Genomic DNA, 115,343 nt, shown 5'->3' on the forward strand with positions numbered 1-115,343 from the left:
CTATTATTAAATAATGGCCTAATTGGTATGATATTGGTCATTATTGCGCTATCGCTATTTCTGGATATGCGCTTGGCATTTTGGGTATGTATGGGGGTGCCTATTGCCATCATTGGCTCACTCGCTTTTATGCCAATACTCAATATCCCGCTCAATATGGTCACGCTATTTGCGTTTATTATCACCCTCGGGATCTTAGTCGATGACGCGGTAATTGTTGCAGAAAACATCTATCAAAAGGTTCAGCAAGGCTGTGAAATGGAGATGGCGCTTAAACAAGGCGTCAAAGAAATGAGCCTGCCCGTTTGTTTTTCTGTGGCTACCAATATCATCGCTTTTGTACCGCTGCTGTTTGTGCCCGGCGAACTTGGCGTGATGTACAAACCCATGACATTACTCATTTTTGCTATCTTCATCGTCTCCTTAATCGAGGCATTATTGATATTACCCCATCACTTAAAACAGCTTAACAAGCCACAAAAACTGAACTTCATCAGTAAAATACAGCAGAAGAGTTTTAACGCATTTGAAAGGCTCAGAGATGTTCATTTCAATAAAGTACTGCGTTACGGCCTACGTCAGCCTTTAACCATTTTGGCTATTTTTATCTCTATCACTTTAGTGACGTTTAGCTGGGTTAATTCTGGGCGTGTTGACGTTGGGTTTGTGCCCAAGGTCGAATCACAACGTATTGATGCCGAGGTTGAGTTCCCAGCAGGTTCTGCATTGGCTGACAAAAAGAAGACCATGGCGCTCGTACAAGCCGCAGGTGTACGCGCCTTCGAGCGCTTAAATGCACCCGACAGCTATAAGCACATTATGGTATCTATTCGGGCTAACTCCGCAGCAACGACCTTTCAGATTGTTGAAGACACAAAACGAGACTATAGCGCACGTGAACTGGTTGATACTTGGCGCAACGAAATAGGGCCACTGGCGGGTATAAAATCACTGTTCTTCGATTTTGAAGTGGGCCCCGGCGGCGGTAAGGAGCTATCGATAGAGTTAGGTGCCAGCGACAGCGAGGTGTTAAAGCAAGCGACTTTCGAGTTAATGTCGCAACTGAGGCATATAGAGGGTGTGACCGATATTGATAGCGGTCTTATCGATGCTCAGCGTGAATACACCTTAAACATTAATGCTCGCGGTAGCATGCTGGGGTTTGACAGTAATAGTTTAGGAGCTTTGCTGCGCAATAGTTTTTATGGCGATGAAGTTAAACGACAGATCCTAAATAGCGAAGAGCTCAAGATTAGGGTAATGCGCCATCGCAATGAACAGTTCAAAGCAAATCAGTTAGGAGAGTTACTCATTACATCCCCAACGGGTGAACAAGTCTTGCTAAAGCAAGTCGCGACAATTATTCCTATTTTGTCAGCGACACAGATCGACAGGGTTGATGGTGTTGAACAGGTTGAAGTTAGCGCGAGCTTTATTCGCAGCATTGCTAATGTTGCGCTAATAACATCGCAGATCTCTGATTCAATTATTCCTGAGTTAAGGCAAAAATATCCAAATATTGAGATAGAGTTAGGCGGCAGTGCTCGTACTGAAAGAAAGGTGAATAGCCAACTAATGACAGGGATATTGTTGGCGCTGTTTATCGTTTTTTCATTCTTGGCTATCTATTTCAAGAATATCATTGACGCTATCTTAATCATGAGCGTGATCCCTCTGTGCTTAGCCGCCGCGATGCTTGGACATATTATTCTAGCGCAAAGCTTTAGCGTGATGAGCCTGTTTGGCATGATAGCGCTATCAGGATTGGTGCTTAATGGTTCATTTGTGCTCTTATTAGAGATAAAACAACACTTACGTCAAGGTGGTGATATTGAAACGGCAATTATTAATAGCAGCTTAGGACGCTTTAGGCCGGTGGTTATCACTGCTATGACCACGACTTTGGGTTTAGCGCCTATGTTATTTGAAACATCTACTCAAGCGCTATACCTGATCCCAATGGTGATCAGCTTAAGTTTTGGTACCTTCTTCTCAATGGCCACTATTTTGATTTTTGCGCCCGCGGTATTTTTGCTGAGTGAGCGTTGGCATCAACGGCATAAAACTCAAGAGCAGCAGGACTCTCAGAATTCTCTCGAGTTGAATTTGCCCATTTAGCACTTTTTTACTTAAACGTGAGCGTTGATTAAAGTGTAACCCAGGGAGGAGCCGAAGTATCTTCAACAATTGATTGAAGCTACTTTGGCTCAGTTATGGTTTATAAATTTAGCAACCGGTGCAACGATTATGGTGCACTTAAAAGATCAGTTTTGGCTGACTTTGCGCCCGCAAATCTTACACCATAGTAGACATACCATGCCCTAAACGCAGACATGCCATCTTTTACACACACCTCTTTGAGGATCTCATCCGCCCGTTTTCTATCAGACTGCGGCAAAACCTCTTCCCGCATTAGCTGGTACAATGCGTCATGGATTAATGACCCCTGCATAAAGTTTTTACTGTCTATTGCAGGACTACTTGGCCCATCCCACGCGTAACCTGGCTTGATAGTTAAACGGCCACTCGCGTTAATCTCGAGAAAGTTATTAGCAACAGGCTGCTTAACAGATATGCCTGTCTCAAAGGTTAATTCAGAATGTAGATTGTATTTAAATTTTCTACGCTGCTTATATTTAATCAAAGCCCACTCCTAAGTATCCAATATGCTACAAAATTCACTATGAATTAAGATGTTACCATTAGCAATGGCATTTACGACGTGTGACTCATGGTGTTAGTAAAATACTCAAATAGCGATAAAAAGAAATAGTAGTTAGGACAACGTAATAAGAGCATTAAAGTGGCTTTCTTACCCGTAGAAAACTGGCAAACCTAGGCGTCCCCTTTTGGGTTTCACCATAATACTTAAACGTTATGATGCTACCAATCTTTGGTGGGTTCCGGCGCTCTTCATCGGTAAAGCCTGTACCAATACTAAACTGTTTACCCTGCTGACTTTCAACCAACAATGCCCCCATCATGTTGGTGTATTTACCCTTGCCGGGTTGGTGTGCTAAAACAACAGCTTCTGCATCGTAAAACGGCTTTAATTTGACAATGTCACTGCTGCGGCCTACTTGATAGTGTGCTGCTTTGTGGTGCAGCATCAAGCCTTCACCATTTTCCGCAACGATTGATTGTAGACGTTCATCTAATTGGGCCTGCTCATCCAAGGAAAATTGCTCAATAACCTGGATGTAAGGGTTAATATTTGCTAAGTCGGCCAGCGCCTTTTTATATCTTTCAATAAAGGGGGTGCTTTCAGCTGGTAAGTCAAAAACCATAAAGCGCACTTGCTGCCACTCCGCTTTACTAGCCCTTTTTTTTCGGACGATAGCCGATACTTGTTCGAATTTATTTCGAGCAATCCATAGTTCACCGTCAATAGGATAACTTGGTAAGCCTTCAATAAACCACGTTGGCACGTTAATGATTCTGCCGGAACGAGACAGCATATTAGTGCCATCCCAGTAGCCCCTTACCCCATCAAGTTTTTCACTTATCAAGTAATCAGATAGTTTAGCGACTTGCTGTGGTTGATATTGTTTTGCTAGCTGAATAGGAGGCTTGGCCATTTCAGTAGCTGTTAACTCCGCAGCTATTACAAAGAATAACGTTAGTGCAAACCCCAAAATACCTAGAAAATAATTTAGGCCTGAACTTATATTTGAACTTCGACTACCGATTTTTGTCATACACAACTCATATCAAGGAAGCAGCACAGTGCTTATTCTCGCTTAAAAGTCTAGAGGCCAAACGGAATTAGTCCATCAACAAAATGGCTGATTTATCGATGGACCCTTTTGCATTAACACAACATTTTAACGTGTTATACTGAGCCGCAATTTTTGGGGTAAATTCAAATTAAAAATAATCGCACACAGATGAGAACATATGAAACCTGCAAATAATCATGGTATTAAACGCGTAATTAGAGCAACTGGATTTTCGATGCAAGGCCTTAAACTTGCGTGGAAACACGAAGCAGCATTCAGACAAGAGTTAGTCCTCGCTGTTATTATGTTGCCAATAGCGTTATTGGTCGATGTCACAACCGTAGAGCGTATTTTACTCATCTTAGGCCTGTTTATCGTGTTAATCGTTGAGCTATTGAACTCAGCAATTGAAGCGGTTGTTGACAGAATTAGTGATGAGATCCATCCATTGAGTGGGCAAGCTAAAGATATTGCATCGGCAGCTGTATTTATGAGTTTAGCTTTTTGTGGCCTAAGCTGGGCACTGATCTTATTCCCTAAATTTATATAACACTCTTTTCGGCTAAAGAGATGCTCTTTCTGTTAACAACATAACGTTAATAAAAGAGCATTTTTTGCTATATCGCTATCGGTCGCCGTCCCCATAACACACCAGTAGTCGCTAAAGTCACCTTTAGCGCTATATCCCATTTAGTACGATTTCTGTCATATCCTCCACAAAACACGCCAAAACTAGTTAAAAATGTAGTTCCCCTGTAATAGATCAAACAAATAACACATATTTAGAAACATATCGTTCACATTTCGACATATGCTGTTATGCTGTTTTGAGGTATCTAGGCTGTCGACTCGATTCAACAGTTGCAAAATAAAAATTATAAAAGATTGCGGAGTTACTTTTAATGTCTAAAAGCTTCACATTTATCACAGCCACGTTATTGGCCTTGGTGACTAGCTATAGCGTCAAAGCGGAGAATAATACTATTATTCGCGTGGGCGGTTTTTATGCCAATACTGACTCAAGTATTGATGTAAACGATCCTCTTCTGGGTAATAATTTCTCACTCGACTTTGAGCAAGACTTAAAGCTAGAGGATTCTCAGTTCCTGCCTTTCTTTGAGTTCACCTATCGATTTAATGATAGACATAATTTATACGCCGACTGGAAACAACTTCATCGCAACGCACTCGTCCAGTCAGTAGAGAAACCGTTTCAATTTACTTGGGACGACACTATCTACAATGTAAAGTCTGGCATTTCATTAGATACCACCCTTAATATCGATATTGCACGTATCGGCTACGGATATGATATTTGGCAAGGCGATAATTACGATGTTGGCGTCTCAGTTGGTATACACGCGATGTTCATTAAAACCGCGTTTAAAGGGGATATTGGGATCTGTGATGTCGACACCGAAACTCGCTGTCCCGACACGGTAACTATCCCTAAAGTTGTTGATGAGAAACTCACAGCCCCGTTACCCGATATCGGTGTATATGGCAGCTACGAGGTATACCCAGGCTTTAAGTTCAGCGGACATGCGCAATATTTCTATATTAAGCTGGATGACTTAAAAGGCGGTTTAGTCGATATTAGACTTGGCGTCGAAGCTGCAATAACCGATAACTGGCATATGACTGCGGCGTTTAACTATTATGAAGTGGACGTCGAATACACCTCTAATTTGAAAAATGCCGATATGAAGATTGCCGATTACAATATTTACTATAGCTTTACAGGACCCATGCTTTCGGTGAGCTATCAGTTCTAATCATCACTGAATTGATCACTGCTCTCGCTGTTATGCTAATAAAAAAGACACCCTACGGTGTCTTTTTTATTACTCGCTATTTCCCGTCTTGGGCACGTCTGCTTTTAAAGTCTGACTCTTCTAACCATTTAGGCCAATCATCATTATTAGCAAGTGTTGCAAGAATATCAGAGATTAAACTGATATCTTGGCGTACACCACCCAGAGTCCAATTTGGATCATAATCGTCCGCTTCTTTATGGTATTTATGAGCAATGTAATCGGGGTCGGTATCTCCAAGACTCATAAACAGTAATCCAGGTACCCCTTGTTGTGCTAATGCAAAGTGATCAGAGCGGAACATCAGTCCATTTTGTGGCAATGGGTCACCCTTTACAAAGCGGTCTTGATGCTTGGCTGCGTCATTGAGGTAATGTTCCATCTCTGATACCCCTTGCCCATAGCGCAATATGTAATCGACGCTGTTATTGACATTCATGCCATCAATATTCAAAAAGGAGACTATCTTTTTTGTCGGTATTGGCGGCTGTTTAGCAAAATGCTGTGCCCCAATTAAGCCTGTTTCTTCGGCCGTGAATGACGTAAACAGTATTGAGCGTTTGAAAGGTTTCTCCTTGGCACGTAAGCTAAACATTCTGGCCAGTTCAAGCACTCCCGCGACGCCACTAGCGTTATCGACAGCACCATTGTAGATATGCTTTTCACCTTTTTTATCGATTCTAGTGCCGAGATGATCCCAATGGGCGTGCATTACCACCATTTCATCGGCACGTTCACTACCCGGTAGTAAAGCCATAATATTGTATGACTGGGCTCGTTCAATGTGGTTATTTAACGTTAAGCTAGCCGTTGTTTTTAAAGCAACCGCCTTAAATTTAGGCTTAGCAGCTTTTTGCTTTTGCTGCTCATAATCTAAACCTGCTTTAGCAAAAATCTGTTTTGCATTTTGATGTTGGATCCAACCCATCACGCCAACCTGACCTTGGTTATTATTATCATCAACTAAGGTAAATTTACTGCCGGTATTTGAGTTTTGCACCACACCCCAACCATAAGCCGCCGGCGCAGTTTCGTGCACTATAAATACCGCCTTTGCCCCCTGCCTTGCCGCTTCTTCATACTTATAGGTCCAGCGGCCATAATAGGTCATGGCATTACCTTTAAATAAGTCAGCATTTTGGGTCGCAAAGCCTGGGTCATTAACGAGTACTATGACAGTTTTATCTTTTACATCAACGCCTTGATAATCATTCCAGTTATATTCTGGAGCATTTATGCCATAACCCACAAAAACCACTTCGCTATTTTCGAGTGTAACGCGGTCGCTTATTTGCTGGGTACGGGCGGTAAATTCAGTGCCATTGGTCAAGTTTAACGAGCCAATTTTAAGCGTCATATTCTGATCAGCAGTGACTTTTGCCAGTGGCACAGGCTGCAAAAACTCGTTACCAAACCCAGGTTGTAATCCCATCTTCTTAAATTCAGTTTCAATATAATTTAAGGTTAGCGTCTCCCCCGCAGACAAAGGCGCTCGTCCGCCGTATTCATCGCTAGCAAGAGTCTTTACATGGGTTCGATATTTATCAAGATCTAGGCTAATTGGGTTTTTATCTGAATGGGCAAATGATGGCAAGGCTAACGCAGACAACACGCTTGCTAAAATTAGTTTTTTCACTGTTTGTCCTTCTATTCTATATTATTGTTGTTTTTTTTAATTATTCTGTAACTTTGTGGTTTATTTTCATTAAAGAGATGTATTCACAAAGGTAAATCATAATAGAATGGCTTTAGAAAATGCACAATGATGCCGTCTCTCATTTGCATAATAATTACAAAGTGAGTTAATTGATCAAGTTAAGGCAAGCTAATGTCGAATGAATTACTAAGGGAGGCCGCTGCAAAGTTAAAGAAAGCCATTCCTTTAATGCTCAAGCACCAAATTCCCACCACGCCAACAAATTATGCCTTATGGTACGCCTATGTTGGCCAAAGTAGTCCAGAGCTCAATCGACAGTTAGATGAAGTGCTGAGCCAATACAGTACATGCCCCCCTAGTCAAAGTGAGCGCCTGTATCAAACCTATCTATCAGATCCGGTAGAGTTAGACGTCATCGAAATGCGACAGAATCTCGATGCTATGGTGACGGATCTATCGCAATCGTTAAAAGATACCAATCTCAATGCGAACCAGTTTCAAACTAAGATTGACAGCAACTTTGATAGGCTCAATAAAATTGAAAATGAAGGTTTCTCTATAGAGGAGGTACTATCACTGGTAAAAAGCCTCGTTAGTGACGCCTATGACATTAAAAACAGTACTCAGCATTTTACCGATCAATTAGCTCATGCACAGTCAGAGATTAATCAACTCAAAATTCAACTGAAAAAATCTGAACATGACATGCATTTTGATGCATTAACCAGCGCGCTCAACCGCAGAGCATTCAATAAAGATATCAAAGGACTCATAGAGCAAACTCCTGAAGGATTATGCCTTGTCATTGCCGATATTGACCATTTTAAGGCTTTTAATGACACTTATGGCCACCAGCTGGGCGATCAAGTATTAAAGGCCGTGGCCCGAAGACTGAGTGAAAGTTGTCATGAAGGAAGCAAACTCTATCGTTATGGTGGCGAAGAGTTTGCCCTATTAGTGCCAAAAAGCCAGCTCGGCAGAGTAAGACAACTTGCCGAGTCGATGCGCCGTAGCCTCGAAAAACTTGTCTTAAAGGATAAGCGTAAAGATCAACGGGTTGATAATGTCAGAGCATCGTTTGGCGTTGCTCAATATCAGGATAAAGATACTGATTCTTCACTCATTGAGCGTGCCGACAAACACCTCTATGAAGCAAAACGTCTAGGCCGTAATCGAGTGATGCCCATTATCAATTAGGCTCGGGGATCAAAGTATAGGCTTACTATTTCACCCGTGATTTTGCATCGCATAACGACTAAATGGCTTCCACTTTATCCATTGGCACCGCTGTCACCACATAGCGCAGCGGGCCGCCAGCCAACGCACTGTCAAACGGATAACAGGTCACTAACGTTAGCTTAGCCTCCCCTACATTTGCCATTACAGACACGTCACTTTCATGCACGACTCGAGTTTCCACCACTTGGTACAAAACCTCTCCGCCCCCTCCATCTTGCAGCGTCATGAGTTGCCCTACTTTGGTGCCACTTAACAGTGAAAAATGAGTATCTCGATGTCCAGCAATAACAGTATTGCCACCACTGTTAACCTTCGCTGATGACAATACTTGCGCAGGGCCAAACGCTAAGTTACGACCCGATGCCCCCGATAAAACATATAGACTCGGGTTTTTATTTATATCAACGCTGTCAGCTAGCTTCAATGCTTGCTCTTGAGTTCGAGCACGGCTTGAACTGATAAACTCAAGTTTCGCAACCGGATATGTATCAGCCCATGACCAAGGTTTATGTTGCTGCTGATCATCGAGGGTCTTCTGCCACGCTTGCTGTATTAAAAACTGTGCAAAATAAGCTTTTGCTTGCATATAGCCTCCCTGACCTACAAAAGTAAGCCCTAAAATAAACAGTGAGCTAGTAAAAACCATATGCAGCCGTCGATAGGTTCCAATTCGACGCAGCCCTTTTTTGTTGTCAGTCATATTTAAACTGCGTAAATTCATTTATCAGCCCTTTGTTGCAAGATGACCAACACTTCTGCTAGCACCAGCAAAAGACAGTCCATAAAGCAGTGACAACCCCAAAAACATACAACCAAAAATTATCAGGGCGTAGCTACTGGTCGCAGTTTGCGGTAAACGCTGCCAACCCTTTGGCATATGAGGCACTACTTGGCCGTTAACAAGCTTAACGCCGTCAGGTCGAGCAGGTGTTTTATCTATGGCCACCAAACTGGTATAGGCACTCATCACATGATAATTGAGCGAGATGGCAGTAATTTGTTTCTCAATACGGTCACGATTAGCAACTTCTTTTGACAACTCTAAAGCCGCTATCTGTTTTCGAGCCCAGATTAAATCTAAGCCCTTGGCGCTAGTGTTAGAGTTTGCATCTGGATTGGCATTAATAGTGGATAGCGCACTATTTTTGATTGAAACTTGCTGCTGCCAATACTGACCCGCGAGTAATCCGCTAACGATAAACTCTTTATCGCTAAAACTTGATAACTTCATTGCTACCATAATGGGCTCATGAGCATAAAGATCAGGGATGGTCGCTGGCCAGTAGTCAGGAATGCTGCCATCGGCAAAGCGCACCTCTACATCGGTCACCGTTGGCTTCTCGAGTTTATCGAGCATAGCCACCATTTTGCTTTTCACTTCAGATTGCTTGCCAATATAGGTATAAGTCCCACGTCCGAGCTCTGCCGCCCTTTGCATAAAGTGACCATTAGGTGCGGCGCCAATACCGACAGTAAACAGCCTGCTAGATTGCAGTTGATTGCGAATTTGATTGAATAGCTGCGGTTCATTGCCGACAGCACCATCGGTAATAAACAGTACCTGCCGTATGGAATGCGTTAAACTTGGCTGCTGATTGAGTGCTTTATCTAACGCCAGTGACATCTCAGTACCACCATTAGCTTGCAGACTATGTACATAAGCTTGCGCAATCCCGATGTTTTTGGCATTAGCCTTAAGTGGCTGCTCAGAAAGTGCATAAACCCTTGAATTAAACTGCAATATATTGAAGCTATCTTGAGTCGTAAGTCCTGCTAAGGCATAAACAATGGCTGACTTAGCTTGCTCAATAGCTTGTCCAGACATCGAGCCAGATGTATCTATCACCAATATAAGCTCTCTAGGTCCAACGACATCTGAGATGCTCTCTTGCTGCGGCGGAAGCAGCATTAGTAATGCATATTCTGATGATGGTGCCTTTGACCTTGTTGCGTGTTCAACGTCTTCGTTAGTTGCTGCATTTTTGTCTAGTGGCTCGCTGGCCTCTGGGTTTTTATAGGTTTTACCGATTTGGCTAAATATTGCAGCGGTAGGTGCATTACCCAATTGGGGTTGCCAATTGAGTACAAAGTCACTATTAGCTCTGGCCGCCGTCAAACGAATATGCGCTTGAGCATCATCTTTATGAGTCACTTCAACCTGATGATATGGACTGTCAATCTTATCTATTGGCATACCCGCATTAAGGTCTACCTCGATATCAACCTTATTAATCCGATTTTGAGTGCTTTTATTGTTATGCCTTAAGTTATTCCAAGCGGCCATTGCAGAGTCGGCATAAGCTGATAATGGGGATTTTTCGTCTGTAGACGCTCCTTGAGGCTGATATCTTGGCGAAACCACCATAGGAAAACGCAAGCTAAACATCCCTTGGTCATAAGCAACCACCTCTTGATAACTTAACTCCACAATTAAGGTTTCACCTGGCGCCAAGTTAGCCACTTGAGCACTAAAAATATTAGCCCGTTTTTGCTGCAGTAAACTGGCTTTTTTTCCCGTTTTCTTAGCCTCGTTGAATAGTGCTTTAGCCTTTACTTTCTCCTTAATTTCTCCCTCTATCACTCTATCGCCAATCCACATTTTAAGACCGTCTACCGCGGCTTCATTGGGCAAAGGGAAAACGTATTCGCCATTAACCCAAAAGAGTTGCTCATTATGAAATTCATGACGTAAAGATACCCGATTAGTCCAGCCAGAAACCTGCATACTCACTTGGGTTTTCATCGGTAATGAGACACTCCTGTTGCCACTAGCATCGAACGTGATCAAGCTTCCCTGCTGGATCTCCCCCATTCCTTGACTGCCACGAACTGATCGCTCAACATCCATTGATTCTATCGCCATAGCCGAGCTGATAGCTGCGACGTAACATGTTGTCACTAATAACAAAGCACTCTGCCATGACAAGCGCCTTATGCGACTGTGAGCTAATGTAATTTGCCTAACCATCTTTATCTCCTTATAAACGCTAAGCTGTCTGAATCTATGTTTCAGGCAGCCAGATCAGCTAGATGGATTAACGCGCAGGGTTTGCGGCAAGTGAGCTGTCATGGGTCTGCAGCTTTAGAGTGACACGGCGGTCAAAGAAATCATTTTCAAAATTCTGCTCTGCAGTCAAAGGGGACGTTGCGCCATAAGCTTGATAATGCAGACGATCATTAGCCACGCCTTGGTTAACTAGGTAACTTGTCACCTCAGCAACACGTTGCTCAGATAGGGCTTGGTTGTAATCACTATCACCGCGTCTATCGGCGTAGCCAGTTAAATCCAAGGTCAGTTCAGGCGACAATGACATTGCGTAAGCGACATCATCAAGTTGCTGCGCAAAATGAGGTTCAATAGCTGATGAGCCCGTCTTGAATTGCACATTAAGCCCTAATGCTAACTCTGTTAACTTTCGCTCTTGTGCCATCTTAAGCGTGGTAAGTTGCTGTTGAGCATCTTCATATTGAGTAGATAATGCGATTAAAGATTCGTTTTCCTCATTTAGAGAAGCGAGTTCTTCTTGCTTATTTTCCAGCATGACTTGCTGGCTTTTAATCTCATCATCATCGCCGACCGACTTACCTAATAAGCTACCGGCAAAGGCACCGATTATGGCGCCCACTGGGCCACCAACAACCGCACCAACAACGATGCCTGAACTTAAACCGATGAGCTCTTCGTTATGGCTACGTTCGGTGTTTTCCAATGTTTCTTCGGCGCTGGCGTAAGATGAAAGTGTAATAGAGGCGATAACCAGTGATGCGATAATGTGCTTTTTCATAATATTTCCCTTTTCAGTACTAACTTAGATTGAGTCTCAGATTGAGCCTCATATTTAGTTGCCGAGATGCGGCGTCATTTCAATAACGCTATTAAACCTCAGCCAAATGTCCTTAAAGGGGAGCAAACGTGGCAATTTAAATATCAAATGTGGCAACAAAATGGCAATCGCTGTTGCTGCCTTTAAACGCAGATAAAATCCTGTATAGTCACAATCAATTACAGAGACAACGCTATAAGTAATAGGCCATGAAACGAATCGCGATAGTAGAAGATGAAGCAGCCCTAAGGGAAAATTACAAAGACGTATTACAGCAGCAAGGTTACAGCGTGCAAGCTTATGCCAATCGACCTGAGGCGATGCGCGCGTTCAATACTCGGCTGCCCGATCTGGCTATTATTGATATCGGTTTAGAGCATGAGATCGATGGCGGTTTTACCCTATGTCAGTCACTTCGAGCGATGTCGAGCACAGTGCCTATTATCTTTTTGACAGCAAGAGATAGCGACTTTGACACTGTATGTGGCTTGCGATTAGGCGCTGATGACTACCTCAGCAAAGACGTTAGCTTTCCGCACCTGATAGCTCGACTCGCAGCACTGTTTAGACGCTCAGAGCTTAAAGATGCCAGCAATGACAATAACCCTGTCATCGAACATGGGTTACTGTCGATTGATATCAACCGCATGCAGGTTTATTGGGCTGGTACTCACATTGAGCTAACCGTGACTGAATTTTGGATGGTACACGCACTTGCTAGGCGACCTGGCCATGTTCGGCAGCGACAAGAGCTGATGCAGGAGGCAAAAATATTTGTAGATGATTCCACGATTACCTCCCATGTAAAACGGATCCGTAAAAAGTTCCTCGCCCAAGACACCTTGTTCGACTGCATTGATACGGTTTATGGGATGGGATATCGCTGGGACGCACAAAGCTAACCGTCATTTTATATCGAGAAATATATGTTTAATCTTCCTATTGGCCTACGAGCCAAAGTCGGCATCTTATCGCTATTCCTACTATGCTTACCATGGTTAGGTTACGAATACGTGTGGGAGATGGAAAAATACCTACGACTTGGCCAAGAGAAAACCCTCGAGGGCACCACCCAAGCGCTTGCGACCGCATTGCACGAGCGGCCGAAACTGTTTGATAGCCAAGCTAGCTTCTTGACTCAAGTCGAAAAGGGCCGCGATCTATACGCCTATCCATTAGCAGGCCCGATTCAACTCGATGGTAAACTCAGTGACTGGCAACCCTATCGTCACCGCTCCCTGCACTATGCTGAAGACAATCAAATCTATAAACGCGATCCAGCCAAGCCATTAGACATCGAATTTACCCATATGGTCGGTAAATACGCCGGCTATCTATACGGTTTTTTTGAGGTCACCGATCCACAGGTGATCTATCGCGGCAAAAACAGTTTAAGCATTGACCGAAATGACCATATCGCCATTGCAACGCTAGCGCCCGACGGCCAATTTCGCCGTTATGTTGTGGCAACAACAAAAGATGGCTGGATCAGTGCATTTGAGCTACCTGAAGACCCTGCGCTGACAACACCTGTAACACCTGAAGTTAAAATTCAGGGTAAATGGCTTAAATCGGCTAATGGCTACAATGTTGAGCTGCGGATCCCGCTGAATATGGTGGGCAGTAAATTGGGCTTTGCCATCTATGATGTCAACGGCAGTAACACTCGACAGTTGGATGCCATTGTCGGTACCTCAGCGATTGATGATGTTAATAAGCTTGGCACGGTATTAGTGCCCTCTCCAGAAATTGAAAACATTATCAAGGGTATGGCCCATAATAGCTCGCGGATTTGGGTGCTCGATAAACATGGCCGTGTGCTAGCAAAGTCAGGCGATATCCGTTCAGATAACAGCGTTTGGGCCCGCTCAACAGTAGAAAAAGAGGGTAAAACCACTTGGGACCGATTTAAGCAGCAATATTTGTATCCGCTTTATTATAAAATTCTAACCATCCCCTCGAAGGACTTTGTCGACTCATTACAGGACTCCACCGTACTGCAAGGGAGCCATATCAACAAAGCGTTACAGGGGAAACAAGGCTCCACATGGCGACTCACACCCGACAACAAGGCGGTGGTTTTAGCCGCCGCCAGCCCGATTTGGATCGATGATAAAGTGATGGGGGTTGTTATTGCCGAAGAAACTACCCATGGGATCCGCACGCTGCGCAATAAAGCCTTAGAGAAGCTGTTTAATGTGATCCTAACCATTATGAGTATGGGCACCTTGGCACTGTTCTTTTTTGCATCCAACATCTCTAGCAGAATACGTAAGCTGCGCGATGAAGCCGAACAAGCTATTGATAACCAAGGGCGCATTAGAAAAGCCATTCAAGGCTCAAAAGTGCGAGATGAAATTGGCGATCTATCTCGTAGTTTTGCCAGTATAGTTAGTCGATTAGGTCAATATACTCACTACCTAGAAAACATGTCATCGCGCTTATCCCACGAGCTACGTACGCCTGTTGCTGTGGTGCGCTCATCACTAGAACACCTAAGCCTGCAAACGCTCAACCCTGATAGCCGAAAATATGTTGACCGGGCACAGGAAGGGGTTAACCGCCTTAATATGATCCTCAATAATATGAGCGAAGCGACACGACTGGAAGAGAGTTTAACCCATGCTGAAAAATCACTATTCCCCCTAGAAAAAGTGATTAGCGGCTGCATGCAGGGGTATCAAATGGCCTACCCTAAGCAGTTTTTCAACATTGATGTCGACTCACAAGCGATGTATGTCGAGGGCGTACCAGAATACATTGCGCAACTAATGGATAAGCTCATTGCTAACGCGCTGGAATTTAGCACCCCTGATAGCGCTATCGAAGTGAGCCTTAAAGTGAATAATAAGCTCGCTCTGCTATCTGTTGCAAACTACGGCACACCTCTGCCTGAGAATATGTCGCAGCAGATCTTTGAGTCCATGGTTTCTGTGAGAGCGCAAAAAGCGCAGGATAAACCTCATTTAGGCCTTGGTCTGTATATTGCTCGGTTGATCAGCCTGTTCCATAAAGGAAAAATCAGTGCACAGAATAGAATCAATGAACAAGGTGAGATTTTTGGAGTTGAGATATTGATCCAGCTGCCACTTAGTAAAGAGAAGCCAACATAGCTAAATCGCAGAACAGGATGAATAGATTGACACTTCACTTTAGCCGTTTAGATGTTAAGATGGCTAAAACTAAAAATACCCTATAGTGGAAATAGAGCTCTATGAAAAAAGAAACGCAGATAATTAGTCTTGGCCGCGACAAGAAGTGGACTCAAGGAGTGATAAACCCACCGGTTTTTCGCGCATCAACCATGGTGTTTGATACGATGGATGACCTGCGTTTTGCTGCTAAAAACAAAGCCAATGGCGAGATGTTTTATGGTCGCCGCGGCGGGCCAACTCATTTTGCATTTCAAGCGGCTATTGCCGAACTTGAAGGCGGCGTTGGCACAGCGCTCTACCCCTCAGGTAGCGCGGCTATCAGCAATAGCTTACTGTCATTTTTAAAAGCGGGCGATCATCTACTGATGGTCGATAGCGCTTACGAGCCTACTCGCGACTTATGTAATAAGTTATTAGCCGGCTATGGTATAGAAACCACCTACTATGATCCTATGGTTGGCGAAGGCATTCGTGATCTTATTCAGCCAAACACCAAGGTATTATTTTTAGAGTCTCCAGGTTCCATTACCATGGAAATTCAAGATGTGCCCACATTGAGCCGAATTGCCCACGAACAAGGTATTGTCGTCATGCTCGATAATACCTGGGCATCGCCAATCAATTCACGTCCGTTCGAGATGGGCGTCGATATTTCGATCCAAGCGGCAACTAAATATATCGTTGGCCATTCTGATGTGATGATGGGCACAGCAACTGCCAATGAAAAGCATTGGCAGCAGTTACGCGAAAACAGTTATCTGTTAGGCCAGTGCACCTCGCCTGATGACGTCTATCTAGCCAGTCGCGGTCTGCGTACCTTGGGGATCCGTTTAGCTCAACACGAGCAGAATGCATTAAAAGTCGCCAACTGGCTTAATAGCCGACCAGAGGTAGACCATCTGCGCCACCCCGCTTTTGATACATGCCCAGGACATGAATTTTTCAAACGCGACTTTACTGCAGCTAACGGTCTATTTTCATTCGTATTAAATCAGGGAGATTTACAATCAGTCACCGCTTTTGTTGAAAACATGGATCACTTTAAGATGGGTTTTTCATGGGGCGGCTTTGAAAGCCTGATTTTGGGTGTATTTGGTATCGATAAAATACGCACCGCTACGAAGTGGGACAGCAGTAAGCCACTCATTAGGCTTCACATTGGTCTTGAGAACGTCGATGATCTCATTGCTGATCTCGACGCCGCATTTGATCGCTTTAATGCTGTGCTAAATAAGTAGACTTATACGTGTTATAAAACAACTAAACCGCCATTTTGGCGGTTTTTTATTTCCGTCTATTAACAAATCGATTACTATTATGCCAATCAAATTAAGTATCTGTTCATTCAGTGGGCTTCAAAACACCGAATAGCCGCACTATATTGGAAGTCAAAATTGCATGCTAGCTAACAGTAAAGTCAAAGGATTCACGTTAATTGAATTGGTCGTCGTCATTATTGTACTTGGTATTTTAGCCGTAATTGCCGCAGCAAAATTTATCGACTTCAGGCGTGATGCCGAAGTCAGCCGCGTCCAAGCAACAGCAGCAGCTTACCAACAAGCCATTACCTTTGCCCATACGCGTTGGCAAGTGCTGGGAAGTAATAGCTCGCTAAATGACCTACCGGATTACGCCGGTGGCGAGTTAGATATTAATGCACTCGGTTTTCCGCTGGGCATTGATAAAGGTAACCCGATGGGACAGCCAACCAATATTGGCCAAGGCGAGCAAGGTTGTGTTGATTTGTGGAATACCTTACTTGAAGATCCTGCTACGGTATCGCTATCCAGCGTCGAAAATGGCAGCGACTTTCAGGCGTATCGTCACCAAGCAGATACCAATCCAACAGGACAGACGCAGTGCACCTATGTATTGCGTACGCTTAATGACACTGCGGGCCGTGAAACAGCTGAAATTAAGATTATCTATGACTCTGTTGCAGGTACTGCCGTCAGCGTGATTAGCGAAAGTTAACTTATACCTATCCTACTTGAAGATCTATATTCAGGTAGGATGGGTATACATCTCAAATAGATGCTTTTTTCTGCTGCAGTGTCAATGCTTACAACACTCACATGAGGTTACTAATGAGTTGCCTGTGCAGGCTCAATCCAAGCTTCAGTGCCATATAATGGTACCGTAGACAGTGCATGCTTATGGCTGCCATTAGTCTCTTTTGTCGAGTAAGACAGATAAAGCAGTGTTTGATTGTCGCTATCATAAATACGGCGTACTTTTAGCGTCTTAAACAGAATGCTAAGTGATGCTTTAAATACCACTTCACCATTTTTACTTTTATCGATACTGGCAATATCGGCTGCCGTAATAACGCCGGTCTGACGACATGAAATACTCATATCAGAAGGGTCAGCCAAACTAAGGTTGGCCTCAATACGACTAATGTGGCAGGTAACACCTGCTAGTTTAGGATCTTGGCGCGCATCGATGATAACATCTTTGGTGGTAAACAAGCCTAAGCTGACTTTGCCGACATCATCGCCGCAGCCGATTAAGGATACTGCTGCAATACCCGTAGCAACAACGCCAATGATACCCACTTTTACTCGTGTCAATTTGCTCATTATTTTTCTCTCTAATCAATAGTTAAATAGAACAACGCTAACACAAGGTTAAGCAAATACTCTTTGTGCCCAACGCGTTAATCCAGCAGTAACACTACCAAAATGATCACCAACAACGATTGGTATATCTGGGAATAGACCTGAAATACGTTTATAGATAGCAGGACTACGGGCAGTACCACCAGTAACGTATATTCTATCGGGCTTAACGCCTGAGCTGTTTAATGCCTCACGCATTAATGACTCTACTTTACTTAAAGGGATGGTTATCGCGCTTTCAAAATCGGCTTCAGTTACTTTGGCATGTAAGCCAGCATCAACATACTCTAGTTGAGTATCAATGCTGTCCTCGTTAGATAATGCGATTTTACTTTGCTCAGCACTGCGAACCAATTTATAGCCTAACTGATGTTGTTGCACTTTAAGTAAGCGATTTATCAGCTCAGGTTGCTGTGCTTCTTTCGCCAAATCTTCGATAAGCCTTTTTGAATTGAGAGTCGCGAAATCTCGCTGGGCACTGATATCATTCACAGCCACTGCATTCCAGAACGGTTTACTTGGCACAGGCAGCTTATTCACCATTAAGCTTCCCAATCCAAGGTGAGGCATAAATGCCGCCATGGACAGAGCTATATCAAGATCGTTACCACCCACGCGTTGGCCACTATGACCTAAGAAGTCGACACTACGATCCCGGTTATCAATATGGCTCGGTCCCATCTTTACCATCGAGCAGTCAGTCGTACCGCCACCAACATCGACCACCAGCACGGTCATATCTTCCTCTAAAGAAGCTTCATAATCCATTCCTGCTGCCAGAGGTTCAAACAGAAAATCGACATCGATAAACCCAGCGCGCTTTGCAGCGAGTGATAAAATAGCTTCCGCTTGCTGGTTACTTTGTTCACCACCAATACCTTGAAAGTTTACCGGCCGGCCAATCACCGCATGAGTTATTTGGCAGCCCGTTACAGACATGTTTTTTTCTGCAGCGCCTTTAATGTGCATCATCATTAAGGTGACGATATCTTCAAAAAGGGCTATTTGGTTTTCCCTTAAGCCAGTCGCACCCAAAAATGATTTTGGAGAGCGGACATAAAAGCCTTCATCAGGCATTTCGAGGTATGCATCAACCGCCGCCTCACCGACAAATACCGCCTGTTCGTGGGGTAATAGATCGAGTTCACGACGTGCAAATGCAGCTCGGCTTAATTGTGCTGAACGCAGAAGAGTATAATGTGCTTTTTGCTCGGCAGGAAGTTGCTTTAATACCTCCTCAGCAATTAACTCCCTGTCCATCGCATACAGCGTTGAAGTCAGGTATTTGGCACCGCCACTCAGCGGGACTATGCGCACCTCTTCATCCTGCATAATACCTATTGCACAATTGGCACTACCATAGTCAAAACCTACAAACATGAGCCGATCCCGTTAACCATAAAAAAGCCGTGAAAAATAGCACAGTTAATAAGATGCAAAAAGCGTTATTTAAAAAATAATCTGAGTAACGCCAGTTTCGAGTCATCGATAACAATATCTTGAGAAGCGTAACAAAAAAGCCTTCACAGTACTCTCTCATTCTGGCTTGAAAAAATTTACAAAGTTGCAATAGAGACAAGCCAATCGCTTGAGCGAAAATAGACTAGACTTAAGTCTATATAGCGAAACGACTTCAAGATGTAGGATTCAGTAGAGAGCAGAAACCCCTTAGCTGAAGCTGAAAATAGACTAAACGAATGACAAAGGTTTTATTATGTATGGCTGGAGATTAGCCCTATTCGTAGCCTTAATCTCTTTACTATGTATGGGGCTGGAAAGTGCGGACGAAAAAAAACTTGTCACTGAAGTTCCTGTTGTTAGCATCAAAGGTCCAATAGGACCTGCGGTGAGCAAGCAGCTAACGGCTGAAATTAACACTGCTAATCAGCAAAACAACTCACCCATCATTATTATCACCCTTGATACGCCAGGCGGATTAGTCTCTAGCCTTCGTGATATCAATCAAACTATTTTGGCCTCCGATATTCCCGTTGCATGTTTGGTTTACCCTAAAGGAGCTAGAGCCGCTAGCGCCGGCACTTATATTTTATATGCATGCCATGTTGCAGCGATGGCGAAAGCGACAACCCTTGGCGCGGCGACACCGGTGCAAATGGGCCCCTCACCCGACAAAATCAATCCGACGAAAAAAGCTGAAGATGCGCAACCAGATAATCTCGCTCCCTCTGCAATGGAGAAGAAAGTCCTTAACGATGCTATCGCCTACATACGCTCACTTGCACAACTTCGAGGAAGAAACGAAGAGTGGGCTGAACTTGCGGTAACAGAGGCTGCAACATTAACGGCGAAAGAAGCTTTAGCACTTAATGTAATAGACTTAATCGCAGCATCCCCGCAGCAACTCATGACTCGCCTAGACGGCAAGGTTATAAAGTTAGGCGGCGAAAAAATCATCTTGGATCTAAAAGGCGTCGTATTAGTGAATAAGCAACCAAGTTGGCAAAATCAGTTTATAGCCACCATCACTAATCCCAACATTGCTTACATTTTAATGATCATTGGCATCTACGGCCTACTGCTGGAATTTTATAGTCCTGGTATTGGGATAGCTGGCATTACAGGAGCAATTTCGCTCATTATTGCCCTGTATGCATTCCAGATGTTGCCATTGAGCTATGCTGGGCTAGCACTGCTGATGTTAGGGATCGTGTTACTCATAACGGAATCAATGCTACCCAGCTTCGGTATATTTGGCTTAGGTGGAGTTGCTGCATTTGTGGTCGGGTCAATATTTCTCTTCGACACCCCACAACCTCAGTTTCAAGTATCGCCGGTACTCATCGCCAGTATTGCTTTCGTCAGCATATTATTTTTCGTGTTCGCACTAGGCTATATTTTGCGTATGAGAAACAACGCTGTTGTCAGCGGCCAAGAAGCTATTCTCGGCGCCAATGCGACTGTCATTGACGACTTTGAAGGTCAAGGTTTTGTCTTTTTAAATGGCGAACGTTGGAATGCAATTAGTCCGCAAAAACTCACCCAAGGTCAAATCGTTACTATTATCAAGATTGACGGTCTGTCATTGATAGTATCGAAAGAAGAATCTAAGGAGGCCTCTAATGGAACCCATAGTCAATAACGGCACTATATTCAGTGCGGTCATGCTATTTATCATTATCTCGTTACTTATCAGTGTTTTTAGGATCTTGAGAGAATACGAGAGAGGAGTCATTTTCCTATTAGGACGCTTTCAGCAGGTAAAAGGACCCGGTCTCGTCATTGTCATTCCATTCATTCAACAGATGGTAAGAGTCGATTTAAGAACCGTTGTCATGGATGTGCCAAGCCAAGATGTGATCAGTAGAGATAATGTCTCAGTCAGGGTCAACGCTGTATTGTATTTTCGAGTAATTGACTCCCAAAAAGCGATTATCAATGTGGAAGACTTCTTACAAGCAACATCCCAACTTGCACAGACGACATTACGTTCAGTATTGGGCCAACATGAACTCGATGAGATGCTAGCCAATCGTGAAATGTTAAATGCAGATATCCAAGTAATCCTTGATGGACGAACTGATGATTGGGGGATAAAAGTCTCTAATGTCGAGATAAAGCATGTCGATCTTAACGAGACCATGATAAGAGCGATTGCTCGCCAAGCAGAAGCGGAAAGAACGCGTCGTGCTAAAGTTATTCATGCTTCGGGTGAAATGGAAGCATCGAGTAAACTTGTCGAAGCCGCGACCACTCTTGCCACCGAGCCCAATGCCATTTTGTTGAGATATTTGCAAACCTTAACAGAAATAGCCAGTGAGAAAAATTCGACGATTTTATTCCCATTGCCGATGGAATTGCTCAATGGTGTAATCAATTCTGATGCAAAGTCTGCTGCACTAGCAAAAAGAAAAACTGAACCATCGAATAACAGTGAGTAACAAAAAAGCAGCCTTTTTTGTTACTCGAGTGCTAGTTAAAGTTTTTTTCATTTTGAACTTTTTTAAGCTGCTCTTTCTTAATGCGACGCGACTTAATAACATCACTCACATCACTACCTATGTGGGCTTCGCCACGCTGTTTTGACAGCTGTACCTGACGCTCACGCTCTAAAAAGCGCTCCCGTTGTTTATCGGTGACATTGTCAATGCAATGGGGACAGCTAACGCCTTGTTCAAACTGCGGTGATGCCTGCTCTGCCGCTGTGATAGGCATACGGCAAGCGTTACATTGATCGTATTGACCTTTTTCAAGATCATGGTTAACTGCGACGCGATTATCAAACACAAAACACTCACCTTGCCACAAGCTTTCTTCCTGCTTCACCTCTTCAAGGTATTTCAAAATACCACCTTCTAGATGGTAAACATCATCAAAGCCCTGCTCTTTTAAATATGCAGTCGACTTTTCGCAACGAATTCCGCCAGTGCAAAACATGGCAACTTTCTTATGCTTAGCAGGGTCAAGGTTTTGCTTAACGTATTCAGGGAACTCTCTAAAAGTGCTGGTCTGTGGGTCGAGCGCATTTTTAAAGGTACCAATTTGCACTTCGTAGTCATTACGCGTATCAACTAAAAGCACTTCAGGATCAGCAATTAGTGCGTTCCAATCTTTTGGCTTAACATAAGTACCAACCACTTTATTAGGATCAATACCTTCAATCCCCATTGTCACGATCTCTTTTTTAAGCTTTACCTTGGTGCGGTAAAAAGGCATGTCGTCGTCAAAAGACAATTTATGGACGATGTTATCAAGCCCTGGCTGAGTGGCTAACCATATGAGCAATGCATTAATTGCAGCTTGAGAGCCCGCAACCGTGCCATTGATCCCTTCACTTGCTAGCAATAATGTGCCTTTAATGCCTGACTCTTCCATCACAGTGAGTAATGGCTTTTGAATATTTTCAAACTCAGGCAGAGACACAAACTTATACAGGGCACAAACTACAACCTTTGACATACAAACCTCTTAATACTGCTCGCTGAAGCTTCATCTTCAGTGCATTTAGAACTGCAGCGGCAAAGTGTGAGCCGCCGCACAAAATAGAGCGCGAAGTCTACCTGAATCACACCGTAACAAACAGGTACAAAAAGTAAGGTTAATAGTGTTAGTTTAATTCGTTGCCCTAACCCAGCATTATCAAAAAAACGAATAATGATTGTTATTTAGCTTGAGCCAGTTAAAAATAGCAGCATAGTTTTTATTCACAATAATAATATTATGACCCTACCAACACTGTATTCATTTAGGCGTTGCCCCTACGCGATGCGCGCTAGGCTTGGCCTAGTTCTCGCAAACAAAACAGTTAGCTTGCGAGAAATCGTGCTGAGACATAAGCCGGAGGCGATGCTTTTAGCCTCACCCAAAGGCACTGTGCCAGTGTTGATTTTACCCAATGGTGAAGTGATTGAAGAAAGCATTGAAATCATGAGCTGGGCACTGGCGCAAAACGATCCCAACGACCTGCTATTAACAGCGGCTAGCAACAAACATGAGTCAGCAAAAGCACTGATTGATTATAATGATCAGATCTTTAAAGGCTGGCTAGATAAATATAAATATGCCGACCGCCATCCCGAATACAGTCAGCAATATTACCGTGAACAAGGCGAAGTGTTTATAGCCCAACTTGAAAACCTATTAAGCAAACACCCTCAACTTTTGGGAACAACGCCCTCTATAGCCGATTACGCCATCTATCCTTTCATCAGGCAGTTTGCCCATGTCGACAAAGTCTGGTTCGAGCAATCGGCTTATAAAAATGTGCAACTATGGCTAGCGGATCATCTTCAAAGTGATGAGTTTATAACGATAATGAAAAAATATCCGACCTGGCTTGAAAGTGAGCAATCGTTTGTTTTCGGTAAGTAAATATTATCGGTCAAATAGTCTTTTTGCTCGGTAAATGCTTTTACAGATATAGTGCAGTCTTCAAAAAAGGCGCTACAGCTCCTTTTTTGAAACAATCTCGGCCAACTTATTGCTTGTAAACTTTGCCTGCTTTCATCACAAAATCAACATCTAATAGCTGTTCAATATCTTGTAACGGACTGGCATCAGTGGCAATGATATCAGCGTATTTACCCACTTCAATTGTCCCGAGCTTATCGCTCATGCCAATTAAGTCTGCGCCGTTAACAGTGGCAGATTTTAAAATATCTGCGGGCGTCATCCCCGCCTGATACATCAGTACCGCTTCTTGGGCATTAGTACCGTGTTTTGATACCCCACTGTCGGTACCAAAGGCGATGTTAACCCCCGCTTTATAGGAGCGAGTAAAATTATCAAGCATGTCTCCGCCTACCTTTATCGCTTTAGCCTTAACCGCTTCAGGCATAAAATTAGATGTATGTGCCATATCAACCACAGTGGCACCTGCAAGCAGTGTCGGGACCAAATACGCACCGGTTTTCTTAAACAGCTTAATCGATTCTTCATCCGCATAACTTCCATGCTCAACACTATCAACCCCCGCTCTTAGCGCGGCATTAATACCCGCCGCAGCATGTGCGTGACTCGCCACTTTTCTACCCAGTGCATGCGCTGTCTCAACGATCTCTTTTAGCTCATTATCTGTCATCTGCTGACCCGTGCCAGTGCTGGTGTTGGATAACACACCGCCAGTCGAGGCCACTTTAATCGCATCAGCGCCATACTTAATGGCTTTGCGAGTCATCTTGCGGCATTCAAAAGGACCATCACATAGCATTTTAGATGATTTCATCGCCAATAGATCTGGTGCCATGCCATCGGCATCTAAGTGGCCGCCAGTAATCGAGATCCCAGCGGCAGCAATAATCCGTGGCCCTTCTATCCAGCCTTTTTCTACACCATCACGTAGCGCATACATCTGCTCAGGTTCGCTTAAAAGGTCTCGCACAGTCGTAAAACCAGACATTAAAGTCGTCTTTGCGTAATGCACACTTTTCATAGCGACATCAGCATCAGACAACTTCACGGTGTCAGCGGTATTATCAGGTCCGAGTTCCATCTGTAAATGCACATGCATATCCATTAAACCGGGCATCACAAAATAGCTGGAAAGATCTATAAGTGTTGCATCGCTCGCAAAGGAAGATGCAGGTAGTAAGCCTTTTTTAACCGTGGTAATCACACCATCTTCAACCACAACAGTATAGTTTTTTAATGGCGCTTGCCCCGGTATAGATAGTAACTCTCCAGCATGAATAACCTGAGTGTTCGCCATTACGGATTGACTTAGCAAAGCTGATACAGCCATAGAAACAACGGCGAGTTTACTCAATAGCTTTAGGATTTTATGGTCAATTATATTCATCATGCCATCGTCTTTAGTTATATTAATTACCTATGTATACCCAATCTATCTAAAGATTGCATCAAAACATAAATACAAAACTCATATTACTACCATGGGAATTGTCACCATCAATAGCCCGCCCATACTCCAATTAAAATAGCGACGTCGTTTAGCCGAATTCAATGTGTTTTTTATCGCGGCGCCCAAAATGACCCAGGTAAACGATGCGGGAAAGCCAACAATATTGAATACCAGTAAACCCAAGATGGCACTCGCCCAGTAAGCATCTCCACTCACCGTAAACGCAGTACAAAGGGTGATTGTTGCCATCCAGCTTTTAGGGTTAATCCATTGAAAAAGAGCGGCCTCTTTCATCGACATCGGCTTTCTATCAGCCGCTTTATAATCTGTCTCCACTGGCATATTCACCACTCGATAGGCCAAATAGACAAGGTATAACACTGACGCAGCCTTTAGAGCACTATGCAATACAGGCCAAGTTTGAAATAGCCCTCCTAAGCCTAATAAAATAGCGATATGCAACAAGGTTTGTCCGACACGGATCCCCATGATATGTGGTAGCGTTCGTTTGATGCCGAAGTTAGCGCCTGACGTGGCCAGCAATATATTATTGGGCCCCGGCGTCATTGTCATCGTCGCGCAAAAAATTGCAGCTGACACCATTAAAGCCAACATAGAATCCATTTAATCTCTCCCACCCCTTTAAAATTGTACGCGTACAATTATTGACACACTAACCTTACACAGCGCATAGTAATCAATACAAAATAGAGATCAATGGTTTTATTGTCATGGGTACAATTTGGGTTCCAACACTTGAAAACTACAAAGGACCTTTGTATGTTCGTCTTGCCGAAGCTGCGGAAGATGCAATTAATAGCGAGCTATTGCTGGCCAACAGTAAACTTCCCCCTCAACGACAACTCGCAGATATCGTTGGCGTAACCATTGGCACAGTAACGCGCGCCTATGCTTTACTAGAGCAACGTGGCTATGTGTTTGCCAAAGTGGGCGCCGGTACATTTGTAAAAGGCCGAGAGGTTCAATCCAAATCTCAAGCTGCCAATTTTGCCACCTGTGAACAACCTTTAACGAATCAGACCAGCATCATTAGTGATGCTCTCAGCCAATTGGCGAAAGAGCCGCATAACATCAGTCAGCTTATGCAATACCATGCAGACCCGCTACCGCAGCATCAACTCAAATTCAGCCAATGGTTGCATGGACGTCAAATACCGCAAACCTGTGATCAAATCGTTTTCTCCCATGGAGCACAGCAAGGCATATTTGCCGTACTGAATGGATTGATGAATGCCGGTGAAACCCTGCTATGTGAAGACAACTGTTATCCAGGCATTAAAGTGGCAGCGCAGCAACTCAGCCTCAATATAGAGAAGGTATCACTGACTCAAGATGGTTTAGCCCTTGCAGAGTTGAAGCAGAAAATGATCCGCTATCAACCTAAAGTGCTTTACCTTACGCCTAATAATCAAAACCCAACCTGTATCCAATACAGCTTGCAGCAACGGCAAGCCATTATCGAACTTGCACGTCAATATGACGTCATCATCATCGAAGACGATGTAAACTACAGCCTGCCTGTTGAGTGGCACACGCCAATGTGGTGCTTAGATCAAGCATCTGCTCAAGATGAGATGCAACAAAAAGTGGTTTATCTATCCAGCCTATCAAAGCTGTTTTGTGGCGGGTTACGTCAAGGCTTTCTGCTCTGCCCTTTGCCCTTGCTGGCTAAAATAAAACAGGCGCTTTATAGCCAGTGTTGGATGGTGTCACCACTCAATACCGAGCTTGCCTGCAAGATCATAGGCAATAAGGCGTTCATGGGAGATCGAGAGCAGCAAATAGCTAACAGACAACGTCTGTGCATCGCTATGGGCGAGCGTTTGAACCTAAGTCAAACCTGGCGTGGGCTCAACGGTTGGCTACAACTTTCTTTACCGCTTAAATCTCACCATGTAGTTGCCGCATTGGCTGCTGAAGGGATACTCATTCGTGATGGGGATGATTTTGATAATCGCCATAATCATATTCGATTAAGCATTGGTGGCACATGCGATGAAACAGAGTTTAAAAAGCAGTTAGCGCTAATTGAATCCACGATATTGAAACTGAGTCAAAGCAGCTACTCATTTGTGTAATCCAGCCTCTAGATACAGGGCCTGCATGCTGTGCTCGTTCAGTCGTGCAGCCGAAGAGCTGCTATATCTAAAGGAGGCCGAATTCTTTGCTATTGAGTTTGTTTAGTATTGCTAAAGAAACCTGCATTCTAACTGCGCAGCACTCAAAGTAGGGAGGCAAAGAGTAAGAGTGGGCTATCTTTTCTACGTAGGGATTTAGGTTTAGTGCTAAGAATAAAAACGCCGCGATTAATCGCGGCGTTTTTGGCTACTGGCTTGGCCCTAATCTAGGGCTTGAACAAACCTAGGGCGCTGACTTGGCTTGTATGCTGACCTCCACTCTACGATTTTGTGCATTGGCGGCTTCATCAACTCCTGTGACTTTAAGCCTGGTCTCACCATAGGCACGTATGACTTTAACCTTTAGCCCGTGTGTTTTTGATAGGTGTTCAGCAATAAAGTTTGCACGACGCTCAGAAAGCGTCTGATTATAGGCTTGTGCACCGCGCCGAGACGTGTGGCCAGTGATGATGAACTCCACCCTCTTATTAGTCCACTGGCTGATAAAATCATCTAATTGCACTAGTTCTTCATCTTGCGGGACACTGCTATCACGAGCAAACTTGACCAGCATCATTTGCTGCTGAGCGATTGCAGGTAGCAGATTTGGTGCAGCTTTTACTACCGCAGCTTTTACCACTGTAGGCTCAATGACTGCAGGATCCGTAATGGCTGTAGAGTTCGCAGTTGTGGCGGCGGTATAACTGCTGGTTGTAGACTTAGCATCACCAAAGTAATACCTGATCCCTAAGCTAAACATATTTGTTGTATCTTGCAGATTAAATCGTTGCCACTCTAGATTAGCTTCCCATTTAGGCGCTAGACGCCAACTGACACCAAGACCGTAATAGAGATCGGTTCCTTTTTCAGTATCACTGCCAACGAGTCCATCAATGGGTTCGTGTGTATTATATTGATCCTCCCAGCGTAAAGCGCCTAGACGTCCCTGTAGGTCGATATCTTGCATTATCGGGTAGTGCAATAACATGGATAAACCAGGGCCTCTAGCTGAAACAGGGTGAAGTTTCTCTATCTGCTCATAAAACGCTAACGGGTCGGCAACTTCACCGGCAAAACTCGCATCCACCTCACCCAGTTCAATGAACTCCAAAGCCAACGAAAAGTAGTCGTTGAAGCGGTAACCAGCGCCAAGTTTCCACCCAAAACGCTGTTCATTAATATCGGTAAGGTGAGCATCGAAATCCACAAGACCTGCATTGATACGATCTTCACTTCCTGAAGATGTCACCATGCCTAAGTCACCGGAAACAAACCAGCCTTGGGCTGTTGGAACAGTTTGTGCCTCTTCAGTAGCTTGAGCCGCTATAGGTTGCATTGCTGAGGCCAGAGCGACCCCAGTAAGTGCCAATGCTTTACGGTTTTTTACCGCTTTACGTCGGCTAGCAACCACGCTCGCCGTCAGTAACAGATATAACCAATTTAGACTGCCGCCAGAGTTACTGGCATCTTTATCTGAATTCACAGGTGCAACGCTGTGAGAGATAGCGACGCCACCAGGATCGACAATGCTCGCATTCACTATGCCATCGGCATCATTAGGCCCACCATCTTCAATATTTACCTGTACACACCAATCACCCTCGTTTAGGCCTGCACGATAGCTGCTCTCACCAGGAGGAGGACAATATCCAGGCTCACCTAGGGCTGAGCTCAAGGAGTTGTTTGCATCTTCGGTGAAATGAATCCATTGACCGTCGATAAACTTACGGTAAACCCCATTTGCGGGGATCTGTACGCGCTGTGGCATAACGACCTGTACAGATTGACCGGCAATAGGTAGGTTGTGGATCTCAAAGTTGAAAATCCCCCCCACATTGCTATAGCTATCGGCGATAAGATCATCACCTTCAACGGCAATATCATCTGCAGTTATCTGCACGCCGCCATGCTCACCGAGTAATGCGTAGTCTCCTAATCGGCAACTGACGCCAGGGTCACACTCAACCAGATAACCTTGCTGATTCGCTGCTCTTTCAGGGAGCACGTTAGACTCTGCAATGACATCTAGGTAATCGGGAATACCGTCGGAGTCTATATCTCTATAGCCCTCCTCTCGGTCAGAGATCCCATCGTTATCACTGTCACCTAAACCTAAAGTCGGCAGACTAGACTTTAATAACAGCCGGTGTTCAGCCTGTGTCTTCAATGCTGGCTCGCCATCATCACTTACAGAAATAGCGATGGTGAAGACACCCGGAGTTAGCCCGGCAGGATCGAAGCTAAACACCTCAGGATCGGAGGACAGGTTAATAATACTGTCATCACTGAACTGCCACTCTAACTGATGGCTATCTGTGATATTTAGGTCACTCACTAGAGCATCTATTGTGACTAAACCGTCGTCACTTGCTAATTGTGTCCGCTGAATACCATTTTGGTTAACAGTTAATTCAACCTTAGGTGCAAGGTTACCCTCAACAATTGTGATCAGATGGCTTTGCTTGTTACCCATGTTAAAATCGCCATCGAAGGTCAATTCGATAGTTTCACTGCCCTCGCCATCTACTTCATCATCAAAGATATTGATAGTGATACTCGCTTCAATCCCCTCTTCAATAACCAGTACCCCAGACTCAAGGTCGTGATCCTTGTCAGTAGCGGTACCTGATACTAAGTAGCCAATCTCCAGCGGGTACACAGGTGATGGACCGTTAAGATGAACTTGAACTTGTATCTGGTTATCCTCTGTAACGGTTTGATCTTTTGCGAATGTAATTAATGGATGCACATTAACCGTTTGCTCTGCCTGACTGGTGTTACCGGCTGCATCGGTTGCTTCCCAAATCACCTTTGTAATACCAGGTTCGAAAAATGGTAGGCCATCAATCAGTGATGTTGGCTGTGGCTCGCAGCAGCTGACTTTAACACCTTCGAGATAATCGAAAGCCTCAGCACTACCCAATTCAACCTTAGTAAATAGCGCGTTTGCATCCACACTGACATCCGCTGGTAGCAGCAATTCAGGCGCAACATCATCAAGAAACGGATCACCACCATTGAGACACTCTTCACCGTTGGTTATGCCATCACCATCGCTATCAGCATTTGCATCTGCCGGATCAAATGGGTCCAGTTGACACAAGAGTTCATTACCATCAGGTAGACCATCACCATCGCTATCTTTAGCGATCACCTGAATGTTAAAGGCATCTAGCGCAGCTGTTTCAATACCGTCAGTGACTGATATGTTAATCGGTCCATGTGAGCCCACATCGCTAAACTCAGCAATCCCCGTTAGCAGCCCCGTTTTTGCATCGAGACTCAGCCAGTTTGGAGCCCCTTCTACAGAGAATACCAACTCATCATCAATATCTAAATCACTAGCCACTGGCGCAAATTGATAAGCTTCGCCTTCCATAACTTCTATGATTGGCGTTCCCTCAATCTCAGGAGCATCATTTTTAGGCTTCACTGTAACGGTCACTATTTCCGAAACTTCAGCACCTTGGCCATCAGTGACGGTATAGGTGATCGTATCTACACCATGGAAATTTTCATTCGGTGTAAAGACCAGTTTGCCATCGACAATCGACACTGTGCCGTTTTCGGCCGCTGCGTGAATAAGCGTAATGGTGCCACCGTCGATATCCTTAATATTATGGATGACATCGATAGTCACACTGTCATCTTCCATCACTTCAGCAGTGCTAGGCTTTGTATCAGGTGCATCGTTAACACTATTGACAGTAACCGTGACAGTAGCGTTGGCTTGCCCTCCTCTACCATCCTCGATGCTATAGATAATGGTATCTATTCCATAATAATCAGCGTCAGGTTTATAGAGCAGTTTATCTGCCGTAATACTCGCCTCACCATTATTTGCACTTGCAGAGACTAAGGTAAGCTGGTCATCGTCTTTATCTGTATCGTTACTTAACACAGCGATAGTAACGCTGCTATCTTCATCTACAATAGCAATGTCATTGGCAGCTTCTGGCGCATCATTAACATTGACAACTTCAATGTTAAACGCTGCTAAGCTGGCACTGAGACCACCGCTTTGGCGGTCGCGTACCGTAATCACAATGGCAGCGGAGTTACCGATATCATCGTTGCTTGGGGTGCCGCTGATCTGACCCGTTTGCGCATTGAAACTTGCCCACTGCGGCAGTCCAGTCACGCTGAAATACAGGTTGTCGCCATCGATATCAGCAGCTGTTGGGCTGAAACTATAGCTTTGGTCTTGATTGACTGTAGTAGTTGGGCTTCCAGTAATTGTTGGCGCATCGTTAACATTGACAACTTCAATGTTGAACGGCGCTAAGCTGGCACTGAGGCCACCGCTTTGGCGGTCGCGTACCGTAATCACAATAGCAGCGGAGTTACCGATATCATCGTTGCTTGGGGTGCCGCTGATCTGACCTGTTTGCGCATTGAAACTTGCCCACTGCGGCAGTCCTGTCACGCTGAAATACAGGTTGTCGCCATCGATATCAGCAGCTGTTGGGCTGAAACTATAGCCTTGATCTTGATTGACACTGGTAGTTGGGTTACCTGTGATGGTCGGTGCATCGTTAACATTAACAACTTCAATATTGAACGGCACTAAGCTGGCACTGAGACCACCGCTTTGGCGGTCGCGTACCGTAATCACAATGGCAGCTGAGTTACCGATATCATCGTTGCTTGGGGTACCGCTGATCTGACCCGTTTGCGCATTGAAACTTGCCCACTGCGGCAGTCCAGTCACGCTGAAATACAGGTTGTCGCCATCGACATCAGCAGCTGTTGGGCTGAAACTATAGCCTTGGTCTTGATTGACACTGGTACTTGGGCTTCCAGTAATTGTTGGCGCATCGTTAACATTGACAACTTCAATATTGAACGGCACTAAGCTGCCACTGAGACCACCGCTTTGGCGATCACTTACCGTAATCACAATAGCAGCGGAGTTACCGATATCATCGTTGCTTGGGGTGCCGCTGATCTGACCTGTTTGCGCATTGAAACTTGCCCACTGCGGCAGTCCTGTGACGCTGAAATACAGGTTGTCGCCATCGATATCAGCAGCTGCTGGGCTGAAACTATAGCCTTGGTCTTGATTGACACTGGTACTTGGGTTACCTGTGATAGTCGGTGCATCATTAACATTGACAACTTCAATATTGAACGGCACTAAGCTGGCACTGAGGCCACCGCTTTGGCGATCACTTACCGTAATCACAATAGCAGCGGAGTTACCGATATCATCATTGCTTGGGGTGCCGCTGATCTGACCCGTTTGCGCATTGAAACTTGCCCACAGCGGCAGTCCTGTGACGCTGAAATACAGGTTGTCGCCATCGATATCAGCAGCTGCTGGGCTGAAACTATAGCCTTGGTCTTGATTGACACTGGTACTTGGGTTACCTGTGATGGTCGGTGCATCGTTAACATTAACAACTTCAATATTGAACGGCGCTAAGCTGGCACTGAGACCACCACTTTGGCGATCGCGTACCCTAATCACAATGGCAGCTGAGTTGCCGATATCACCGTTGCTTGGGGTACCAGTGATCTGACCCGTTTGCACATTGAAGCTTGCCCACTGCGGCACTCCAGTCACGCTGAAATACAGGTTGTCACCATCGATATCAGCAGCTGCAGGGCTGAAACTATACAACTGGCCTTGATTGATCTGGGTACTTGGGCTGCCGGTAATCGTTGGTGCATCATTAATTTGATTGATCGTGACTGTGACTATCGCTGTATCTGTTTCATTCTCGGAGTCACTCACTGTGTAACTGATGGTATCTACACCACTAAATTGGCTATTTGGCTGATACAAAAGTTTGTCATTGACTATGTTCACACTGCCATTTGTGGCGCTAGCACTGGTGATAGTCGGCTTGCCATCTTCTGCATCAGAGTCATTTGACAATACATCAATAGTCACACTGCTATCTTCATCAACCGTTGCAGCGTCATCATTGGCAATAGGAGCTGAGTTACTCTGTTGTGGCCCCTCATTAATAACATGTTCAAAGCTTGTTTCATCAATATCCTGTTGAATCGGCACGCCGTTATCAATGTAAAATATGCTCGCTTTGATGGTATAGGTGCCACTGGCCAATGACAGATTATAATTTGAGGTGACATCCAATCGTTTCTGTTCACCTGCACTAGCAGAAAAATCATGACTATCAATGCTTGTTGCTGATTGATCCGGCGCTATCAGGCTTACTTCTAGCCTGAAATTGCCATCGCTTTTTATCGATACACTCGATGTGGTGTCAATACTTACTGTTGAATTAGCAATACTGTAGTCTACAATATTTACTTGAGTTGTTTCGGCATGCTCCCGTGAGCCGCCATCGATCAATAATTGACCCCAGTCAACAGTAACCAGCCATCCACTGCTTGGTTCAACGATGACACTGTTGTTATTTTGTTGTACGTATTCAAGAGGCAGATCAAAAACCGTGGTGCTCCACTTATTGTTCTCTCCACTCAGATAACCTAGGCTATATCCATTGAAGAATACTTCATCTAACTCCCCATATTCCTCATCTACGTCATGGCCATAGATAGTTAATTTAGCATCGCCAATAGGCAATTCACCACTAAGATTAATGTCAAAGCTAATGGTTTCTCCATAACCTCGTCTATCATCTAGTGTCGGGCCGGTATCGGTAATATAGGTAGCACCGCTTTGTGCATATGCAATGCTAAAGGGAGAGCCGATACACGAAAGTAAAATCGCACTCGAAATTAATGCCCGCCTATCAGTAAGACGGAATTTTGTTATATTCATTTAAGTCTCATTTATAGTTATCTAATCTCTGCCAACCTAGAGTGATTTTCAGAAATATTAATGACCAAATTTGTTATTCGCATACTTTTGTGTATTTCATGAAAAAGTAATCTAATTAGCAGTTACAGAAAATTAACTTCTACTAGAAAAATTGGGATTTAAATATTGATATGTCCCAAGTAAAGTCAGAAACCCCTTCAGATGTGTAGCTTGATATTTAAGCGCTTAGGCAAAACATACATAACGATAACCAAATACACACACCTCGAAACCAGAAACACCAAAAAAACAGCTGCGATCACAATTCAACAGCATGTTTTACATGAAATAAACAATACTCGCAACATCTCAGTGTCAAAAAATTGACCCTTTGACGGTGGGGTTCTTCACAGTATTGCTGTGCAAACATTAGACATTATGGATTTAATTAAGAGTTCTATACTGGCGGGGTGCGCTTATATAGATTAAACGACTAAAAATTGGTGCTGAATATTTATAAAGTAATAGAGAAAGTCATATGTAGAGATACAAAAGTTTAAAATGAAAAATTTTAAACTTATATTAAAAGTTTAATGCAGATTTGAATAACACGGTGTTTTTAAGCTACCTGGCACTTTTTGATTAAATTTTAAACTGCGGTTGTGTTTCAGGAGCTTTGTCTTGATTCAATATTATTTTTTGCTTCCCAGTCCAAGGTAAGCCAGCATTTTTAGGTAAACCGTTTTCAAGGTTTTCTGCCTGCTTTTGCTCAAGAGTCTTTTTAACCTTAGGTTGCTTTTTAGCTGGATGTTTTATGAACTCCAATGTGGAAAACAAAGCCCTGATAATTTCAGGACTATTGTAAGGAGATTCTTCAGGTAGAGCTTCACCTGTTAGTGGATTTATACCATTAGCTAAAGCTTCAATGATCTTTAAGTTTGTTTCCATACTATTTTAAAACGCCATTATTTGAAAAGCATATAACGTCTTAGTATTTGTGAGTTCCACTGTCTGCGAGGCACAAATCGCTCGTTGGGTTTGGCCGCTGTCGCATCTACACTGGGTTATAAAAGCGCAAATACTTAGCATTTCAGTTTTAAGCTTTTAAACAGGAAATTGTAGTTTTTCAGTAAACGTCACGACTTAAACACATTTAAAGAAACTCGCAGAGCCTAATCTCCCCCGCTGGAAATTTTGCTTTTTAAATTTCGCTGGGGCGCTGAGGCACTTCTTTTGTAATGTTAAGAAAAATGGGCAAGCGCTTGCCCATTTTGGGTCTGGTGGGCTAAGCGCCGCGACGTTTCTTTATTCAAAGTTAAAGCATTGCTTGACTCATCAGCGACAAAACCAACGATAGTGCTTTTTAAAAAATGTCACTAAAGACCGAAGTGACGTAAGTTGCTCACATCTGCTGATCGACTCTAACGTAACCTTTGAGGTAAACCACTCTAACGTCATCATTGATGTTAAAAATCATCCCTTGATCTAAATCTTGGATCACCATGACCTGTTCACCTGTGTCTAAGGTAATCATCATCTCTACTAACTTAAGCTCTTGATAGTATGAGTTGTCACCATAACGGTTACCAATGCCAGCCCCTAAAAGTGCGCCCAAGACAGTTGCGACATCTTGCCCCGAACCGCCACCGAATTGATGACCAATAACACCACCAATTAATGCACCACCGAATGTCTTCCAACCGGTATTTTGGTCTTCAACCAACTGTTTCTCCGTAATGTTTCTCACAGAAACCACTTGGCCGAATTCGACTTTTTCAACAGGTACTGCCTGATTACGATCATAAGGGGCCGCACTGAGCTGAGGAATGCTCAAAAACAGACTGATAACCGTAAAAACAATAAGATGAGGTTTCAACATATGCATTTTTCCGCTAACTTAAAGGTATGTACATTGCCTAATTTTACTCAATTGTGAACTCACTGTCTTATTTAAATCAAGATCAACACGATTTCCCACCACCAGAGCAGGCGTTAAGCGATCCTAATGGTCTACTAGCGGTTGGTGGAGATCTGCAGCCTCAAAGGCTGTTAAACGCTTACTACAATGGTATTTTCCCTTGGTTTAACCAAGATGATCCTATTTTGTGGTGGTCTCCCGATCCACGCGCTGTTTTTGTGCCCGGTAATTTAAAAATACCCCGCAGCTTAGTTAAATACCTTAAAAAACAACCATGGACTTTTAGCATTAACAAACAGTTTGCAGCTGTTATCAGCGGCTGCGCAGCCCCACGAGCAAAACAAGATGAAACCTGGATTTCAGATGATATCCAGCAGGCTTATCTTAGCTTGCACCATCAAGGCCATGCTCACTCGGTTGAGGTGTGGGAAGATGACACTCTTATTGGAGGGCTTTATGGCTTAGCTATAGGGCAAGTTTTTTGCGGCGAATCGATGTTCCATCTTCGCACTAATGCTTCTAAAGCTGCTATGATCTTATTACAGCAACACCTGATACGGTGTGGTTTTAAACTCATTGATGCACAAGTCGTTAATCCGCACTTGGACAGCTTGGGCGCAAAATCAATAAAGCGAAAAGACTTTCTCGTACTGCTTAAGCACCTAAGAGATGGCAAGGTTGCTCCTGACAGCTGGTTAACTGCAGAGGTACTGATTGAACTCTAACTCTAGATCTATCACGGTTGGCAGAACCAAAACCTTTCCTTGTAGCTACCTTGAGGAGCAACAAGAGCAACTCATGGTATTACAAGAGGATATCATTGATGTCGGCTTGTTTGAGCAGCTACTGGCGTTAGGTTTTCGTCGCAGTAGTAGTATGATCTATAAACCACAATGTCCTCACTGCAGCGCGTGTTTACCGATTAGACTTGAAATTGATCAATTTAAACTGTCAAAAAGGCAGAAACGCACCCTAAAAAACAATCAAGATTTAAGCTGGAAAATAGTTGACCATAAAACAGACGAGCAATATGCCTTATATGAACGTTATGTTAATACACGTCACCTAGACGGCCCAATGTACCCTGCCACTCCAGAGCAGTACGATAGCTTTGCCACAGCAAGCTGGACACAGCCTGTATTTATTGAGCTCTCTATCGCAGACAAACTTATTGGGGTTGCAGTCACAGATGTACTACCGAACAGTCTATCTGCGATTTATAGCTATTTTGATCCCGATGAGCATAAGCGCTCGTTAGGAAGTCTGCTAATATTACTGCAAACCAAGATAGCTAAGATGATGCAGAAACAGTTTTTGTACTTAGGCTATCAGATTGATGAGTCACGAAAGATGAATTACAAACGAGACTATCGTCCCCACCAAATTCTCACGCATTCAGGCTGGGTTACAGAGATTAAGATCAAAAACATAAGCAATTAACTTATAACGACGCTACAGCCGTGATTCACTCAACCTTTTCTTTACAGCGACGTGAATTTGCGGCATGATACGCCCGTTTTTAATATTTGAAGGCTAAACAGGATAACTGATTAATGGCGAAAGAAGACAACATTGAAATGCAAGGCACAATCCTTGAAACCTTGCCAAATACAATGTTTCGTGTAGAACTTGAAAATGGTCATGTCGTAACGGCACACATTTCAGGAAAAATGCGTAAAAACTATATCCGTATTCTTACGGGTGACAAGGTAACGGTTCAACTGACCCCTTACGATTTGAGCAAAGGACGCATCGTCTTCCGTTCACGCTAAGTTATTATTAGCCTATAACGTATTTAAAAAAGCCGGCTATCGCCGGCTTTTTATTCTCTGTAATTCAATGAACTGTTGACTAGGATCTTCACTCTCCAGAGAGCGGAGCCAAGTGATGACTCCACTCAACGGTGTTTAGTGCACGGCTTGTTCCTGTGATTCAACCTTAATCACTATCTCATCGCCTTTTGCATCAACAGTGGCAACACCACCTTTTTCAAGATCACCAAAAAGAATCGCATCAGCAAGTGGGCGTTTAATTAAATCCGTCACGACTCGTGCCATAGGTCTTGCTCCCATAGACTTATCGTAACCCTTCTCGGCTAATAAGGTTCTTGCCTCATCAGTGACATTGAGCATCACTGACTTATCGTCCAGCTGAGCTTGCAACTCAACTAAGAACTTATCTACGACCTTTGCAATCACGGTCATATCAAGGTGATTAAACCAGATAATCGAATCTAAACGGTTACGGAATTCAGGTGAGAACACCTTGTTAATTTCCGATAACGCATCTTGAGTATGATCTTGCTGCTTAAAGCCTATCGATTTACGAACGGTTTCCTGTACTCCCGCATTGGTAGTCATCACGACAGTGACATGTCTAAAGTCAGCTTTGCGGCCGTTATTATCTGTCAAGGTACCGTGATCCATCACTTGCAGCAGCAAGTTATAGACGTCTGGATGGGCTTTTTCAATCTCATCAAGTAGCACTACGCAGTGCGGATTCTTAATCACGGCATCGGTTAATAGACCACCTTGATCGTAACCAACATACCCAGGAGGTGCACCAATAAGACGAGACACAGTGTGACTCTCCATGTACTCAGACATATCGAATCGAACTAGGTTAAGCCCAAGGCATTTTGCCAACTGGCTAGTGACCTCGGTTTTACCAACACCGGTGGGACCGGCAAACAAGAAACTACCAACAGGTTTATTCTCACCGCCTAAACCGCTACGAGATAAGCGAATAGCCGAGCTAAGCCCCTCAATAGCGATATCTTGACCAAACACCACCATCTTAAGGTTGCGCTCAAGGTTCTTAAGCATATCCTTATCAGAGCTCGATACCGACTTCTCAGGTATCCGAGCCATTTTTGCGATAATGGTTTCAATTTCACTTTGACCGATGGTCTTTTTACGCTTATTTGCAGGTAGCATCGCCATACGAGCGCCTGCTTCATCGATGACATCGATGGCTTTGTCAGGTAGATGTCTATCGTTAATGTGCTTATCAGACAGTTTGGCAGCAATGCTCAATGCTGCCATCGTGTAGCGCACATTATGATATTTTTCATAGGTTGACTTTAGCCCTTGAAGGATTTTAGTCGTCTCAGCAACAGAAGGCTCGTTGATATCAACTTTCTGGAAACGACGCGCCAATGCGCGGTCCTTCTCAAAAATGCTTTGATATTCTTGGAACGTTGTTGAGCCCATGCACCTTAAATTACCACTTGAAAGCAGTGGTTTAAGTAAGTTTGATGCGTCCATTACGCCGCCAGAGGCTGAGCCTGCGCCGATAATAGTATGGATTTCATCGATAAATAAAATGGCATGCTCATCATTAGCCAGTTCTTTGAGCAAACCTTTAAAGCGTTTCTCAAAATCTCCCCGATACTTGGTACCCGCAAGCAATGCGCCTAAGTCAAGCGAGTAAACAGTCGCTTCGCTCATTATTTCAGGCACTTCTTCTTTTACGATTCGATATGCTAACCCTTCTGCTATCGCTGTTTTACCGACGCCAGCTTCACCAACTAATAATGGGTTATTCTTACGACGGCGACACAAGGTTTGAATAGAACGCTCAATCTCTTCACCTCGACCAATCAATGGGTCGATTTCACCTTTTCTAGCTAATTCATTCAAGTTAGAGGTAAATTGCGACAAAATGCTGCGCTCTTCTTCAGTCTCCGTTTGATCCTCAATACGATTGGGTTCTGCATCGGTTTCAACATCATTCTTTGAAAAACCGTGTGAAATGAAATTAACCACATCAAGACGGTTAACATCACCAGAGCGCAATAAATAAACAGCTTGAGATTCTTGTTCGCTAAAAATGGCCACTAAAACATTGGCGCCAGTGACTTCGTTTCGCCCGGATGACTGGACATGGAAAACTGCTCGTTGCAAAACGCGCTGAAAACCGAGCGTGGGCTGAGTCTCTTTCTCTTCTTCAGGATCGGAAATGATAGGCGTGGTTTGTTGAATAAAACTCGAAACTTCATCTCTAAGTTTATCAAGGTTTGCTCCGCAAGCAACTAGCGCCTCTTGTGCGGCCGGGTTATCGATTAACGCCAACAATAGATGCTCAACCGTCATATATTCATGACGTGCATCTCTGGCTTGCTGAAAAGCCAGGTTTAAGGTGACTTCAAGATCTTTATTTAGCATAAGCACCCCCAAAAATTAACAACAGATTCAACCAAATTAGGCCTCCTCTAATGAACACAGTAACGGATGTTGGTTTTGTCTTGCAAACTGATTTACCTGAGCAACCTTAGTTTCTGCAATACCGAAAGGGAAAACACCACAAATCCCCTTTCCTTGATGATGAATCGCCAGCATGATTTCAGTGGCTTGTGCTTCATCCTTTCTAAAAAATAGCTGTAAAATCTCAATAACGAAGTCCATTGGAGTGTAATCATCGTTATTTAAAATAACTTTATACATAGAAGGTTGTTTTAGTTCTGATTCAACACTCTCTTCTACGTGTTCAACGTTTTCTGTTCTGCTCATGTTTCAATACTAGCCTCTAGTCTTGGCTTGTTCCAATTGATTATCGAACTCAATCTATTTAATACCACAAATCATACCAAATAGTATGTGCAACTTTGTACGGATTATGTTGCCTATTTGTTAATTTTATCTTGACAACTCACTTTTCTGCTTTCATTCTGTTCAGTACGCGAGGATCTTCCTCGCTGATAAGTTTTACTATCTTACTGGGAAGTGAACAACAGAAGGAAGTGGAAGTATGGCAAGCGGAACTGTTAAATGGTTCAACAACGCCAAAGGATTCGGGTTTATTTGCCCTGATGCTGGCGGTGAAGACGTTTTTGCACACTATTCTACCATCGAAATGGAAGGCTATCGAACTCTAAAAGCAGGCCAACCCGTCAGTTTCGAAGTGGAAGCAGGTCCAAAAGGTATGCACGCGTCGGCAATATCGACAACTAACTAGTTTAGTATGTGATTGAAATAAAAAAGCAGAGTAGCTATCTACTCTGCTTTTTTCTTGCTGATAAAAAGGCCTGTGCAATACAGGCCTTTTATCATTTAGCCATTAACAATTGCGTTCAATGTCGCACTTGGACGCATTGCAGCTGCAGCTTTGGCAGCATCAAGACGGTAGTATCCACCTAAATCAACTGCTGGACCTTGCGCACTATTCAACTCTGCAACGATTTTATCTTCATTACGAGTCAAATCTTCAGCAAATTGAGCAAACTGCGCTTGTAGCTCGCTATCTTGTGTTTGCGCGGTTACCGCTTGTGCCCAGTACATAGCAAGATAGAAATGGCTACCGCGATTATCAAGTTCGCCAACACGACGTGATGGTGACTTGTTGGTATCAAGGAACTGACCAATGGCCAAGTCTAGTGTATCCGCTAACACCTGTGCTTTAGCATTGTTGGTTGTTTGGCTTAGATGCTCTAATGATGCACCTAACGCTAAAAACTCACCTAATGAATCCCAGCGAAGGTGACCTTCTTTCTCTACCTGTTGAACATGTTTAGGAGCACTACCACCCGCGCCAGTTTCAAACAGTCCACCACCATTCATCAGTGGTACGATTGACAGCATTTTGGCACTGGTACCAAGCTCTAAAATCGGAAACAGATCAGTGAGGTAATCACGTAGAACGTTACCCGTTACTGAGATGGTATCTTTTCCAGCTTTAACACGCTCAAGCGTATAACGCGTTGCTTCCACTGGCGACATGATGTGCAGTTCAAGATCATTGGTGTCGTGATCTTTAAGATACAGCTCAACCTTTTTAATGATCTCTGTATCATGAGCACGAGCAGCATCTAACCAAAATATTGCAGGAGTCGCTGACAAACGTGAACGGTTAACCGCAAGTTTTACCCAGTCACGGATTGGCGCGTCTTTAACCTGACACATTCTGAAAATATCACCCACTTCAACCTCGTGTGACATTAGCACTACGCCATCTTGATCAACGACATTGACAGTGCCAGCATCAGTAACTTCAAATGTTTTATCGTGGCTACCGTACTCTTCGGCTTTTTGAGCCATCAGACCAACGTTAGGTACGCTACCCATAGTGCTAGGGTTAAATGCACCGTTATTGATACAAAAATCAATAGTTTCTTGATAAACACCGGCATAACAACGATCAGGGATCATTGCTTTCATGTCTTTTAGCTGACCATCAGGACCCCACATCTTACCCGAGGTACGAATAGCGGCTGGCATTGACGCATCAATAATCACATCACTTGGTACATGTAAATTAGTGATGCCTTTGTCTGAATCAACCATCGCCAATTCAGCGCTGCTAGCGTAAACCGCTGCGATATCAGCTTCGATAGCCGCTTTTTGTTCAGCAGGTAAATTTGCAATCTTGGCATACACGTCACCAACACCGTTGTTTACATCAACACCAAGTTCTTCAAATAACTGACCGTGCTTGGCAAATACATCTTTGTAGTAAACTTTAACCGCATGACCGAAAAGAATCGGATCCGATATTTTCATCATGGTGGCTTTCAAATGCAGTGATAATAAAACATCCTGCTCTTTCGCTTGCTTAGCTTCGTGCTCGTAAAAACTCACTAAAGCCGCTTTGCTCATAACTGCAGAGTCAATCACTTCACCGGCTTGTAGTGCGATAGCATTGCGTAATACCTGCTCAGAACCATCAGTTTTGTTTAATACAATTGAAACACTACCCGCGGCTACAACCGTGACTGATTTTTCACTACCATAAAAATCACCTTCACTCATGTGAGCAACGTGAGACTTTGAATCTGTAGACCATTTGCCCATTGAGTGTGGATTTTTCTGGGCAAACTTCTTCACTGAGCCTGGTGCACGACGATCTGAATTTCCTTCGCGCAATACCGGGTTTACCGCACTGCCTTTAATTCTGTCGTAACGCGCTTGGATATCTTTTTCAATATCATTTGCAGGCTCATCCGGGTAGCTAGGGATGTCATACCCTTTATTCTGCAGTTCCAAAATACACGCTTTAAGCTGCGGAACTGATGCGCTGATATTAGGTAACTTAATGATATTAGCTTCAGGCGTTTTAGCCAACTCGCCAAGTTCAGCCAGTGCATCACCGATTTTTTGCACAGCGGTTAAGTTTTCAGGGAAAACAGCGATGATGCGGCCAGAGAGTGAAATATCACGCGTCTCAACGTCAACACCTGCACTTTGAGTGAATTTCTGAATAATAGGTAACAAAGAAAGAGTTGCCAGTGCTGGAGCTTCGTCAGTTTCGGTATAGATGATCGTTGATGATTTATCGTTCATTTTTCGTCCTACATTATTTTAAATTTAAGATTTTTATAATAATTATGTCTATTTTTATGATGAAAAGGTAAAAAATTCAGTCACTTTCGATACTTATCGTCACTCACGCTGTGCGATAACTTGTTATTTTGCTCACCGCCTCGCTCTCAATTGAGGTCTCATAAACTCGCGAATTTAGTTGCGGATCACACTTTTATGGCCGACATCATAAAACATTCCGCGCAAGATTCAAATTCCACTAATGGCGTATGAGCAGTACAATAGGATAATTAGCCCCTTTTTAAAAAGTGAATTCGTGTGACTCAGCCATTTTCAAAGAAAAAACCGCAAAAGAAACCCACTAGACCCAATGGCTTCGCCACAAAGTCGGTGAACAAGCCCTACCGTCAATCGAATAAACCTAAAGGAGTTCAAAACCCTATCATTGTATTGTTTAACAAACCCTTTGATGTACTTTGTCAGTTTACTGATGAACAAGGGCGTAAAACCCTAAAAGATTTTATTCCAATTGCTGATGTATATGCAGCGGGACGTCTTGATAGAGATAGTGAAGGTCTATTGCTGCTCACTAATGACGGTAAATTGCAGGCTCAAATTACTGAGCCAAAAAAGAAAACCTTTAAAACATACTGGGTTCAGGTTGAAGGCGCACCGACAGAAGTAGATCTTGATAAACTGCGTAAAGGCGTTGAGCTAAAAGACGGCCTAACTTTACCCGCTAACATTAGTATTATGGACAAGCCTGCAGTATGGCCACGAATACCCGCGATTAGGGAGCGCGCCAACATTCCAACAACTTGGCTAAAAATTGAGATCTGTGAGGGAAGAAATCGTCAAGTCAGACGAATGACCGCCAATATCGGTTTCCCGACGTTAAGATTGATCCGCTATAAAATAGGCCAATGGAGTCTAGATGATTTACCTAATGGCCAGTACCGTCAACTGGATATGAGCGGCAAGAATGCCTAATAGGTATAAACCCAACACAACTGTAGCCTGTGTGATTGAAGCAAACGGTAAATATTTGTTGGTCGAAGAACTGATTGATGGCGAAATTAAATATAACCAACCCGCTGGCCACCTAGAGCCGAAGGAGTCGATTATCGATGCCTGTATTCGCGAAATTAAAGAGGAGACGGGTCTTGATATAAAACCCGAAGGACTGGTGGCGATATACCAATATACGGCAACAGAACAGCTTGCGTTTGTTCGTTATACCTTTTATGCAGCGCTTAATAAATGTGTCTCTTCAACGCCTTTAGACCCTGCTATCTGCAGCACTAGATGGCTCACATTTCCTGAGATAACCGCACTAAAACCTAAGCTACGAAGCCCGCTAGTGCTTAAATGTATTGAAGATTATCTAAACAATAAACACTATCCGCTGGATTTACTAAATGATCAATTGCTTTGATAGCTCAGTCACCTAATGCGTGATAGAATACGCCCCCGCAGAAAGCGGCTGATTTAGGCCTCCCTTGTAATTAGATTTTTTACCCATATATTTAGCTAATACATGGCTGCGACACTCGTCAAACACAAAGGTTTTTTAGAATTTATGACATCAATCGAACCCACTCATCTTGGTAAAAAAGTCATTGTCGGCATGTCCGGCGGTGTAGATTCATCTGTTTCTGCTTACTTGCTGATGAAGCAAGGCTATCAAGTAGAAGGCCTGTTCATGAAGAACTGGGAAGAAGATGACACGGATGAATATTGTGCGGCAGCTGATGATCTAAAAGATGCGCAAGCTGTCTGTAACAAGCTTGGTATTAAACTGCATACCGTCAACTTTGCCTCAGAGTACTGGGACAATGTGTTTGAATATTTCCTTGCTGAATACAAAGCAGGCCGCACGCCTAACCCCGATATCATCTGTAATAAAGAGATTAAGTTTAAAGCTTTTCTCGAGTTCGCGGATGAAATACTCGACGCCGATTATATCGCCATGGGTCACTACGTGCGTCGCCGTGATATCGATGGCACCAGCCAAATGCTTCGCGGTGTTGATGGCAATAAAGATCAAAGCTACTTCTTATACACTCTCAGCCACGAGCAAGTTGCCCGCTCGCTATTCCCTGTTGGAGAGTTACAAAAAAGCGAAGTACGTGAAATAGCCAAAGAGATGGGGCTAATCACCCACGACAAGAAAGACAGTACAGGCATCTGCTTTATCGGCGAGCGTAAGTTTACTGATTTTCTCGCCACATTCTTACCGGCACAACCGGGTAAAATTGAAACCAGCGAAGGCGAAGTGATCGGTCAACATCAAGGTTTGATGTACCACACCTTAGGTCAACGTAAAGGCTTAGGCATTGGTGGCCTTAAAAACAGTAATGATGACCCTTGGTATGTTGTTGATAAAGATCTGGTGCGTAATGTGTTAGTGGTTGGTCAAGGTGGTAATCACCCTCGCCTGATGTCTAACGGCTTGATCGCTGATCAATTACATTGGGTCGATAAGAAAGGGCCTGAAAACGGTACTAAAATCACCCTTAAAACCCGTTATCGTCAACACGACGTACCGTGCACAGTCACCTACGACAGTGTCGATAGAATTCGCGTTATTTTTAACGAGCCAGTTGCCGCAGTGACACCAGGCCAATCTGCAGTGTTTTATGATGGTGAAATCTGTCTTGGCGGCGGAATAATCGACGAACTAATAAGAGATTAATCCATGAGCGATCAGCTGTTTGAACGCACAATGGCTTTTGCTGGCATATTGCAAGCCGTAGCCCAAGTACAATACATCGCACGCAATGGCGACTCCGATAAAGACGCGCTAGCGGCAAGCTTGAATTCAGTGTTAGTCACTAGCCCCGAATCAACGGCCGATGTATACGCTGACCAAGATGCGTTGAGAAAAGGTTATCAAATGATTGTTGCCCAGCTGGGTGACGGCAAGGAAAAAGATGTTGAAGTTACCCGCTATCTAGTGGGCATTTTGGCACTGGAGCGTAAACTTACGCGCTCATCTAATGCCATGGGGATGTTGTCTGAGCGGATAAATCAAATTCATCGCCAACTTGGACACTTCGACATTACTGATGAGCAGGTCATTGCTAATTTTGCGAGTATATACAGTGATATAGTTAGCGAGCTTGGGCCTAAATTGCAAATATCAGGTAACCCAGAGTTTCTAAAACGCACCCAGACACAACACAAGATCCGCGCCCTTTTACTGTCTGCCATGCGCAGTGCAGTGTTATGGCGACAATTAGGAGGCAAGCGTAGGCATCTTGTCTTCGCAAGAAAAACAATAGTCGATACAGCTATGAAAAGCCTCACCCTATAATATAAGACAAGTTCATCAAGGAGCTTCTAATGGAACTTTCCGCACTAACTGCTATCTCTCCGGTAGACGGTCGTTATGGTAGTAAAACCGCCTCATTAAGAGGGATTTTCAGCGAGTACGGCCTGACCAAATACCGTGTTCAAGTCGAAGTAAACTGGCTAAAGCTGCTCTCCAGCAGTCCAGAAATTGAAGAAGTTCCCCCTTTTAGTGAAGCTGCACTGGCTTTGCTTGATCAAATAAAAGATAACTTTAGCGAAGCTGATGCCCAGCGCGTAAAAGATATTGAAGCCACCACCAACCACGATGTTAAAGCGGTTGAATACTTCATTAAAGAACGTATTGCAGATAACGCTGAACTTGTTGCTATTGACGAGTTTGTGCATTTTGCCTGTACATCTGAAGATATTAATAACCTTTCACATGCATTAATGCTAACAGAAGCACGTGATCAAGTGGTTGTACCCTATTGTCAGAAAATTGTTGATGCGATCAAAGCATTGGCAAAAGAGCACAAGACGGTACCATTGATGTCGCGTACCCACGGTCAACCCGCTTCACCTTCTACTTTAGGTAAAGAGATGGCTAACGTTGCAGTACGTCTTGAACGTCAGCTTAAGCAAGTTTCTAACGTTGAAATCATGGGTAAAATTAATGGCGCTGTCGGTAACTACAACGCTCACATATCTGCTTACCCAGAAGTTGATTGGCATGCCCTTTCACAGCGTTTTGTTACTAGTCTTGGCATCAATTGGAATCCGTACACGACTCAAATTGAGCCACACGATTACATTGCAGAGTTGTTTGACGCATTAGCACGATTCAACACCATTCTTATCGATTTCGATCGTGATATTTGGGGTTACATCGCATTAGGTCACTTTAAGCAGCGTACTATCGCCGGTGAAATTGGTTCTTCAACCATGCCACATAAAGTGAACCCAATTGATTTCGAGAACTCTGAAGGTAACTTGGGCATTGCCAACGCGTTAATGCAACACTTAGCCGCTAAGCTTCCTGTTTCTCGCTGGCAGCGTGACCTGACTGACTCTACAGTTCTACGTAACTTAGGTGTTGGTATGGCTCACTCTCTTATCGCTTACCAAGCGACATTGAAAGGGATCAGCAAGCTGCAAGTTAACGAAGAGCAACTTCGTAAAGAACTTGATGGCAACTGGGAAGTACTTGCAGAGCCAGTACAAACAGTCATGCGTCGTTATGGCATCGAAAAGCCATATGAGAAGCTAAAAGAACTTACTCGTGGTAAGCGTATCGATGGTCAGCAACTAGCTGTCTTTATCGATGGCCTTGAGCTACCTGATGAAGTGAAAGTTGAGCTTAAGAAGATGACACCTGCCAACTATATTGGCCGTGCTGAAACTTTTGTTGATGAGCTTAAGTAATCAAAAATACCAGATGTAGTTAGACTACTAATGGTTCAATTAAGGCGGTAAGCTTAGGCTTATCGCCTTTATTTTTATCCTTTTCATGGGTGCAGCCAAACATGTACAGCCTTAATTTAGACACCAACGCTTTTCTTAGCGACTATTGGCAAAAAAAGCCATTACTCATCAAAAATGCATTTCCAAATTTTGAAGAGCTCATTAGTCCAGATGAACTTGCAGGTTTAGCCTGTGAGGAGGAGGTATCTTCCCGTGTTGTAGTAACCAAAGACAACGATTGGCAGATCTGCCAAGGGCCCTTTGAAGATTATGATCAGTTTGGCAGTAGCCATTGGCAGTTGCTGGTACAAGCGTTAAATCATTGGTATCCAGATTCAGCAAATTTTATTGATGCTTTCCGCTTTATTCCTGATTGGCGCTTCGACGATTTGATGGCCTCATTTGCAACACCAGGCGGTGGCGTCGGTGCGCATATTGATAACTATGATGTATTTATTATTCAGGGTGAAGGCGAGCGTCACTGGACTGTAGGTGAAAAAGGCCAATATGCACCCAAAAATAATGACCCAACTACACCGTTGATCGAAGGGTTTTCCCCGATCATTGACGTGGTATTGGAAAAAGGCGACATGCTTTACATCCCTCCAGGCTATCCACATCAAGGCCAAACGTTAACCACTGCAATGAGCTATTCAATAGGCTATAGAGCGCCGAGTCAGCAAGAGCTATTTAGTGCATTAGCAGATGCACTGATTGATACCAACACAGGGTTAAAGCGATTCACCTCAACATCAGAACCGACCATCGCTAACCAAGTGAGTGTTAGCCACCAGCAAGATATGATGGCACTGATAAGCGAACTCGCCAGCGACCCCGAAAGTTATCAAACGATGCTGGGCAACATGTTGAGTCAGAATCGATTTGAATTAGATTTGTGTGAGCCAGAACAGCCTTACACTGCCGACATGCTGAAGGAGGATATTGAACAAGGCGCACAGTTATGCCGTATTGGTGGTTTAAAATTGCTACAGCTAGAAAATGATTCACTATCACGGGTATTTGTTAATGGCGAAGCCTTTGTCCATCCAGCTAGCATCACTGTCGATGTAACTATACTGGCGAACAGCTGCAGTTTTGATCCTGAAAAAACTGAACAGTTGCTGCAAAATGTGCCTACTCAAGACCTCGTTCTGACACTGCTTAATCGTGGCTATTTTTACTTGGGCTAATGCGATGAAAATCGAATGTTGGGTGTTGAATTAGGCCGTAAAGCGGCCTTTTTTATGCCTAGAGTGATTCACTTAACTCATTAATATTACATAGTAATCAGACTGTCACACAGTCGTGCTAACTGAATATGATTATTAATACCTATCGATAATGGTCATGAACTGCAATTTCGGACAGGTGGTAATGAGCTACCAACCCACGCTTCCGGCACTCTCTCAATGACACAGAGCAAAGCCACCTTTCAATATAAAAAGCACATCCATCGCAGAAGGCGTTGTTCAAGTAGGACGGGTATATATGCCCAGAAAATAAAAAAGCCTGAACAAAGTAAACTGTTCAGACATTTTTATAACTGGTTTTATCGGGGATGTTTAAGCAACAGGTCCCCAGATTTTATCATCGGCCTGCATGTTATAGAGCCCTTCCGCTCGTGAGATCAGTAGCTCGGCAAACTTCGCTTGCGCAGGGTCTTTGACCAAGCTTGAGCGCTTGATATTCTCCGCTTTCATTTGCCAAATCATAGAAAAATGGCGAATTGCATCTCTAGCGGTAGCCGCAACGTTAACATCAACGTAATCAGAAGGCAGGTCACCGGACATCACCCAAAATGTTTGCTTAGATGGCTTTTTAGATTCCATTTTCCAAATGGCAACAAACGGCGCTAAATAACGGCTTTCATCAGCATGAACTTTACTTGGCAAAATCCCTTTTTCAGCGAGAAACTTGTTTGCTTTTTGAAACTGAGTTCTGATCCACTCTTGTCTTAACGCTTCTTGGTCTTGAGCTTGTTCGACTTCTTGTTCAGCCATCTCTTCCTTCCTTTCTTATTTTCTTATTTTCTTTTTGAATTCCTAAAAACAGCAACTCTTTTATAATTTACCAACTTACTTAGCATAAGTAACACTTAAAACTTTACGTTAACGTAAAGTGGAAAGCAGAATTGCCACACGGATCACAAATAATCCGAATCTTTACTTTGTTGAGAGTATCGCTAAATGCTATCGTTCTGCAATAAATATAACAAGCAGATCGCACTGTAATCTAGCAGTAGCGGCATTATCGGTGCTCATAGCGGAGATCAACAAGTGGCAGTATTCAATCACATCTCTTTTGACGACCATGAACAAGTCGTTTTTTGTCAGGATAAAGAAAGCGGCCTTAAAGCCATTATTGCAATTCATAACACCAACTTAGGCCCCGCTGTAGGCGGTTGTAGAATGTGGAATTATGAATCTGACGATGAAGCGATAACCGACGTACTTCGTCTGTCTCGTGGAATGACCTACAAAAATGCATTAGCTGGCCTGACCATGGGTGGCGGCAAGTCAGTTATTATTGCAGATCCCAAAGTAAAAGATCGTGAAGCCCTCTTTAGAGCCTTCGGCCGTTGTATTGATACCTTAGGTGGAAAGTACTATTCAGCTGAAGATGTCGGTGTTTCAACAGCCGATATTATGATCGCGCATCAAGAGACGCCTTATATGGCGGGTTTAGAGGGCAAGAGTGGCGATCCGTCGCCATACACTGCACTTGGTACTTTCTTGGGTATTAAAGCTGCTGTGAAGCATCAGCGTGGCTTAGACAGCCTTAAAGGACTTAAGATCTCAGTTCAAGGCGTTGGTCATGTTGGTTACTACTTATGTCGTCACCTGCACGAAGCAGGCGCAGAGCTTATCGTTACCGACATACATCAAGAGTCGCTGGACAAAGTGGCAACTGAATTTGGCGCTACGGTTGTGGCACCGCAAGATATCTATCATCAAGATGTTGATGTCTACGCCCCCTGTGCACTGGGGGCAACAATCAATGACATCACTATTCCGATGCTAAAAGCGACTATCATTGCAGGTTGTGCCAATAACCAGCTTGCTGAAGTGCGTCATGGTGAGTTGTTAAAGGAGCAAAACATACTTTATGCGCCAGATTATGTGATTAACGCCGGTGGTATTATTAATGTCTCTTTTGAAAAAGACTATGATGCCAGCGCAGCGACTGCCAAGGTGGAAGAGATCTACAACACGCTTATCACCATTTTCAAACAGTCTGATGAACAAAATCGTACAACCGGTGATGTGGCTGATGAAATGGCACGTGAGATAATTAACGCTGCTAAGTAATATTTAGCTTTTTTAAAAAAGCCAAGCATTAGCTTGGCTTTTTTTTGCCAATTTTCTCACGTAGTGGCAAATATATAGCGTATATTCATAAAATTTTCATTCTACTGAACTGGCAAAGGTCATATTCCTCTGCTTGAATTAAAGGCCCTAGGATAATAGTGGGTCGTCGAATGGTGTGTTTTAAGTATGATCTCAACCAAGAGAATATTGAACTACAAGCCAGTAACTGGTGTGGTTTAGAGCAAGCATACGTAGATGGCAAGCGGGTATCTAGAAAAGTAAACTTTGGCCACCAGAGCGAGCACAATGTTGTGCTCAAAGATGGTAAACCCGCGAAGTTGCATCTATTTCTCGATCCAAGGACCGAACAGATTACCTGCCTGATCTATAAACAGAACAACTTAGTGGCAAGTCTAAAGCAGGGGAAAAAAGACCTATATCGAAGCCGTTTAATAACCCAACAAAGTATTCTTGCTATCGGCTTATTAGTCGTATTAATACTGACTATCAGTTAAGTCAACATAACGTGATATTATTAGATGTAACACAAATGAGCTGACTTGCTTGATAATTTCCGCTGCCTGCAGTTGCCGTTGTAATTGATAGCTTTTGTTTATCTAAACCATTTTCAATCAATACCGCTTTAACAACTGTTCCGTCACGAGCAAAATTAACCGCAGCAATAAAGTCCCCCACATACAGATCTCTATACAACTTAACACTGATACTGCCAATAGAGCGAGGCTCTAAGCGCCCCTCTTCAACGATTATGGTTGAGCCATTCGCAAGTAAAATAGATTGAATAAACCCTTCACTAGAGCTTGTTTGTTTAACTGCTGGTGCTATTGGCGGCTTAGATTTATTGATATTGACAGAACAAGCAGTTAATACAGCAATTACAGCCACGATGAGTAGGGTTCGATACATAAAAACTCCATTTAGCGAGTACCATTTTATTAAAAGCCTGTTTTATATCAGAAATTCATTGCGCTACAAGGATATCGATAAGACAAGGTTCAACCTGTAAACTGATTTATTTTATTAATCAGCGCTAAGAATGTCGTTCGTTCGTCAAAATCTAAGTGATCTAAAAAGGTTTCATTGACTCGCTCAGCTTCACGAATAAGATCTTGCTCCAATGCTTTACCATTATTAGTCAAATAGATATTGAAGGCTCGACGATTGTCGACATCTTGCTGACGAGTGATTAATTGCTGCTGCTGAAGCTGATCGAGTAACCTAGTCATGGTGTAATTAGCCACATCACAACGTTTGGAAAGTTCAGTTTGTGTCACACCCTCTTCCTGCCAAAGTGAAAACAGCACTGGCCAGAGCTTTATGTCCAGATCATAGCGTTTAAGCTTTTGATCTAACGCATTTTGTAGGTCTACATTTAGATGGGAGACCAGGTAACCTAAACTTTCGAACCGATTCAATCAGCACCTCCACAGCAATATAGCGCTTCATTTCATCTTATCACTTACGCTGGAAGAAACTAGCCTTAGGATTAGCTAATTATCAATATTCAATCAAAAAGCTTATTAATCATCAGCTTAAAACATACTGTTGAGCTTACGGTAAAATAAAGCACTTAAGCGATAAACTCATTGATAAAGCGATAAAAACAGGCTCTATTGAGCCGCGCGATAACACCTCTTTCTACGGTCAACGTGATGTTATCGTCACTGACAATGAATGCCTCAAGTGACGAAATGCTGTGGCGCGTATCAATACTCGACAGCAACTCAAAACCACCCTGTTCATCAGCATCATAATCCACAATGATCAATGCTTGGTTAGCAACATCGACTTTTAACTTTTCTACCGGCGTGATGAGAAAGTACTCATCATCAATTTTATTCAAAATACTGGCAAATAGCTTACTAAACTTGAGCGGTAATTTTCCATCCTGATAAAACCAGTCACCGTTATCAATGATCTCAAAAATCGCTTTATCAGCACACAAGGGAGCGCCCGCTTTTAAAGATGTAATCGCATCAGACGCATTCGATATCTTTGATGTCATTTCCGCCTCCACTCTTTTTAACTGTAGACTCATTTATAAGAGTATAAAAAAACTAGCGAATGCTAGTTTTAATATTGAGTGTCGTTATAGTAAATTTAACAATGCTTCTATCGGATGTTTTGGCTTAAAACCGCCAAAACGTTTCACCTGACTTCTGCAGGAATAGCCTGAAACTAATATTTGCGATTGAGGTAGCTCCGATAACGTTTGCTCCCAAGACATAGCATACAAGGATTTTGAGCGCTCAAGGTTTTCAGCTTCATGACCATAAGTCCCAGCCATACCGCAACAACCTAGACTAACAGTATTAAGCTTAGCGCCAAAATATTCAAAAATACCTTGCCACTCATTTGCGGTATTTGGCTTGGTCGTTGATTCAGTGCAGTGGCTAAACCAAGTGAACTCGGGGTGACCGAGCTCGCTGTCTTGAGCTCCATGTTCGCCTTGCGTTAACCTCGGCTCAGTTTTTAGTACATCTAATAACCACTCATTTGATAACTGAACATGAAATTGGCCTCTTGCGCCACCGAGTACTTCAGCATACTCATCTCGATAGCAAAGCACTAAGGCTGGGTCAATTCCAACCATGGGCATATTAAGTTTAGCAACCTCATTTAAGAAATCGGCAGTCGACTTAGCAGTTCGTGCAAACTTGTCCAAGAAACCTTTAATATGAATAGGCTTTCCGTTGGGTTTAAACGGCAGTAGCACAGGTTTTAGCCCCAATTTTTCAATAAGCTGTATAAAATGCAGTACCGTTCCGGCCTCATAAAAGCTGTTAAAGGGATCTTGTACTACTAATACGTATTCACTGCGTTCCGATATTGGAATTTGTTGCAGTGCCGCTAAATCATAACCACGGCTTGGGTGCCCTTCTAAACGTTGCTTTAACGTCGGTACAGATAAAGCGGGCGCATCAACATAACCAAGTGATTTTTTGATAACCCACTTACTCAAACTGTTCTGTGATACCGCATTAACCAGTTTAGGTGCAGTAGCCATCAACGGCAGTGAATCTTCGATGCCTGCAACCAAGTAGTCTTTTGCTGGGCGCAAATAACGCTGATAATAAATATCAAAGAATTGCGCTCTAAACTTGGGCACATCGACTTTGACTGGGCACTGGCTTGAACACGCTTTACACGCTAAGCAGCCCTTAAGCGACTCCATAACTTCATGGGAATAGTCGTACTCTTTATCTATTTTTAAGCTATTCTGCGCCCTTTGCAACCAGCCTAAAGGCTTAGCACGAGCCAGCTCATTAACATCAATGCCTTCAGCTTCTAGTAAACGCAACCATTCACGCATAAGTCCAGCACGCCCTTTCGGGGATTGAACTCGGTCGCCGGTCACTTTAAACGATGGACACATTGGCGAATATGCACTGTAGTTAAAACACAGGCCATTACCATTACAATTCATCACATCAGGAAATGCATTTCGAGTTTGAATAGGAATTTGTCTATCAAAGCTACCGCGCTTAACACTGTCGACATTGTAAATCATCGGTCCGCTGTTTTTGGGTGCCACTAATTTACCTGGGTTAAGCTTATTGTGCGGATCAAACAATCCTTTAACTTCCTCTAGCAAACCATACAGATGCTCACCAAAAACCGCCGGGCCATATTCACCACGAACACCTTTCCCATGCTCTCCCCACATTAAACCGCCGTACTTAAGCGTTAAATCTGCCACTTGATCAGAAATGGTTCTAAGCAATTTTTCATCTTCGACATCGCACATATCCAGTGCTGGTCGCACATGCAATACACCTGCATCGACATGACCAAACATGCCGTATTGTAATTGGTGGCTATCGAGCAACGCTCTAAATTCAATAATAAAATCAGCTAACTTCTCAGGCGGTACTGCGGTGTCTTCGGCAAATGCCAACGGCTTACGAGTACCTTTAGCGGCGCCCAATAGCCCGACGGCTTTTTTACGCATCGCATAGATAGTATTAATACTGGCTATATCAGATGTGACCTGATAACCCAAAAGTCCGGCTTCATTATCGCCAATTTGCGAGATTAACATCGCTTCAAGCTTTGCTAATCTTGCTTCAACATCCGCTTGCTCACCAGCGAATTCGACCATATTTAAACCGTCTATTTCATGACCTGTGACGTCGGCAATCAGTGATGACACCGAATGCCAAATAATATCCTCTTTGGCGAGGTTAAGCACTTTTGAGTCTACTGTTTCCACTACTGTTGCATTGGTTTTAACGAGATCGGGAGCATGGCGCAACGCCGATATAAATGAATCATATTTGATGTTAACCATCATTCGGCACGTCGGTAGCGGGGTAATATTCAATTTGGCTGCGGTGACCACCGCCAGCGTACCCTCAGAGCCCGTCAAAATTCGTGACAGATCGAAATTATCTAACGTGTCATCCCAGACATTCTTAAGATCGTAACCGGTCAAGAATCGGTTCAACTTTGGAAATTGTTGCTCAATCTGCTCACGGTTACCTTTACACATATTGGCGACTGTTGTGAGTAACTGTTGACCTAATACGTTATCGGTAACCGCTGTAACATCGTCTAGTTCTGCAAGAGTGACAGGCTTAGTATGCAACTCGCTACCGTCAAACAAAACACTCGTTAGCCCAAGTACATGATCAGAGGTTTTACCGTAGACCAGTGATCCTGCGCCAGACGCATCGGTATTGATCATGCCGCCTAACGTGGCGCGATTGGACGTTGACAGATCAGGGCTAAAGAAGAAACCATGGGGACGCAATGCATCATTGAGTGCATCCTTTACGACGCCAGCTTGTACTTTTACCCATCCTTCGGCCGCATTCACCTCTAAAACTTGATTCATATAACGCGACATATCGACAATAATGCCATGGGTTAATGACTGACCGTTAGTGCCAGTACCGCCGCCTCTCGCACTAAACGCCACCTTGGTAAACTCTGCTTGATTGGCAAGTATTAACGCTATCTGCACATCTTCAGCCGTTTTAGGATAAATAACCGCTTGTGGCAAAAACTGATATACCGAGTTATCGGTCGCTTGGGCTAAACGCGCACTATAGCGTGTATCAATGTCGCCCGAGAACACTCCCTCTTCTAACGTCGTTAAAAAAGAAAGGTATGTGGGTTCAAGCGTTTGTTGATGCGATAATTTCGGTAACATAGCTGCTTCTGTCAATTATTATTCTTAAGATTATGCCGATCATTATAAACAAAAAAAAGCCGCTAAATAGCGGCTTTTTTGATGTTTTTAACGAATTGTTAAATCACGCAGATTTAACAGCTCATTTTAACGTTTAAGCTTCGGTATGTGCGTTGGCTAAATATAACCAAGTATCGATAACGGTATCTGGGTTTAACGATACGGTATCAATGCCTTGCTCAACCAACCAAGCTGCGAAGTCATTGTGGTCTGAAGGACCTTGACCACAAATACCCACGTAAGCACCTTTTGCTTTAGCCGCTTTAATCGCCATTGCAAGTAGTGCTTTAACGGCGTCATTACGCTCATCAAATAGATGACTAATAATGCCAGAATCTCGGTCAAGACCTAGAGTCAGCTGGGTTAAGTCGTTTGAACCAATTGAGAAGCCGTCGAAATGCTCAAGGAACTGGTCAGCAAGCAGTGCATTTGATGGCAGCTCACACATCATGATAACGCGTAGGCCATCTTTACCACGCTCAAGGCCCTGCTCTTTAAGCAACTCTATCACTTGTGCAGCTTCGCTCACGGTACGAACGAACGGGATCATGATCTCAACGTTCTTAAGACCCATCTCATTACGCACACGCTTAATCGCTTCACACTCAAGTGCAAAACAATCACGGAAGGATTCAGAGATATAACGGCTAGCACCACGGAAGCCCAACATTGGGTTCTCTTCCTCTGGCTCATAACGGTCACCACCAACAAGGTTTGCGTATTCGTTTGACTTAAAGTCAGACATACGAACAATCACTTTCTTTGGATGGAACGCAGAAGCAATAGTCGCAATACCTTCAACCAAGCGAGCAACATAGTACTCAACTGGCGACTCATAACCGGCGATCATCTCGTGGATCTCTTCTTGAAGTTCAGCCGTTTGTTGGTTGAACTCAAGTAGTGCCTTAGGATGAATACCAATCATTCGGTTAATGATGAACTCAAGACGCGCAAGACCAACACCTTCGTTTGGAAGGCGAGCAAAATCAAATGCTCGGTCTGGGTTACCCACATTCATCATGACCTTCATAGGAAGATCAGGCATAGAGTCTACACGTGATGAGACCACTTCGAAATCTTGCAGACCGTCGTAAATGAAACCAGTATCACCTTCGGCACAAGAGACCGTCACTTCTTGGCCGTTCTTAATACGTTCAGTGACATCGCCACAACCAACAACCGCTGGAACACCAAGCTCACGTGCAATAATTGCAGCGTGACATGTACGGCCACCACGGTTTGTGACAATAGCGCTTGCACGCTTCATGATAGGTTCCCAATCAGGGTCTGTCATGTCAGTAACCAGCACATCACCTGGCTGGATTTGATCCATATCGTCAATTGACTTAAGGACTTTAGCAACGCCTTTACCAATCTTGTGACCGATTGAACGACCTTCACAAAGGACATCACCTTGTGTTTTAAGGTGGTAACGCTCAATAAGCTGTACATCTTCACGAGAACGAACAGTTTCAGGGCGAGCTTGAACAATATACAACTTACCGTCGCTACCGTCTTTTGCCCACTCGATGTCCATTGGACGACCGTAGTGCTTCTCGATTGTCATCGCTTGCTTAGCAAGCTCTTGTACTTCTGCGTCATTGATTGAGAATTCACGGCGCTTATCAGCGGCGATATCTTCAATCTTAACTTGCTTACCATGAGCTTCATCGTCTGAATAAACCATCTGGATAAGCTTGCTACCGATATTACGGCGAACAACCGCTTTATGGCCAGCAACTAAACTTGGTTTATGCACATAAAACTCATCTGGGTTAACTGCCCCTTGAACAACCATTTCGCCTAGGCCAAATGAAGAGGTAATAAATACCACGTCATTGTTGCCAGACTCAGTGTCCATAGTGAACATAACACCTGAAGATGCTGTGTCTGAACGCACCATGCGCTGAACACCAGCAGATAGTGCAACACCTTTGTGGTCATATCCTTGGTGAACACGGTATGAAATAGCACGGTCGTTAAACAAAGAAGCAAATACATGCTTAGTTGCCACTAGAACGGCTTCATAACCTTTAACGTTGAGGAATGTTTCTTGTTGTCCTGCAAAAGATGCATCCGGCATATCTTCTGCAGTAGCTGAAGAGCGAACCGCAAAAGATGCGTCGCTTGTTTCAGCAGCAAGCTTGTCGTAAGAGTCACGAACCACTTGCTCAAATTCTGGGTGGAATGGAGTATCGATAACCCACTGTCTGATCTGTGCACCGGCTGTAGCGAGTGCGTTCACGTCATCTACATCTAGAACGTCTAGAATTTCGTATATCTTCTGGTTAAGTCCGCTTTGTTCAAGGAATTCATTGAACGCAAAAGACGTTGTAGCAAATCCACCAGGCACTTGAACACCTGCATTTGAAAGATTGCTAATCATCTCACCAAGAGAAGCGTTCTTACCGCCGACCTTGTTGACGTCACCCATGCCTAATTCTTGATACCAGAGTACGTATTGCTGCACAGTTCTAATCTCCGCAAGTATATTTTAGTTTGGCTCTTCACACGAGAGCAGCGGCATTTTACACTCCACGGCATCAAGCGTAAATGTATAATTTTATTTGTAATTTTATTACTACAAGAGGTCGAAATGTTGCGTAAAGTATTCTATATCTCAGATGGTACTGCCATCACGGCAGAAGTGTTTGGTCATGCTGTTTTATCACAGTTTCCCCTTGAATTTGACGCACTTACAATTCCGTTCGTTGAAACAGAAAAAAAAGCTGAGGCAGTGAAGGCACAAATTAATGATTGTTTTATTACAACAGGTGAGCGCCCTCTTGTTTTCCATTCCATCGTAAAAGCAGAGATTAGAAACATCATCTATAGCAGTGAAGGTTTAGATTATGACTTTTTGAACACCTTTGTCGCGCCATTAGAGAAACAATTAGGCATACCTGCAACGCCAGCTTTACACCGAACTCATGGTAAAACCAATGACAGTTATGAAGCACGAATCGAAGCGATTAACTATGCAATGGAGAACGATGACGGCCAAACAATGAAGCATATGGATAAAGCAGACCTCATTCTACTAGGAGTGTCTCGTTGCGGTAAAACCCCCTCAAGCCTGTATCTATCGATGCAGTTTGGTATAAAGGCAGCCAACTATCCTTTTACTGAGGATGATATGGATAATTTAAAACTTCCGGATGCCTTAAAGCGCAACAAAGATAAGCTATTTGGTCTAACGATTGACCCTGTTCGTTTACATGAAATTCGCCAAAGCCGTATGTCGGACAGTCGTTACTCGTCACTGCGTCAATGTCGATTGGAAGTGAAAGAGGTCGAAATGATGTATAAAAGAGAGCGCATCCCCTTTGTAAACACAACAAATCACTCAGTTGAAGAGATTGCCACCAAAATCCTCGAAGCCACCAGTTTAGAACGCCACATGTTTTAAACTTCCAAACTAAATTAAAGGCTTTTTAGAACAAAAGCCTTTAACATAAATCAATTAGTTGCAATTAACAGGCTAATTAGCGCTAAATTTCCGAGAATTGCCGCTGTGCATAGCCCAACTATTCGTTATAATCCGAAGTAATCAGGCAAACAGCCCATACGAACGCTCGGTATTGTGAATGACCATTAAAACAGACGAACTACGCACCTCCCTTTTATGTAAGGTAATTTCACCTGCACAACTCGCTTCTGAATATCCTTTAACTCAAGATGCTGCTGACTACTTAGTACAGCAGCGACATGAAGTTGAAGCGATTATCAATGGCGACGATCAACGATTGCTGGTCATTATCGGCCCTTGTTCAATACATGATACTGAAGCTGCGCTCGAGTACGCTGAGCGCTTGGCTACATTGCACCAGCAATATAAAGATGACCTTTGCATTCTAATGCGCGTCTACTTTGAAAAGCCTCGTACTACCGTTGGTTGGAAAGGTCTGATTTCAGATCCCGATTTGGATGGTAGCTTTAGCCCGAATAAAGGCTTGCGTAAAGCACGTCACCTGTTGCAGCAGATCACTGAACTTAAGTTACCTATCGCTACAGAATTTCTTGATATGGTCAATGGTCAGTATATTGCCGACCTGATCACTTGGGGGGCAATTGGTGCTCGCACCACTGAAAGCCAAATTCATCGCGAAATGGCTTCTGCACTTTCATGCCCTGTCGGTTTTAAAAATGGTACTGATGGCAATATCGATATCGCTGTCGATGCGGTGCGAGCTGCACAAGCACCACATATCTTCTATTCGCCAGATAAAGATGGTGCAATGGCCGTTTACCGTACCCACGGTAACCCTTATGGCCACATCATCTTACGCGGCGGTAAGCAACCTAACTACCATAGCGAAGATATCGAAAAAGCCGCAACACAACTTGATAGTGTGGGCGTAACTCAACGTATGGTGGTTGACTTTAGCCATGGCAACAGTCAGAAAAAACACAAGCAACAGCTAAATGTCGCCGACTCAATCATGCAGCAGATGAGCCAAGGCTCAACCGCAATTGCTGGCATTATGGCAGAAAGCTTTATTGAGGAAGGTAATCAAAAAGTGGTTGCTGGAGAACCACTTATCTATGGTAAGAGTATTACCGATGCATGTATTAACTGGGCAGACTCTGAAATATTACTGCACGATCTAGCCAAAGCATCTCGCGCAAGAATCGAGTTATTGAAAAAATAGTCTTTTACAAGCCAGATTTAGATACTTAAAAGCGCGGTCACTTATCAAAGTCACTGCGTTTTTTATTGCTTTAACTATCTAATAATAAAAACTCTAATTCTATCAACCCCTGCACTAACACATTCTAAATAGATATAATTTTTAATGGAATAGCTATAATACTCAAACTAAGTTTTTTCTTAACCAGCACCGACTATGCCCTGGAAGGTAGTCCTCAATTTCACCAAAAACGCGGTAGCCTTTTCGTTTATAGAACTCGACAGCTTGATAACTAAAACTGGTTAAATGCGAATGTTCACATCCATTAAGCCGAGCTTCAGCCTCTATTTTATCTAATAAACGGATGCCATATCCTTGACCACGAAGATCGGCCGATACCCATAGAGAATCAATCCATAGCCATCCAGAATTTTCATAGTTCCCTATAACACCACCGAGCAATTGTCCTTCATTATCTCGCAGTACAAATGCTAATTCTTGGCGTCCTGTTGCCGGAACTTTAGTTTGGCTAAAAGCCTCTATACCATCCCAGATCACATTTTGTTCCTGCAGTGATAACTTATCTTTACGCTCTATCTGGTACATCGAAGTTTTTCCTTTTACTTGTGTATAACGATACAATTTCATCTAATTAAAACATCATCAACGTATTGAAAATTAGTACGATTGTAAAGCTAGTAAAAATCACTTACCGCAATTGGTTTGATGTTTGATTATCAATATTTCTCTAGTGACCATTAAAACAATTAGACATATGTATTAATTACCTGTTTTGAACGCTAACAAACGACTATAATCGCGCCCCTATAACGCATAACCTTAGGTTGCCGTATGCCCTTAACAAACACACCAACTCAATTTAGTGAAACCATGTCACTTAGAATTGAGCAATCTGAAGCTCGCGTGATCAAAGCTGTATTTCCATCAATTACCAACCATCACAACACCCTATTTGGTGGCGAAGCGTTGGCTTGGATGGATGAAACTGCTTTTATCGCAGCCACCCGTTTTTGTCGAAAAACACTGGTCACAGTAAGCTCAGATAGAATCGATTTCAATAAAGCCATTCCAGCGGGTTCACTAGCCGAAATCATCGCCCGCGTGATCCATGTGGGTAACACCTCAATCAAAGTGGAGGTGAACATATTCGTTGAAGACATGTATAGAGATCATCGCGAACATGCTATACGCGGGGTCTTTACCTTTGTTGCCGTTGATGATGACAGAAAACCCACCGCAGTTTGGACCCTAGAATAGTCCTGCGTTGAGGATTAGTAGCATGATCCTCACTTTTTCGTTTCAGCGATAAAGCAGAACTATTAATCGTTCGCTAAATCTTTAGACATAAGTCTAACTCTGTGGCGAATTTTACGAAATTATAACCTTTCGCCGATAAACTCATAGAACCCCTTGTCATTTATCTGTTACATTGAACTACCTTCACGCGCAACAACAATTACCCTATAAAGCCATGAAGCCTGAAAATTTAAATATAATTATCGCCGATGACCACCCTTTGTTTAGGAATGCACTAAGACACGCTTTGTCGTCTGCATTTTTAAATACCCAATGGTTTGAAGCCGATAGCGCTGATGCGCTACAAAATTTATTAGACAATAAAGACATTGAATATGATGTCGTACTGCTCGATCTACAGATGCCGGGTTCTCACGGTTATTCTACGTTGATCCACCTTCGAACCCATTACCAAGAACTGCCGGTGGTTGTGATCTCCGCTCATGAAGATAATACGACCATTAGCCGTGCAATCCATTATGGAAGTTCAGGGTTTATGCCTAAATCTTCGTCGATGGAAACCCTTTCAGCCGCACTCGAAGCCGTTCTGTTTGGTGATGTTTGGTTACCAGAAGGTGTTGAGCTCCAAGCCATTAATGAAGACGGAACCGATCAGGTAGCCAGTAAACTATCAGATCTCACACCGCAGCAGTACAAGGTGCTGCAGATGTTTGCCGAAGGTTTGCTCAATAAGCAGATAGCCTATGATCTAGGAGTTTCAGAAGCTACGATTAAAGCCCATGCCACTGCAATATTCAGAAAACTCGGTGTGCGGAACCGAACTCAAGCTGTTATCGCTTTACAGCAACTAGAGATGGAAAAAATCGATCTTTAATCTGCTCAAAATCAACCACAAAAAAACCGCAAACAGATGCGGTTTTTTTATGGATAATGTACTACCTAAAGTTCTCCAACACTTTGTAATACATCATTCCTAATGCTAACGCCTGATTTCCAAACCATTCATTCAGCGGGATCCGCAAATGTGACATCTCGGCAAATAAACTAAACTCTTGTAGCTCTCCAACAACAGCACTGGCCATTATTTCGCCCATAATATGAGACGTCGCTACACCATGGCCTGAGTAACCCTGGCAATAAAAAACATTAGCCGATGCCTTGCCAAGTTGAGGAATACGGTTTAACACTATCCCTGCCATCCCCGTCCACTGATATTCTATTTCTATCCCTTTTAACTGAGGGAATGTGCGTTCCATGGCGGGTCTCAATGCCTTGGCAACATCTTTTGAATCACGGCCAGAGTAATTAGTGCCACCACCGAACATCAAACGGTTATCAGCGGTTAGGCGGTAATAATCCAACACGAAGCGGGTATCATAAACAGCCACGTCTTTGGGAATAAGGATTTGAGCTTGCTCTGGTGTCAGTTGTGCCGTAGCGCAATTACCTAGCGATGCAGGAAACAGCATTCCTCTGAGCTTTTTTCGCGCCAGTTTATGGTAAGCATTACCAGCCAACACCACACTATTGGCGATAATTTTACCCTTTGCTGTAGTCACTGTCGCAACCACACCATCATCAATTTCCAGTACAGCTGAACCTTCAAAGATCAGCGCCCCCATACTTTCAGCGGCTCTAGCTTCGCCAATACAAAGATTAACGGAATGAAGATGCATATTACGTCTATTGAGCAGCCCCCCATGATACAAAGGCGTATTAATGTATTCGGGCAACTCAGCTTTTGATAACAGCGCTAGCTCGCTTTCCATTCCACGACTGCAGCCTTCATCATAGGTCTTCTGTAGTTCGTCTATGTGGCTAGCTTTGTAAGCGGTATGTATGTGGCCAAATTTAAGATCACACTCAATGGCATATTTTTTTACTCGTGCCTTAATAATCTCATGCCCACGCCAACGCATATTCCATACGAACTGTTCAGCGTCAGCGCCCAACTTACTCTTAAGCTGTTTGGTCATAGCTGCATCGCCAGACAAACTCCCTGTCACCTGTCCACCATTGCGCCCTGTTGCCCCCCAACCGATCTTATTCGCTTCAACAATGGCAACTTTATAGCCTTTTTCGCATAGTTCCACAGCTGTCGCGACGCCAGTAAAACCACCGCCAACAATCACTACGTCAACCCGAAATTCTCCCTCTAGTTCGGGGTAATCTGTTTCATCAGTAATGGTGGCGTTGTAGTAGGAGTTGCAGCGTGGTTCTGACATAACAATTTCCTTTTGAGTAATCGATTACTTCTTGTTTTATATATTTTACATGCGTTCAGTATATCCATCTTTATATTCAGGTCAAGCCGTGTAAATGTTAAGGCTCGACTTGGACCAATGAGTCGAGCTAACCGACTGCCATTTTTGAGATAAACGCAGTGGCGTCAATTCGAATTGAAAATTTTACTCGGTTTTGAATTGATTCAGACTTAATGCTATTGGTATAACTTGTCGAGTGATATTTCAGCGACTATCTTCAATAGAGAGTATTTTATACCCTTCCTCATAGAGTAGTGATTAATCCACAGTGCAGTGCTTTCCCCAAGCACGTTAATGTCGAACGGTATAGTTTAGAAATTGTGCAAATTTACTGTCGCTGGGTTTTCAGGGAATGCTCTCTGCGGGTTCGGCAGATTAATTAACGATTAACATGAAGGACTGTGATATGAAAAAACTCTGTTTAGCTATTGTTATTTTCGCGCTCAGTGCCTGTGCTTCAGCGCCTGCTACCTGGAAAGGTATGTCAGAGCGTGACATTGCAGCATGGAAAGAGATTGGTTTTAACGCTGAAAAAGCTCAAGCGTGGAAGGGGAGCGGATTTAACCCTGAGCAATCTCAAAACTGGTCAAAGCAAGGCTTTGACCTAACCAATGCCAGTAGTTGGAAAAGCCAATCTTTTGATGCTGAAGAGGCAAAAAACTGGAAGGCTGGCGGCTTTGATGTTGAAAGTGCTGTCGACTCGAGAGATAAAGGCCTCACCCCCGTCAAAATAGAAAACTAGCCGCTTATAACAGAAACGGCACACTTAGTCGGTATGCCGTTTTTCATCGTTAGTTATCTAGCCTTTTCTAACCAGACTAGAGATCAATGCTCTTAGGGCGGCAGGTTTAATCATTTTAGCCATGTAGTGATAACCACGAAGATGGACATCATCAATCAGATCTTTACGCGTATTAGCAGTGATCAAAATCCCCGGCAGATGCTCACCATAAAGACTACGGACACCATCCATTGCATCGACGCCATTCTGATTGTTATCTAAATGATAATCAGCCAGTACAATATCGGGAGCCACCCCTTTTAAACCTAGTTTAATGCGAGCATCGGCAAAATCACTGGCGCAAATGACCTCACATTGCCAGCGAGTCAATAAACTCTCAAGCCCAGCTAAAATCGCCTCTTCATTATCAATACACAACACCTTGATGCCCGCCAATGGTTGCAATAACGACGGTATTTTCTTTGGTGTCGGCGCGGTTACTTTTACTCCGAGTGGTACTCTAATAGAGAACACAGAGCCTTGACCTAAAATTGAAGTCACACTAATTTTATGCTCTAAAACACGGCTTATTCTATCGGCAATGGCAAGCCCTAAACCTAAGCCACTGACACTTTTGCTTTCTGGATTATCGAGTCGCTTAAACTCTTTAAAAATTTCCTGTGTATCACTCTCATCAATACCGCAACCGCTATCCAGTACCTGGATCTCAAGCTCTGTCTCGCGGTAACGGCAACCCAACAGCACGCGATTTCCCTTGGCGTAGCGATAAGCATTGGTTAGGAAGTTTTGCAGTACTCGTCTGAGCAGGCTCTGATCTGAATTAACAGTTGCTGAACATGGTATTGAGCTAAACCTTATTGAACAGTCTTTAGCCATGGCCTGAAACTCAACCGTCAAACCATCGAGTAAGTCTGCAATAGCAAAATCTCGGCGATTGACATCTACCATGCCTGAATCCAACTTAGAGATATCCAGTAGGTCAGTAAGCAGTTCTCCTGCAATTTTAAGGGAGCTATTGACATGACTTAATGTTGTTTTTGCCTCTAAATCCAAATTCGGATACTGCGAAAGCGATGCAGTAAATAACCGGGCTGCGTTTAAGGGCTGCATCAAGTCATGCCCTACTGCGGCTAGAAACTGACTCTTTGAGGCATTGGCCATCTCTTCTTGCGCCTTCGACTCCAGCAGCTTACTGTTAAGCATCGATAACTCAAAAGTACGCTCTTTTACTCTCGCTTCTAGTGTCTCATTCGACTCTTGCAACGCTTTGGCTTGCAAACGATATTGAGTAATGTCGGTAAACGTCATCACAAAGCCGCCACCTGGCATAGGATTACCTTGGATCTTTATAACCTTACCATCTTTACGTTGTCGCTCAGACACATGTTGAGAGCCATCGCGCATATGCTGCACCCGCTTCTCAACTTGTTCATCAATATCGCCTAGGCCGCAATAGCCGCGTTTTGCATTGAAATGGATGACATCACTAATGGGCATACCGGCCTGCAAAAAATTATCTGGATACTGATAAAGCTCAGCATATTTATAATTCCAAGCCACAAGATTAAGATCTTTATCCACCACGCTCATGCCTTCATATGCATGTTCGATCGCACCGCGCAGCATATCTTGGCTCAAAATAATTTTTGAAGACGCCTCATCCACAAGGCTAAACACTTCATCTAACGCCAAGTCTCGACCTTGTAACACCGAATCCATCACCAATGACGCACTCGAAGCACCAAGCACTCCCGAGAGCATATGCTCTGTATGTTCAATCAATTCAGGCGGGGCGACTTTATGCCAACTATCACTCTTTACAGCATCTTCAGAAAAACCAGAAAAGCTCTCATATGCTCGCGTTGGACTCACAAAGCGGCTCGCTAGAATGAGTAAATCTTGCTGTGAAACCGCCGCACTCTTACGGTTTGTGGCGTTTTTTAACTGCCCAGGAGTGACAAAAGCGCTTGCTTGCATTCGCTCAACAACACCAGCACGAAACCATACAGAGCCAAGTACATAACATGCACAGTTCGCTAGCAAGGCGATGAGAATATCTCGAACATTAGGTTTAATAGAATCGAGTAAGGCAAAGTCGGTGGTAATTAGTTCCGGTGATAGAGCCACGCCGTGCAGTAATATGTAACACCAACTACCAAAGCCGACGGCAAGCCCTAAAAATACCCCACTGCGATTACCGTGCTTCCAATACATACCACCAATTAACGCGGGTGCCAGTTGCGCGAATGCACCGAAAGACAACATGCCTAAAGAGGACAAAGAGTCGTTATCAATAAATGACAGATAGCTAAAATAACCCAACCCCAAGATAAGCATAATCGCGAGCCGGCGAGCATTAAGCAGCAGTTGTGAAAACTGATTGAAATTTCTGGCTTTTATCTGTCCAGTCCGCAGCATTAATGGCACTAGCCATTCATTACTCACCATGACGCTAATCGTCACAACCGCGACAATGACCATCCCCGTAGCCGCTGATAAAGTTCCTAACAATGCCACGACGGCAAGCCACGGTTTATCAAGCGCCAGCGGTAGGTTTATCACATAAGTATCCGCAGCAACTGCATCACCTAACAATAGCTTGCCAGCTAACGCTAACGGCGCTACAAATAGACCAAATAACAACAAATAGAGCGGGAACATCCATCTGGCTTTAACCATGGTTTGTTCATTGTTGCACTCAACCATCATCACATGGAACTGTCTTGGCATGCATAAAAAGGCCGCCATTCCCACCAGTAACTCAGGCATTAGAGATTCAATGCGCAAATTGGGTTTACCGATCAGATCCCGCGCACTCGCTTGCTGCCAGATATCGCCAAAGCCGTCAAAGACACCAAAACTGATCACAGCGCCAACCAATAGGAAAGCCCCTAACTTAACCAATGACTCAAATGCTATCGCGAGGATCATCCCAGGGTTATGTTCGGTTGCATCCAGTTTACGAGTACCAAATAAGATGGCAAAAACAGCTAATATGCCAGTAATGACTAACGACACTTTAGCGCCATCAAACAACGCCCCTTCCGGTTGAAAAAGGTTCAAGCTAAAGACCATCGCCTTAAGTTGCAGCGCAATGTAGGGCATGATGCCAAACAGGGCGATTAGGGTCACAATTGCCGCAAGCAGCTGTGACTTACCGTATCTTGCCGCAATAAAGTCGGCGACGGAGGTAATATTTTGCGCCTTAGACACAATCACCATTTTTCTAAGCAGACCGAATCCAAGCGTAAAAATAAGAATAGGCCCGATAAAGATTGGCAGAAATGACCATAAGTCATCGGCAGATTGCCCCACGGTACCTAAAAAGCTCCAAGAGGAGCAATACACAGCAAGGCTTAAACCATAGATCCACGCTTGAATACGCTTGGTGATACGACTAAACCAGCGTTCAGCCCCCCAAGCGATGAGGAACAATAGACAAACATAAATAATGGCAATGGTGCCAACAAGCACAGTCAAATTCATAGGATTCTCTTTTTTTTCCTATTTTGCGGTAAAAAACAAATGAAATCTAGGCAAAGTTAATTTACAAGCGTTTAAAAAATAAGGATATTTTTTTACTAGACCAAGGTCTAATAGAGATGTAGCCCTCACACAATTCATACTCTTCTCACGCATTATTAGATAAGGGAAGCCCAATGAGCATGCAGTCTCTCTACAAAGTTCCAAGTGAAATCGCTGAAAACGCACTTGTAAATGACGAACAATATAAAAAAATGTATCAGGAGTCGATTGTAAATCCTGAAGGTTTCTGGAGAGAACACGGCAACCGTATCGATTGGATGAATCCCTTCACTAAGGTAAAGAAGACTTCGTTCGATGACCATAACTTATTTATAAAATGGTTTTATGATGGCACGTTAAACGCATCATCTAACTGCCTAGACAGACATCTAGAAACCAACGCCGATAAGATCGCTATCATCTGGGAAGGCGATGATGCTAAAGATCAGCGCACTATCACCTATGGTGAGTTACACACAGATGTCTGTAAATTTGCTAATGCCCTTCGCAGCCAAGGGGTACGACGCGGCGATGTCGTCACAATATATATGCCTATGGTGCCAGAAGCGGCCGTAGCCATGCTTGCCTGTGCTCGTATTGGTGCCATTCACTCTGTTGTATTCGGTGGTTTCTCACCTGATTCAATCGCATCTCGCGTTATTGATGGTAATTCTAAAGTGGTGATCACCGCCGATGAAGGACTACGAGCGGGTCGTATTATTCCTCTTAAAGCCAATATCGATGAGGCGCTAGCTCATCCAGATGTAGACTGCGTTGAAAAAGTCATTGTCATGAAGCGCACTGGTGGTGACGTCAACTGGGTTGAAGGTCGGGATATCTGCTGGAATTCATTGATGGATACAGCATCTGAGTATTGTGTTCCTGAAGAGATGGGCGCTGAAGACCCACTGTTTTTGCTATATACCTCAGGTTCAACCGGTAATCCAAAAGGGGTGTTACACACCACCGGTGGTTACATGGTTTACGCTGCAATGACTCACGAATATGTATTCGATTATAAAGACGGCGAAGTGTATTGGTGTACTGCCGATGTAGGTTGGATCACGGGTCACTCCTATATGGTGTATGGTCCGCTAGCCAATGGTGCAACCGTATTAATCCATGAAGGTGTACCGAATTATCCGACACCAGCGCGACTCGGCGAAATGGTTGATAGACATAAAGTTAATATCCTTTATACCGCCCCGACACTCATTCGCGCGCTAATGGCCGAAGGTAAAGAGCAGTTCGATAACTTTGATGGTAGTTCATTACGCATTATGGGTTCAGTAGGCGAACCGATTAACCCAGAAGCATGGCGCTGGTACAACGATGTTATTGGTCATGAGAACTGCCCTATTGTTGATACTTGGTGGCAGACTGAAACTGGTGGAATTTTGATTAGCCCATTACCGGGAGCGACAGACACTAAACCTGGCTCTGCTACCCGTCCGTTCTTTGGTGTCCAACCCGCACTCGTTGACAACATGGGTAACATCGTTGAGGGCGCTAATGAAGGTAATCTAGTTATTCTAGATTCATGGCCTGGACAGATGCGAACCGTATTTGGCGATCATGAACGCTTTGTACTGACATACTTTAAAACCTTTAGAGGTATGTACTTTACAGGCGACGGTGCAAAACGTGATGAAGATGGTTACTACTGGATCACTGGCCGTGTTGATGATGTTATTAACGTATCTGGTCATCGACTCGGTACTGCTGAAGTTGAAAGTGCGCTAGTGGCTCATGAACAAGTCGCTGAGGCTGCCGTAGTGGGTTACCCACATGACATTAAGGGTCAAGGTATCTATGCCTACGTGACCCTTACTCGAGGCACCGTAGAAACCGAAGAGCTGCGTCAAGAGCTTAGGCAATGGGTTAGAAAGGAGATTGGTGCATTGGCTACGCCCGATTTAATCCAATATGCAGGCGGTCTACCTAAAACACGTTCAGGCAAGATCATGCGTCGATTCCTACGCAAGATTGCCGCCAATGAAGTGACCAACTTAGGTGACTCTTCAACACTTGCCGATCCAGCAGTGATTGACACGCTTATTGAGTCTCGACTCAACCGCAGTGAGTAATGGTTAAGTTTTACCTTCCCTAGCCCCTCATTGAGGGGCTTTTTTTATGACTTTAATAAACAAGCCAAAATTTTACTTATCCTCACTGCATATTTGTGTGATGATTTCGCTATCTGCTCTACTCCAATGGTTTGCCAAACGGAAACTAACTCGTGCAACTTAGAGATTACCAACAACAATCGGTTGATGCCGCCATCAGTCATTTTAAAGCAAGTGCCGACTCAGCAGTGCTTGTCTTGCCTACAGGTGCAGGTAAGAGCATCGTTATCGCAGAACTCGCTCGAATAGCCAAAGGACGGGTACTGGTATTAACCCACGTTAAAGAGCTTGTCGCGCAAAATGCCGAAAAAGTAGGGCTGTTGACCACTGAAGCTTCGATCTATTCAGCTGGCTTGAATCAGAAGTCCACCAGTGGCAAAACCGTCGTGGCCAGCATTCAATCTGCAGTAAAACAACCCGAACAGTTTGATGAACCCTATAGCCTCATCATCATCGATGAGTGTCATCGTGTTAGCCCAGAGAAAGACAGTCAATATCAGCAACTGCTCACTCACCTAAGATCAAAAAATAGTAGAATGAGATTATTAGGGTTGACAGCGACCCCCTACCGTCTCGATTTAGGTTGGATCTATCGCCATCACTATCACGGGAAAATAGGTAATACTGAAAAACCTGTATTTGAGAAGTGCATATTCGAGCTGCCAATGCGGCCGCTGATCAAACAAGGCTTTCTAAGCCAACCCAAAATGTTTGATGGCCTTAGCGCTCAATACGACTTTAGCGAACTCACCTCATCGCCAACAGGCGAATATAACGAGTCAGAAGTAAACTCACTGCTCAATCACTGCGGCCGTGCAACTACTGCTATTGTTAAGCAACTAATTGAACTGGCAAAACATCGACAGGGCGTGATTATCTTTGCCGCTACGGTCAAACATGCAGAGGAGATAATGGCTAAACTTGCGGGTAATAACCCTGCACTCGTTACCGCCAAGACATCTCGAGAAGACCGAGATCTGCTCATCAATGCCTTTAAAGCTAAGCAGATAAAGTTTCTTGTCAATGTTGCCGTCTTAACCACAGGCTTTGATGCCCCCCACGTTGATCTTATTGCCATAATGCGTCCCACCGCATCGGTAAGCCTTTTCCAACAGATGGTTGGCCGTGGTTTAAGGATTGATAAGAATAAAACTGAATGCCTTATTATTGATTATGCAGCCAACGGCTATGACCTTTTCTATCCTGAAGTCGGTCAACCTAAACCCAATAGCAAATGCAAGCCAGTTCAAGTGCACTGCCCTGTGTGTGATTTTGCCAATATTTTTTGGGGTTTAACCGATGATGATGGCGATATCATTGAGCATTTTGGTAGACGTTGCCAAGCATTAATCGAAACCATTGACGGCAAACAGCAGTGCGATTTTAGATTTCGCTCCAAGTCTTGCCCTAATTGCGGCGAAGAGAATGATATTGCCGCCAAGGTATGTAGCCATTGCCAATCTGTGTTAGTTGATCCTGATAAAAGGCTCAAAGAGGTATTACAACAGAAGCATCATCACCTTTTTAAGTGTCAAAGCATGCTGTTAGAACCTGATGGCGACCGTCTAATTGTGCGCTATATCGATATAGAGGGTAATGACTTTTGTCGCTACTTCAAAATGCAAACAGCGGCTCAAATTAGAGCGGTATTTGCACTGTTTATTTTTCCACATAGTAAAACACCGGGAATGAAACATAAAAAATATAGCTCTGCACAACAACTTGCTGCTGATGAGTCCTGTTTTAGAAAGCCCGACTTATTGTTGTTGAAGAAAAGTAAAAAAGGTTGGGATCTGCTGGAATCTATCTTTGATTACCAAGGCCGCTATCAAACACAACCTTCTGAATTAGAATAAAAATCAGTAATGCGATTAAACCGAGTTTAAATATCGATTAGAACTAATCTCTTGCCTATGTTATAAAGTGTTCAAGCTATTTTAGAGGAATTATTATGTTTGTTGTTATTTTCGGTCGTCCAGGTTGTCCTTATTGTGTTCGTGCAGTACAAGTTGCAGAGCAACTTACTGAAAAACGTGATGATTTCAAGTTTAAATATGTTGATATTCACGCAGAGGGGATCAGCAAAGCCGATTTAGAAAAAACAGTAGGTAAGCCAGTTGAAACCGTTCCGCAGATCTTTGTCGATAAGGACCATGTTGGTGGCTGTACTGAATTTGAGCAGTATGTTAGAAACAACGAATTAATGCCAGCAGCATAATTTAAGCGCTTTAAATAAAAAAGGAGGCTATCGCCTCCTTTTTTGTGGGTAACATTTAATCTAGTTACCTATCTACCCTCGACTAAAGCACATATTTCATTGAGAAAATCACTCGATTTAGCTCACCATCAAGGCCATTTTCTTTGGTGTTCTTAGCATACATATACTCTACGCCCACAGTCAGTGGCTTCACCGGTGAGTATAGTAAGTTGATGTAACCCGAGTAAGAATCTTTGTTAACATTATTACCGATTAAATTGACCTCGTTATCAGCTTTAAAACCTGACCCCGTGATACTAGTACGCCATTTATCATTCCACCAGTGGCGGTAAGAGATGTAGCCACCATATGAGCTTATAGCCTCTATATCACCATTAGCGTCCAACACACCAGCATTGGCATAGTTAAGCGCCATATAACGCCCTAGACCTTCACCATAGGTCGCTGACATTTTAATATCATCTTGCCCAACAGGAATAACACCTGTAAAGCTCACACCATAACCGAATGTCGTTGAGTCTAGATCGTCTTTTTCAATATTAAGCTGTCGTGCTAGCCCGGCAAAGGTAAAGGCTGCTCCACCTTCTGTTTTCATGTTGTAGCGCGCGACAAAATCAGGCACCATGCCGCTGCCACTTGTGATACGGGCGCCAGTTGGATCGCGGTAGCCGTTTAAAGTCGTTTCTGGATTCTCAGCAGAGAACTGAAAACCACCATTGGTGTAACGAACCATGGTTTGACGCACGAACGGCGTACCTTCAGCAGCACCAACAAAGTCTAAGTTTTCAGGCAATGCACCTGGGTTTTGGAAGGTGGTCCACATTTGGCCAGCTGCCCAGTTGTCAAAACTGAGAAAAGCTTGGCGAATACGAGGAGAGTAACTGTTTGATACTCGCTCGTTACCGTCGGTATGAGTCATAAAATCAAGTTCAATAAACCCGACCAGCTTATGACCATCAATATCAGTAGACGATTTAAAGTTGAAGCGTGACTCTCTTGCTTGAAAATCGACGACTTGGTTGCCTCTGCTTGAGTCACCATAAATAGTGCCTGGTACATAAAACTGACGAGATAGGTTTCCAGAATCAGGTGCGCCATTACTGTAGTCACTAAACATAACATCAGCTTTTACATAACCACCGAACTTAAAATCTGTCTCTGCATATGCACTGACGCTCATTGTCGCAATCGCTGCGGCGCAAAGAACGCTTAGTTTTGCTTGTTTCATTCCCTTTCTCCCATATTTTTTTATTATCCTTACGAAATATGACCGACTTAACAACAAGTCAACATTAGCAATAGGTCTATCAGACAAAGGTAGAACAACCATTACAAATTAATCACATTCGCATTCGACGCCGCTAATATTAGTAAAGAATTATACAAAGTGTTAATTAGTACCGTTTTTTTGGAGGATAAGTCATTAATGAAATTTTAGATTTTGCTGAAAGACAAATAGGGGGATATCTAGAAAGTACGTTACAAGGCAACCAATTACTCAGTTAAAACAGCCACTTCCACATGTCAATCTAGATTGACATTGCACTGCAAAAAATGTGTAACACTGTTGTCATCTCATTAATAAAAACTCTAAACTATTTCATTGAGTCTTTTCCAGTTTCCTCTATCCAACTTTATCAACAGTTTTTATTTGGTATACAGCTTAAAATTTTCGTTAGAATGATTACCTGATAATATTTTTCATAAAAAGAAATGGAGTGGTGAATAAAGATTATTAGGAAGAAAGCTTACTTAAAATAACCGATATGCAGATAAAGGCAGAAATAGCTGGTTTCACCAGTTTTATCTATTACATAAATGCTGCATACACATTATCGAGTAATATACATGACGAGAACCGCGCTGATAAAACGAACAACAACCGTTTTGGTTGCATATTTGGCATTTTCAGTCTTGAAAATAGAATAGATAAAAGCGAGTAGACTTTTGAAGTAGATTTTGAAGTAGTTTATTGCGGTAATCGATTGAAACAGAAAGTGGTGGGCTGTGAAGGATTCGAACCTTCGACCAATTGGATAAGAAAGAGCAAGCCAACTGCCTATTCATCAATACCAGCAGCAACTGAACTAACAGCTAAATCTAGATAGCATAAAATTTCTATCAATCGGAAATAAAATAGAGTAGCTGAAAATGGAGTAAATTTATGAAGTGGTGAGTAAACGAAGTAAGATATTGCAGTTTACGATTGAAACAGAAAGTGGTGGGCTGTGAAGGATCTGAACCTTCGACCAATTGGATAAGAAAGAGCAAGCCAACTGCCTATTCATCAATACCAGCAGCAACTGAACTAACAGCTAAATCTAGATAGCATAAAATTTCTATCAATCGGAAATAAAATAGAGTAGCTGAAAATGGAGTAAATCTATGAAGTGGTGAGTAAACGAAGTAAGATATTGCAGTTTACGATTGAAACAGAAAGTGGTGGGCTGTGAAGGATTCGAACCTTCGACCAATTGGTTAAAAGCCAACTGCTCTACCAACTGAGCTAACAGCCCTTTCTGGTAATGCTGGTATTACATTTTCTGAATTTTATTGCCTTGAAGCAAATCCACCTCAGAAGTGGTGGGCCGTGAAGGATTCGAACCTTCGACCAATTGGTTAAAAGCCAACTGCTCTACCAACTGAGCTAACGGCCCTTTCTGGTATTGCGTTTCTGAATTCATCTGCCTTGAAGCAAATCCACCTCAGAAGTGGTGGGCCGTGAAGGATTCGAACCTTCGACCAATTGGTTAAAAGCCAACTGCTCTACCAACTGAGCTAACGGCCCTTTCTGGTATTGCGTTTCTGAATTCATCTGCCTTGAAGCAAATCCACCTCAGAAGTGGTGGGCCGTGAAGGATTCGAACCTTCGACCAATTGGTTAAAAGCCAACTGCTCTACCAACTGAGCTAACGGCCCTTTCTGGTATTGCGTTTCTGAATTCATCTGCCTTGAAGCAAATCCACCTCAGAAGTGGTGGGCCGTGAAGGATTCGAACCTTCGACCAATTGGTTAAAAGCCAACTGCTCTACCAACTGAGCTAACGGCCCTTTCTGGTATTGCGTTTCTGAATTCATCTGCCTTGAAGCAAATCCACCTCAGAAGTGGTGGGCCGTGAAGGATTCGAACCTTCGACCAATTGGTTAAAAGCCAACTGCTCTACCAACTGAGCTAACGGCCCTTTCTGGTATTACATTTTCTGAATTCATCTGCCTTGAAGCAAATCCACCTCAGAAGTGGTGGGCCGTGAAGGATTCGAACCTTCGACCAATTGGTTAAAAGCCAACTGCTCTACCAACTGAGCTAACGGCCCTTTCTGGTATTGCTTACATCATTAACGCTTTATTTAGATTAACTAAACAATTCGCTTAGATGCCCTCTGGAAGACGGTGTCTCTCTGAGGGCGCCTATAATACCTTTTTCATTTGCTCATGCAAGTGCAATTTTCCCATTTTTCATCGTTTGCATGAAAAACAGTCTAAGAGATTGTTTTTTGAATAAATCGCAATCAAAGTGCTGAAAGTTGCTGCTGTGCAATGCGGGCTGCTGCGCTATTAGCATATTCCTTCACAACTTTCTGGTAATAAGCTTTCGCTCTGGCTTTATCACCAGTTTTCTCAGAAATCATACCAAGCTTAACTAAACTCTCGCCTCGCTTGCCTGAATCCTTAAATTTATCAACCACAGTTGTAAATGCCTTAGCCGCAGCAACAAACTCGCTCTTATTATAGAGTAGCTGACCTAACCAGTAGTTAGCATTGGGTGCATAACTGGAATTCGGGTAGTTTTCTATAAATTTGGCAAAAGCAGGAATGGCAGCTTCGTACTTTTTCTCTTTAAGTACTAGATTTACAGCTTGCTCATAGCTAGCCGTCTCACCTAATGTAGAATTAGCACTACTATTGTCACCTGATGCGACCATAGGAGCTGAGGGCTTACTCGAGATATTAGCAATATCTTCATACAGCTGACGTTGTCTTTGCAGCATCTGCTCTATTAGATAAGACTGTTGCTCACTTAATCCACGCAGATCGAGGACTTCTTGTTGCAAAGCGTCTAAACGCTGCTGCATAGCAAATTCAGTTTGCTGTTTAGCTTTTACAATTCGCTCTAGACGAGCCACTCTATCGTCTGAAGAGCCACCAGCAACATCCTCAACTGGAGCAGGTGCAGCATTCGCTGCACTCGCTAGGATGATTGCCGCTGATATCACGGCGTATTTCATAGGGTAAACCTTTTACCTAAACATTAGTATACAAGTACAGCACGACGATTTTTAGCAAAACCATCATCAGTACGTGTAAGATCCATTGGCTTTTCTTCACCGTAGCTAACAATACTCATTTGGCTAGGTTGAACACCCATGCCTTGTAGGTATTTAGCCACCGCTTTAGCACGACGTTCGCCTAGTGCAATGTTGTACTCAGGTGTACCGCGCTCATCAGCATGACCTTCAATCATCACTCGAACATTCTGATGTTCAACAAGATAGTCACCATGGGCTTCTAACACTTCAGCAAATTGCTGAGAAACTGAACTGCGATCAAAATCAAAATAGATGATGTGTTCTTTTCTTAGCTCTTGAAACTTAAGCTGCTGCTGTTCATGTGGTGTTAATACCGGCGCGACACCGCCAGTTTCAACGCCATTGTTAGCAGATTCACTTGTTGATGTTTCAGTAGAGCTAGTTGCATCTGTTTCAGACTCAGAAGTCGAGCTACAGGCACTGATAGCCATAATAGGAAGTACGACTAACATGGCTTTAAATAGCTTATTCAGATCCATTTTAAAATCCTTAATCTTTATAGTTAGAGAAATGGTGACCAAGAAGGTGATTTAACTTCACCTTGTCCGGCGGGTAATCTAGCCTTAAAACGTCCATCCATAGAAACTGCGGCCAATACCTGTTTACCTTGGTATGTTGTTCCGTAAATAACCATAGTACCGTTAGGTGCCAGGCTTGGTGATTCATCGAGTCGTGTACTCGTCAAAACTTGCATAAATCGGGTTTCAAGATCCATTCTTGCGATATTGAATTTCCCATTAGTACGATTTACAAAAACAATGCTGCGTCCATCAGGTGCAATTGATCCACCGAGGTTCCACTCACCTTCAAACGTTAAGCGAGAAATCTTACCAGAATCTAAAAACACTCGATATAGCTGAGGGCGACCGCCACGCTCAGACGTCAATAGCAGTGACTTTCCATCAGGGAACCACGACGGTTCAGTATCAATTGCGTAATGATTTGTCACACGCTTTACAGCACTGGTTGCGATATCGACGACATAAATATCTGGCTGTCCATCTTTCGACAACGTCACCGCTAACTTTTTACCGTCAGGAGAAAACACTGGAGCGCCGTTAATACCGTTAAAGCTAGTGACTTTTTTACGCGCCTGGGTATAAATGTTTTGTACAAACACTTCCGCTTTACGATTTTCAAAACTCACGTAGGCGAGTTGCTGCCCATCTGGAGACCATGATGGTGACATCAATGGTTCAGGGGAACGTAGTAACATCTGTTCGTTATAGCCATCGTAATCGGAGATCATCAACTGATAAGGTGACTTTTCGCCATGCTTGACAACAACATAAGCAATACGCGTTAGGAATGCACCACGAATACCTGTTAATTTCTCGTAAACTACATCACTAATACGATGCCCATACTGTCTAAACTGTGCAGCACTAATCACAGTTTCGCGGCTATCGATCACTAAATCTTTTGCTGCTTGTGGACCCATATCAGATTGTAATTGCGCTTTGACCAAATCGATTAGCTCAAAGCTAACCAAGTATTTGTCAGCGCCATAAGGTTTGATTGACCCCATCACAACTGCTTCGGCAGGTTGTGCCATCCAAGCCTTAGCATCAAATTGCGCTAATGTACTGATATTACGCTGCGGTAGACTCAACTCATCTGAGGGGCTAAATGTACCACTGCGCGCAAGATCTGACATAACAACATCGGATATTTGTGACGGCATAGGGCCTGTGCCTTGCCAAACAAACGGAACCACTGCTATCGGCCTTGCAGCATCAACCCCTTCGGTAATAACGATATCTAATGCCGCTTTAGCAGGCATGGTACAAATGAGCAGGCTTGCAAGTAGCCATTGTCCCAAAATCTTCATGTGACTCCTTTAATTGAATGAAGGTCTATAAATAATATTTAGTTCTTTAAGCTTTTCATATACCGCTGGCTCACTCGACACTGGTAACTTTTGAAGCCTTTGAATAGCTGATTGTGTTGCCGTACATAAAGCAGGATCACCTTCAATAATACGGTTGGTCGTAACAAAACCATCTTTTGCCAGACGCACCAACACCTTACAACTCTTCCCTCTCATGGACTCTTCTTGTCGCACATTACGAGCAATCGTTGCAATAATCATTGATGTATAACGATCTACTTCACTCGTAACTTGTTTATTACGCGTTTGCGACAGTGCGACCTGCTCTGCAGCCAAAGCATCTTGCATCATCTGCTCTTGCTGCCGACGTGCTTGCTCCTCAGCTTTGCGTTTACGTTCAGCTTCCGCCTTACGCTTACGTTCATCTGCGGCTTTCTTAGCTGCAGCTTCTTCTGCTTTGCGCTTATCAGCCGCTTTTTTCGCAGCTTCTTCAGACGCTTTGCGTTCCTTATCTTTTTGCTTACGATCCGCTTCCGCTCTCGCTGCTTTCTCTTTTTCCTGTTTTTGCTTTAACTGAGCCGCTTTAGCGGCGTCATTAGCATTTCTGGTTTCAATCTCTTTCTGCTTACGTTGCTGCTCTAACTTTTTAATTTGTGCTTGCTCGCGTTCGCGCTCTTTTCGAGCTTCACGTACCCGCCTATCGGCGTCATCTTGACGAGCTTTCTCTTTACGTGCAGCTTCACGCTTTTGTGCTTTTAACCTTTCAACGTGCTCGGCGACTTTTTGCTGATCAACCACTACCGCTTGCACTGCTGGCGCACTAGCCTGCGGTATAGGTTTAGGCTTGTCAGAAAAATCTACCCCTAACGCTAGAATAACTATCACGCCAATATGAATCCCAGCTGAAATTGACACTGGAATGGTTAATTCTGATTTAGCCGCCACTACTTATCCTCCGGCGAATCTGTCATCAATCCTACAGAAGGCACCCCAGCCCCTTGCAGCGTCACCATTAGCTGGATCACCTTTTCATAAGCAATACTCCGGTCAGCTTTAACAACTACCGGACGCTCAGGCTCCAATTGAATAATCGCGCCAACGCGAATAGCAACTTCTTCAAGCTCAAGTACCTCTTTGGTACTCGAACTGCCCACATCTAAATAGTACTCACCCATGGCATCTATTGACGCAACCACTGGTGGCTTGCTATCAGCAGGTAAAGACTCTGCGGCGCCTTGGGGCAGATCAACTTTAACCCCTTGGGTTACAATCGGCGCAGTCACCATAAAGATAATTAAAAGTACCAACATCACATCGATATAGGGCACCACATTAATTTCAGCGACGGGGCGACGACGCTTCCTTTGGTAGCCTTGATGCATTATGCCTGTTCCTTCTCGCTGTATGCTTGGCGATGCAAGATGCTTGAGAACTCTTCCATAAAGTTGGCGTAAGACATCTCTATCTTATCCACTTGAGTAGAGAAGCGGTTATAAGCAATGACGGCAGGAATAGCGGCAAACAGGCCCATTGCCGTTGCAATCAAGGCTTCTGCAATACCAGGCGCGACCATGGCAAGCGTGGCATTTTCAACCGCACCCAGGGCAATAAAAGAGTTCATGATCCCCCAAACCGTTCCAAACAGACCAATGTAAGGGCTAGTAGAACCTATTGTTGCCAATAGCGGTAAATGAGTTTCAAGCTTTTCCATTTCACGAGAAAGTGAGACTCGCATGGCACGGTAACTACCATCCATAACCGCTTCAGGCACTCGTCCGTTTAATTTATTCAAACGTGCGTACTCTTTAAAACCAGTCACAAACAGCGCTTCAAGACCTATGTTACGATCCTGGCGCGCAGACAGCTCTTGATAGAGTTTATTGAGATCAACACCCGACCAAAACTTATCTTCAAATTTGAGTGCTTCCTTTTTTGCTACCGTTAATAATTTACGACGTTGAAGGATCACAGCCCAAGAGGCAATAGATAGACTAAGTAAGGTCAACATTACAAATTTAACTAAAAAACTTGCTTGTAAAAATAATCCAATAAAAGAAATATCAGCTTCCACCGTTAAACTCCTGGGCAATATTTTGCGGAATGGCTCGGGGTCTCATACGTGATAATGCGACGCAGGCAACTAAAATTTCAGCCTCGCAATACGTAACGCCCTGTTCATCAATTAAACGCTGTTTAAACACCAACGACGCTTTCTTAAGTTGTATGACCTCTGTTTCGACCATAAGGTTCTGCTCAAAACGGGCAGCTTTACAAAAATCCACTGCTGCACGCTTTACAACAAAGGCGATATCGTCGGCAAGCAGTGCTGTCTGACTCACGCCCATCGCCCGTAACCATTCGGTTCGCGCGCGCTCAAAAAACTTTAAATAATTGGAGTGATAAACAACACCACCCGCATCAGTATCTTCGTAATAAACGGAAATAGGCCAACGAAACATATAATGATATCGCCATTTAATCAGATAAAATAAGAGGCCTACTATACCTAGCCAGTATGCAATTGGGAATGGCGATATGTGATAAGCCGAGTGGTTCTTCATAAAATATTGTTAATAATCTTAAAGGATTATTACATCTATACCCAAGCTAACTCAAAATGGATAATTCGGCATGCTGACCAATGATAGAGTTAACTTCGGTTAATTGCGCCAGTATTAACGGTATTGCCACCGTTTGTGCTGCTCTTCTTCATATAGTACTACTGGTTATCCTTTCTTTAACTAAGGTGCTTAGCTATCGTTTTTTGAGCAAAAGAAAGGGAAGCCTGAGCTCCCCTTCTAATCAACTAACTTCTGAGTCTAAACCTAGTCCTAAAACCAAATCAAAACCTATTGTGCAATTTTGGCAGGGATGTTTAGACCAAAGTTATGCCATAAAAAACTATAAATATCAGCAAACTCATCAATCTTCATCGCCGTCGGCTTACCAGCGCCGTGGCCCGCTTTCGACTCTATTCGCATGATAACAGGCGCATCGCCTTGCTGTTTCTCTTGCATCATGGCACCAAACTTAAAGCTATGCAGTGGTACAACCCTGTCATCGTGATCTGCAGTCATCACCATGGTAGCAGGGTAAGATTGTGCTGTTACATTGTGGTATGGCGAGTAGGCATATAAAGCAGGGAACTGCTCGCCGTTATCGGCACTACCGTATTCGCTAGTCCATGCCCAGCCGATAGTGAACTTTTGGAAACGTAGCATATCCAACACACCTACCGCTGGCAGCACAGCTGCAAACAGTTCTGGACGCTGAGTCAATGCTGCGCCCATCAACAAACCACCATTACTACGGCCGTAAGCACCTAGCTTAGAAGTGTTAGTGTAGTTCTCATTGATCAAGTACTCAGCAGCGGCATAATAATCGTCAAAAACATTCTGTTTTTTGTCGAACATACCCGCTTGATGCCAACTTTCACCGTATTCAGCACCACCACGCAAGTTAGGCACTGCGTATACACCGCCCATGTCCATCCATGCGATATTTGCAGGGCTAAAACGTGGGGTTAATGAAATAGCAAAACCACCGTAAGCATATAGCAAGGTCGGATTGTTACCGTCTTTAATCAAGCCTTTTTTGTATGAGATCATCATCGGCACTTTAGTACCGTCTTTACTGCGATAAAACACTTGCTCTGACGTGTAATTATCAGGCTCAAATGAGACGGTTGGTTTGGAGTAAAGTGTTGACTTCCCCGTTTTGAAATCAAATTTGTAAGTAGTTTGCGGTTGAGTGTAACTATTGAATACGTAGTAGAAGTAATCTTTACTGCGTTTACCATAAGGCCCAGCAACCTTTCCTTTACCTGGTAAAGCAACGTCTTGGCGCTTATCACCATTCATGCTGTAAATCGTTAATTTGCCAAGAACGTCATGCAGGTAGCTGACAACGATATGATCATTAACGATAGCAATATTGCTTATCGGGTCTTTTAGCTCAGGAATAATGGTCTGCCAATTGTCCTTAGCGCTTTTATTCACATCAATGGCAATCACTTTGCCGTTTGGCGCGTGATAATCTGTTTTAAAGTAGAAAGTCGACTTATCGTTACCAATAAAGCTATATTCCGCCTCTAAGTCAGGGATAAGTTCAACTACTTCAGCTTGAGGAGTTTTCAATGATTTATAAAAGAAACGGTTGCGGCTGTCAGTACCTTGCGAGATATAAAGCAACAGGTAATCGCCTTTTTCAGTCACTTCAATCCCAAAGCCCCAATCTTTGTTTTGTGGCCTTTCATATACCAAGGTGTCTGCTGACTGGCTGCTGCCTATTTTATGAAAATACACTTTTTGATTAAAGTTCACATCAGCGAGTGCGTTTCCTCCCTTTGGCGCATCATAACGGGCGTAATAGACGCCAGTGTTATCACTATTCCACACCGCACTGGAAAACTTTATCCAATCTAGCTGATCAGTTAACTTCTTTCCCGTCGCAATATCGACAAAGTGCCAGGTTTGCCAATCAGAACCTGATTTGGAAATACCGTATGCTAACGTTTTACCATCATCACTGACCGACGTACCCGACAGCGCAATAGTGCCGTCAGATGAAAACGTATTCGGGTCAAGTAGCACTTTCTCGTTACCCTTGGCATCTTTCACAAATAAAACGGACTGGGCTTGCAGGCCGTTATTGCGATAGTAAAAAGTGTTAGTGCCCTTTTCATTTGGCGCAGAAATTTTCTCAAAATTCCACAGTTCAGTGATGCGATCGACAATGGCTTGTTTGTTTTCAATAGCACCTAAGTAAGCTTTGCCATCTTGCTGTTGCTGCTTCACCCATTGCAGAGTTTTATCTGACTCAACTTCTAAATAACGGTAAGGATCAGCTACCTGAACACCATGAATGGTTTCAATGACGCTATCTTGGCCCGCTATAACCGCTTCGGCCTGTGGTTCTTCAACAGATGGTGATTGGCACCCGACGATGGCAACCCCTAATCCGATAGCCAATAACTGTCTTTTGGCAAAAAAAGAATTAATTCGCATTATTTATATCCCTGATTCACTTATCCGTAGTGCAACACACCTGAACTGCCTGACTAGGTAAGCTTTTTTATTAAGTTGCCATAAATGGCCATTTTCAAGATGTACTATACAAACTAATAAAAAACAGCGCAAAAAATTGTTGTAGCCCTAGCTTGGCTTATGTCACGGCTCCATCATTAATAATCTAGCAACATAGATTAATTATATATTATGTAGAATTATGCATAAAACGTGACTAAGGACTCGTTAAGTAGCCTCTAGAGCGATAAAACCGTCAAAAACCCGCCACCAACACATTAGTAAAACTAATGATGACATTCAATTATTCTAGTTTGTAAGGTTAGCATCCTCGCTCTATAATTCGTCTCGTTTTCAGGAAGTGTCTGCCTAGCAGATTCGGAAACAAAGAACTCTTAAACTTTGGTGGTTATCCACGGAAGTTACATCCCTGGTTCTTAGCTTGACTTCCTTCCTTCAATTTGTTGATTGCAAATCATATATTTTTGCAGCCCGCTTACTTTTGTAAGCGGGCTTTTTTTTATCTTTTTTTTACCAATGCCTAAATAACAAAAAGCCCCGCTATATAAACAGGGCTAATATGGTGATTAAGGTAACAAGAGCACCTAGGTTAAATGCTTAAAGCGGTTTACTTATTCTAATCACTACTCTGCGGTTTCTGGCGCGCTCATCAATGCTTAGGTTTGATGCCACATGTCTACGCTCTCCATGACCCATGGTGTGAATACGACTCTGTGGAATACCGCTAGCCACAAACAGCTCTTTCACTGAATCTGCGCGCTGTACCGACACCTTTTCGTTAGCGCTGCGACCACCATAGCTATCGGTGTAAGCATCAATTAATACTAGATCAACATTTTGGTCGTAGGCTAGATATTCTTGTACCTTGCTAATTTGTGCCTTGGCATAACGTGTTAACTCCGTGCCACCCGACTCGTAGGTGAGCACTGTAAAGGCGATATCTTCAAAAGAGTAAGGCAGTAGTGTCGACAAGCAAGATTTAAACTGCGCGTATTGGCGCCTAAAGTTTACCGCAGACAAGCCAACCGCTATTTTATTACTCTCGTTGTACCAATCAGCATAATAAAAAGTAGGTTGCATACCGCTCTCAAGTTCGGCCAACATCGACCAAGCTGCGTTACGCGGCACTTCACCACTAAAATATTTCTGATAGGTCAGCTCAGTGATCTCTTTTGAAACCACACCTGGTCGCCATGCCGGCGCCATGCTCATTAACTTAGCCTCTGTGACTTGGTCAGGTTTAACCCACATATCGAGAGTAAAGTTCAAATTATGGTTTTTACCCGCAATACTGGTAAAAACAGCTTTTCCGTAGGAAGGGATATCGTGCTCAAGACGACACATTACCGGATTATTGCCGCTCACGCGCCACTGAGACTCTTCTAATGAAGCCACATATTGCTTTAAATCAGCGTTGGCAAAAAAGGGGAAGCATATTAATGTCGCAAAAAGAACGCTAAGCCGCATAAAACTACTCTCTATAATTGAGTCACTACACTCTATCGGCACAAAATTATCTTTCTTTAGCTTATAAAACGACCAAACGAACATGACAGTCATTATCTGTTGCCCCATAATAGGCACCTGCTAACTTTTTGGAAAATTTAATGACTGACACTTTCGACCCCAACAAATTGAAAAACCGCTTTAGAGGATACTTCCCAGTGGTTATCGATGTTGAAACAGCCGGGTTCAATTCAAAGACCGACGCGCTACTAGAAATTGCAGTCACTATGTTAAAGATGGATGACGACGGCATAATCGGCTTAGATAAGACGCTGCATTATCACATCGAGCCATTTGAAGGTTCTAACCTCGAACCAGAAGCGTTAGCATTCAACGGTATTGACCCGACTAACCCGCTTCGCGGCGCAGTAAGTGAGAAAGAAGCTTTTCTAGAGATATTTAAAGAGGTAAAAAAAGCCCAAAAAGCCTCAGAGTGTCATCGCAGTATTATTGTGGCCCATAATGCCGCATTCGATCATGGCTTTGTTAGCCAAGCCATCGAGCGTAATGGCCTTAAACGCACACCGTTTCACCCTTTTGCCACATTCGACACAGCTGCACTTGCAGGTCTTGCCATCGGCCAAACTGTATTGGCGAAAGCGTGCGCAATGGCAGGCATTCCATTTGATAACCGTGAAGCCCACTCGGCGTTATATGACACAGAGCGCACCGCGGAACTGTTCTGCTTAATCGTCAACCGCTGGAAGTCACTCGGCGGCTGGCCATACATCGCCGACGAGTCTGAGTCAGAAGATGTGGCGGAAGTAGACGTTAAACCTGAAGCCTAGCCGTAAGGTTAGCTTTCATCGCTAATTAAAAAGCCGCAAATAATGCGGCTTTTTTATGTTTTAAATTTGAGCTTGGAGTTAAGATCAAAGAACGCCAATTACTCAGGACTTATCGAAAAATCGTCTCACATTGTCTTTTGTTATAATTACCTACCCAAAACTTATGCTTCTTGAGGGTATGCTTGCCCTTTATCTTGGTTTGAGGCGGGTGAGGAAGCGTGTCTATGTAACCATACCCACCTATCTGTTTTTCTTAATGCCACACTCCAACGAATTGGAATTTTTAATTTACTACTCGGGGAGTCAAGATGAATCGCTAATGAAATAGCAACTACAGCATAATCATTTAAAATAGTTATCTTTGACCATTGCCACTCAAATTCACTTGCAGTAGCTTCAGCAAAATTTCGAAGGAACAACTCCTTAACAGAATGTCTTCCTACGCAAAGTTCGTCAGCACCAGTACCAATGACAGAAATATCATTGCTATCCTCAAAAACATGCATCAAGGCATTAATATCTTTAGCACAATATGCTTTTGCATAATCTTCTAAAGTAGATTTGATTTCTTGTTGTTCTGTCATGTAACACCTTCCGAATTTAAGATCTAATATAAATATAGCCACTCACAATAGATCAACAATACAATTCGGTATGGGTGGCTCGATTTACTGCTTGGTAATCGGCAATTAAAATTGCTACAGAATTTAGTTCTGGCTCCACAATCATGCAGTTAAATTCATGGGGAGCCCTCAGACTCCACTCCCGCATATTCATGACGAAGGCGTATGATTTTCTAACCACATTAAAGGGTGCTGCCACAAATGACTCGCTTTGCGACTAAAAAACTTCATATGCCCTATTTCACCCAAATTGTTAGCTTCAGGCGATAAGGTCATTGTTGCAGCATTCATGTTTTCAAACACAGCCAACATATCTGTCACATTGATATCAATAGCAATATCATCATCGGTTGCATTTACCCACAGTGACGGCGTCGAAAGCGAATTGTACGAGTGAGTATGTATCGATTTTCCAAAAGCTGTTTTTACATAACCCTGACCATTACACCAATGACGCCATTGTTGGGCAACGCCTTTAGGCAGCGGCTCTCCCATGCCAAGCAACTGCGATTTAGTATGGCCAAAAAGCAAGTTACTCACAGGAATAAATAGATTCATAAAAAAATGCGCTTTTAAGGCGTAAGGCATTTTCATGTTTTTTAACCGACCGGAAGAGCTCGCAAAAGTGAAGATTGAGTTGAGATCTCTGGCATTGTGCATTAAACCAACCAATTGCCCACCCGCACTGTGACCAATCAAATGATAAGCACTATCTGGATAGCTTTTTTTGAGGAACTCAAGAATGGCTGGCATATCTTGTTCGCCCCAACACTGCAATGTGGCATTACTAGCACTAACTTTACCCGATAATGACAGTCCAATACCGCGGTTATCAAAGGTGATCACGGCATAACCATGCCCAGCTAAAAACTCGGCAAACCCCTTGTAAAATCGCTGCGAGATCCCAGTGGCTGGGCCGATCAATATCGCCCCTTTCACCTTACCGCGGGGTTTAAATAAGGTGGCTGCAAGTTTGTAATCGTCTTGGCAATAAACCTCTACGTCTTCGATGGAAAAATCATTCATTTCAAGCCCGCTAAATATCGCAACATTTTTACAACACTACAATAGAGGTCATACCAGCTGCAACTTTTTTAATATACTGCATGCGACCTTTGGATCTTAAATGCGGTAAACCCCAGTAAACTGGCTCAGTCGTAAAATAGGGCTGTGTTTATAAATTTGTGCCACTTCCGAACAATTTTAATCTGTAGGAATAACAGCAATCTCCCCCGTTGGAAGTTTCGCTTTTCAGAAATTTCGCCGGGGCGCTGAGGATTACCTCTTATGAAATCAAGTGCGGGGACTAGCGTTTTCCCCTTGGATCTACTCTTTATTACTAGAATGGGCGAAGCGCCACGATCGTGATTTTTCTTATCTAAAATATAGAAACAAAAGTGTCTGCATTAAATCGCAGACACAAAAAAGCCGCGTTTAAACGCGGCTTTCTAATAACTAAACGCAAATATTATAGCTGATCTGCGTTGTCGCTTAGGTAAGAGGCAACACCTTCTGTTGTTGCGTCCATACCCTTGTCGCCTTTTTCCCAACCAGCAGGACACACATCACCGTGCTCTTCGTGGAATTGAAGTGCATCTACCATACGCAGCATTTCATCAACGTTACGACCTAGTGGAAGATCGTTAACCACTTGGTGACGAACTTGACCTTCTTTGTCGATTAGGAAAGAACCACGGAAGGCAACACCGGCTTCTGGATGCTCAACATCGTATGCTTTACAGATTTCGTGCTTAACATCTGCAACCAAGGTGTACTGAACTTGGCCAATACCACCTTTGTCGATAGGAGTGTTACGCCATGCATTATGAGTAAACTGAGAATCGATAGAAACACCGATAACTTCAACGCCACGCTTTTTGAACTCGTCCATACGGTGATCGAAAGCGATCAACTCTGAAGGACATACAAATGTAAAGTCTAGTGGGTAGAAGAATAAGACGGTTGGCTTACCCTTGATTGCTTCAGACAAGTTAAAGGTATCTACAATTTCACCATTACCAAGTACCGCAGCAGCAGTAAAATCAGGAGCCGGACGGCCTACTAATACACTCATTTTATTTCTCCATCTATGGATTGCTAAAAACGCTGGTTCGTTTTAAATCTAAAGGCATTATAGGCAGTGTTTTAGTTCACACAAGCTATTTGAGATCAATATCACCTTTTTAAATCATTATTCTGTTAACTGGCTAGAATGCCGTCAGCATCCCCTTATTATTAGTACTGATATTTACACTTTATATGCAATTAAAGCTACAGCGGGTTCACAACTCACATCGAAATCAAGATATAGCACAGTGGTACTGGACATCAGTGCTGTTAACAGGCAAAAATAGCAGCTACTTTAAATATAAGAAAAAGATTAACCATATTATGAACGCTGTCGTCATTGCCGTTTGCTTAATGCTGGGCTTAAGCCTTGCTCGAGTAAATGTAGTTATTGCTCTCACCATTAGCGCTCTCGTGGCGGGCTTAGTAGGAGGGATGGGGTTACAACAAACTGTTGATGCCTTTAATACCGGTTTAGGTGGAGGTGCTCAGATTGCCCTTAGCTATGCACTGCTTGGCGCTTTTGCAGTAGCCTTGTCTCATTCTGGACTCACCACACTTATTTCTCGCAAGATGATTGGCGCTTTAGGTAAAGAGCAGTCTAGCCAAAACATCAAAAAAGTGCGTTGGGCGCTATTATTGGCTATTTTGACAATGGCTATATCATCACAGAATATTTTGCCAATTCACATTGCGTTCATTCCTATTTTGATCCCGCCTTTATTGCACCTGATGTCCAAACTGTCGCTGGATCGACGTTTAGTCGCTTGTGTACTGACATTTGGTCTAGTCACCACCTATATGATCTTACCTGTAGGTTTTGGCGGTATTTTCCTCAACGATATATTGCTGGCAAACCTTAACAATAATGGCTTGGAAGCCGTTCGCTCTCAGATCCCCCAAGCAATGTTACTGCCCGCTTTGGGGATGATTACTGGTTTATTGATTGCAGTGTTTATCACTTATCGTAAACCACGGGAGTATGAAGAGCAGTTGATCTTGACCGCTGAGCCAGAGGAAGGGGTCAATAAACGTAATATTGCCATCGCGATGATTGCGATTATCGCCACGCTTGTCACCCAGCTTTATACCGGCTCAATGATTTTCGGTGCGCTCATCGGCTTTATCATCTTTAGTTTCTCTGGTGCACTTAAACATGTCGCCGACCAAGATGTATTTAACCAAGGCGTGCGCATGATGGCCAATATCGGTTTTATCATGATCTCTGCTGCTGGTTTTGCCGCTGTAGTTAAAGAAACAGGCGATGTCAGTACTCTAGTGGCTTCACTTAGCGATATCATCGGTGACAACAAAGCATTAGCTGCATTCTTGATGTTACTGGTAGGTCTGTTGATCACCATGGGAATTGGTTCATCGTTCTCAACGATCCCAATTATTGCCACTATTTACGTGCCACTAGCGCTGACTTTTGGCTTCTCAGTTGCCGCAACTATTGCACTCGTGGGCACTGCTGCAGCGTTAGGTGATGCAGGCTCACCGGCATCCGACTCAACCTTAGGCCCGACGGCTGGTCTGAATGCAGATGGACAACACGACCATATCAGAGACAGTGTTATTCCAACATTTATTCACTACAACATTCCGCTGTTAGTGTTTGGTTGGATTGCCGCCATGGTGCTCTAGGTGTTAGATGCTAGGTTCTAGGTTCTAGGTTCTAGGTTCTAGGTTCTAGGTTCTAGGTTCTAGGTTCTAGGTTCTAGGTTCTAGGAAGGACAAAAACAAAAAAGGAGCTATTTAGCTCCTTTTTTTAATATTTGCACTTGAATCAGTTTATTGAGTCAAAGCACAACGTTCTGTGTATTACTTAGTACCAAAGATTTTATCACCTGCATCGCCAAGACCAGGCAAAATATAGCCTTGCTCGTTTAAGCAGTCATCAATTGATGCTGTATAAAGCTCAATATCTGGATGCGCTTTTTCTAGTGCAGCAACACCCTCTGGCGCAGCAACTAACACTAGTGCTTTAATTGAGGTACAACCACGCTCTTTAAGCAGATCAATAGTCGAGATCATTGAGCCACCCGTCGCCAGCATTGGATCTACCACTAACGCGATACGACTAGGCATATCGCTGGCGAGTTTTTCAAAATATGGCACTGGCTCAAGTGTCTCTTCATCACGGTACATACCTACTACCGAAATACGTGCACTTGGAACATTTTCCAATACACCATCCATCATGCCAAGACCTGCACGTAAAATAGGCACTACAGTGACTTTTTTACCTTTGATCTGTTCGATTTCAACTGGGCCGTTCCATCCTTCGATGGTGACTTTCTCTGTTTGGAAGTCAGCCGTTGCCTCATACGTCAGTAGGCTCCCAACTTCAGCCGCTAGCTCACGAAAACGCTTAGTGCTAACGTCACCTTCACGCATTAACCCAATTTTATGACGGACTAGAGGATGTTTAACTTCAACGACTTTCATCTTGTTCTCCTGATTTTCTAACGTATTTTTTACGGTAAATTTTAACGATTCTAGTAGATTTGTTCGCATAGGAAAACTTAAAGTTTTAAAAAGGCGTTAAATCGTGAGCCTTGTCGCGAACTTTATTGAAAAACTAAGCTTTCGAGGCTACTGACAAACTGGTAGAATAGCGCCGCATAAAATCCAATAACAATCGACCCGTACCCGAGAGGATCTCCGTGAGCACTCCTACTACCCCACTAAGCTATAAAGATGCAGGCGTTGATATTGATGCCGGAAATGCACTAGTTAACAACATCAAGTCAGCCGTTAAACGTACCCGTCGTCCAGAAGTTATGGGCAACCTAGGTGGGTTTGGTGCACTTTGTGAGCTACCAACTAAGTATAAGCATCCAGTACTGGTTTCTGGTACTGATGGCGTCGGCACTAAGCTACGCCTTGCTATTGATTATAAGAAACATGACAACGTTGGTGTTGACCTCGTTGCAATGTGCTCAAACGATTTAATCGTGTCTGGTGCTGAGCCACTATTCTTTCTCGACTACTATGCAACTGGCAAACTCGATGTTGAAGTTGCCACTGCAGTTGTTAAAGGTATCGCCGAAGGTTGCGTTCAATCTGGTTGTGCATTAATTGGTGGTGAAACCGCTGAAATGCCAGGCATGTATGAAGGCGACGACTACGACCTAGCAGGATTCTGCGTCGGCGTTGTTGAAAAAGAAGAGATCATTGACGGCACTAAGGTGCAAGACGGTGATGCTCTAATCGCGCTTGGCTCAAGCGGCCCGCATTCAAATGGTTTCTCTCTAATACGTAAAGTCTTAGAAGTAAGCAAAGCCGACCCAGCGCAAGAACTTGCTGGCAAGCCGCTGATTGACCACCTATTAGAACCCACAAAAATTTATGTTAAATCACTGCTTAAGTTGATTGAACAGCATGATGTTCACGCAATGTCGCACATTACTGGTGGTGGATTCTGGGAAAATATCCCCCGTGTATTACCAGAAGATTGCAAAGCAGTGGTTAAAAGCGACTCATGGCAGTGGCCTGTTGTTTTCAATTGGTTAATGGAAAACGGCAACATCACTGAATTTGAGATGTACCGCACCTTTAACTGTGGCGTCGGCATGGTGATTGCTTTTCCTGCTGACAAAGTCAGTTCAGCACTTGAATTATTAAATGCTGAAGGCGAAAACGCATGGTTAATCGGTAACATAGCCAAGCGTACTGACGACGAAGAGCAAGTGGAGATCTTGTAATGTCTCAGAGCTGTCGCGTTTTAGTATTAATTTCCGGTAATGGCAGTAATCTACAAGCCATTATTGATGGCTGTGATGATAACGTACAAGCAGAAGTCATTGGTGTCATTAGTAATAAGCCCGATGCTTATGGCTTGACTCGTGCTCACCAGAATGAAATTGATACCAGTTGCGTCATCGCTCATAAAGGCGAAACAAGACCAGACTATGATGAAAGGCTCTTTAGTGCGATAGCAAAGTATCAACCAGACCTCGTGGTCTTGGCTGGCTTTATGCGCATATTGAGTGATGAGTTTGTCATGCGATTTGAAGGGAAGATGATTAATATCCACCCTTCCCTGCTGCCAAAATATCCTGGTTTGAATACCCATCAACGTGCTATTGATGCAAAAGACTGTGAACATGGCGCGAGTGTGCATTTTGTCACACCCGAACTAGATTCAGGTCCGGTGATCTTACAAGCTAAAGTGCCTGTTTATGAAGATGACTCTGTAGAGGTTCTTGCAGAACGTGTTCACGAACAAGAACACGCCATCTACCCACTCGTTGTAAAATGGTTTAGCCAACAACGATTGAAAATGGTAGAAGGTGCGGCAGTACTTGATGACCAAGTACTGCATATCCATGGCTACGCTGCAGATTAAGCTCTTAGCATAAAGGCTAGTTCAAACCGATAAAAGGCGCTTAAAGCGCCTTTTTTATTTTCAGCCCAAACGCTGGGTCATGCACTGACTCAATATAGAGAACTTTTTCAAGAATTACCCTCTAGTACCCAGTGTCACTACGTAAATTAAAGCGGATACCAACAAAGATATTAGACCTTATTTACTTCGGTCGCCGAATCCTACCCGTGACCATCCCGTCACTCATCGGTAACACATTTAACGACTAATCGTTACAAAGTTGATCTACATCATATCCCTAGCAACATACAACTCTTCCTTGCTACCCGTTAGCTTACCCAAAAAAATAATTGCACAACGCACTGTATTTATTCACTAAAAATAACACATCCCAGTTATCCCCCTAAAGAACCCCCAAGTCTGAACACTAGAAACCCAGTATTTCTACGGGTAAACCCTTAGTCGTCTTAGGCGTAAACACGGATTAAAAAATCACCTCTAAAGCCATATGGTTAGCCGCAGATAACCATAAGTTTGCCGGCATCTGCTCCTAGGGCAGCGCTCAAGACAACCGACGACAATAACCAATAAATCAATAAATACAAAAGGCACCTTGATGAATAGAATAACTAAAACGGCGTTAGTGGTAGCTACATTTTTCTCAGCATCTTCTTTTGCTGGCTACGAAGTCAAAATCGACGAAAGCTCGAAGTTAACCTTTGGTGGCTACTTCAAAGCCGACCTGCGTAATGTCAGCGGCGACCAGGCCTATCGTGACTTCTGGATAGGTACCAGTACCAGCGCGCCAGATACCAATCAAACCAGCCTCCAGGCCAAAGAGTCACGCTTCAATGTAAAGTTCACTCATGGCGACGTGACTGGATTCCTCGAATATGATTTCTACGGTGATGGCGGTAACGCACTGGTTTCTAACTCATACACACCGCGTATGCGCCATGCCTTTATTGCTTACAAGAACTGGAAAGTTGGCCAGACCTGGTCAACCTTTATGCCACTGGCTTCTATCGCCGAGGCACTGGACTTTGGTGGAGCGCACGTCGGTCAGGTATTCGTTCGTCAAACCCAGATCCGTTATACCAATGGCGGTCTACAGCTGGCATTGGAAAACCCAGCCAATGCTACCGATGCCAACCAAAGTATCCCCGATGCAGTGGTTCGTTACACTTACAAGGGCGATTTTGGCCAGGTGGCTGTTGCCGCTTTGGCTCGCACCTTCGATGACAACGGTGTGCAAGGTCATGCCGACGGCACTCAGTTGGCTTACAGCATAAGCGGTAAAATGAATAGCTTCGGTAAAGATGACTTTCGCTTCGCCTACAACGCGGGCGCCGCAGGTCGTTATATTTCGCCTGGCCACAACGCTGGCGATAAGGTCAATGCTGATGGCAGTGGTGATCTGCTGACAACGCAAGCCTATACCGTTGCTTATCGCCACTTCTGGACTGACGACTTACGCTCTAGCGTTTACTACGGCCACGCTGAAGTTGAAGATTTCAATGGTGTGGGCGCTGACTCAGATCGTAATCATTACGGTATCAACCTGATCCAACAGCTAAACAAACAGTTAAGCGTCGGTGTCGAATTTGGCAACTATGATGCTGATATCTCTGCCAATGACAGTGCCAACTCTGATTACATTCAGCTCTCAGCCAAGTACGTTCTTTAATAACAGCACGGCATAAGCTAATTTATGCCGTTGCTTTTCCTCGAAGCTGTTGACCTTTTATGGTTCTTTTGCGGCGAGTTGTTGGTGCTCTTTGCATAACGGAAAAGTCAGCAATCAAACTAGCGCCATCCATCAGCCTCTAAATTACAAGCTCCATAAGCTCACCCATTGGCATAGTTGGCCACGCCTCCAGAGAATAAACATGAAGCGCGCCCCTAACTTAACGCCCACTATATGGATAGTTTGCTAGCCTTTTACCCGAAGCATGACCCCGCTTCGGGTATTTTTTCGATACGGCTAACCTCTGTAAATCCTTGTTACCGATCCAAGCCATGATCTATGGCATAACGCACCAGGCCGGCCGTACTGTCTATCGCCAGTTTCTGCTTAATATTACGCTTATGGGTTTCGACCGTACGTACACTGACATTCATCTCCAGCGCAATGCGTTTATTGTTCATCCCCAGCGATATCAAGCGTAACACCAACTGTTCTCGCTGGGTTACCAGGACTTGCTTGCCACTGGCCAGCTCCTGCGACAAGGTGTCTATGACTTCGGCACTGAAATAGCGCTTGCCGGCGGCAATTTTTTTTATGGCTTCAATCAGTTCTTTGCCGGGTACATCCTTGAGAATATAACCATCAGCGCCGTAGCGCATTGCCGCCATAATATATTCTCTGTTGTCATGCATGCTTAACATCACCACCTTACATGACATCTCCTGCTCTTTAATCAACTCAAGCAGATACATGCCATCCATTTGCGGCATATTAATATCCGTCAACACCAGATCGATTGGCTTATCCTTGAGGATTGCCAGTGCCTGGAGACCATTGTCGGCTTCCGCTTGTACCTCAATATCACTGTCTAGGCTCAGACGATAGCGCAACCCTTCGCGAAACAGGGGGTGATCGTCCACCAGTAGCACACGGATCATAATAATCCCCCTGTGGCACTATCGGCTCGATAACGCAACTCACTCTGGGGAATACGTGCCACCAGCGTCACTCCTTTGCCAATCGTCGACTCCACCTCGAGATCACCATTATAAAAACTCACTCTTTCCTTCATATTCCTCAGGCCTATCCCCTCAAACGGGGTCGATTTCTTCTCAAAGCATTCATAGTTAAACCCCTTACCATCATCATGAACTTCCAAGATCAACCATCCCGGAGTCAGTCCCAGTGAAATAAACACATTTTTTGCTTCAGAGTGACGCTCAATATTGGTCAGCGACTCCTGCACAATGCGGTAAAGCGCGCAGCTAAGCTCGGTTGACAGGATCTTACGCACCGATAATCGCTGCACTTTGACCTCGATACCGGTACGTAACGAAAACTCCCTGCCCAACTCTTTTAACGCCGCTCCCAAGCCATAATCTTCGAGAATGGCCGGATGTAATTGATGGGAGATATTACGGATATCAAGCATGATCTGCCGCGTCAGTGTAATCGACTTCTCCAGTTCTGGACTGGAATCGTCACCATATTCTTGTTTCAATTGGGCGGTTTCCATAGAAAACAGGGCCGCGGCAATGGTTTGGCTGACGCCATCGTGCAACTCTCTGGAAACCCGCTTGCACTCCTCTTCCTGAGTCTGATAAATCCGCTCATTAAGCGTTCTGAGCTTAGCATTTGCGAGTCGTTTTTCACCCACACGCATAAAAATGCCACCGATAAACACAGCGCTGACCGCTAAAAAACCTATCGCCAGAGTCATTAGGGAGGTGTTGCGGATATGACTACTTATAGAGGTGCTCAATAATGCCGCCTCTTTATCGATATCATCAATATAAACACCGGTACCAAACATCCATTCCCATTGTCCCAACACCTCAGCATAAGCGAGCTTTTGTCCCAGCAGCCCCTCATTGGAGGGCTGATTGAAGATGTAGGTGAGATAACCGCCACCTTTCCTCGCCCCTGAGATTAACTCCTGAATAAAGGGGACCCCGTTGTCGTCGGTCAAATCCAGCCAGTTTTTGCCGACCCGCCATTCTTGATCGGGTAAGACCAGGCTATTGCCATTCAGGTCGTAGGCGAAGAAGTATCCATTCTCACCGAAGCGCATATTAGCCAGCATTGACTTAACGTCTTGCTGGATTTGTTGCTTGTCATCACTCTTATTTTGGTAGAGGTGTTTGATAGCCACGTTGGCGATCGTCAGATAATTTTTCAGCTCCTCTTTGCGGTGATCGATAATACTCTGCCGATAAACGTCGACCACCTGCTGAGAGAGATCCCGATACTGCATTTGAGTCACAAACAGCACCAGTATCAGAGATAGAATGAGTGGAAGTACGGTGATTAGCTGTAACTTATGATTGATATTCATCGCTGATTAATACTCCGCTATATCAGGGTTCGCACCCACAAAACGGGGGTTATATTAACAGTTAATCAACCACAAAGTGGCAACAAATACCCAAATATATAGGGGTTAAATCAAAGGAAGGGCAAATAACTCAACTTGATGTCAGCAGCATATCCCGACAGTCACAACCATTATTATTTAATAATATGTCGTCAGATTCACAATAAATACAAGAAAGTACAGCACTTAAACCACAGTGAACGATCCTGTTCATTTACCGCTATTAATTCAGTGTCATTTACCAATATGACCACCGTTTCTTGATACTCATCGATAACCCATTTCACGGTTAATCGTTACAAAATTGATCTGTATCATATCAGTAGCGACCTAGAGACATCCCTTGCAACCAGTTAACTCACACACCAAAACATGCCGCATAAGTCATTGTAATAATGGAATAATAATTTAAAGGCATTTAATCCCCCCCCTAGAGAATGCGAGCCTTAACGCGGATTAACTGACGCATCTACGTGTAAACCCTTAGTTGTATTAGGTGCAAACACGGATAAAAAAAGCCCCTATAAAGCCATATGATTGGCTGTAGATAAATAATACATTTGCCGTGCATCTGACCCTAGGTCAGTGCTTAAGGCAAACGACAGTAACCAACGAGTCAACAAATCCACTATTAACTAGAAATAACTCTAAGTAAAAATTAGATAATAAGAGGCAAGCATGACCTTTACTCAACTACTCGCAAGTTTAACGCCGGTGATCAGCGTAATGCTATTTTTAGTATTACTGAAGATGCCAGCATCACGGGCTATGCCCATTTCAGCCATTTTAACCGGCCTAGCTGCCGTGTTTGTCTGGCAGATGGATACCACCTTTTTGGCGGCATCCGTCGTCGAAGGATTACTCGCAGCTTTGACCCCCTTGAGTATCATCTTTGGTGCCGTGTTCTTGCTTAATACCCTGAAGTATTCAGGGGCGATGGATACCATTCGCGCAGGCTTCACAAATATTAGTGCTGATGCACGTGTGCAGGTCATCATTATCTGTTGGCTGTTTGGCTCATTCATTGAAGGTAGTGCGGGCTTCGGTACACCGGCTGCTATCGGCGCACCTTTGTTGGTGTTATTGGGTATTCCCCCTATTGCCGCTGCGGTTGTCGCCCTGATTGCTGACTCTGCGTCCGTATCCTTCGGTGCAATTGGTCTACCGGTGCTGTTTGGTATGGAGCAAGGGCTGACTTCTGGTGGTGTTAACATGGCAGCCGAACAGATTGCTCAGCATGGTGGCAGCTTTGCCGATTATGCTCAGTTCATTGCCATGCATATGATCACCATAGATCTGGTTACCGGTACCCTTATCCCTCTAGTTATGGTGTCCTTGCTGACCGGTTTCTTCGGTCGTAACAAGTCATTCACCGAAGGCTTTGCCATCTGGAAGTTTGCTCTGTTTGCCGGACTGGCATTCACGGTTCCGGCCTGGATCATTAACTTCGTCGCCGGCCCCGAGTTCCCGTCGGTTATCGGTGCCCTTGTTGGTATGGCTATCGTTATCCCGGTTGCCAAAAAAGGCATTATGCTGCCTAAGACTCCCTGGAATGATTTTGCCGAAAACGACGTCCAAAAAGAGACTAAAGTCGCTACCACGGCAAAATTCTCACAAATTGCAGCCTGGACTCCCTATATCATCATGGCGGCCTTATTGGTGCTGTCTCGTGTTATTGGGCCGCTAAAATCATGGTTGCTAAGTTTTAACATCAAATGGACCGGCTTGTTAGGTACTGAGCTGGGGGCCGGATTCAAGACTCTGTATGCACCAGGTGCCTTCTTCATCATCGTGTGTATCCTGGGCTTCTTCCTGTTCAGAATGAACAAGAAAGCCATCAGTGAGTCTATTACGGTATCGTGCCGCTCTATGGTTCCAACCATCATTTCGCTCGGCGCTTCAGTGCCTATGGTGAAGATCTTTCTTAACTCAGGCGAAAATGCTGCGGGTTTGACATCTATGCCTGTTGCTTTGGCTGATACCTTAGCGGGCAGCATGGGGGCTGTATGGTCTTGGGTTTCCCCTATCGTCGGTATTTTCGGTGCCTTCCTATCAGGCAGTGCCACCTTCTCCAACATGATGTTCTCCGGCCTGCAGTACAGCGTCGCCGATAGCATTGGCATGAACCAAGCTATGGTTCTGGCACTTCAGGGCATTGGCGCCAACGCCGGTAACATGATGTGTGTGATGAACGTCGTTGCCGCCGCGACCGTAGTAGGTATGGCGGGAAGAGAATCAGAAATTATTCGTAAGACTATGCCGGTAGCGCTGGCCTACGCCATGATCGCAGGCACCATAGCCTTCCTTTGGGGCGGCTTCTAAAAAGTGATACTCAAACAATCAGAGCCGCACATTTTCGGTTCTGATTGAACTTAATCATCGCGAGTAAAGAGATATGTCCATGTCGATAAATTATAAAGCTGTAATAAGTGATCTGCGTACGCAACTGGGTGAAAAACCTGTGACGGATGAGTATGTTCGTCGCTTCGCTTGGTCAACCGATGCCAGCTACTTCAGAATTGTTCCAGAAGTCGTTGTTCATGCCGAAACCATGGAACAAGTTAAGCGTACTCTAGCCGTTGCCCGTGAGCATAATGCAGCGGTAACTTTTCGTGCGGCGGGCACCAGCCTAGCAGGTCAGGCCCTTGGTGAAGGGATTTTACTTATTCTGGGCCATGATGGTTTCAGAAAAATTGAAGTCAGCGATGATGCTAGACAGATCACCCTCGGCTCCGCCGTCATAGGTGCCGATGCCAACGCCGTGCTAGCGCCGCTTAACCGTAAAATAGGTCCGGATCCAGCGACGATCGCCTCGGCCATGGTCGGTGGCATAGTGGCTAACAATGCCTCGGGCATGTGTTGCGGCACCGCACAAAACAGTTATCAGACCATAGCGTCGGCCAAGTTGCTGTTCGCCGATGGTACCGAGCTCGACACCGGCTGTAAAAAATCTAAGGTCGCATTCGCCAAGTCTCATGGCAAAATGCTCGAGGAAGTGCATGCACTGGCGCATAAAACGCGCCACAACATTGTGCTTTCTGACAAAATTCGTAAGAAGTTTTCCATTAAAAATACCACAGGTTATGGCATCAATGCCTTAGTCGATTTCAGCGATCCATTTGACATCATCAATCACCTGATGGTCGGCATGGAAGGTACATTGGCCTTCATCAACGAAGTCACCTACCACACGGTCAATGAAGCAAAATTTAAAGCGTCAGCCCTAGCCGTTTACCACAACATGGAAGATGCTGCCCGCTCAATTCCGTTGATTAACTGTGGCAGTGTTGCCGCGGCCGAACTACTCGACTGGCCATCTATTAAGGCGGTTACCGGCAAACCTGGGATGCCTGAGTGGTTATCCGAGTTGCCACCCTTGTCAGCTATTTTGCTGATAGAATCCCGTGCCGATGATGCCAAAACGTTAGATGCCTACACCAAGGATGTGATCGCTAAGCTCGAAGGATTTGATTTTCTACGTCCAATCAGCTTTACCAGCGACGCTGCGGTATATGGCGAGTACTGGGCTATGCGTAAGGGCTTGTTCCCTATCGTTGCCGGTGAGCGTCCCAAAGGTACATCGGTGATTATCGAAGACGTGGCATTCGAGCTTGAACATTTAGCCACTGCCGCTAGTGATATTACCGCGCTAATGCACAAATTTGGTTATCCCGAAGGCTGCATCTATGGCCATGCACTGGCCGGTAACTTTCACTTCATCATCACGCCAACCTTCTCGACTCAAGCTGACATAGACAATTTCCATGCGTTTATGGATGAAATTGCCGACATGGTGATCAACAAGTACGACGGTTCAATGAAAGCCGAACATGGTACCGGTCGCGCGGTCGCGCCCTATGTTGAGATGGAGTGGGGTCAGGATGCCTATACGCTGATGAAGAGCATCAAACAGCTATTCGATCCCCAGGGGATCCTGAATCCTGGGGTAATCTTAAACGATGATCCAAAAATCCACGTTAAGAACATCAAGCCTTGTCCGGTAGTCGATGACTTTGTCGATAAATGTCTTGAGTGCGGTTTCTGTGAGAAGACCTGCCCGACATCAGCACTGAACCTCACTCCTCGTCAGCGTATTGCGACCTTGCGTGAGATCGCCCGTCTGGAGCAAAGTGGTGATCAGCAGGCCGCCGATACCATGCGCGCCGCTGCCAAGTACGATGTTATCGATACTTGCGCCGCCTGTCAGCTGTGCACCATAGCCTGCCCGGTGGATAATAAGATGGGGCAACTGGTGCGTAAATTAAGAACCCCATCTATCAGCAGTGGTCAACAAAAGTTCCTCGATTTTCAGGCTAATCACTTCGGTGTGGTAAACGGCGTGATCAGTACAGGTTTCGATATGTTGGGCGTCATCCACAAGATCACTGGCGACGGTATCACTAATACTATGATGAAGGCCGGACGACTGATCAGCAGTGAAGTTCCTTACTGGAATCCATCCTTCCCTAAAGGCGGCAAACTGCCTAAGGTTTCTGCAGCTAAATCTGGTCAGGATACAGTGGTTTACTTCCCAGCCTGCGGTGGTCGCACCTTCGGTCCTACGCCGGTCGATACTGACAAACGACCGCTGCCTGAAGTTGTGGTCACCTTACTGGAGCGAGCAGGTTATAACGTTATCACTCCAGAGAAGACGCGCGATCTGTGCTGTGGCCAGATGTGGGAATCTAAGGGAGACTTTAAAAATGCCGATGCAAAGCGTCTAGAGTTGATTCAGGCTGTTTCAGCCATGACTCAAGGCGGAAAGCTACCGGTTATCGTCGATGCGCTGTCATGCACTAAGCGTACGTTAGCGGGTGACGCGGCTTTAACGGAGAAAGTTGAGATAGTTGATCTGGTTGAGTTTATGCACGACAAATTGTTGCCTAAAATGACCATCAAGAAGAAGTCTCATGCAGCATTGCATCTTGGCTGTAGCGCTAGAACAATGAAGGTTGAACCTAAAATGACCGCCATAGCGGATGCCTGTTGTCATCAGGTTATTCGTCCAGCTGGGATCCAATGTTGTGGTTATGCGGGTGAAAAAGGCCTCTATAAGCCAGAGATCAATGCCAGCGCTCTGCGTAACATTAAGAAGTTGATCCCGGTTGATGTGAATGAGGGGTATTACGCTAACCGTATGTGTGAGGTCGGCCTTACTGAGCATAGCGGCATCCCTTATCGTCATTTAGCCTATCTGCTTGAAGAGTGTACTCGTGGCTAAACGCCAGTAAGCTATAGTGAGTAATAAGGGGCTAATTTCAGCCCCTTATTTCACTTATACTCACTAGAGACATTACCTTGAGTGCCAACCACCAGACAATGGCAGTGGAGCCAATTGAGCTTGGTTGAACAGATCAAGATACTTTTCAGATCTAGAAAATCATCTCAGCGATTTAGCATAGCCACCCACTAATAGTTGATACTGTATTCCAGTGCCAAGCGACGACCATAACCAGAGAATTGATTACGATACTGCTCCCAAACAACCTCTTTGTTCATTTGCGACACTAGCGGCTGATAATCTTCATTGAGTAAGTTATCGATACCGAAGGTTAAACGCCCGTAATCAGTATCAAAACTAGTCACCAGGTCCACTAACGTATAACCATCATAAGGTGATTCGTAGTAACTATAACCCGCTTCACTTTCTGGACTGTTTTTGTCCCTGTCGCCAACGTAGTTGGCTTGTATGCGCAGTGACGCTATCTCGTTAAAGCGATAATCACCGTACAATGTCGCTTTAATTGGTGTAATACGCGTGCCATTCATCCAATAATCAACACCGGTTTCACCGTTAGTACGTTGGCCTTCAGATTGTGAAACACTGGTGCCAATTTTAATTGCATCATTGATTTGATAATCCAATGTTGCTTCAAAGCCCCATATTTCTTCATCTGCAACGATAACCGCTGCCACTCGTTTGACTAGCTCGGCATCAACGTTGTAGTCGTATGCATAACCGTCTGTTATATCGGAATAGAAGAAGGATAAGCTGGCTTGCAAGCTTTCACCGCCATAACGCAATCCTGTTTCATAGTAATTGGTTTGAGTGGCCGGAATGTCGTCTGCAAACTCACTAACACTATCCACTGGCATGTCTCTGAGCATCCGCATATCGGCATGAGAATAACCCTGCGAGAAACTCACAAATAGGTCTGTGTTATCAGCAACACGATAAACTAAACCTAAATTAACCAATGGCTTATCATACTTTAAAGTATCACCTTGTTTGTCTGATAAAACGCCTCTTTGATAACGTTGGTAATCGGGTACTTCTATTTCAAAATTTTCATATCGCAAACCAATTTGTAGCGTAAGATCATCTGTAATTTGATTCCAGTACTGCGCAAAAGGGCTTAATTTGGTTTCAGTTAAATCACACACTGAACAAATATACTGCGGCTGTGTTTGCAGGTTACCGTCAATATCCTGAGCCACAATCACATCGCGTACTCTGCCTTGCTCAGTATTATCTCGACCATATTCAAAGCCATAAGCCAAACGACTGCTGTCATTAATCGTCCACTGCATCGCCGCTTTAAAACCACTGCGCTTAGATACAATTTCAGAATCTGACTCGTAACCCACGTTGACTTTACTGTAATAGGTAGACAAGCTTAACTGCTGATCAAGCACATCATCATTGTCGTAGGTCAGCTGAATGGTACTTAGCTTGGTTTTAGGGTTAGAGCCGGTATATGGTGCGCTTTTGTCAATTTCAACTAAGCCATTTTCATCGTTAACAGTGCGCTTGTAATGCAGTTTATTCTCAATGTTGTAATGATGTGCCAACAAAGCAAAACGGCCATCATTCATCTCCTGCTCTAATTTGAATAGCACATCATACTCATCTGCATCCCCCATTCCGCCTTGGCTATTGGGGGCTCCAGGCAGTTGATTACCAGCTGAATCATATAGATTACCTCGGTCTTTACCCGACAAGTTCAGCAAGTAACCGAGGTCAAAGTCAGTGGTACCAGAAAAGCTCTGTGACACACTGTAGCCAGCATCAGATAGTTCATCTGCAAATGCTTCAACGCCCACTCGAGTCTGCATTTCAAAGTTAACTGTTGGTTTCTTGGTAATAACATTGATGATGGCACCCGCTTCACCATTGCCATACATGGCGCTGGCGCCTTTAATCACTTCGATACTTTGAATGACATCAACTGAAATAGATTGTAGATCGCGTCCGCCCGCACGCAGCGTTGTTGATATCAACACACCGTCAATCATCACTATCGCTTTACCACCACGAAAGTTTTGTCCAAACGTAGACATGGTTTCAGTACTCGGCGAGAAGCCAGGCACCAGATTAGAGATCATTTCAGACAGGTTACGTGCAACCACACGTTGAAGATCGAGATCGGCCTCTGACACGATAAACACCGAATTAGGGGTATCGCTTAACTTTTGTGCAAATGGAGAAGCGGAAACTAAAATGTGCTCTATGGCATCATCTTCCGGTGTCGATGGTGTATTTTCCTTTGCTTGAGCCGTGGTCATTGCCAACGCACTCAATACTGCCAATCCTAAAATACTTAATTTCACTTGTCTTTCCATATGTAAATGAGAACGACTATTATTTACATACAAAAAAGAAAATCAATCCACTTACACAACATTTACAAACAAATTACTTACAATTGATACAAAGATCACTCTAGCGCCCTGTTAATGACCGCTACAGTATATATAAGGACTGTGAATTTAGTTTGAGGATAATGGGAATTTGCTATCTAATTGTAACTTGGCCGATCTTGAAATCTATAAACACAGCATAAATAAAATGGCTATTAAGCAGAATGCCGACAGTACCTTCTCCAATTTGTTTTTGTGTCTTTTCATCGTTTTTCCTACACGCTTACGGTTTTTCATAAAATCTCAATCCTTGATTATTGATTAATGAAACTGCTTGCTATAGAAATTTATCACTTGTAGATGTAACCAATGTGACTAGGTTATCCATCATCACAGTGAGGAACTGTGCTGATGGATATTCAGCTAACACCGACAGCTGCTAAAAAAGCTAAATAGAGTGGTATCAGGCAACATATCCTCACATCCACTCATGACCTGATTGGCACTACTTTAAGCTAGCCTCTTCCCTTGACTTGATAATTGCAAAAAGATCTCTGAGGAGCAGAGGATGGTTTATCTATACGTAACACAATCCACTCTGCCTATAAAAATTTATACTGCAAAATCAATGTTTACAGTACTAACGACTGACTATCATGCAAGTTTCAACAGTCATATAAAGTAATTTTTTCTTTCGCTTACAGATTTAACATCACAATTATGACGGCGAGGCAGAACATACACAGCCCTTTCTCAAGCTTGTGTTTTTGTTTCCTCTTGTACCAAGGGGTTCTTTTACGGAAAAGTGACATACAGCCTCTTAAGCAAGTGTACATAACGGCTTACCTAGATAAGTAAGCCTAGATGCAAAAATAATATATTGTCGAATCAGTGCAGATGTATTTAGCAATGTTCAATGTCAACCATACTCGCTGAAAACGAGCTAACTATTTTGGACTGTGCCATCGATAGTACTGTAGCTAAAGGCTCGTTCATTAATGGTATAGCGGCATTCTAGGCTTGCATAATCAGCCACGAGTTTGTCCGTGTTTCTTGGATCAATACCTAAGCTAGCCCTTTCGCCTTGGGTCAAGTTATTCCAAAGTTCTTGGCACTCTATAGGGCTACTCGCTTGCGGGAACGCAGTGACTCTGAACAATCGCATAAATGATATTTCTGAGCCATCATCTAACGTTATTTCCCCTTGTTCCCCCTCTATGAGATGCTGTGCGCGGGCTAATCTGACGCCAGTAGATAACGCACTGGCCATGCCTTCCGCCACAGCAATATCAGCATCATCATTTAAGTTAATAAATTTCGGTGCGGCGGTGACGGCTAGAATACCGAGGATAATAATCACAACGACTAACTCAATTAATGTAAAACCACTTGTATTGTTTCTCATTGAACTCTCTTTAACTTGTAGCAATTGTATTAGCACTCAGCTACTGCATGGGTGAACATGCAAATCAAAATTGAACAGCAATAGTAACTACACACATGTATAGGCACAAGTGTCGAATTGGTTTTTTGTGATGGTGGATGGAGGGGAATTACCACAAACTAAACTCCATTTCAGCTAAGTGTTGATTTAACAGAAGATATTATGAGCTCAATCTAAAGGCAGAAGTGAAGGTTAAAATTTGCAATATCTCCTCTTTAGCCATTACGCATGTAGAATAATTCCTCACAGGAAAATTAACGTTAAACGATTGCTTTAATTAATAACTAAAAGTGCTACAGGCGTTAAGTAACACGCCAAAAGCACTAAATGTATTTAAAATGAAAACTGCTGCCGAGATTGCATTTACTCAATCTAAATACAGTGGGCAAGAATATCTGATACTTACCTTAGAACCTCTGCATCAGCACCGCTAATTAGTGACACTCACGCCCTGCAATCATTACCTAGGCTATTGAAAACCATTGACGAGCAAACTCGTTAGCAACATGAACCGATTATGCAATATTAAGTAACACTTTCAGGCACTCTACCGCTTGTCATCATGGGTAAGTTTCCGCCATCATTGCCAGCTAAAGTTCTCAATGAACTATCAAGAACGATACAAAAGTCTAAAACAACAATAACAGGACATATTGATGCGCACTATACTCCCAGTCTGTGCACTAGCTCTGCTTAGTGCTTGCAGTCAACATACGACAGATGTTGTCACCCCTGAAAAAGTCTTATTTGATGAATCTCGCTTCCGCCAAGATATAAAAGTGCTCGCTTCAGATGAGTTTGAAGGACGCGCACCAACAACCAAAGGCGAACAGCTAACGTTGGACTACCTTAGCAAGGCATTTGCTGAAATGGGGCTAACTAAACCCAATGGCAAGGATTACCTGCAAGCGGTGCCTATGGTGACTTATACCGCATCGGAACAGCAGTCTATCCGCTTAGGTGATATGCAATTACAACATCGTAAAGACTTGGTCGTTGGTAGTCGTCATGATGTAAGCAAGGTTGATATTGCTAATGCGCCACTGGTCTTTGTTGGCTATGGGATCAACGCTCCCGAGTATCAATGGAACGATTACCAAGATATCGACATGAGCGGAAAAATCGCGGTGATCCTAGTTAACGATCCCGGGTATGCCCTGCCAACATCAGGAAAGTTCGATGGTAAAGCGATGACTTACTATGGTCGCTGGAGTTATAAGTTCGAAGAAGCCAGCCGTCAAGGCGCGTTAGGTGCCATTATCATTCACGATACCAAGCCAGCCTCTTACCCTTGGTCTGTTGTCGAAAATAGCTGGACTGGTGCACAGCAAGATCTCGTGCGTAGTAAAGCAGAACAAGCAAAGTGGATCGAAGTTGAAGGTTGGATGACCCATGATGTTGCCAGAAAATTATTCGAAAAAGCAGGTCTTTCTCTAAACACAGTCTCGGATCGCGCCGCAAGTAGCGCCATCAACATAGCGCTTAACCAAACGGCCTCTATCGCATTCGAAAACAAAGCCGAATATGCCAACAGCTATAATGTTGTTGCCACGTTACCAGGAAGCAGCCGTGCTGATGAGCAGATCCTATTTACCGCTCACTGGGACCACATAGGCTTAGACCCAAGCAAAGATGGCGATCAAATTTACAACGGCGCACTAGACAATGCTTCAGGTACGGCGGGTATTTTAGAGATTGCCCGCCAATTCGCCAAGCAGGCAAAAAACGGCCACCCACTTGCTCGATCAGTGACCTTTGTGGCTACTACAGGTGAAGAGCAAGGCTTACTTGGTTCTCGTTACTACGCCTCAAAGCCGGTATATCCATTAGATAAAACAGTTGCTGCCTTTAACTTAGATAGCACCAACATTTATGGCCGTACCTCAGATTACACCATAGTAGGTAAAGGAAAATCTGAGTTGGAAAACTATTTAATTGCGGCTGTTACAGAGCAGAACCGTACTGCAACCAGTGAAAAACACCCTGAATCTGGCGGCTTCTTCCGCTCTGATCACTTCAGTTTCGCCAAATATGGGGTCCCTGCTGTCTTCGCTGGCGGCGGCAGCCAACCGATTGATGAAGCCACAGAGCAATACAAGGTGATGATGAAGCAGAAGATGAAAGGCTGTTATCACAACGTGTGTGACGAGTACCGAGAAGATTGGGACTTGAGTGGTGCGCTAGAAGATTTAGCCATCTACTATAATGCAGCAACAGCATTGGGTAATAATAGCGACTGGCCAGGCTATTTCAGCGGCACTGAGTTTCACTCACTTAGACCCGCAAAAACAGATAGTAAGTAATCAACAGTTGGCTATACCCGTTCAACTTCAAAGTGCATGTTTCAAAGTAGTTGGAGGTAGAAGCGGGATAGACAATAACGCTCGTGAGCGATCCGCTTGCGAGCGTTTTTTATGGATGACCGTATCCAAGATTATTTTTCTGTTGCATTAATTTACCCCATCAGTTCATCATTTTGTGCCAAATATCACTAAATTAACCAAAGCAGCACATTATTGTCATTATCTACAGTACATTATCATATCTCCAGTAGAAGCCGAATCACACGTGACGACAATAGACATTCCACAGCAAAAATAGAGAAAATATAAATAATCGATAATTTAAAAACCATATCAATGATGATTAACGCAACAAAATCGACAATTAGCAGGTAAAACCCTATTTTTCGATTTGTACTTATTCATTTTCAATGGCAGAGTAGTACTCAATTGAGATTAAGACTGACATTTTTTGGAGTGACCTATGTGTTCAATTTTCGCTATTTTAGATATTCAATCTGACGCAGTGCCACTGCGCCAAGTCGCACTTGAAATGTCAAAACTGCTACGTCACCGTGGGCCTGATTGGTCTGGGATCTATAGCAGTGATAAAGCCATTCTAGCCCATGAACGTTTAGCCATTGTTGATATTGAGCACGGCGCACAGCCATTACTAAGCCAAGATGAAAGCATAGTCTTGGCTGTCAATGGCGAGATCTATAACCACAAAGAGCTTAAAGCAGAGCTTGGCAATAAGTATAGCTATCAAACAAACTCCGATTGCGAAGTCATTCTGGCTCTATATCAAGAATACGGTACTGCGTTTTTAGATAAGCTCAACGGTATTTTCGCCTTCGTCCTTTACGATAAGTCTAAAGATACGTATTTAGTCGGTCGTGACCATATGGGTATTATCCCGCTCTATACGGGTCGTGACAGCGAAGGTAACTTCTATGTGTCGTCAGAAATGAAAGCGCTGATGCCAGTATGTAAAACAGTTGAAACCTTCAGCCCTGGCCACTACTTATCGAGCGAATTTGGCGAGCTTACTCAATACTATCAACGTGACTGGCGTGAGTTTGCCGCGGTTCAAAGCAACCCAGCCAGCAGTGAAGAGGTACGTGATGCACTGGAAGCTGCCGTTAAACGCCAATTGATGTCAGACGTCCCCTACGGCGTGCTACTTTCCGGTGGTTTAGACTCATCGGTTATTTCAGCCATTACTCAGACATTTGCTAAACGACGCATTGAAGATGACGGTGAAACCAGTGCATGGTGGCCGCAGTTGCACTCTTTTGCGGTAGGCCTTGAGGGCGCACCAGACCTTATTGCGGCAAAAAAAGTCGCAGATGCCATTGGCACTATCCATCATGAAATCACTTTTACCTTTCAAGATGGCATCGATGCGATTAAAGATGTCATCTATCATCTAGAAACTTATGACGTGACTACCATTCGCGCCGCGACGCCAATGTATTTAATGGCGCGTAAAATTAAAGCGATGGGTATTAAGATGGTGCTATCAGGTGAAGGGGCTGATGAGTTATTTGGCGGCTACTTATACTTCCACAAAGCACCCAATGCACAGGCCTTTCATGAAGAGCTGGTGCGAAAGCTTGATAAACTACACCTATTTGATTGCCTGCGCGCCAACAAAGCCATGGCAGCTTGGGGATTAGAAGCTCGCGTTCCTTTCCTCGACAAAGAGTTTATGGACGTCGCAATGCGTATTAACCCAGAAGCTAAAATGTCAAAAGATGGCAAGATTGAAAAGCACATATTACGCGAAGCGTTTGAACACAAGTTGCCAAAAGAGGTTGCTTGGCGCCAAAAAGAGCAGTTTAGTGATGGCGTTGGCTACTCTTGGATTGATGGTCTGAAAGAGCATGCAGCCAAGCAAGTTGACGACTTGCAACTAGCAAATGCCAAATTTAGGTTCCCATATAACACACCAGAAACCAAAGAAGGCTATTTCTATCGTACCTTCTTTGAAGAGCTATTCCCGCTTGCCAGCGCAGCTGAAACAGTCCCTGGCGGAAAGTCGGTAGCCTGTTCAACTCCTGAAGCACTCGCTTGGGATGAGAGTCTACAAGGCATTATCGACCCTTCAGGACGCGCTGTTCAATCTGTTCACGACAGCGCTTATTAAGCGCTAGTCAATGTGATTAAATAAAAAGCCACTCGATTGAGTGGCTTTTCTTTACCTAACAAAAAGTGGATAACAACCTTTATCAGTTAAGCACCTTCAAATAATGCTGTTTGTTAATATCAACGATTTCCATGGTTACACTGCTAACTACATTAGTGATGAGTGAGATCGACTCAAACACCCGTTCAAGCAATAGCGCTTTTTGCTCGTCACTGCGTCCAGGCATGATGGCCATATGAATATGCACAAAGGTGTTAGCTTCATCTTCACCCACTCTAAAGTGCTCTACGCCGTGGGCGCGAGTTTTAACCGCCTGCGGTTCAAATAGGTCGGAATCAATCAAAGCAAGATGTATGGCTTCGACCATCGCTTCTACGGATATGATGTGCTTTAACGGTTTAGCGTACTCGATAACACAATGTGGCATGTTCAGCCCTTTTTGTTTTTATTTTTATAGAACTTATTCAATGCTTTAATACAGGTACTTATTCTGACCATACAGCAAATTCATTACCATTAGGATCGAGGAAGTGAAATCGACGTCCACCCGGAAATGAAAATATATCCTTGCTCACCACTCCACCCGCAGCAACAACATTTTGCTTTGATAGGCTTAAATCATTTGAATAGAGCACCACTAATGGTGAGCCTTTCGCTAAGGTAAAGTCTTGCTCAGACAAGTAAAAACCACCGTTGATCCCCGCATTTAAAAAGCAGCTATATTCTGGTCCATAATCAACAAACTCCCAAGCAAAAACCTGGCTGAAAAAATCCTTGCTTGCCTGAATATTACTCACAGGCATTTCCAAATAGTTAATCGTGTGATGCTGGCTCATCGGTGGCTCCCTATAACGAAAAATGGCTTTATCGCTAAAACAATATCACGTTCTGCCATAAGGCTATAGAACGCTGACCACAAAAAAGGGAGCCTAAGCTCCCTTTCGTCATCTATTACTTGCCATTAATCTAAGCTAGCTCAGCCTTGAAGCAGCGCCGCAGCTAACCCAATTAATCCACCAAAAATGCCGCCCCAAACAACCAGCCAACCTAAGTGCTTCTTTATCATGTCTTGCACGATCTCTTTCACTAGCTGAGGCGTTAATTCATTTAAACGTTGGCTAACAATCTCTTCGATTTTAACCCGCATATCATCTATCACATCGCTCTGTTCAAGCTCGGCTTTCAACAATTCATAAAACTGATCTGATTGCGATATGTCGCTCAGCGATGCTTTCATTTTGTCAATAAATGGTTCACGCAGTGGTTGTATAGCCTCTGTTCCACCAAACATAGCTAACATACCACCGAATGAAGACTGTGAAATCGTGCTAACCAGAGCATCAAAAGCGGGCGAAAGATCAAGCTTTTCGATGACGGGAGCCAAATCAATATGCTTTTCAGCGCTGCCTTGCTGTGACAGGAATCGCTCAATATTTTCTTCGGTAAAGAACTGCTTCATCATTAGATGAGAGATCCCCTCTTTAAATTCTTCAAAACGCGAAGGCACCACTCCAGAACCATAAAGACCGGGCACTTTCTCAAACAGCATATGGATTGCAAGCCAATTAGTTATTGCACCAGACAATGCAAACAGCCCTACAGTCAATAAAATTGGCGACGATAGCAGGTAACCGGCTAACACCGCTATCGCAGCGATTAAATTGGTAACAACACTTTTATTCAAGCTAATTCCCCATGAGCATGATTGAAAACGGGCTATGTTACCTCCCGTTAAAGACACTAAGCAACACAATATTTTATCCGTCACTACAATTCGAGGCAGACAACACAATGTTAGAAGCTACACTTATTCAAGCAGTACCTACCAAGGAAAGCTGATGAACCCCACATCAAGCAGTTCGGGCTCTTTGAGTTGGCATGAATTAACCGCCAGCAGCAGTAAAGAAGCGATGGCTTTTTATAGTAAAGTATTTGGTTGGCGATTTAAGACCATCGTCGTTGCCAATGCCCCCTACCATATTATTATCAATGACGGCATCAATATTGGTGGCATAGCACAAAGCCCAGCACCTGCAATGCCGAGTAATTGGACCGGATATATCACAGTGACAAATGTGGATGCTGTAGCCGAAAAAGCCCTTGAATTAGGTGCTGACATTCTATTTGGCCCAGAAGATATCGTTGGTATTGGTCGTTTTTGTTGGTTAAAAGACCCCCAAGGGGCCATTATCGCTGCCATCAGCTACATACAAACCGCTAAGTGAGCAATACAGCATTCAGTTTACCCTCGTTTAACCGAGCGTAAATCTTTATATTCAAATGGCAATACATGAATTTTAGCGTATTCAAATCCATCTAGAAAAGCCTGCTGCTGTGCTTTAACCACGGCCTCCGCTTCCCCACAAAGAAACACCCGATTATGGCGGTTAATGGGGTGTTCTTTGGCTGCAAGCTCAAAGGGTTGTATTTGTAAGCAACGCTTATCAATCAAATCGGCTTGAGATGTTGCGGTAATACAGGCGCGATAATGGACATTTTTATGCGCCAACATCAAGGACAAGCACTTTTTATGAAGATAAAGTTCAGCGACTGTACGAGCGCCATGATAGAGATAGATCTCAGCTTGATGGGACATTGCTAGTGCCTGTTCTACAATACCAATCACAGCACCTATCCCCGCCCCATGACCGATTAATATGAGTTTATCCTGTTGATAAGCTTCTTTATAGATACATTGGCCTAAAGGCCCTTGAATGAGGAGGTGCTCGCCAATACTGGCGGTGCTAAATAGCCAACCGCTAAATTGACCGTTATATTTTCGGCTAATATGCAGCTCAATAACATTACCATCAAGGACCTTAGCTACGGCATAACTGCGTGTCAGTCCATCAAATCGTCTGAGGTTGATATATTGTCCTGCGTAACAATGAAGGTTTTCAGACGACTTAATCTGTACCTTCAGTACACTTTCAGTTAAAAAAACTCGCTCAAGCAACTGCGCGGACACAAACAAATCTTGCTCAAACACTGTTTTTAATTTAAGTCCTTCCACCGGTTGGCACTGACAGGCACTGAGGTAATGATTTGCTTTTAGCCGCGCAGTTAGACCTCGCTGTGACCCCGCACTAAGTTCCCCTGAGACGTGCTGCACTAAGCACGTTTTACAAGCACCTTTTTTGCAGGAATAGTTTATCGAGCTACCACTGCGAATGAGGGTCTCTAGTACTGATTCATCTTCAGCAGAATCAAAAGCTTGACCATCTAAATAGAAAGTTGTCATTGGCGAACGTTTTTTCTCAATTAATAATAAAAAATATTATGATATCAGCCGCACTTCCATAATAATGTAGCTAAAATTATAGAAGCCCACTTCTGCTTTGTAACGGTCTTGTGACAAATCAGCATAAACCAAGCATTCACCAGCTGCAGAAACAGTGCTCATTCATCTAAAAGAAGTTAAGGTCAGTATGCTTAATGCCAAAACACTCACTGGGTTTAGAGATAAATACCGCCAACGACCACGCTATCAACGCTTGCTCATACTCGCTATTACGCTTTATGTTATTTTTACCGCCATTTTAGGCTTGCTAATACCCTATATCGCCGTTAAGCAAGTACCGAACCAGTTAACAACAATGCTACAACGCACTGTGACATTAAGCGATGTCCATATAAACCCTTTTACCTTGAAAGTGGCTATCGATCAATTTCAAATACAAGAAGCTAAGACGAATCTAAACGGCGACCAATTTGTTGGGTTTGAACAGCTTACTTTTGAGTTTCGTTTTTGGCATTCAATTTTTAATACTGCTTTTAGCATTGCCGATGTCACCTTACTAAAACCCTCTATTCATGTTGAGAGACTCAAGTCCGATAACGCTATGACTTTCAATTTCAGCGATATTATCGATACTT

91 protein-coding genes and 7 tRNA genes (2 of these 98 running past the window's edge) are annotated in these 115,343 nt (G+C 43.8%); 43 read left to right on the forward strand and 55 right to left on the reverse strand.

Going from position 1 to position 115,343, the window contains the following annotated elements; translation table 11 throughout:
• On the forward strand, positions 1-2,118 hold the 3' portion of the coding sequence (locus JK628_RS13445) for an efflux RND transporter permease subunit (protein WP_202285147.1). The gene continues 1,044 nt to the left of window position 1, outside the view; only the last 2,118 of its 3,162 coding nucleotides appear in the window; the start codon falls outside the window, past its left edge; it ends in the stop codon at positions 2,116-2,118.
• A 127-nt stretch (positions 2,119-2,245) separates the two neighbouring features.
• Here JK628_RS13445 and JK628_RS13450 read toward each other — a convergent pair whose 3' ends face one another.
• Both JK628_RS13450 and JK628_RS13455 read right to left on the reverse strand, forming a co-directional pair.
• On the reverse strand, positions 2,246-2,644 hold the full coding sequence (locus tag JK628_RS13450) for a DUF1353 domain-containing protein (protein ID WP_202285148.1): 399 nt from the start codon (positions 2,642-2,644) through the stop codon (positions 2,246-2,248).
• Between the two features lie 154 nt (positions 2,645-2,798).
• The gene (locus tag JK628_RS13455) at positions 2,799-3,698 is read right to left on the reverse strand and encodes a DNA ligase (protein ID WP_202285149.1); all 900 of its coding nucleotides are present in this window, start codon (positions 3,696-3,698) and stop codon (positions 2,799-2,801) included.
• Positions 3,699-3,897: 199 nt separating this feature from the next.
• Between JK628_RS13455 and JK628_RS13460 the strand changes: the two genes are divergently transcribed.
• On the forward strand, positions 3,898-4,269 hold the full coding sequence (locus JK628_RS13460; protein WP_202285150.1) for a diacylglycerol kinase: 372 nt from the start codon (positions 3,898-3,900) through the stop codon (positions 4,267-4,269).
• Between the two features lie 352 nt (positions 4,270-4,621).
• A complete protein-coding gene (locus JK628_RS13465) occupies positions 4,622-5,494 on the forward strand; it encodes a hypothetical protein (protein ID WP_202285151.1) in 873 nt (290 codons plus the stop codon).
• 76 nt (positions 5,495-5,570) lie between these two features.
• On the opposite strand, the gene JK628_RS13470 is transcribed toward JK628_RS13465, so the two are convergent.
• Complete coding sequence (locus tag JK628_RS13470; RefSeq protein ID WP_202285152.1) at positions 5,571-7,169, reverse strand: M28 family metallopeptidase; 1,599 nt, start codon at positions 7,167-7,169, stop codon at positions 5,571-5,573.
• 192 nt (positions 7,170-7,361) lie between these two features.
• Here JK628_RS13470 and JK628_RS13475 point away from each other — a divergent pair, with 192 nt between their 5' ends.
• On the forward strand, positions 7,362-8,387 hold the full coding sequence (locus JK628_RS13475; protein WP_202285153.1) for a GGDEF domain-containing protein: 1,026 nt from the start codon (positions 7,362-7,364) through the stop codon (positions 8,385-8,387).
• A gap of 58 nt (positions 8,388-8,445) precedes the next feature.
• Here JK628_RS13475 and JK628_RS13480 read toward each other — a convergent pair whose 3' ends face one another.
• The 3 genes from JK628_RS13480 to pdsO all read right to left on the reverse strand — a co-directional run bounded on the left by JK628_RS13480 (position 8,446) and on the right by pdsO (position 12,214).
• Positions 8,446-9,150 (reverse strand): class GN sortase, encoded by a 705-nt coding sequence (locus tag JK628_RS13480; RefSeq protein ID WP_237524018.1) that lies wholly within the window; start codon positions 9,148-9,150, stop codon positions 8,446-8,448.
• A 3-nt stretch (positions 9,151-9,153) separates the two neighbouring features.
• A complete protein-coding gene (locus tag JK628_RS13485) occupies positions 9,154-11,397 on the reverse strand; it encodes a marine proteobacterial sortase target protein (protein ID WP_202285154.1) in 2,244 nt (747 codons plus the stop codon).
• Positions 11,398-11,464: 67 nt separating this feature from the next.
• Positions 11,465-12,214, reverse strand: a complete 750-nt coding sequence (gene pdsO / locus JK628_RS13490; protein ID WP_202285155.1) for a sortase-associated OmpA-like protein PdsO — start codon at positions 12,212-12,214, stop codon at positions 11,465-11,467.
• Positions 12,215-12,462: 248 nt separating this feature from the next.
• On the opposite strand from pdsO, the gene pdsR reads away from it, so the two are divergent.
• The 4 genes from pdsR (at position 12,463) to JK628_RS13510 (ending at position 17,382) form a co-directional block, all read left to right on the forward strand.
• The gene (gene pdsR, locus JK628_RS13495) at positions 12,463-13,155 is read left to right on the forward strand and encodes a proteobacterial dedicated sortase system response regulator (RefSeq protein ID WP_202285156.1); all 693 of its coding nucleotides are present in this window, start codon (positions 12,463-12,465) and stop codon (positions 13,153-13,155) included.
• A gap of 24 nt (positions 13,156-13,179) precedes the next feature.
• A complete protein-coding gene (gene pdsS, locus JK628_RS13500; protein ID WP_202285157.1) occupies positions 13,180-15,366 on the forward strand; it encodes a proteobacterial dedicated sortase system histidine kinase in 2,187 nt (728 codons plus the stop codon).
• A 101-nt stretch (positions 15,367-15,467) separates the two neighbouring features.
• Positions 15,468-16,646 carry a cystathionine beta-lyase gene (locus JK628_RS13505; RefSeq protein ID WP_202285158.1) on the forward strand — a complete coding sequence of 393 codons (1,179 nt, stop codon included), beginning with the start codon at positions 15,468-15,470 and terminating at the stop codon, positions 16,644-16,646.
• A 160-nt stretch (positions 16,647-16,806) separates the two neighbouring features.
• A complete protein-coding gene (locus JK628_RS13510; RefSeq protein WP_202285159.1) occupies positions 16,807-17,382 on the forward strand; it encodes a type II secretion system protein in 576 nt (191 codons plus the stop codon).
• A 110-nt stretch (positions 17,383-17,492) separates the two neighbouring features.
• Here the strand turns inward: JK628_RS13510 and JK628_RS13515 are convergent, their stop codons facing one another.
• Both JK628_RS13515 and yegD read right to left on the reverse strand, forming a co-directional pair.
• Entirely contained in the window at positions 17,493-17,990 is a 498-nt protein-coding gene (locus tag JK628_RS13515; protein WP_237524019.1) for a CreA family protein, read from the reverse strand.
• A 48-nt stretch (positions 17,991-18,038) separates the two neighbouring features.
• On the reverse strand, positions 18,039-19,409 hold the full coding sequence (gene yegD / locus JK628_RS13520; RefSeq protein WP_202285160.1) for a molecular chaperone: 1,371 nt from the start codon (positions 19,407-19,409) through the stop codon (positions 18,039-18,041).
• A gap of 334 nt (positions 19,410-19,743) precedes the next feature.
• On the opposite strand from yegD, the gene JK628_RS13525 reads away from it, so the two are divergent.
• Both JK628_RS13525 and JK628_RS13530 read left to right on the forward strand, forming a co-directional pair.
• On the forward strand, positions 19,744-21,129 hold the full coding sequence (locus tag JK628_RS13525; protein WP_202285161.1) for an NfeD family protein: 1,386 nt from the start codon (positions 19,744-19,746) through the stop codon (positions 21,127-21,129).
• Positions 21,110-21,928, forward strand: a complete 819-nt coding sequence (locus JK628_RS13530) for a slipin family protein (RefSeq protein ID WP_202285162.1) — start codon at positions 21,110-21,112, stop codon at positions 21,926-21,928. The genes JK628_RS13525 and JK628_RS13530 overlap by 20 nt, the downstream gene beginning before the upstream one ends.
• A 31-nt stretch (positions 21,929-21,959) precedes the next feature.
• On the opposite strand, the gene trhO is transcribed toward JK628_RS13530, so the two are convergent.
• Positions 21,960-22,946 carry an oxygen-dependent tRNA uridine(34) hydroxylase TrhO gene (gene trhO / locus JK628_RS13535; RefSeq protein WP_202285163.1) on the reverse strand — a complete coding sequence of 329 codons (987 nt, stop codon included), beginning with the start codon at positions 22,944-22,946 and terminating at the stop codon, positions 21,960-21,962.
• Between the two features lie 261 nt (positions 22,947-23,207).
• Here trhO and JK628_RS13540 point away from each other — a divergent pair, with 261 nt between their 5' ends.
• Entirely contained in the window at positions 23,208-23,858 is a 651-nt protein-coding gene (locus tag JK628_RS13540) for a glutathione S-transferase (protein WP_202285164.1), read from the forward strand.
• Positions 23,859-23,964: 106 nt separating this feature from the next.
• Here JK628_RS13540 and JK628_RS13545 read toward each other — a convergent pair whose 3' ends face one another.
• Both JK628_RS13545 and JK628_RS13550 read right to left on the reverse strand, forming a co-directional pair.
• Positions 23,965-25,227: an amidohydrolase family protein gene (locus tag JK628_RS13545; RefSeq protein WP_443020011.1), complete on the reverse strand. Its 1,263-nt coding sequence runs from the start codon at positions 25,225-25,227 to the stop codon at positions 23,965-23,967.
• Between the two features lie 138 nt (positions 25,228-25,365).
• Entirely contained in the window at positions 25,366-25,971 is a 606-nt protein-coding gene (locus JK628_RS13550; protein WP_202285165.1) for a LysE family translocator, read from the reverse strand.
• A gap of 107 nt (positions 25,972-26,078) precedes the next feature.
• On the opposite strand from JK628_RS13550, the gene JK628_RS13555 reads away from it, so the two are divergent.
• The gene (locus JK628_RS13555) at positions 26,079-27,446 is read left to right on the forward strand and encodes an aminotransferase-like domain-containing protein (protein WP_202285166.1); all 1,368 of its coding nucleotides are present in this window, start codon (positions 26,079-26,081) and stop codon (positions 27,444-27,446) included.
• 283 nt (positions 27,447-27,729) lie between these two features.
• On the opposite strand, the gene JK628_RS13560 is transcribed toward JK628_RS13555, so the two are convergent.
• The 3 genes from JK628_RS13560 to JK628_RS13570 all read right to left on the reverse strand — a co-directional run bounded on the left by JK628_RS13560 (position 27,730) and on the right by JK628_RS13570 (position 36,097).
• Complete coding sequence (locus tag JK628_RS13560; protein WP_202285167.1) at positions 27,730-34,239, reverse strand: Ig-like domain-containing protein; 6,510 nt, start codon at positions 34,237-34,239, stop codon at positions 27,730-27,732.
• A gap of 621 nt (positions 34,240-34,860) precedes the next feature.
• Positions 34,861-35,166 carry a hypothetical protein gene (locus JK628_RS13565; RefSeq protein ID WP_202285168.1) on the reverse strand — a complete coding sequence of 102 codons (306 nt, stop codon included), beginning with the start codon at positions 35,164-35,166 and terminating at the stop codon, positions 34,861-34,863.
• Between the two features lie 454 nt (positions 35,167-35,620).
• Positions 35,621-36,097, reverse strand: a complete 477-nt coding sequence (locus JK628_RS13570) for a glycine zipper 2TM domain-containing protein (RefSeq protein ID WP_202285169.1) — start codon at positions 36,095-36,097, stop codon at positions 35,621-35,623.
• Positions 36,098-36,150: 53 nt separating this feature from the next.
• On the opposite strand from JK628_RS13570, the gene aat reads away from it, so the two are divergent.
• From aat to infA, 3 genes are all read left to right on the forward strand, one after another.
• Positions 36,151-36,861, forward strand: coding sequence for a leucyl/phenylalanyl-tRNA--protein transferase (gene aat / locus JK628_RS13575; RefSeq protein WP_202285170.1), 711 nt, complete (start codon positions 36,151-36,153; stop codon positions 36,859-36,861).
• Positions 36,851-37,576, forward strand: coding sequence for an arginyltransferase (locus JK628_RS13580; RefSeq protein ID WP_202285171.1), 726 nt, complete (start codon positions 36,851-36,853; stop codon positions 37,574-37,576). Before aat ends, JK628_RS13580 begins: the two co-directional genes overlap by 11 nt.
• Before the next feature lie 113 nt (positions 37,577-37,689).
• Positions 37,690-37,908, forward strand: a complete 219-nt coding sequence (gene infA / locus JK628_RS13585) for a translation initiation factor IF-1 (protein ID WP_005500725.1) — start codon at positions 37,690-37,692, stop codon at positions 37,906-37,908.
• 135 nt (positions 37,909-38,043) lie between these two features.
• Here the strand turns inward: infA and clpA are convergent, their stop codons facing one another.
• Complete coding sequence (clpA, locus tag JK628_RS13590) at positions 38,044-40,302, reverse strand: ATP-dependent Clp protease ATP-binding subunit ClpA (protein ID WP_202285172.1); 2,259 nt, start codon at positions 40,300-40,302, stop codon at positions 38,044-38,046.
• Positions 40,303-40,338: 36 nt separating this feature from the next.
• Entirely contained in the window at positions 40,339-40,647 is a 309-nt protein-coding gene (gene clpS / locus JK628_RS13595) for an ATP-dependent Clp protease adapter ClpS (protein ID WP_202285173.1), read from the reverse strand.
• 238 nt (positions 40,648-40,885) lie between these two features.
• Between clpS and cspD the strand changes: the two genes are divergently transcribed.
• A complete protein-coding gene (cspD, locus tag JK628_RS13600; protein ID WP_202285174.1) occupies positions 40,886-41,092 on the forward strand; it encodes a cold shock domain-containing protein CspD in 207 nt (68 codons plus the stop codon).
• A gap of 95 nt (positions 41,093-41,187) precedes the next feature.
• Here the strand turns inward: cspD and JK628_RS13605 are convergent, their stop codons facing one another.
• Positions 41,188-43,413, reverse strand: coding sequence for an NADP-dependent isocitrate dehydrogenase (locus JK628_RS13605; protein ID WP_202285175.1), 2,226 nt, complete (start codon positions 43,411-43,413; stop codon positions 41,188-41,190).
• A 297-nt stretch (positions 43,414-43,710) separates the two neighbouring features.
• Between JK628_RS13605 and JK628_RS13610 the strand changes: the two genes are divergently transcribed.
• From JK628_RS13610 to JK628_RS13635, 6 genes are all read left to right on the forward strand, one after another.
• Positions 43,711-44,382, forward strand: a complete 672-nt coding sequence (locus tag JK628_RS13610; protein ID WP_237524021.1) for a pseudouridine synthase — start codon at positions 43,711-43,713, stop codon at positions 44,380-44,382.
• A complete protein-coding gene (locus JK628_RS13615; protein WP_202285176.1) occupies positions 44,375-44,827 on the forward strand; it encodes an NUDIX hydrolase in 453 nt (150 codons plus the stop codon). Before JK628_RS13610 ends, JK628_RS13615 begins: the two co-directional genes overlap by 8 nt.
• A 144-nt stretch (positions 44,828-44,971) precedes the next feature.
• On the forward strand, positions 44,972-46,087 hold the full coding sequence (mnmA, locus tag JK628_RS13620; protein ID WP_202285177.1) for a tRNA 2-thiouridine(34) synthase MnmA: 1,116 nt from the start codon (positions 44,972-44,974) through the stop codon (positions 46,085-46,087).
• Positions 46,088-46,090: 3 nt separating this feature from the next.
• Positions 46,091-46,708 (forward strand): high frequency lysogenization protein HflD, encoded by a 618-nt coding sequence (gene hflD, locus JK628_RS13625; protein ID WP_202285178.1) that lies wholly within the window; start codon positions 46,091-46,093, stop codon positions 46,706-46,708.
• A gap of 29 nt (positions 46,709-46,737) precedes the next feature.
• Positions 46,738-48,108 (forward strand): adenylosuccinate lyase, encoded by a 1,371-nt coding sequence (gene purB, locus JK628_RS13630; RefSeq protein WP_202285179.1) that lies wholly within the window; start codon positions 46,738-46,740, stop codon positions 48,106-48,108.
• Between the two features lie 101 nt (positions 48,109-48,209).
• Complete coding sequence (locus JK628_RS13635) at positions 48,210-49,337, forward strand: cupin domain-containing protein (protein ID WP_202285180.1); 1,128 nt, start codon at positions 48,210-48,212, stop codon at positions 49,335-49,337.
• 372 nt (positions 49,338-49,709) lie between these two features.
• On the opposite strand, the gene JK628_RS13640 is transcribed toward JK628_RS13635, so the two are convergent.
• Positions 49,710-50,147: a DUF4826 family protein gene (locus tag JK628_RS13640; protein WP_202285181.1), complete on the reverse strand. Its 438-nt coding sequence runs from the start codon at positions 50,145-50,147 to the stop codon at positions 49,710-49,712.
• 276 nt (positions 50,148-50,423) lie between these two features.
• On the opposite strand from JK628_RS13640, the gene JK628_RS13645 reads away from it, so the two are divergent.
• Positions 50,424-51,455 carry a Leu/Phe/Val dehydrogenase gene (locus JK628_RS13645; RefSeq protein ID WP_202285182.1) on the forward strand — a complete coding sequence of 344 codons (1,032 nt, stop codon included), beginning with the start codon at positions 50,424-50,426 and terminating at the stop codon, positions 51,453-51,455.
• Between the two features lie 170 nt (positions 51,456-51,625).
• Positions 51,626-51,970 carry a hypothetical protein gene (locus JK628_RS13650; RefSeq protein WP_202289823.1) on the forward strand — a complete coding sequence of 115 codons (345 nt, stop codon included), beginning with the start codon at positions 51,626-51,628 and terminating at the stop codon, positions 51,968-51,970.
• A 1-nt stretch (position 51,971) separates the two neighbouring features.
• Here JK628_RS13650 and JK628_RS13655 read toward each other — a convergent pair whose 3' ends face one another.
• The 5 genes from JK628_RS13655 to ppsA all read right to left on the reverse strand — a co-directional run bounded on the left by JK628_RS13655 (position 51,972) and on the right by ppsA (position 59,140).
• A complete protein-coding gene (locus JK628_RS13655) occupies positions 51,972-52,382 on the reverse strand; it encodes a PliI family lysozyme inhibitor of I-type lysozyme (protein ID WP_202285183.1) in 411 nt (136 codons plus the stop codon).
• Between the two features lie 89 nt (positions 52,383-52,471).
• Positions 52,472-52,891 carry a MarR family winged helix-turn-helix transcriptional regulator gene (locus JK628_RS13660; protein ID WP_202285184.1) on the reverse strand — a complete coding sequence of 140 codons (420 nt, stop codon included), beginning with the start codon at positions 52,889-52,891 and terminating at the stop codon, positions 52,472-52,474.
• Between the two features lie 155 nt (positions 52,892-53,046).
• Positions 53,047-53,481 (reverse strand): DUF1285 domain-containing protein, encoded by a 435-nt coding sequence (locus JK628_RS13665; RefSeq protein WP_202285185.1) that lies wholly within the window; start codon positions 53,479-53,481, stop codon positions 53,047-53,049.
• Positions 53,482-53,565: 84 nt separating this feature from the next.
• Positions 53,566-56,631: a D-2-hydroxyglutarate dehydrogenase YdiJ gene (gene ydiJ, locus JK628_RS13670; RefSeq protein ID WP_202285186.1), complete on the reverse strand. Its 3,066-nt coding sequence runs from the start codon at positions 56,629-56,631 to the stop codon at positions 53,566-53,568.
• Between the two features lie 133 nt (positions 56,632-56,764).
• Positions 56,765-59,140, reverse strand: a complete 2,376-nt coding sequence (gene ppsA / locus JK628_RS13675; protein WP_202285187.1) for a phosphoenolpyruvate synthase — start codon at positions 59,138-59,140, stop codon at positions 56,765-56,767.
• A gap of 126 nt (positions 59,141-59,266) precedes the next feature.
• On the opposite strand from ppsA, the gene ppsR reads away from it, so the two are divergent.
• Entirely contained in the window at positions 59,267-60,079 is an 813-nt protein-coding gene (gene ppsR, locus JK628_RS13680; protein ID WP_202285188.1) for a posphoenolpyruvate synthetase regulatory kinase/phosphorylase PpsR, read from the forward strand.
• A gap of 178 nt (positions 60,080-60,257) precedes the next feature.
• Positions 60,258-61,322: a 3-deoxy-7-phosphoheptulonate synthase gene (locus JK628_RS13685; protein ID WP_202285189.1), complete on the forward strand. Its 1,065-nt coding sequence runs from the start codon at positions 60,258-60,260 to the stop codon at positions 61,320-61,322.
• A gap of 162 nt (positions 61,323-61,484) precedes the next feature.
• Here JK628_RS13685 and JK628_RS13690 read toward each other — a convergent pair whose 3' ends face one another.
• Positions 61,485-61,907 (reverse strand): GNAT family N-acetyltransferase, encoded by a 423-nt coding sequence (locus tag JK628_RS13690; RefSeq protein ID WP_202285190.1) that lies wholly within the window; start codon positions 61,905-61,907, stop codon positions 61,485-61,487.
• Between the two features lie 246 nt (positions 61,908-62,153).
• On the opposite strand from JK628_RS13690, the gene JK628_RS13695 reads away from it, so the two are divergent.
• Together JK628_RS13695 and JK628_RS13700 are read left to right on the forward strand one after the other, a co-directional pair.
• Positions 62,154-62,579, forward strand: coding sequence for an acyl-CoA thioesterase (locus JK628_RS13695; protein WP_202285191.1), 426 nt, complete (start codon positions 62,154-62,156; stop codon positions 62,577-62,579).
• Between the two features lie 214 nt (positions 62,580-62,793).
• Positions 62,794-63,453 carry a response regulator transcription factor gene (locus tag JK628_RS13700; protein ID WP_202289824.1) on the forward strand — a complete coding sequence of 220 codons (660 nt, stop codon included), beginning with the start codon at positions 62,794-62,796 and terminating at the stop codon, positions 63,451-63,453.
• A 61-nt stretch (positions 63,454-63,514) separates the two neighbouring features.
• Here the strand turns inward: JK628_RS13700 and JK628_RS13705 are convergent, their stop codons facing one another.
• On the reverse strand, positions 63,515-64,804 hold the full coding sequence (locus JK628_RS13705; RefSeq protein ID WP_202285192.1) for an NAD(P)/FAD-dependent oxidoreductase: 1,290 nt from the start codon (positions 64,802-64,804) through the stop codon (positions 63,515-63,517).
• Positions 64,805-65,249: 445 nt separating this feature from the next.
• Between JK628_RS13705 and JK628_RS13710 the strand changes: the two genes are divergently transcribed.
• On the forward strand, positions 65,250-65,585 hold the full coding sequence (locus tag JK628_RS13710) for a hypothetical protein (protein ID WP_202285193.1): 336 nt from the start codon (positions 65,250-65,252) through the stop codon (positions 65,583-65,585).
• Positions 65,586-65,642: 57 nt separating this feature from the next.
• Here the strand turns inward: JK628_RS13710 and JK628_RS13715 are convergent, their stop codons facing one another.
• The gene (locus JK628_RS13715; RefSeq protein ID WP_202285194.1) at positions 65,643-69,071 is read right to left on the reverse strand and encodes a PAS domain-containing hybrid sensor histidine kinase/response regulator; all 3,429 of its coding nucleotides are present in this window, start codon (positions 69,069-69,071) and stop codon (positions 65,643-65,645) included.
• A 173-nt stretch (positions 69,072-69,244) separates the two neighbouring features.
• Here JK628_RS13715 and acs point away from each other — a divergent pair, with 173 nt between their 5' ends.
• The 3 genes from acs (at position 69,245) to JK628_RS13730 (ending at position 73,454) form a co-directional block, all read left to right on the forward strand.
• Positions 69,245-71,197 carry an acetate--CoA ligase gene (gene acs / locus JK628_RS13720; protein WP_202285195.1) on the forward strand — a complete coding sequence of 651 codons (1,953 nt, stop codon included), beginning with the start codon at positions 69,245-69,247 and terminating at the stop codon, positions 71,195-71,197.
• 152 nt (positions 71,198-71,349) lie between these two features.
• On the forward strand, positions 71,350-73,092 hold the full coding sequence (locus JK628_RS13725) for a DEAD/DEAH box helicase (RefSeq protein ID WP_202285196.1): 1,743 nt from the start codon (positions 71,350-71,352) through the stop codon (positions 73,090-73,092).
• 95 nt (positions 73,093-73,187) lie between these two features.
• Positions 73,188-73,454 carry a GrxA family glutaredoxin gene (locus JK628_RS13730; RefSeq protein WP_202285197.1) on the forward strand — a complete coding sequence of 89 codons (267 nt, stop codon included), beginning with the start codon at positions 73,188-73,190 and terminating at the stop codon, positions 73,452-73,454.
• Between the two features lie 82 nt (positions 73,455-73,536).
• On the opposite strand, the gene JK628_RS13735 is transcribed toward JK628_RS13730, so the two are convergent.
• The 17 genes from JK628_RS13735 to JK628_RS13815 form a co-directional block, all read right to left on the reverse strand.
• The gene (locus JK628_RS13735) at positions 73,537-74,682 is read right to left on the reverse strand and encodes a DcaP family trimeric outer membrane transporter (RefSeq protein WP_202285198.1); all 1,146 of its coding nucleotides are present in this window, start codon (positions 74,680-74,682) and stop codon (positions 73,537-73,539) included.
• A gap of 1,212 nt (positions 74,683-75,894) precedes the next feature.
• Positions 75,895-75,970, reverse strand: a tRNA-Lys gene (locus JK628_RS13740).
• Positions 75,971-76,035: 65 nt separating this feature from the next.
• A tRNA-Lys gene (locus tag JK628_RS13745) sits at positions 76,036-76,111 on the reverse strand.
• 55 nt (positions 76,112-76,166) lie between these two features.
• A tRNA-Lys gene (locus JK628_RS13750) sits at positions 76,167-76,242 on the reverse strand.
• Between the two features lie 55 nt (positions 76,243-76,297).
• A tRNA-Lys gene (locus tag JK628_RS13755) sits at positions 76,298-76,373 on the reverse strand.
• A gap of 55 nt (positions 76,374-76,428) precedes the next feature.
• A tRNA-Lys gene (locus JK628_RS13760) sits at positions 76,429-76,504 on the reverse strand.
• 55 nt (positions 76,505-76,559) lie between these two features.
• A tRNA-Lys gene (locus JK628_RS13765) sits at positions 76,560-76,635 on the reverse strand.
• Between the two features lie 56 nt (positions 76,636-76,691).
• A tRNA-Lys gene (locus tag JK628_RS13770) sits at positions 76,692-76,767 on the reverse strand.
• Positions 76,768-76,962: 195 nt separating this feature from the next.
• Positions 76,963-77,679 carry a tol-pal system protein YbgF gene (ybgF, locus tag JK628_RS13775; RefSeq protein WP_202285199.1) on the reverse strand — a complete coding sequence of 239 codons (717 nt, stop codon included), beginning with the start codon at positions 77,677-77,679 and terminating at the stop codon, positions 76,963-76,965.
• A gap of 23 nt (positions 77,680-77,702) precedes the next feature.
• Positions 77,703-78,239: a peptidoglycan-associated lipoprotein Pal gene (gene pal, locus JK628_RS13780; RefSeq protein ID WP_202285200.1), complete on the reverse strand. Its 537-nt coding sequence runs from the start codon at positions 78,237-78,239 to the stop codon at positions 77,703-77,705.
• Between the two features lie 23 nt (positions 78,240-78,262).
• Positions 78,263-79,591 carry a Tol-Pal system beta propeller repeat protein TolB gene (tolB, locus tag JK628_RS13785; RefSeq protein WP_202285201.1) on the reverse strand — a complete coding sequence of 443 codons (1,329 nt, stop codon included), beginning with the start codon at positions 79,589-79,591 and terminating at the stop codon, positions 78,263-78,265.
• 9 nt (positions 79,592-79,600) lie between these two features.
• Complete coding sequence (gene tolA, locus JK628_RS13790; protein ID WP_202285202.1) at positions 79,601-80,536, reverse strand: cell envelope integrity protein TolA; 936 nt, start codon at positions 80,534-80,536, stop codon at positions 79,601-79,603.
• Entirely contained in the window at positions 80,536-80,973 is a 438-nt protein-coding gene (tolR, locus tag JK628_RS13795; protein ID WP_202285203.1) for a protein TolR, read from the reverse strand. The genes tolA and tolR overlap by 1 nt, the downstream gene beginning before the upstream one ends.
• Positions 80,973-81,662 carry a protein TolQ gene (gene tolQ / locus JK628_RS13800; protein WP_202285204.1) on the reverse strand — a complete coding sequence of 230 codons (690 nt, stop codon included), beginning with the start codon at positions 81,660-81,662 and terminating at the stop codon, positions 80,973-80,975. The genes tolR and tolQ overlap by 1 nt, the downstream gene beginning before the upstream one ends.
• Positions 81,652-82,050, reverse strand: coding sequence for a tol-pal system-associated acyl-CoA thioesterase (gene ybgC, locus JK628_RS13805; RefSeq protein WP_202285205.1), 399 nt, complete (start codon positions 82,048-82,050; stop codon positions 81,652-81,654). Before ybgC ends, tolQ begins: the two co-directional genes overlap by 11 nt.
• A 390-nt stretch (positions 82,051-82,440) precedes the next feature.
• Positions 82,441-84,597 carry a prolyl oligopeptidase family serine peptidase gene (locus JK628_RS13810; RefSeq protein WP_202285206.1) on the reverse strand — a complete coding sequence of 719 codons (2,157 nt, stop codon included), beginning with the start codon at positions 84,595-84,597 and terminating at the stop codon, positions 82,441-82,443.
• 636 nt (positions 84,598-85,233) lie between these two features.
• Positions 85,234-86,103 (reverse strand): flagellar protein MotY, encoded by an 870-nt coding sequence (locus JK628_RS13815; protein ID WP_202289825.1) that lies wholly within the window; start codon positions 86,101-86,103, stop codon positions 85,234-85,236.
• Between the two features lie 140 nt (positions 86,104-86,243).
• On the opposite strand from JK628_RS13815, the gene rnt reads away from it, so the two are divergent.
• Positions 86,244-86,930 carry a ribonuclease T gene (gene rnt / locus JK628_RS13820; RefSeq protein ID WP_202285207.1) on the forward strand — a complete coding sequence of 229 codons (687 nt, stop codon included), beginning with the start codon at positions 86,244-86,246 and terminating at the stop codon, positions 86,928-86,930.
• A 161-nt stretch (positions 86,931-87,091) separates the two neighbouring features.
• On the opposite strand, the gene JK628_RS13825 is transcribed toward rnt, so the two are convergent.
• The 3 genes from JK628_RS13825 to JK628_RS13835 all read right to left on the reverse strand — a co-directional run bounded on the left by JK628_RS13825 (position 87,092) and on the right by JK628_RS13835 (position 89,627).
• Entirely contained in the window at positions 87,092-87,514 is a 423-nt protein-coding gene (locus JK628_RS13825; RefSeq protein WP_202285208.1) for a nuclear transport factor 2 family protein, read from the reverse strand.
• A 189-nt stretch (positions 87,515-87,703) separates the two neighbouring features.
• Complete coding sequence (locus JK628_RS13830; protein ID WP_202285209.1) at positions 87,704-88,579, reverse strand: alpha/beta hydrolase family protein; 876 nt, start codon at positions 88,577-88,579, stop codon at positions 87,704-87,706.
• A 442-nt stretch (positions 88,580-89,021) separates the two neighbouring features.
• On the reverse strand, positions 89,022-89,627 hold the full coding sequence (locus tag JK628_RS13835; protein ID WP_202285210.1) for a peroxiredoxin: 606 nt from the start codon (positions 89,625-89,627) through the stop codon (positions 89,022-89,024).
• Between the two features lie 317 nt (positions 89,628-89,944).
• Between JK628_RS13835 and JK628_RS13840 the strand changes: the two genes are divergently transcribed.
• Positions 89,945-91,264 carry a Na+/H+ antiporter family protein gene (locus JK628_RS13840; RefSeq protein ID WP_202285211.1) on the forward strand — a complete coding sequence of 440 codons (1,320 nt, stop codon included), beginning with the start codon at positions 89,945-89,947 and terminating at the stop codon, positions 91,262-91,264.
• A 177-nt stretch (positions 91,265-91,441) separates the two neighbouring features.
• On the opposite strand, the gene upp is transcribed toward JK628_RS13840, so the two are convergent.
• Positions 91,442-92,068, reverse strand: a complete 627-nt coding sequence (gene upp / locus JK628_RS13845; RefSeq protein ID WP_202285212.1) for a uracil phosphoribosyltransferase — start codon at positions 92,066-92,068, stop codon at positions 91,442-91,444.
• Between the two features lie 218 nt (positions 92,069-92,286).
• Between upp and purM the strand changes: the two genes are divergently transcribed.
• The 3 genes from purM (at position 92,287) to JK628_RS13860 (ending at position 95,637) form a co-directional block, all read left to right on the forward strand.
• Positions 92,287-93,327: a phosphoribosylformylglycinamidine cyclo-ligase gene (gene purM, locus JK628_RS13850; protein WP_202285213.1), complete on the forward strand. Its 1,041-nt coding sequence runs from the start codon at positions 92,287-92,289 to the stop codon at positions 93,325-93,327.
• Entirely contained in the window at positions 93,327-93,971 is a 645-nt protein-coding gene (gene purN / locus JK628_RS13855) for a phosphoribosylglycinamide formyltransferase (RefSeq protein ID WP_202285214.1), read from the forward strand. Before purM ends, purN begins: the two co-directional genes overlap by 1 nt.
• Before the next feature lie 595 nt (positions 93,972-94,566).
• Positions 94,567-95,637: a DcaP family trimeric outer membrane transporter gene (locus tag JK628_RS13860; protein WP_202285215.1), complete on the forward strand. Its 1,071-nt coding sequence runs from the start codon at positions 94,567-94,569 to the stop codon at positions 95,635-95,637.
• Between the two features lie 317 nt (positions 95,638-95,954).
• Here JK628_RS13860 and JK628_RS13865 read toward each other — a convergent pair whose 3' ends face one another.
• Together JK628_RS13865 and JK628_RS13870 are read right to left on the reverse strand one after the other, a co-directional pair.
• Positions 95,955-96,575, reverse strand: a complete 621-nt coding sequence (locus JK628_RS13865) for a response regulator (protein ID WP_202285216.1) — start codon at positions 96,573-96,575, stop codon at positions 95,955-95,957.
• On the reverse strand, positions 96,572-97,972 hold the full coding sequence (locus JK628_RS13870; protein WP_202285217.1) for a cache domain-containing protein: 1,401 nt from the start codon (positions 97,970-97,972) through the stop codon (positions 96,572-96,574). Before JK628_RS13870 ends, JK628_RS13865 begins: the two co-directional genes overlap by 4 nt.
• A gap of 717 nt (positions 97,973-98,689) precedes the next feature.
• Here JK628_RS13870 and JK628_RS13875 point away from each other — a divergent pair.
• Both JK628_RS13875 and JK628_RS13880 read left to right on the forward strand, forming a co-directional pair.
• Positions 98,690-100,333, forward strand: coding sequence for an L-lactate permease (locus JK628_RS13875; protein ID WP_202285218.1), 1,644 nt, complete (start codon positions 98,690-98,692; stop codon positions 100,331-100,333).
• Between the two features lie 79 nt (positions 100,334-100,412).
• A complete protein-coding gene (locus JK628_RS13880; RefSeq protein ID WP_202285219.1) occupies positions 100,413-103,232 on the forward strand; it encodes an FAD-binding and (Fe-S)-binding domain-containing protein in 2,820 nt (939 codons plus the stop codon).
• Between the two features lie 188 nt (positions 103,233-103,420).
• On the opposite strand, the gene JK628_RS13885 is transcribed toward JK628_RS13880, so the two are convergent.
• Together JK628_RS13885 and JK628_RS23470 are read right to left on the reverse strand one after the other, a co-directional pair.
• Entirely contained in the window at positions 103,421-105,562 is a 2,142-nt protein-coding gene (locus JK628_RS13885) for a TonB-dependent receptor (RefSeq protein ID WP_202285220.1), read from the reverse strand.
• Between the two features lie 973 nt (positions 105,563-106,535).
• Positions 106,536-106,997, reverse strand: a complete 462-nt coding sequence (locus tag JK628_RS23470; protein WP_202285221.1) for a type II secretion system protein — start codon at positions 106,995-106,997, stop codon at positions 106,536-106,538.
• 695 nt (positions 106,998-107,692) lie between these two features.
• Between JK628_RS23470 and JK628_RS13895 the strand changes: the two genes are divergently transcribed.
• Together JK628_RS13895 and asnB are read left to right on the forward strand one after the other, a co-directional pair.
• A complete protein-coding gene (locus JK628_RS13895; RefSeq protein WP_202285222.1) occupies positions 107,693-109,339 on the forward strand; it encodes a M28 family metallopeptidase in 1,647 nt (548 codons plus the stop codon).
• Positions 109,340-109,802: 463 nt separating this feature from the next.
• Positions 109,803-111,467 (forward strand): asparagine synthase B, encoded by a 1,665-nt coding sequence (asnB, locus tag JK628_RS13900; RefSeq protein ID WP_202285223.1) that lies wholly within the window; start codon positions 109,803-109,805, stop codon positions 111,465-111,467.
• Between the two features lie 82 nt (positions 111,468-111,549).
• Here asnB and JK628_RS13905 read toward each other — a convergent pair whose 3' ends face one another.
• The 3 genes from JK628_RS13905 to JK628_RS13915 form a co-directional block, all read right to left on the reverse strand.
• Positions 111,550-111,894, reverse strand: coding sequence for a 5-carboxymethyl-2-hydroxymuconate Delta-isomerase (locus JK628_RS13905; RefSeq protein WP_202285224.1), 345 nt, complete (start codon positions 111,892-111,894; stop codon positions 111,550-111,552).
• Between the two features lie 58 nt (positions 111,895-111,952).
• On the reverse strand, positions 111,953-112,303 hold the full coding sequence (locus JK628_RS13910; protein WP_202285225.1) for a VOC family protein: 351 nt from the start codon (positions 112,301-112,303) through the stop codon (positions 111,953-111,955).
• A gap of 140 nt (positions 112,304-112,443) precedes the next feature.
• Complete coding sequence (locus JK628_RS13915; RefSeq protein ID WP_202285226.1) at positions 112,444-113,151, reverse strand: DUF445 family protein; 708 nt, start codon at positions 113,149-113,151, stop codon at positions 112,444-112,446.
• Between the two features lie 154 nt (positions 113,152-113,305).
• On the opposite strand from JK628_RS13915, the gene JK628_RS13920 reads away from it, so the two are divergent.
• The gene (locus JK628_RS13920) at positions 113,306-113,692 is read left to right on the forward strand and encodes a VOC family protein (protein WP_202285227.1); all 387 of its coding nucleotides are present in this window, start codon (positions 113,306-113,308) and stop codon (positions 113,690-113,692) included.
• 17 nt (positions 113,693-113,709) lie between these two features.
• Here JK628_RS13920 and JK628_RS13925 read toward each other — a convergent pair whose 3' ends face one another.
• Positions 113,710-114,708, reverse strand: coding sequence for a 2Fe-2S iron-sulfur cluster-binding protein (locus tag JK628_RS13925; protein WP_202285228.1), 999 nt, complete (start codon positions 114,706-114,708; stop codon positions 113,710-113,712).
• Between the two features lie 154 nt (positions 114,709-114,862).
• Here JK628_RS13925 and JK628_RS13930 point away from each other — a divergent pair, with 154 nt between their 5' ends.
• Positions 114,863-115,343, forward strand: partial view of a DUF748 domain-containing protein gene (locus JK628_RS13930; protein ID WP_237524022.1) — the 5' end (the start) only. 2,636 nt of this gene lie beyond the right edge of the window; only the first 481 of its 3,117 coding nucleotides appear in the window; it begins with the start codon at positions 114,863-114,865; its stop codon lies beyond the right edge, outside the window.

The organism is Shewanella sp. KX20019, from assembly GCF_016757755.1.
Taxonomy (GTDB): Bacteria; Pseudomonadota; Gammaproteobacteria; order Enterobacterales; family Shewanellaceae; genus Shewanella.

Coding starts and splice junctions, on each gene's coding strand:
- ybgF (WP_202285199.1), bottom strand. CDS start 77,679: ATGAAATACGCCGTGATATCAGCGGCAATCATCCTAGCGAGTGCAGCG.
- JK628_RS13880 (WP_202285219.1), top strand. CDS start 100,413: ATGTCGATAAATTATAAAGCTGTAATAAGTGATCTGCGTACGCAACTG.
- JK628_RS13735 (WP_202285198.1), bottom strand. CDS start 74,682: ATGAAACAAGCAAAACTAAGCGTTCTTTGCGCCGCAGCGATTGCGACA.
- JK628_RS13715 (WP_202285194.1), bottom strand. CDS start 69,071: ATGAATTTGACTGTGCTTGTTGGCACCATTGCCATTATTTATGTTTGT.
- tolR (WP_202285203.1), bottom strand. CDS start 80,973: ATGCATCAAGGCTACCAAAGGAAGCGTCGTCGCCCCGTCGCTGAAATT.
- ybgC (WP_202285205.1), bottom strand. CDS start 82,050: ATGTTTCGTTGGCCTATTTCCGTTTATTACGAAGATACTGATGCGGGT.
- upp (WP_202285212.1), bottom strand. CDS start 92,068: ATGAAAGTCGTTGAAGTTAAACATCCTCTAGTCCGTCATAAAATTGGG.
- clpS (WP_202285173.1), bottom strand. CDS start 40,647: ATGAGCAGAACAGAAAACGTTGAACACGTAGAAGAGAGTGTTGAATCA.
- JK628_RS13685 (WP_202285189.1), top strand. CDS start 60,258: ATGACCATTAAAACAGACGAACTACGCACCTCCCTTTTATGTAAGGTA.
- JK628_RS13605 (WP_202285175.1), bottom strand. CDS start 43,413: ATGAACGATAAATCATCAACGATCATCTATACCGAAACTGACGAAGCT.
- JK628_RS13925 (WP_202285228.1), bottom strand. CDS start 114,708: ATGACAACTTTCTATTTAGATGGTCAAGCTTTTGATTCTGCTGAAGAT.
- purN (WP_202285214.1), top strand. CDS start 93,327: ATGTCTCAGAGCTGTCGCGTTTTAGTATTAATTTCCGGTAATGGCAGT.
- JK628_RS13475 (WP_202285153.1), top strand. CDS start 7,362: ATGTCGAATGAATTACTAAGGGAGGCCGCTGCAAAGTTAAAGAAAGCC.
- JK628_RS13910 (WP_202285225.1), bottom strand. CDS start 112,303: ATGAGCCAGCATCACACGATTAACTATTTGGAAATGCCTGTGAGTAAT.
- JK628_RS13710 (WP_202285193.1), top strand. CDS start 65,250: ATGAAAAAACTCTGTTTAGCTATTGTTATTTTCGCGCTCAGTGCCTGT.
- pal (WP_202285200.1), bottom strand. CDS start 78,239: ATGGATCTGAATAAGCTATTTAAAGCCATGTTAGTCGTACTTCCTATT.
- JK628_RS13560 (WP_202285167.1), bottom strand. CDS start 34,239: ATGAATATAACAAAATTCCGTCTTACTGATAGGCGGGCATTAATTTCG.
- JK628_RS13480 (WP_237524018.1), bottom strand. CDS start 9,150: ATGAATTTACGCAGTTTAAATATGACTGACAACAAAAAAGGGCTGCGT.
- asnB (WP_202285223.1), top strand. CDS start 109,803: ATGTGTTCAATTTTCGCTATTTTAGATATTCAATCTGACGCAGTGCCA.
- hflD (WP_202285178.1), top strand. CDS start 46,091: ATGAGCGATCAGCTGTTTGAACGCACAATGGCTTTTGCTGGCATATTG.
- trhO (WP_202285163.1), bottom strand. CDS start 22,946: ATGTCAAAGGTTGTAGTTTGTGCCCTGTATAAGTTTGTGTCTCTGCCT.
- JK628_RS13830 (WP_202285209.1), bottom strand. CDS start 88,579: ATGAATGATTTTTCCATCGAAGACGTAGAGGTTTATTGCCAAGACGAT.
- JK628_RS13650 (WP_202289823.1), top strand. CDS start 51,626: ATGGTGTGTTTTAAGTATGATCTCAACCAAGAGAATATTGAACTACAA.
- JK628_RS13810 (WP_202285206.1), bottom strand. CDS start 84,597: ATGCGAATTAATTCTTTTTTTGCCAAAAGACAGTTATTGGCTATCGGA.
- JK628_RS13485 (WP_202285154.1), bottom strand. CDS start 11,397: ATGGTTAGGCAAATTACATTAGCTCACAGTCGCATAAGGCGCTTGTCA.
- JK628_RS13505 (WP_202285158.1), top strand. CDS start 15,468: ATGAAAAAAGAAACGCAGATAATTAGTCTTGGCCGCGACAAGAAGTGG.
- JK628_RS13565 (WP_202285168.1), bottom strand. CDS start 35,166: ATGGAAACAAACTTAAAGATCATTGAAGCTTTAGCTAATGGTATAAAT.
- JK628_RS13465 (WP_202285151.1), top strand. CDS start 4,622: ATGTCTAAAAGCTTCACATTTATCACAGCCACGTTATTGGCCTTGGTG.
- ppsR (WP_202285188.1), top strand. CDS start 59,267: ATGTTGCGTAAAGTATTCTATATCTCAGATGGTACTGCCATCACGGCA.
- JK628_RS13460 (WP_202285150.1), top strand. CDS start 3,898: ATGAAACCTGCAAATAATCATGGTATTAAACGCGTAATTAGAGCAACT.
- ydiJ (WP_202285186.1), bottom strand. CDS start 56,631: ATGTTACCGAAATTATCGCATCAACAAACGCTTGAACCCACATACCTT.
- JK628_RS13895 (WP_202285222.1), top strand. CDS start 107,693: ATGCGCACTATACTCCCAGTCTGTGCACTAGCTCTGCTTAGTGCTTGC.
- JK628_RS13530 (WP_202285162.1), top strand. CDS start 21,110: ATGGAACCCATAGTCAATAACGGCACTATATTCAGTGCGGTCATGCTA.
- clpA (WP_202285172.1), bottom strand. CDS start 40,302: ATGCTAAATAAAGATCTTGAAGTCACCTTAAACCTGGCTTTTCAGCAA.
- JK628_RS13865 (WP_202285216.1), bottom strand. CDS start 96,575: ATGATCCGTGTGCTACTGGTGGACGATCACCCCCTGTTTCGCGAAGGG.
- JK628_RS13455 (WP_202285149.1), bottom strand. CDS start 3,698: ATGACAAAAATCGGTAGTCGAAGTTCAAATATAAGTTCAGGCCTAAAT.
- JK628_RS13555 (WP_202285166.1), top strand. CDS start 26,079: ATGGGTACAATTTGGGTTCCAACACTTGAAAACTACAAAGGACCTTTG.
- JK628_RS13570 (WP_202285169.1), bottom strand. CDS start 36,097: ATGTTGAAACCTCATCTTATTGTTTTTACGGTTATCAGTCTGTTTTTG.
- JK628_RS13840 (WP_202285211.1), top strand. CDS start 89,945: ATGAACGCTGTCGTCATTGCCGTTTGCTTAATGCTGGGCTTAAGCCTT.
- JK628_RS13525 (WP_202285161.1), top strand. CDS start 19,744: ATGTATGGCTGGAGATTAGCCCTATTCGTAGCCTTAATCTCTTTACTA.
- JK628_RS13640 (WP_202285181.1), bottom strand. CDS start 50,147: ATGGCTGAACAAGAAGTCGAACAAGCTCAAGACCAAGAAGCGTTAAGA.
- pdsO (WP_202285155.1), bottom strand. CDS start 12,214: ATGAAAAAGCACATTATCGCATCACTGGTTATCGCCTCTATTACACTT.
- tolB (WP_202285201.1), bottom strand. CDS start 79,591: ATGAAGATTTTGGGACAATGGCTACTTGCAAGCCTGCTCATTTGTACC.
- JK628_RS23470 (WP_202285221.1), bottom strand. CDS start 106,997: ATGAGAAACAATACAAGTGGTTTTACATTAATTGAGTTAGTCGTTGTG.
- JK628_RS13690 (WP_202285190.1), bottom strand. CDS start 61,907: ATGTACCAGATAGAGCGTAAAGATAAGTTATCACTGCAGGAACAAAAT.
- JK628_RS13695 (WP_202285191.1), top strand. CDS start 62,154: ATGCCCTTAACAAACACACCAACTCAATTTAGTGAAACCATGTCACTT.
- yegD (WP_202285160.1), bottom strand. CDS start 19,409: ATGTTTGTAGGTTTTGACTATGGTAGTGCCAATTGTGCAATAGGTATT.
- JK628_RS13540 (WP_202285164.1), top strand. CDS start 23,208: ATGACCCTACCAACACTGTATTCATTTAGGCGTTGCCCCTACGCGATG.
- JK628_RS13545 (WP_443020011.1), bottom strand. CDS start 25,227: ATGGCTGTATCAGCTTTGCTAAGTCAATCCGTAATGGCGAACACTCAG.
- JK628_RS13825 (WP_202285208.1), bottom strand. CDS start 87,514: ATGACAGAACAACAAGAAATCAAATCTACTTTAGAAGATTATGCAAAA.
- JK628_RS13815 (WP_202289825.1), bottom strand. CDS start 86,103: ATGCGGCTTAGCGTTCTTTTTGCGACATTAATATGCTTCCCCTTTTTT.
- JK628_RS13835 (WP_202285210.1), bottom strand. CDS start 89,627: ATGAGTGTATTAGTAGGCCGTCCGGCTCCTGATTTTACTGCTGCTGCG.
- JK628_RS13705 (WP_202285192.1), bottom strand. CDS start 64,804: ATGTCAGAACCACGCTGCAACTCCTACTACAACGCCACCATTACTGAT.
- rnt (WP_202285207.1), top strand. CDS start 86,244: ATGACTGACACTTTCGACCCCAACAAATTGAAAAACCGCTTTAGAGGA.
- JK628_RS13920 (WP_202285227.1), top strand. CDS start 113,306: ATGAACCCCACATCAAGCAGTTCGGGCTCTTTGAGTTGGCATGAATTA.
- cspD (WP_202285174.1), top strand. CDS start 40,886: ATGGCAAGCGGAACTGTTAAATGGTTCAACAACGCCAAAGGATTCGGG.
- JK628_RS13700 (WP_202289824.1), top strand. CDS start 62,794: ATGAAGCCTGAAAATTTAAATATAATTATCGCCGATGACCACCCTTTG.
- pdsS (WP_202285157.1), top strand. CDS start 13,180: ATGTTTAATCTTCCTATTGGCCTACGAGCCAAAGTCGGCATCTTATCG.
- JK628_RS13870 (WP_202285217.1), bottom strand. CDS start 97,972: ATGAATATCAATCATAAGTTACAGCTAATCACCGTACTTCCACTCATT.
- JK628_RS13860 (WP_202285215.1), top strand. CDS start 94,567: ATGAATAGAATAACTAAAACGGCGTTAGTGGTAGCTACATTTTTCTCA.
- infA (WP_005500725.1), top strand. CDS start 37,690: ATGGCGAAAGAAGACAACATTGAAATGCAAGGCACAATCCTTGAAACC.
- JK628_RS13730 (WP_202285197.1), top strand. CDS start 73,188: ATGTTTGTTGTTATTTTCGGTCGTCCAGGTTGTCCTTATTGTGTTCGT.
- JK628_RS13510 (WP_202285159.1), top strand. CDS start 16,807: ATGCTAGCTAACAGTAAAGTCAAAGGATTCACGTTAATTGAATTGGTC.
- JK628_RS13515 (WP_237524019.1), bottom strand. CDS start 17,990: ATGAGCAAATTGACACGAGTAAAAGTGGGTATCATTGGCGTTGTTGCT.
- JK628_RS13550 (WP_202285165.1), bottom strand. CDS start 25,971: ATGGATTCTATGTTGGCTTTAATGGTGTCAGCTGCAATTTTTTGCGCG.
- JK628_RS13875 (WP_202285218.1), top strand. CDS start 98,690: ATGACCTTTACTCAACTACTCGCAAGTTTAACGCCGGTGATCAGCGTA.
- purB (WP_202285179.1), top strand. CDS start 46,738: ATGGAACTTTCCGCACTAACTGCTATCTCTCCGGTAGACGGTCGTTAT.
- JK628_RS13655 (WP_202285183.1), bottom strand. CDS start 52,382: ATGTATCGAACCCTACTCATCGTGGCTGTAATTGCTGTATTAACTGCT.
- JK628_RS13635 (WP_202285180.1), top strand. CDS start 48,210: ATGTACAGCCTTAATTTAGACACCAACGCTTTTCTTAGCGACTATTGG.
- JK628_RS13905 (WP_202285224.1), bottom strand. CDS start 111,894: ATGCCACATTGTGTTATCGAGTACGCTAAACCGTTAAAGCACATCATA.
- acs (WP_202285195.1), top strand. CDS start 69,245: ATGAGCATGCAGTCTCTCTACAAAGTTCCAAGTGAAATCGCTGAAAAC.
- pdsR (WP_202285156.1), top strand. CDS start 12,463: ATGAAACGAATCGCGATAGTAGAAGATGAAGCAGCCCTAAGGGAAAAT.
- JK628_RS13615 (WP_202285176.1), top strand. CDS start 44,375: ATGCCTAATAGGTATAAACCCAACACAACTGTAGCCTGTGTGATTGAA.
- JK628_RS13665 (WP_202285185.1), bottom strand. CDS start 53,481: ATGACATCAAAGATATCGAATGCGTCTGATGCGATTACATCTTTAAAA.
- mnmA (WP_202285177.1), top strand. CDS start 44,972: ATGACATCAATCGAACCCACTCATCTTGGTAAAAAAGTCATTGTCGGC.